Genomic DNA, 114,433 nt, shown 5'->3' with positions numbered 1-114,433 from the left:
GGCCCGCGGGCGGGTCCGCGTGCGCCGGGCCGGCGGCTCAGGCGAAGCGCCGTCCCTCGTCGCGGCGGTAGGCCCAGACCGCCAGTGCCCCGGCGGCCGCGGTCCAGACGGCGAACATGACCAGCGGCAGCGTCCGGGGAGGACCGTAGCCGACCGCCGCCCAGACCAGCTCGACCGCGCCCCGGGTGGGCAGGTACGGCGCGACGGCGGCGATGAAGGCCGGCGGGTGCTGCGGGCTCGTCATCAGGCCGCCGCCCACCGCCAGCGGGAGGAAGACCAGCTGCACGACCGCGAGCGCGGCCTTGAACGGCAGCGTGTACCCGATGAACAGCCCCAGCAGCTGGAACGGGGCCGCGGCCACCAGCAGGGCGCCCAGGCCGAGCACCAGCTGGGCCGGGGTCGCGGTGGCCTCGGTGAACAGCGCGGAGATGACGAGCACCGGCAGCACCCCGATGAGGGCGAAGGCCAGCGCGTTGAGGACGCGTCCGCCGAGCCGCGGCCAGGGACCGGCGGGCAGGGTGCGGACGTAGGGGTCCCAGGGCTGCTCGCGGTCGTTGGCGACGCCCGTGCCGTGGGTGAACAGGCCGCTGGTCATCATCGCGAAGACCATCATCGAGGCGGTGGCCATGGCCGCGCCGACGGGGTCGCCGCCGGCGAACGGGACCACGAAGAACAGCATCGAGGCCGCGGGGAAGAAGCCGTTGCCGATCACCGAGATCGGCACCCGGGCGGTCTCCAGGAACTGGTACCGGGTATGGGTGAGCAGGAGTGACATGGGTCCTCTTCTCGACGTCGGGAGGTGCGGCGGCCGGGGGAGGGGCGCCGTGCCCGGGCGGGCCGGGGCGGAGGCGGGGACCGCGGTGCTCAGGCGGACCGGGAGGCGCCGGAGGTGATGGTCAGGAAGGCCTCCTCCAGGGAGGTCGGGCGGATCTCCAGCCCGGAGAAGGGGACGTCGGCGCGGACCAGCGCGCGCACCAGGGCGTCGGCGTCGGAGGTGAGCAGGCGGGTCAGGCCGTCCTCGCGCTCGGTGCGCAGCACGCCCGGCAGCTCGGGCAGGTCGTCGCAGACCAGGGTGACGTGCCGGACGCCGGCGATGCCCCGCACCTGGTCGGTGGTGCCGTCGGCCAGGACGCGGCCCTGCCCGATGACCACGACCCGCTCGGCCAGCGCCTCGATCTCCTCCAGGTAGTGGCTGGTCAGCACCACGGTGCCGCCGCCGGCGTGGAAGTCCCGGACGGCGCCCCACAGCGTCCGGCGCGCCTCGACGTCCAGCCCCGTGGTCGGCTCGTCGAGGAAGACCAGCCGGGGGTCGCCGACGAACGCCAGCGCCACCGCCAGCCGCCGCCGCTGCCCGCCCGACAGGCCGCCGACCTGGCGCCGCTCCATCCCGGACAGGCCGAACCGCTCCAGCAGCGCCCCGCGTCCGGCGCTGCGGGGGTAGTGGGCGGCGGCGAAGTCCACGATCTCGCCGACCCGGAGCGTGGCCGGCAGTCCGGTCTCCTGCGGGGTGACGCCGATGCCGCGCCGCCGTACCGGGTCGGCGGGGGAGCCGCCGAGCAGCTCCACCCGGCCGGAGGTGGGCCTGCGCAGGCCGGAGAACAGGTTGATGAGCGTGGACTTGCCCGCCCCGTTGGGGCCGAGCAGGCCGACCAGCTCGCCCGGGCGCACGTCCAGGGAGACGCGGTCCAGCGCCACCACCTCCCCGTAGCGCCGGGTGACCTCCACCGCGCGCGCCAGGGGCTCCGCGCCCGCTCCCGCGGCCGGTCCCGGCCTCGCCTCCGTCGTCGGTCCCGTCATCGCGGACCCTTCCTCTCTCGGGTGTCTCGAACGTCCCCGGCGTCCCCGCGCGGGGTCAGGCGTCACCGGAGGGCGGCGCCGCGGTCATGTCCAGCAGGGTGCGGATCGCCGCGGTGTACTCCTCGAAGGCGAGGCGGCCGCGGCGGGTGAGGGCGACGTAGGTGACCGGGGTGCGGCCCCGGTGCGCCTTGGTGATCTCCACGTATCCCGCCTCCTCCAGCTTGCCGAGGTGCACCGAGAGGTTGCCGGCGGTCATCCCGAGCAGGTCCTTCAGCCCCGGGAAGGTGATTTGGTCGCCCTCGTCCAGGGTGTTGAGCGTCACGACCACCCGGAGCCGGGCCTGGGCGTGGATCACCGGGTCGAGCTCCGGGGTCACCGGGGGGCCCTCCGGCTGAGCAGGAAGCCGGAGACGACGAGCCCGCCTCCGCCGCCCACCGAGATCAGCAGCGCGTGCCAGCCCGCCCCGGCCGCCGTGCCGACGGCGTTGAGCACGGCCATCCCGACCCCGATGGCGAACATCGGCCAGTCGTTCCAGACGGCGGCCCCGGCGACGTAGAGGACGGCGACCAGCATGATCGACCCGCTCGCCCACAGGAGGCTCTTCTCCGCCTCGGGAAGCTGGGCGCCGAACCTCCCAGCGATCATGGACAGGGTGAAGAAGGCGATCGGCCAGGCGAAGCCGTACATCATGCCCCGCTGCTGGGAGACGCCCCTGACCGGGGCGCCGGTCCGCCAGAGGAGGAAGCCGGTGAACGCCCAGGCCAGCAGCATCATCCCGAACAGCACCGCCAGGGCGAGGCCGATGGAGATCGGCGCGTACGGCCTGCCGGACAGGCCGTGGTGCAGGAAGAGCGCGCCGAAGCCGACGAGCCAGGCGATCCCCCACACCACGTAGAGCGCCCGCGGGTCGGGGGTGAGCCTGCGGCTGGCCGCCGAGCTCTGCTGCTCGATCAGCCGGAGGCTCTCCTGGGGACTCAGCTCCGCCTCGTCGTCGTCCACGGCGCTCTCCTTGAGGGCTCAAAGAAGTTTGTGTTTCAAACTTCTAGTTTGAACTGTAAACCACACTGCGCCGCCAACTCAACCCCCGGAGCCGGCGGATCGGGGCGTGTAGAGGTCCTCCTGGCGGGTACCGGGTGCGGCACGCACGGAAGGGGGCACCATGACGCTCAACGTCATCGAAATGATCACCGCGGACCACCGTGACGTGGAGTCGCTGTTCGACCGGCTCAGGAAGGAGCCGGAGAACCGCCCGGCGCTGGTCGCCGAGCTGGCCGCCAAGTTCGTCGCGCACTCCCGGGGAGAGGAGGAGGTGGTCTACCCCGAGATCGTCAAGGCGATGCCGGGCGAGCGGGGAGAGGTCCACCACGGCGCGGAGGAGCACCACGAGGCGGAGGCGATGCTGCTGCGGCTGCTGGACGCCGACCCCGGCGCGGCGGAGTTCGACACGACGCTGGACGAGCTCGTCCAGGCCGTCACCCACCACGTCGAGGAGGAGGAGAGCGAGATCCTGCCCGCCCTGGCGGAGGCCGTCCCCGCCCGGCGGCTGCAGGAGCTCGGGCGGGCCTTCAGCGCGCGCAAGGCGCTGGAGATCCAGCACGGCCTCCCGGTGGCGGGAGGCGGGAAGCGGTCCTCCGCAGGCGGGCCGTCCCGGGGAGGGAAGGGCGCCGAGGACGTCTCGGAGCTGAGCAAGGAGGAGCTCTACCGGCGCGCCCAGGAGGCCGAGGTCCCGGGGCGCTCGTCGATGACCAAGGAGGAGCTCGCCGAGGCGCTGCAGAAGGGCGGCGAGGGATAGCCTCCGCCGCGGACCCCCCGCAGGCTCCCGGGCCGCGCCCTCGGACTCGGACCGGGACCCTGCGGGAGGGCCGACCCGGGGTCACCTCCGGGAGACCATCGCCTCCGACCGCCACAGGTCGCGGTAGTAGCCGGGGGTCTCCACCAGCTCCCGGTGGGTGCCCCGCTGCACGACCGAGCCGTTCTCCAGGACGACGATCTCGTCCACCTCCTCCAGCCCGCGCAGCCGGTGCGTGACCAGCAGCGTCGTGCGCCCGCGGGTGGCGTCCAGCAGGTCGCCCATGAGCGCGTCGGCGGTCTCCTCGTCCAGCGCCTCCGCGGGCTCGTCCAGCAGCAGCACCGGCGGGTCGTTCAGCAGGGCGCGGGCGAGGGCCAGCCGCTGCAGCTGCCCGCCGGAGACGGTCCGCCCGTCCTCCCCGAGCACGGTGTCCCAGCCGGTCCGCTCCACCCACCGCTCCAGCCGGGCCCGCCGCACGGCCTCGGCCAGCGCCTCCTCGCCGGCCTCCGGACCGGCCAGCCGCAGGTTGTCGCGGAAGGACGCCTGGAACACGTACGGGTCCTGGGTCAGCCCCGTCATGATCCGCCGGGCCTCGTCCGAGGGCAGGTCGCGCAGGTCGACGCCCCGCCCGGCCGCCCCGCCGGGACCGGGGGAGGAGGCCTCCTCCCCGGCGCCTCCCGCGCCGTCCGCCCCGGCCCCGCCGCCGGAGGCGGCACCGCCCGCGGTGGTCCCGGAGATCCGGATCGTGCCGGACTCGGGCTCCACCAGGCGCATCAGAGCCGACAGCAGGGTGCTCTTGCCGGCGCCGCTGGGACCGACGACCGCCACCCGCTTCCCCGGCGTGAGCGTCAGGCTGACGCCGTTCAGGGCCGGGGCGCGGTCCGCCGCGTGCCGTACGACCAGGTCCTCGACCTCGACGGTGAGCGGGCCGCCGGGCACGGCCGCCGGGCGGGCGGGCTCGGTGACGGCCGGCGGCGTCGCGCGGACCTCGCGCAGGCGGCGCAGCGCCGCGGAGACGCCGGTCATCCGCTCGGCCGCGCCGATCATCGGCAGCAGGGGCTCGAAGGAGACCAGGGAGGTCAGCGCGAGCACGGCGGTCGCCACCGAGCCGGCGCCCGCTTCCTGCGCGACCAGCACCACGGCCGCCGTGGTCAGTCCCTGGGTGAGCACGCCCAGGCAGGTGGCCAGGGCGCTGGTGCGGGCCTGCCCCCGCTCCAGCGCGGCCAGCCGGGCGTCCGCCTCGGCGGCGGCGGCCAGGGCCCGGTCACCCGCCCCGTAGGCGGCCAGATCGGCCGCCCCGTGCAGCAGGTCGGCCACCCGGGTGGCCAGCTCGGCCCGGGCCGGGGCCAGCCGCGCCGCCCGGCGCCGGGTCAGGGCGGTGAGCCCCGCGGGGAGCACCAGGCCCGCCACCAGCAGCCCCGCCAGCAGCACCAGCGCCGCCGCCGGGAGCAGGAACAGGCCCAGCACGACCGCCGCGAGCCCGGTCACCAGCGCCGCGATCGCCGGGAGGACGCCCCTGACCAGCAGGTCCTGCACCGCGTCGGTGTCGTCGACCATCCGGCTGAGCAGGTCGGCGCCCTTCTGGCCCGGGGCTCCGGCCGGGATGAGCGCCTGGTAGAGCCGCTCCCGGGTCGTCGCCTGGGCCCGGAGCGCGACGTCGTGCCCGGTCAGGCGCTCGGCGTAGCGGAGCACGCCCTTGCTGGTCGCGAACGCGCGCACCCCGACGATCGCCACGGTCAGCGCCGCCAGCGGAGGCTGCTCGGCGGCCCTGGTGATCAGCCACGCGGCGGTCCCGATCAGCGCCAGCCCGGCCAGCTCCGCCGCGATGCCGGCCAGCGCCGCCAGGACGATCCGCCAGCCCGCCCGGTTCATCGCGCACCTCCGGCGCCCGTCGTCACGGCACCGCTGTCGGAGACGACACGGCCGTCGTCGATCCGGACCACCCGGTCGGCCAGTTCGATCATCGCGGGCCGGTGGGCCACGATCACCGCCGTCCGGCCCTCGGCGAGCTTGCGGGTGGCGGCCACGATCGCGGCCTCGCTCCGCCCGTCGAGCCGCGCCGTCGGCTCGTCCAGCAGCAGCACGTCCGCCGCGGGGCGGCAGAAGGCGCGGGCCAGCGCGATCCGCTGGCGCTGCCCGGCCGAGAGGTTGACCCCGCGCTCGCCGAGCGCCGTGTCGTAGCCCTGGGGCAGCTCGGTCACGAACCCGTCCGCGTGCGCCGCCCGCGCGGCCGCGCGGACCTGGTCGGGCGTCGCCCCGGGGGCGCCGAGCCGGATGTTGTCCGCCACCGAGGAGGCGAACAGGTGGGGGCGCTGCGGCACGGACGCCAGCCGGGCGCGCCAGGCCTCCCACTCCTGCGCGCCCGTGCCGGGGCCGGCGAGCTCCACCCCGTCGACCAGCACCCGCCCGCTCTCCGGGGTGAGGAAGCCGAGCAGCAGGTGGAGCAGGGTGCTCTTGCCCGCGCCGCTCTCGCCGACCAGCGCCACCCGCTCGCCCGGCGCGATGACCAGCGACACGTCCTCCAGCGCCGCCTCCCCGCGGCCCGGGTAGCGGACCGTGACGTTCTCCAGCCGGATCTCCGGGGCCGTGCCCGCGCCGGGCGCCCCGCCGCCGGCGGCGGGGCGGGGAGCGGCGGCGGTCCGGGAGGCGGCGGCCTCGCCGTCGAGTACGGCGAAGGCGTCGTCGGCGGCCGTCACCCCCTCCATCGCGGCGTGGAACCTGGTGCCCATGTTCCGCAGCGGCAGGTAGGCCTCGGGCGCCAGCAGCAGCACCAGCAGCGCGGTCGGCAGGTCGAGCGTCCCACCCAGCAGCCGCAGGCCGACCGGGACCGCGACCAGCGCGAGGGAGAGCGAGGCGGCCAGCTCCAGCACCATCGACGACAGGAACGCCACCCGGAGCGTGCGCATCGTGGCGCTCCGGTGCTCCGCGGTGACCCGCGCGATCACCTCGGCCTGGTAGCGGGCCCGGCCGAAGGCGCGCAGCGTGGGCAGGCCGCGGACCACGTCGAGGAAGTGCCCGCCGAGGCGGGACAGGGCACGCCACTGGCGCTCGGTGACGGCCTTGGTGTGCATGCCGACCAGCGCGCCGAAGACCGGGATGAGCGGGAGCGTGACGAGCACGATCACCGCGCTGGACAGGTCGGCGAAGGTCAGCCGGGCCAGCACGGCGATCGGGACGACGCCCCCCACCGCGACCGCAGGCAGGTAGCCGCTCAGGTAGGGGTCGAGGGCGTCCAGGCCGCGCCCGGTCAGCGTCACCAGCTCACCGGAGCGGTGGGAGGTCAGCCGGGCGGGCCCCATCTCCTGCAGCCGGGCCAGCAGCCGGTGGCGCAGGACCGACTTGACCGCGGTGGACGCGTGCCCGGCGGCGACGCCCTGCACGAGGCCGAGCAGCGCCCGGGCCGCGACCACCAGGGCGAGCGTCCACAGCGCCGTGACCGCCAGCCGGCCCGAGAGCACTCCGGCGAGCAGTTCGGCCTGGAGGAGGACGAGCAGCCCGGCGAGGATCGCGGCGGCCAGGCAGAGGACCAGGTGGCGGCGGACGGCTTGCTCGCTCCGTATCAGCCGCAGGAGATCCTTGTGCATGTGAGCCCTAGAAGAACGAGGGGGATCGGTCGGCGGCACCCCGGGGACCGAACGTGCGCCACACCCATACTTGCGCACCCACCATGACCGGTGCGAAGGGCAGGATCATGAGACTGAGCACATTCAGGGTATCCACCGGCGCGGTGTGCTCCAGGAGCCACGGGGCGGCCCCGGCGAGCAGCGCCGCGGCGGGCGCGGCCGCCACGCAGGCCGAGACCGCCAGGGCCCTCGCGCCCCGCCCTCCGCCGGTCCCGCGCCGGATGACCGTGCCGGTCACCGTCCCGGCCCCGATCCCGGTCGCGGCTCCGGCCCCGGCGCCGGTCGCCGTGCCGGCCGCGGGGGCCGTCACGGGGTCCGCCGCCGGGTCCGCCGCCGGGCTCACCGCCGGTTCCGGCCCCGCGGGCAGCAGCCAGGCGGCGAAGGAGCGGCCGTGGAAGGCGAGTGCCGCCGCGAGCGCCGCCGCGCCGGCGAGCGCCGCGGGGACGGCCGACGGCCCGGCGGCCAGCCAGGCCAGGGCCGCACCCCAGGACAGCGCCAGGCCCCAGGAGCCCAGGCAGATCATCCGGTCCCAGCCGGCGCGCCAGGCGGAGCCGTCCAGCCTGCGCCGGAACCAGAGCCCGGCATCGCGCACGATCCAGGAGACGAGCAGGCAGACCACCAGCGGGTAGAGGGCGAACAGCACCTCGCCCTCGGCACGCGGGTAGACGCCGAACAGGACGCCGGCCACCGCCACCAGCCACACCTCGCCGGCCAGGACGAACGGCGCCATCGCGGCGACGAGGCGGTCCCGGCCGTCCCGGGTGCGGCCCAGGACGGGCAGCAGCATGCCCAGGCCGATGTTCGCGCCCTCGAAGGCGAAGTAGCCGACCAGCAGGACGGCGAAGAGGGCGGACCAGAGGATGTCCATCGGTGCGGTCCCTTCTACAGGCTCAGCGCGGCGGGGCGCTCGGGCGACGGCAGCGGGGCGGCGCCCAGGGTCGCGGCGGCGGGACCGCGGCGCACCACGTGGGCGATGAGCAGGTAGTCGACGATCGCGAGCAGCCCCAGCACGCCGGCGAAGGCCGCGAAGGACATGGTGATCATCGCCGGGGTGAGCCCCGGAGACATCGCGTCGGCGACGGTGAGCCTGCCGTACACCGCCCACGGCTGGCGGCCGACCTCGCGGGCGAGCCAGCCGAGCATCGCGGCGAGGAACGGCAGCGGGGTGATCGCCATCAGCAGCGGGTGCGCCCACCGCCAGCGCGGCAGCCAGGCGATCGTGGGCAGCAGCACGAACAGCAGGACGAGCTGGAGCAGCTGCCCGATCATGATCATGAAGCCGAGTCCGACCCCGGCCAGCGCCGCGCCGCTGAACTTGTCCGGCTGGAACTGCGCGACCGGGGAGAACTGCGCGTAGCCGAAGCCGACCGTGAGCAGGGACCCGGCGGTCGCCACGACCACGCCCAGGCGCAGGGAGCGGGTGAAGAACTCCCGCTCGGCGGTCCGGCGGAACAGCTGGTAGGCGCTGGCGCCCATGAGCACGGAACCGCCGGCCCACAGCCCGGCGCCGATCACGTGCGGCAGGGCCATGGTGAGCATGGGGTTGGTCAGCAGCGCCCCGAAGTCCTCCACCACGAGCCGGCCGCCCCGCTCCACGGCCCCGGCCGGGTTCTGCAGGAAGGAGTTCGCCACCATGATCCAGAAGGCCGAGGCGTAGGCGGTCAGCACCACGGCCCAGATGCACGCCAGGTGGAGCCCCCGGGGCAGCCGGTGCCAGCCGAAGATCCACAGGCCGAGGAACGTGGACTCCAGGAAGAAGGCGACGAGCGCCTCGATCGCCAGCGGCGCGCCGAAGACGTCTCCGGCGTAGTGCGACAGCCCGCTCCAGCTCAGGCCGAACTGGAACTCCATCACCAGGCCCGTGACGATGCCGAGGGCATAGTTGATCACGTAGATCTGCCCCCAGAAGCGGGTCATGCGCAGCAGGAGCGGGTCGTTCCTGAGTGTCCCCAGCGTCTGCATGATCGCGACGAGGGGGGCCAGGCCCAGCGTCAGCACGACGAACAGGAAGTGGAGGCTTCCCGTCACCGCGAACTGCGCCCGGGCCAGGTCGAGTACGTCCATGGCGCCATCTCCGTTGTTGTGCCTGTCTACCTATAGACAGTCTACATGTAGAAAGCCTACATGTAGACTGTCTATGCGAGAGGTAGGGTGAGGGACGTGAACACCGACGCGCTCCGGGGGCACATGGACGCCCTGCTGCTCTCCGTGCTGGAGCACGAGCCCCTGCACGGCTACGCGATCATCGAGGCGCTGCAGGCGCGCAGCGGCGGCGCGCTCAACGTGCCCACCGGCACGGTCTACCCGGCGCTGCGCAGGCTGGAGCAGGCGGGATACCTGTCCAGCGAGTGGGCGGAGGTGGGCGGCCGCCGCCGCCGCACCTACCGCCTGACCTCCGCCGGCCGTACGGCCCTGGCCGGCGAGCGCTCGGCCTGGCGGGAGTTCGCCGGGGTCATCGGCAGCGTGCTGGAGCCGCGCGGAGCGGAGTGAGCCCGGCCCCGCCGCGACGGCCGGAGCGCTCCGGCGCCGGCCCGTCCCCGGGCGGCACCGCCCGGTCCCAGGTCAGGCCGTCACGGCCCGCCGCCGGGTGAGACCGAGGCAGCGGCCCGCGCAGTAGAGCTGCACCCCCCACAGCGTGTAGCTCACCGCCGAGGCCGCCAGGCCCGGCGGGTAGTCGGAGAAGCCGTCCGGGTCGTTCGAGCCGTACATCAGCGCCCCGCACAGCACGGCCATGACGGGGAACAGGCCCCAGACGGTCAGCGCCAGCGCCCGGGCGACCAGCCGCGGCCGCCGGATCCTGCGCCGGCCCCGGCCGAGCGCGAACAGCGCGAGCGCGCCGAGCGCCCCGACGGCCATCTGCAGGACGTCCACGGTGCGGGCCACCGGCACGAACCAGGAGGGCCAGTCCGCGGTGGAGCCCGCGGCCGTCGGGAACAGCCGCCAGATCAGGGTCCACATGACCGCGGTCAGCGGCACCGCCAGGAAGAGCAGCGCCGCCAGCCTGCGGCCCGCGGCCACCGAGAGCTCCTCCTGGTAACCGGGTGCGATCTCCGCGACGGAGCCGAACTCCTCGACCGCCCTGCGCTCGGCCTCCGCCCGGTCGAGGCCCTCGCCCTGCAGGGCCTCGGCGGCGTCCAGCAGGCTGTCGCGGGCCTCGGTGACCAGGTCGAGCTTGGGCCCCCGCGGCCCCCGCAGGGCGCGGCCGAGCCCTGCGACGTAGTCGTCGATGACTCCGGCGCCCACTGTCTTCTCCTCGGTCGCGAGATGCCCCCCGCGGGGCGTCCACCGCCCATCGTGCCCGCTGCGGCTGCGGCCGCGCATCCGGGAGGACCCTGACGCGCCCCCGGGATCCAGACCAAAGGGGGCCAGTGTCGCCAAGGACGGATGGACACGATCTGCCAACATTCGCTGATTTCACTATTCGTCCACCTGTAGGGGGACGTTAGGGGATCGAAAGAGCTCTACGCTCCTGCCCATGCGTGCTCTATCCCGGGCGTTAGCCGCCCTCGCGACCCTCGGCGTGACCGCCACCGGCGTCGCGGTCCTCACCCCCGCCCCGGCGCTCGCCGCCCCGGGCACCGTCGTCGTCAGCCAGGTCTACGGCGGCGGCGGCAACAGCGGCGCACCCTACGCCAACGACTTCGTCGAGCTGTTCAACCGGAGCCCGGAGCCCGTCTCCCTGGACGGCTGGTCCGTCCAGTACACCAGCGCCACCGGAACCGGCCCCTTCGGCGCCAACATGGTCGCCCTGTCCGGCACGCTCGCGCCCGGCCAGTACCACCTGGTCCGGTTCGCCGGCGGCGCGACCGGCGCCGCGCTGCCCGCCCCCGACACCACGGGCACGGTCAACATGAGCGGCAGCTCCGGCAAGGTCGTCCTGGCCCGCACCGCCGAGGGCCTGGCCTGCAACGGCGGCTCGCTGCCCTGCACCGCCGAGCAGACGGCGCTCATCGCCGACCTCGTCGGCTACGGCACCGCCGACTACTCCGAGGGCGCCGCCGCCCCCGGCCTGTCGAACACCGCGGCCGCCCTCCGCAAGGACCGCGGCTGCGCCGACACCGACGCCAACGGCGCCGACTTCGAGGCCGCGGCCCCCGCGCCGCGCAACCGGGCCGCGGCCCCGGCCCCCTGCGGCACGGAGCCCACCCCGACGGCCACGCCCACGGCGACCCCGACCGCGACGCCCACGGCGACGCCCACCACCGCGCCGTGCGAGACCCCGGCGACGCACCGGATCGCCCAGGTGCAGGGGAGCGGCGACGCCAGCCCGCTCGCCGGGCGGACCGTCCGGGTCGAGGGCGTGGTGACCGCCGACTTCCAGGAGGCGAACCAGCTCAGCGGATTCTTCCTGCAGGACCCGTCCCCGGACGCCGACCCGGCCACCTCCGAGGGCCTGTTCGCCTTCGCGCGCTCCTCGTTCAAGGACGTCGAGGTCGGCGACCGCGTGCTGGTCACCGGCCGGGTCGTGGAGTTCAACGGCTGGACCGAGCTGTCGCCGGTCACCGCGGTGGACGTCTGCGGCACCGGGACGATCAAGCCGGTGCGGCAGAGCCTGCCGCGCGCCGAGGGGGCGACCTTCGAGCGGATCGAGAACATGCTCGTCACCTTCCCCGAGCCGCTCACGGTCAGCGACCACTACAACCTGGGCCGCTACGGCGAGCTCACCCTCTCCTCCGAGGGCCGCGTCTACCAGCCGACCGACCGGCCCGGCGTGGACGCGGCGGAGAACGCCCGCCGCACCCTGCTCGTGGACGACGCCTCCGGCGTCGAGAACCCGGCCACCGTCCCGTACACCGAGCCGCGCACGGTCCGGCTGGGCGACACCGCGCTCGGCGTCACCGGCGTGATGGGGTACGGCTTCGGCTCCTACCGCCTCCAGCCGACCGGGAAGGCGGCGTTCCTGCGCACCAACCCGCGCCTGCCCCGGCCGCTCCCGGTGGGCGGCAACGTCAAGGTGGCCAGCTTCAACACCCTCAACTGGTTCACCACCGTCGGCTCGCGCGGCGCCTCCAGCCCCGAGGAGCAGAAGCGGCAGCTGGCCAAGCTGGTCGCCGCGCTGAAGGCCATGGACGCCGACGTGGTCGGCCTCATGGAGGTCGAGAACAACGGCCAGACCGCCCTGCAGGCCCTGGTCGACGCGCTCAACGCCGAGGTCGGCGCGGGCACCTACGCGGCGCTGGGCAACCCCAACCCCGGCACCGACGTGATCAAGGTGGCGATGATCTACAAGCCGGCCAGGGTCCAGCCGGTCGGCGAGGCGCGGAGCACGTCCGACCCGGTCTTCAAGCGGCCCCCGCTGGCGCAGACCTTCCGCCGGGGCAAGGGCGGCCAGCCGTTCACGGTCATCGTCAACCACTACAAGTCCAAGGGCTGCGACGAGGAGGCCACCGGCGACAACGCCGACGCCGGCGACGGGCAGAGCTGCTACAACGGCGACCGCGTCCGCGAGGCGCGGGCCACGCTGGCCATGGTCGAGAGCCTGGGCCTGCCCAACCCGCTGGTCCTGGGCGACCTCAACGCCTACGGCGAGGAGGACCCGATCGACACGCTGGAGGCCGGCGGCCTGACCAGCGTGACCAAGAGGTTCGTCCCGGCGCCGCTGCGCTACAGCTACCTGTTCCAGGGCCAGGTCGGCGAGCTCGACCACGCGCTGGCCGGCAGGCAGCTGCTCAGGCGGGTCACCGGCGCCACGATCTGGCACATCAACGCGGACGAGGCCCGGATGCTGGACTACAACCAGGAGTTCAACCCGCCGGGCCTGTACGCGCCGGACGCGTTCCGCTCCTCCGACCACGACCCCGTGATCGTCGGTCTGAACCTGCCGGGCGGCAGGGGCTGACCCCGGCCGCTCCCGCGAGGACCCGCTCCGCCGGCCGCGGCGGGCGGGTCCTCCCGCGTGCGGATCACGGTTTCCCCTCCGGGACGGGGGATGGAATGCTCGGCGGGGGTACGGGGTTATGGAGCCGTACAGACGCAGAGAAAGAGGAGCCGGCGGTGGCGACCATCGAGGTAACCGAGAAGAACTTCAACGAGATCGCCGACCAGGGGATCGTCCTGCTCGACTTCTGGGCGGCGTGGTGCGGGCCGTGCCGGACGTTCGGCCCGATCTTCGAGAAGGCCTCGGAGAAGCACGCCGACATCACGTTCGGCAAGATCGACACCGAGGCGGAGCAGGGCCTGGCCCAGGGGTTCGACATCACCTCGATCCCCACCATCATGGCCATCCGCGACGGCATCGTCGTCTTCGCCCAGCCCGGCGCGCTGCCCGCCCCGGCGCTGGAGGACCTGATCTCGCAGGTGCGGGCGCTCGACATGGACGCCATCCGCGCCGAGCTCGCCAGCGAGCTCGGCACGCAGAACTGACGCCCGGTACGGCGGGCGGGCGCGGCCCGGCGCACCGGGTGCGCCGGGCCGCGGCGCGCCGGGAGCCCGTGCGGTCCCGGCGGAGGCCGCGGGCCCGGCCGGGGGAGGGTCAGGCGAGGCGGGCGACGCCCGCGTAGCCGATCACCGGGGGCTGCTCGCCGCCGACGATCTCCTCGTCCCCGGGCCGCCACTGCCAGGGCGCCACCAGGCCGGGCTCCAGCAGCTCGTAGCCGTCGAAGAAGCGGGAGATCTCGTCGAAGGTCCGCAGGCTCAGCGAGGCCGTGGCGTTCCGGTAGATCTCCCGGGCCTGCGCCGTGCCGGACATCGGGGTGTCGGTGGCGTGGCTGATCACCAGGTAGCTCCCCGGGGCGCTGGCCTCGCGCAGCTTGGCGACGATGTCGTAGGCCCCCGCCTCGTCGGAGACGAAGTGGAGCACCGCGAGCATCAGGAAGGCCACCGGCCGGTCGAGGTCGATGAGCTTGCGCAGCTCGGGGGAGGCCAGCAGGGCGTCGACGTCGCGGACGTCGCCCTGGACCATCGCGACGTTGTCGTCGGCGAGCAGGGCCCGGCCGTGCGCGCACACCACCGCGTCGTAGTCGACGTAGGCGACGCGGGTGTCCGGCGCCGTCCGGTGGGCGATCTCGTGCACGTTGCCCTGGGTCGGCAGCCCGGAGCCCAGATCGACGATCTGCCGGATCCCCGCGTCGACCAGGGCCTGCACGGCCCGGGCGAGGAAGGCCCGGTTCTCCCGGGCGGCCTGCCGGGTGTCCGGGAAGAGCGCGAGGATCTGCTCGGCCGCGGCCCGGTCGGCGGCGAAGTTGTCCTTGCCGCCGAGGTAGTAGTCGTACATGCGGGCGACGTTGGGGACGTTGGGGTCGACGCCGTCCACGGCCGAGGACTCGTCTGCCATGAGTTCTCCCGATATTCCATGATCTTGTATCGGGAGATGATCATATGGGGCATCCCCCGGATTGTCCGGAATTTCACCGGGAAATCCGAGGGATGCTCGGGAAACCGGCGGCCGGTCAGGCCGACCGGTACAGCTCCGCGACCCGGAAGGCGAGGTCCAGGGACTGGCTCCGGTTGAGGCGCGGGTCGCAGGCCGTCTCGTAGCGCAGCGCCAGGTCGTCCTCGACGATCGCGTGGGCGCCGCCCACGCACTCGGTGACGTCGTCGCCGGTGAACTCGATGTGGATGCCGCCGGGGTGCGTGCCGAGCGCGCGGTGCACCTCGAAGAAGCCGGCCACCTCGTCCAGCACGTCGTCCAGGCGGCGGGTCTTGTGCCCGCTGGGCGCCTCGAAGGTGTTGCCGTGCATCGGGTCGCAGATCCAGGCGACCTGGGCCCCGCTGCTCGTGATCTTCTCTACCAGCGGGGGCAGGTGCTCGCGGATCTTCGCCGCGCCCATGCGGGTGATGAACGTCAGCCGGCCCGGCTCGTTGTCCGGGTTCAGCTTCTCGACCAGGGCGAGCGCCTCGTCGACCGTGGTGGTCGGGCCGAGCTTCACGCCGATCGGGTTGCGGATCCTCGCGAAGAACTCCACGTGCGCGTGGTCGAGCTGGCGGGTGCGCTCGCCGATCCAGACCATGTGCGCCGACACGTCGTACGGCAGGCCGGTCCGCGAGTCGATCCGGGTGAGCGCCTGGTCGTAGTCCAGGATGAGCGCCTCGTGCGAGGAGTAGAACTCCACGGTGTGGAACTCCGCGGGGTCGGCGCCGCAGGCGTGCATGAACGCCAGCGCCTGGTCGATCTCGCGGGCGAGCTGCTCGTAGCGCTTGCCGGCGGGGGACTCGGCCACGAAGTCCTGGTTCCAGGCGTGCACCTGGCGCAGGTCGGCGTAACCGCCCTTGGTGAAGGCGCGCACGAGGTTCAGCGTCACCGCCGAGGAGTGGTAGGCGCGCAGCAGCCGCCACGGGTCGGGCGTGCGGGCCTCGGGGGTGAAATCGAGGCCGTTGACCATGTCGCCGCGGTAGGCGGGCAGCTCCAGGCCGTCGCGGACCTCGGTGCCCTTGGAGCGCGGCTTGGCGAACTGCCCGGCCATGCGGCCGATCTTCACGACCGGGACCCTGCCCGCGTAGGTGAGCACGATGGCCATCTGCAGCAGGGTCTTGAGCTTGTTGCGCACGTCGTCCGCGGTGGCCCCGGCGAACGTCTCGGCGCAGTCGCCGCCCTGGAGCACGAAGGCCTCGCCCCGCGCCACCGCCGCCAGTTGCTCCTTGAGACTGTCGCACTCCCCGGCGAAGACCAGGGGAGGCAGCCCTTCGAGCTCGGTGACGACCTTCTTCAGCTCGTCGTGGTCGGGCCAGTCGGGCTGCTGCGCGGCGGGCAGCCGTCGCCAGGAATCCAGGTTGATGCTCACGAGACCACAGGCTATTGCAAGCCACCGGGCGGACCGGCCGGAATGTCCACGGATTGAGAAAGTCTTTCTCCCTGTTGAGACGTCGCAGGTGTCCGCACGTGTTCCGGGAGCACGCCCAGGCCCACGAAACGGCGGATCACGGCACCGGCCACCGGGGAACGGACGAACCGGGGCAGCCGTACCGGCCGCGCGGGCCCGGACAGGACCGTGCGGATCACCCGGCGCTGGATCACGCGCTGGACGAACTGGGTGACCACGGTCGGGACGGTGCGCCGCCGCTGCACCCGGGCCAGCAGCGACTCGGGGATCTCGCCTCCCGCCAGCAGCGGTCCGGCCAGCAGGTTGGCGGCGGCCACCGCGTCCTGCACGGCCAGGTTGATGCCGACGCCGCCGATCGGGGACATGGCGTGCGCGGCGTCGCCGATGACCAGCAGCCCGGGGCGGTGCCAGCGGCGCAGCCGGTCGACCGCCACCGAGAGCACGCTGACGTCGCCGAAGTCCTCGAGCTGGCCGACGCGCCCGGCCAGGAACGGCAGCAGCTCGGCCACCGACCGGCGCAGCGCCTCGACGCCCCGCTCGCGCAGGGCGTCGAAGCCGCCTTTGGGGATGAGGTAGGCGAGCTGCCAGTAGGTCCCGCGGTTGATCGACACCATCAGGCGGCCGGCGGAGGCGCGCAGGAACGGGCTCTGCGGGTCGGACGCCTCGCGGGGCAGCCGGAACCAGACCACGTCCATCGGCGCGCCGTACTCGACCGGGACGAGTCCGGCGGCCCGGCGCACGTCGGAGCGGCGGCCGTCGGCGGCCACGGTGAGCGTGGCCCGCAGCTCGTGCTCGGCGCCGCTCACGCGGTCGCGGTAGCGCAGGCCGCGCACCGCGTTCCCCTCCCGGATCACGCCGGTCACCTCGGCGTTCATGACGAGCGTGAACCACGGGTACCGCGCGGCCGCACGGGTCACGAGGTCGAGGAAGTCCCACTGCGGGACGAAAGCGATGTAGTTGTAGCGGCTCCTGAGCCGGGACAGGTCGGCGACCTGCGCCTCGGCGTCGTCGGTCCGGGCCGACAGGCGGTAGGCCCTGTGGTGGGGGAGGCGGTGGAACTCCTCCGCCAGGCCGACCTCGTCGAGGACCTGGAGGGTCGAGGGATGGATGGTGTCGCCCCGGAAGTCGCGCAGGAAGTCGGCGTGCTTCTCCAGGAGCGTCACCGGCACGCCCGCCCGGGCCAGCAGGAGGGCGAGCACGGCCCCCGCGGGGCCGCCGCCGGCGATCACGCATGTGCTTCGACTCATAATTCATCACCCATTGAAATTATGGCACGGGCCGCCGGGGAAGAGAAGAGCGGGTGGGCTCCATGCCCGCCCCATCCGATCGCAACCGGTCTCCAAGCGCCGTCGCGCATGATCACGCCATGTCGAAGGAGGCACGCGGGCGCGAGAGGAGACGACGGCGGGCGGGGGCCCGGGAACGCGAGCGGGCCCGGGAACGTGAGCGGGTGAGGGCCGCCGCCGGGCCGAGCGCGGCGGACGCCGGGGACGCCGGGGACGCCGCGCCGGAGGACGCCGCAGGGCCGAGGCGCTGGACGGCCCGGATCGGGGAGGCCCTCCTCATCGCCTTCGGCGTGCTCATGCTGCTCGGCGCGCTGGGCTTCCCGGTCGTCCTCGTGGTCACCGTCACCCTGCCCGAACTGCGGACGGCGCTTGACCCGCGGGGTGAGGGGGGGACCGCGACCGTGCTGTCCTGCCGGGAGTACGGAGCGGGGCGCAACGCCCGCAGGGACTGCGAGGCGCGCTTCGTCCCCGACGACCCGGCCAGGCCGCCGGTCGTCATCCAGACCGTGGCGGACGTGGAGGTGGGCGAGACGTTCCGGGCCGCGCCCGCCCCCGGAGGCATCCAGCACGTCATCCCCATCGGTGAGCGGGGGGTGTGGCGGCTCGTCCCGCTGTTCAGCCTCATCCTGGTCACACCGGCCATCCTGGTGGTCTGCGCCGGCCTCGTATCCGGCTCGTGGCTGCTGAAGGGTGCGGGCATCGCGCTGGTGGCGGTGATCGCCGCGGCCGTGACCGCCGGTTTCGTGCTCGGCGGGTGAGAAGCCGCGGGTCACCCCCGCGGGGGACGCGGCACCGCCCGGAGTGCGGGAGAGTGACCGTCATGACCGTTTACGAGACCGAGCGGCTGGTCGTCCGCACCTGGACCGCGGACCCGGCCGACCTCGACCGGATGACCGACATCTACACCCGCGAGGAGGTGACCCGCTGGCTGCCGCCCTTCGACGGCTTCGACGCGGCCCGGGCGGTGGAGGGCTGGCGGGCCTTCCACGAGCGGGACCCCCGCTACGGGTCCTGGGCCGTGCAGGTCCGCGCCACCGGGACGGTGGCCGGGACCGTGCTGTTCCGCCCGATCCCCGGCGGCGAGGGCGAGGTCGAGGTGGGCTGGCACCTGCACCCCGACTCCTGGGGGAACGGCTACGCCACCGAGGCCGCCCGCGGCGCGGTGGAACGCGGCTTCGCCGCCGGCCTGGCGGAGGTGTACGCGCTGGTGATGCCCGGCAACGAGGCCTCCGCGGCGGTCTGCCGCAGGCTCGGCATGGAGCACCTCGGCCGCACCCGGCGCTTCTTCGGCCTGGAGGCGGAGATGTTCCGGCTAACCGGGGACGCCGGAGCCTGACACCCGCTCCCCGGCCGGCGGCTCCGCCGCGGCCCCGCCCGCGCGGGCCCCGGAGCCGTCGGCCGCCGGGGCGGAGAGCATGCCCCAGGCGGCGCCGGCGAGCACGACGGCGCCGCCCGCCAGCTGCGGCCACGCCAGGCTCCCGTCCAGCAGCAGCCACGCGGCGGCCACCGCCACCACCGGCTCGGCCATGCTGAGCAGCGACGCGCGGGCCGGGCCGAGCGCCGCGGACCCGGCGAAGAACAGCGACATCGCCAGCACGGTCGAGAACACGCCCACCGCCGCCGCCCAGCCCCATCCCGCGGGGGCGAAGCCGAACTCCAGGGCGCCGGTCGCCAGGCCCAGCAGCGTGAAGGAGCCCGTGGCGAACAGCGCCAGGTAGGCGGTGGTGACGGACGGGGAGAGCGCGGCGGAGACCCGGCTGCCCACCACGATGTAGAGGGCGTAGGAGACGGCCGACCCGGTCGCCGCCAGCACCCCGACCGGGTCCAGGCCCGCCTCCGGCGGGCCCACCACGAGCGCCAGCCCGCCCAGGGAGACCAGCACCGGCCCGAGCACCGCCAGGCCGGGGCGGACCCGCTCCGCCGCCGCCGTCAGCAGGCACACCAGCGCCGGGTACAGGTACAGCAGCAGGACGGCCAGGGCGGGGGCGATGCGTCCGACCGCCGTGAAGTACAGCAGCGACTGGGTGGCGTACATGCCCCCGCCCAGCAGGGCGAGCAGGGCCCACTGCCGCCCGGTCGGCCGGCCGAGCCGGCCGCGCGGCCCCAGCCAGGCCAGGAACACCGCGGCCGCGACCGCGAAGCGCAGCGCCAGCAGCGTCGTCACCGACATGCCGGTGCCGTACGCGTAGGACGCGAAGACGGGCATGAACCCGAACGCCGCCGCCGAGACCAGCGTCGCCGCGACGCCCCGCCGTACCATCACCACCGCCACCTCCGCGTGCGCCATTGTGGCCTACGGGCCTTGCGGCCGGTGGCCGCTGAGCTGCGCCGATGCGGGAGTGTCGGATGGGACGGACAGTCGGTTACATCTCGTCACGAGGGGGTAACGCTAGGGGCGAACCGTCATCGGGGGGATGAAAATGATCAAGATGCTTCACAAGATGGGCGTGAAGTCCAACATGATGTACACCGCCGGGATCGCCTCCATCGGCCTGTCGTTCGCGACCTGGTGGGCCTCGAAGAACAAGGAGGCCGCCGGCCTGGACCGCGCGGACCGCTGGGGCATCTTCGTCGGTGAGTGGGCCCCGACCTTCTTCGCGATGGGCGTCGCGCTCCGCATCGAGGAGACCCACCGCGACATCTCCCAGGGCCAGGAGCGGGAGATGCTCGACACCACGTACTCCGAGGGCAGGATGCCCTCGCACGCCCGGGTCTAGCCCGATCGGCGGATGCGGGCGGGCCGCCCTCCAGGAACGGGGCGGCCCGCCCGCGCGTCCGCCCGCCCCGCCCGCGTGTCCCGCCCGGCGGCCGGGCGCACCGCCGGGACGCCGGAGGCGTGCACGCCTCAGCCGGCCGCCAGCACGTCCAGGGCGCGGGCGAGGTCGGCGACGGCGCCGTCGCGGATCGGCGCGTACTCCTCCTCCGGATACCGCCGGGGCCCGTTCTCGACGAGCAGGATCAGCGAGAGGTACAGGCGGTAGAGCGCCAGCCGGACGCGGGCGGCCCCGTCGAACGGCACGGTCCCGCCCGCCTCACGGTAGCCGGCCACGATCGGGGCGTCCTCGGCCAGCTCGCCGAAGATCGTCGGGGTGACGAAGTCGGCCAGCGGGTCGCCCCAGAACGCGCGCTCGTGGTCGATGATCGCCCGGACGCGGGGGACGGCGCCGTCCGCCGCCGAGACGAAGACGTTCCCGGGCCAGATGTCGAAGTGCACCAGGTGGGGCACGGTCACCTCGTCCAGGGCGGGGGAGGCGGCCTCGACCGCCGAGGCGACCACCTCTGCGGGGACGGGCAGCGGGACGGCGTACCGGGCGGCGTCGCCGAGGACCGCGCGGACCATCGTCAGGAAGGCCGAGCGCCAGGTCGTGCCGGTGAGACCGGCGTGCGGGTAGCCGTACACGTCACCGGTGACCTCGTGCAGCCGGGCCATGCAGGCGCCGACCTGGTGCCAGAGCGGCCCGGCGGGCAGCCGCTCCGCCCGGTTCCAGGCCACGCCGTCCAGCGCCGACAGGACCAGGTAGTCGCCGCCGAGCACCGGATCGTCGAACCCGGCGTGCAGCAGCTCGGGGCCCGGCAGGGGGGCCGTCCGGTAGACCATGGCCTCCGTGCGCAGCAGGTGCCGCTCGTAGGTCAGCTGCTCCAGCTCGGGCGGGGGCGAGAGCTTGAGCACCACCTCGCGGCCGTCCGTCAGGGTCAGCCGCCACACCGCGTTGGCGAAGCCGTCGCTCAGCTCGGCGGCGGAGGCCACCCCGGTGCCCAGGGCGCGGCGCGCCAGCGCGTCGAGCTCGGCCGGGGCGAGCCGGCGCTTGGTCCTGCTCTCCATCGCACTAGACCCCGACGGGGGCGATCGTCCAGGAGGCCTCGGTCTTCTCGCCGGGCCGGAGCACGATCAGGTCGGTCCCGGAGTTGAAGGCGTCCGGCGGGCAGGTCATCGGCTCGACGGCCAGCCCCGCGTGGCCGAGCCCGGTGCCGGTGCAGACCTGGACCCAGGGCAGCTCCGCCGCCTGCCAGCGCACCTCGACCCCGCCGTCCGGGCCGCTCACCCGGACCGCGACGGAGCCGCCGGCGTCCGGCACGAGCCCGGTGAAGGCGTGGTCCACGGCGGTGCCGCCGACCGCGCGGGCGACGGTGAAGTCGTACGGCGTGCCCGCGACGTCCTCCAGCGCGCGCGGGAGCAGCAGCTCGTCCACGAGCAGCACCTTCCGCGCGGGCACGTGCAGCTCGTACTCCTCGACGCCGCCGCCGGCCAGCAGCCACGGGTGCGGGCCGCAGCCGTACGGCGCGGCGGCGCTGCCGGTGTTCTCCGCGGTCAGGGTCGTGGTCAGCCCCTCGGCGGTGAGGGAGTAGGCGACCTGCAAGGACAGGGTGAACGGGTAACCGGGCACCGGGGTGAGCGTGTGCGCCAGCCGCAGCGACCCGGCGGCCGGCTCCCCGGCCGGTTCCCACAGGGCGTCGGAGACCAGGCCGTGCAGGGCGTGGCCGCGGTCCGGCTCGTTCACCGGCAGGCGGTGGGTCTCGCCGTCGAAGCGGTAGCGGGCGCCGCCGACCCGGTTGGGCCAGGGGGCCAGCAGCGCGCCGCTGTAGTGGGGGGCCGGGCCCTGCGCGGGCCAGCTCGTCACCAGGTCGCGCCCGCCGTGCCGGAGCACGCGCAGCGCCGCGCCCCGTTCGGTGATCTCGGCGTGCAGGTCGCCGCAGCGGAGGGTGAACTGCCGGGACACGGGGGTTCCTTTCGCGGGAGGGGGAGGGGCGCGGCCGGGTGCGGCCGGCCACGGGACGGGCGGGGCCGCCCCCGCCGGAGGGTGCGGGCGGATCCCCGCGGGCTCAGGCGGACTCCCGCTCGACCAGGTGGGTGTCGAGTATCACCACCGGCTGCTCCAGGTGCTCGCCGTTGATCCGGGCGACCAGCAGGTGGGCCATCTGGCGGCCCATGGCCTCGGTGGGCTGGTGCACGCTGGTGAGGCTGGGGGAGGAGTGGGCCCCGGCGGGCGAGTCGTCGAAGCCGATGACCGCGACGTCGCCGGGGATGTCCCTGCCCGCCTCGCGCAGCACCCGCATCGCGCCCAGCGCCATCGGGTCGGAGGCGGTGAAGACCGCGTCGATGTCGGGGGTGTCGGCCAGCAGGCGGCGCATGGCCGCCATGCCGCTCTCCTCGCTGAAGTCGCCGTAGTCGACGATCTCCGGGACCCCCGTGGCGAGCAGGGCGTCGCGGTAGCCCGCGAGGCGGTCGACGCCCACCCCCATGTCCTGGGGGCCGGCGATGGTGGCGATCCGGCGGCGCCCCTTGCCCAGCAGGTACTTCACCGCCTGCCGGGCCCCGGCCCGGTTGTCGACGTCCACGTAGCTGTAGGGGGTCAGGCCGATGGGGCGGCCGCCGATGACGGTCGGCACGCCCATCGCCTCCAGCCTGCCCGGCAGCGGGTCGGCACCGTGCAGGGAGATCAGCAGCACGCCGTCGACGTGCTGGCCGGTCAGGTAGTGCTCCAGCCGCTCGTGGTCCCGCGTCGACTGGGCCATCGCGAGGATGAGCTGGAGCCCGGTCTCGGACAGCGCCGAGCCGATGCCGCGGATGGTCCCGGCGAAGTACGGCTCGTCGAAGACCCGCAGCTCCGACTCCGAGACCACCAGCGCGACGGTGTCGGTCCGCCGGGTGACCAGCGCCCGGGCGGCCCGGTTGGGGACGTAGCCCAGCTCCCGGATCGCCTGGTGCACCGCGTCGCGGGCCTTCTCGCTCACCTTCGGTGAGCCGTTGATGACCCGCGACACCGTGCCGCGGCCGACACCGGCCAGCGCCGCGACCGCCTCGAGAGTCGGACGACGATCGCCGTTCATGTGCTTCGCCCCCATGGATGATGTGCCGCCCTTATTCTGCCGGACCGCTCAGGCCTCCGCGCCTGATGGTTTCGGCATACCAAAGAGCGCTCTCCTTGGGAACTCTCGCCTGGGTCTCGTAATCGACGTGGACCAGGCCGAAGCGCTTGCCGTACCCCCACGCCCACTCGAAGTTGTCCATCAGCGACCAGGCGAAGTAGCCCGTGAGCGGGACGCCGGCCTCGATCGCGGCGTGGCAGGTGCGCAGGTGGGCGGCGATGTAGTCGCGCCGCTCGTGGTCGCGCACGGCGCCGTCGTCGGTCATGACGTCGTCGAAGGCCGCGCCGTTCTCGGAGATGACCAGCGGGACCGCCGGGTACTCCCGGTGCAGCCGCGTCAGGATCTCGTAGAGCCCGGAGTCGTCGATCTCCCAGCCCATGGCCGTGACCGGCCGGCCGCCCTGGACGAAGGAGACGTGCTCGCTGCCGACCCAGGGGGAGCCGGAGTCGGTGGGGGCCGCCGCCGCGGACGCCGCGCCGCCGGGCCTACCCGAGACGGTGAAGCGGCTGTAGTAGTTGATCAGCAGCATGTCCAGCGGCTGCGCGATCACGGCCAGGTCGCCGTCCCGGGCGAAGCCCGCCATCTCGCCGAGGTCTTCCAGCACGTCGGCCGGGTAGGACCCCTTGAGCAGGGCGTCCAGGAAGAACCGGTTCTGCAGGCCGTCGATGCGCCGGGCGGCGTCCAGGTCGGCCTCCGACCCGGTCTGCGGCGAGATCGCGTAGAGGTTGACGCAGCCGCCGATCCGGGTGTCGGAGCGCTGGGCGCGCATGGCCTGCACGGCCAGGCCGTGCGCGAGCAGCAGGTGGTGGGCGGCGTACATCGCCTGGGCGGGCTCGCGCCGGCCCGGGGCGTGCTCGCCGGAGGCGTAGCCGAGGAAGGCCGCGCACCACGGCTCGTTGACGGTGCTCCAGTGGCGGACCCGGTCGCCCAGGGCCTCGTGCATGAGGGCCGCGTAGTCGGCGAAGCGCTCGGCCGTCTCACGCGACGGCCAGCCGCCGGCGTCCTCCAGCGCCTGGGGCAGGTCCCAGTGGTAGAGCGTCACCCACGGGTCGATGCCCCGGGAGAGCAGCTCGTCGACCAGCCGCTTGTAGAAGTCCAGGCCCCTGGTGTTGACCGGGCCGGTGCCGTCGGGCTGGATCCGGGGCCAGGAGACGGAGAACCGGTAGGCGCCCAGGCCGAGGGCGGCCATCGTCTCCACGTCCTCGCGGTAGCGGTGGTAGTGGTCGATGGCCACGTCGGCGTTCTCGCCGTTGACCACCCGGCCGGGCTGCCGGACGAAGGTGTCCCAGATGGACACGCCGCGCCCGTCCTCGGCGACGGCGCCCTCGATCTGGTAGGCGGAGGTGGCCGCGCCCCAGACGAAGTCCGTCGGGAACACCAGATCCGGGGTCTGCGTCTGTGCTGCTTCTTGCGTTGTCACGCCTTGACCGCACCTTCCATGAGACCGCCGACGATCTGCCGGCCGAATGCGATGAACACGATGACGAGCGGGAGGACCGAGACCGCCGTGCCGGTGAAGAGCATGACGTAGTCGGTGCCGCGGGCCTGGTTGAGCATCGAGATCGAGGTCTGCACCACCGGGTTCTCGGGGTTCAGCACGATCGACGGCCACAGGAACTCGTTCCAGTTCTGCATGAAGGTGAGCAGGGCCAGCACCGCCATGCCGGGCCGTACGGCGGGCAGCACCACGTTGGCGTAGATGCGCATGGTGGAGGCCCCGTCGACCCGGGCCGCCTCGATGAGCTCGTCCGGCACCGCCTGCGAGGTGTACTGGGTCATCATGAAGACCCCGAACCCGTTGACCAGGAAGGGCAGGATCACCGCCTGGATCTGGCCGGTCCAGCCGAGCGTCACCATCATCTCGTAGAGCGGGACGATGCCCATCTGCTGGAGCGGGACCATCATGGTCAGCAGGATCGAGCCCAGCAGGAGCTTGCCGCCCTTGAACTTCAGCTTGGCGAAGGCGAAGCCGGCCAGGGTGGAGATGAGCACCACGGAGACCGTCACCGTGGTCGAGATGATGATCGAGTTGATCAGACCGGTGCCGAAGTAGGCGTTCTCGTTCTCCAGCAGCCGCTGGACGTTCTCGCCGAGGTTGCCGCCGGGCAGCAGCGGCGGGGGCGTCTCGAGGACCTCGTCGTTGGTCCGCGTGGCCATGATGAACATGTAGTAGATCGGGAACGCCGAGAGCACGAGCGCGAAGGCGAGGACCACCTTCGTCAGCGGGCCCGCGTCCCAGATGCGGTTCGCCGCGGAGGCGGGGCCCCGCGGGCGCCTCCTGGCCTGGATCGCCGTCACTTTTTGCCCCCGATCCGGCGGGTGAAGGAGTAGTTGATCAGGATGCCGACGAGGATCAGCGCGAACAGCATCCAGGCGGCCGCCGAGGCGTAGCCCATGTCGAAGTCGCGGAAGGCCTCCTTGACGATGAACATGGCCACGGTCTGGTACTGGCCGGTGGCGCCGCCGGTCATCAGCGGGCTCCCCTCGAACATCACCGGCTCGGCGAACAGGGTCAGGCCGCCGATGGTGGAGACGAACACCACGAAGATGAGCGTCGGGCGGAGCATCGGCACGGTGATCTGCCAGAACTGCCGCGTGGCCGAGGCGCCGTCGAGGGAGGCGGCCTCGTACAGGTCCTTGGGGATCGTCTGCATGGCGGCCAGCAGGATGATGGCGTTGTAGCCGGTCCACCGCCAGTCGATCATGGTGGAGATGGCCAGCCACGCGCTCCAGCTCTGGTTCTGCCACTCGATGGGCTCGGCGCCGAAGAGGCCGAGGAACCAGTTGACCATGCCGTAGTCGCGCCCGTAGAGCTGGGTGAAGACCACGGCGACCGCGACGACCGAGGTCACCATCGGCAGCAGCACGCCGAGCCGGAAGAACAGCCGGCCCCGGATGCGCTTGTTGAGGGCGTTGGCCAGCAGCAGCGCCAGGACGAGCTGGGGGATCGTCGAGATGACGAAGATCCCGACGGTGTTGAGCACCGCGTTCCAGAAGGTCTCGTCGGCGATCAGCTCGACGTAGTTGTCGATGCCGAGGAAGGTCTTGTCACCGGCGAGCTCCCAGTCGTGCAGGGACACCCACGCGGTGTAGACGAGCGGGAAGAGGCCGAAGAGCGCGAAGAGCAGGAAGTAGGGGGAGACGAGGAAGTAGGGGGTCGCTCGGAGGTCGAACCTGGCGAGCCCGCTGCCGCCCCGCCCCGCGCCCCGGCGCCCGGAGGACCGGCTGGGGCCGGTTTTCCGCGCCGGGGCGGGGGTGTCGATGTTCAGGGTCATCGGTCAGCCTTTCAGCGGTGGGCAGGCGACGGGCCCGGCGGCGGGGTGGCCGCCGCCGGGCCCGTACGGGTCGGGACGGGGATCAGCCCGCCGCCTTGACACCGGCCTCGACGAACTTGGTCCAGGCCTCGCCGTAGGGGATGGAGCCCTTGTCCATGCCCTCCAGGACCTTCTCGACCGAGGTCTTCACCTGGGCGTGCTTCTCACCGAGGAAGACCGGCTGCAGGCCCGCGGTGGACTCACCGAAGATCTTGCCGACCGGGGCGTCGTTGAAGTACGGGTTCTTCTTGTCGGCCACCGCCGGGTCCTGCTGGGCGGGCAGGGAGCTCGGGAAGGCGTTGGCCTCCTCGAAGGCCGCGATGTGCCCCTCCTTGCCGGTGAGGTAGTTCACGACCTCGGCGGCCTCCTTGGGGTGCTTGCTCTGCTTGGTGACGGCCAGGTAGGAGCCGCCCCAGTTGCCGACGCCGCCGGGCACCGCGGCCACGTCCCAGTTGCCCTTGTTCTCCTCACCGGCGTTGCCCTCGATCACGCCGACCATCCAGGCGGGGCATCCCATGACGGCGAAGCCGCCCTTCTTGGTGGCCGCGTTCCACTCGGGGGTGAAGGAGGCCAGCTTGGCGGTCAGGCCCGCCTCGCTGAAGGACTTGACGGTGTCGAAGGCGGTCTTGACGGCCGGGTTGCTCTCGATGACGAGCTGGTTGCTCTTGTCGAAGTAGGCGATGTTGCCGTGCTTCGGCGCCTCCTGGTTCAGGACGACGTTGTAGAGCGTGTTCGGGCCGTCGAGGAACTTGCTGTCCTTGACCTTCTCCTGGAACTTCTTGCCGGTCTCCATGAAGGCGTTCCAGTCGGGCCAGAGCTTGCCGACCTCCTCGCGGTCGGTGGGCAGGCCGGCCTTCTCGAACAGGTCCTTGCGGTAGCACATCGCCATGCCGCCGATGTCGGTGCCGAGGGCGAAGAGCTTGCCGTCCTTGTTGATGCCGTTCTCCCACTTGGCGGCGGGGAAGTCGGCCTTGCGGCTCTCCAGCCCGTACTCGCCGAGGTCGGCGAAGAACTGCGGGCGCTGGGCCATCAGGCCCATCGCGCCCTCGTCGATGCCGACGACGTCACCGGCGCCGCTGCCGGCCTGCAGCTTCTGCAGCAGCTGGGGCAGGTAGACGTCCTCGAAGCGGTCGGTCAGGTTCTGGTACTTGATCTGGATGTTCGGGTGCTCGGCGTTCCACTTCTCGACGGCCTTGTCGTAACCGAAGTTCTCGCCGCCACCGAAGGTGTGCACGGTGATGGTGACCGGCTCGGCCGCGGCCGACGCGCCGCCGCTGCTGTTGGCGGCGGGCTCGTCGCCGCCCGAACCGCAGGAGGTGATCGCCAGGGCGGTGACCGCCGTGACGGCGACGGCGGCCAGCTTGCCCTGCCGCTTGGTGTTCAACATTCCGGACCCCTCTCAGGTGGTCGCCCGAATCGGTGGGAGGTGCCGCCGCGGCCGGTCCCCGACAAACGCGGCCTGCGACGGGATTGCTCTGCAACATGCTTTGGGAGCGCTCCCACGAAGCGTGGCCGACAGGCAACCGGAACGTCAATATGCCGAAACTCAACCGTTACATCTGGCCTTCAAACCTGGGATATTTAGCGGTTTATCGGTATAAACTTCTCATAGGGGTTGTTGGGAGCGCTCCCATCACGTGAGCGCTCAGCAGGGTGGCTCGGCGCCGGAGAAGACGCAGGGGTACGGCCCGGCGGGCCGTACCCCTGCGCGGAGGACGGAGGGAAGAGGCGGCGATCAGCCCCGGTAGACCGGGTAGCCGTAGCCGACGACCTCGGCCTTGGGCCGCACGCGCCGCTCGACCTCGCCGTTGCCGGTGTTGCCCTCGATGGTGGTGATCGTGCCGTCGCGGTTGTCCTTCTCGACCAGGCCGACGTGGTCGATCCCGTACAGGCTGTCGCCGCGCTTCCAGTCGAAGAAGACGACCGCGCCGGGGGTGGCCTCGGAGCCCCAGTGGCCGTTGGCCTCGAACCACTGGGCGTAGGTGACGGTGTAGGCGTCCCAGCCGAAGACGGGCCGGATGCCGGCCTGCTCGCCGACCCAGGAGACGAACATGGCGCACCAGGGGGCGTTGGCGTAGCCGCGGACGCTGCCGCCGTCGCGCTCGACGGTCTCCTCGGCGCGCCGGCTGTCCATGTACCAGGTGTGGAACCTGGTGCCGCCGCCGGCGGCGTTCTCCTCCACGCCGATCTGGCTCTCGGCGATGGAGAGCGCCTCGGCGGCCGAGACCTCCGGCAGGCCGTCGGCGATGACCTGCAGCGGGGTCCGGGCGGGCGCGGAGGTCCGCGGGTGCGCAGCGGTCCCGGTGGTCCCGGCGAGGGGGGCGGGGGCCGCGGTCTGGCGGGGTGCCGCGGCGTGGGCCGGAGGGCTCACGACGGCGCCGCCGGCGAGGGTGACCGACGCTCCGAGGAGGACGTGGGTCAGGCGGCGCTTCGCGGCGGGGGAGGTGGGGAGGATCGCGGGGGAGAGCTGTCGTTTCTTCGCGGGGGTCGTGCGGCGGTGCTTGCCCATGCGGGGGTCGGTCTCCTTGCTCGGCTTCTTCCATGCCGCCTACCGGGTTAGCTGACGGGTTAGGGCCAGGAAGTGCCCTCCGGCGCACGGGCGCCGGCTCACCCCGAGGGAGGTGGGTCCCCGGTTCCGCGGGAGCGCGGATTCGGCGTCCATGACCTATCGGGCGCGGGCGCGCACACCTGAGTCGGCAGGCGGCGATGTTCCGGTAAAGGAGCGGTCAAGACGGGGGCCGGAGGCGGGGCATGGTCAGGGCCGGTCAAGACGGGGGCCGGAGGCGGGGCGTGGTCGGGGCCGGGCGGAGGCGCGGCTCCGGGGAGCCCGGTTCACCCGGGGGTCACGCCGGCGTGCCGGACCAGGAGCGCAGGAGGGGGAGCAGCACCGTGTCGACGGCGTCCTCGGCGAACGCCCGGTCCAGCGGCCGGCCGCCGATCAGCAGCCGGTGCCAGACCAGGGACTCGATGAGGACGCGGAGCCGGGACGGGTCGCCGCCGGCGGCCTCGCCGCGCTTCCTGGCGCGGGCGAGCAGCGGGGCGCTGCCGGTGAGGTCGGGCCGGGGAGCGTGCTCGCGCAGGGCCGCGGCCAGGGAGGGGTTGCCCAGCAGCGCGGGGAACAGCCCGAGGATGACGCCGTGCCTGCGCTCCAGCGCCTCGCAGAACGCGGTGACCGCCTCGACGAGGTCGCCGCGGAGGGAGCCGGTGTCGGGCGGCGGCGCCGTCTCGTTCTCCAGGTGGTTGCAGACCAGGTCGACCACCAGCGCCTCCTTACCGGGCCAGCGGCGGTAGATCGTGGCCTTGCTGGCGCTGGCCCGCCTGGCGATCTGGTCGATCGACATCCGGTCGAACCCGACCTCGGAGAGCAACTCGCGCGTCGCGTCGAGAATGGCGCGCTCCCGGGCTGGGTCGAGACGCACGATGCCTCCGGTCGGTCATGGCTGCCGTTCGAGCATCTCGAATCGTACGCCGGTGAGCTCCGCGGAGGTCTCCCAGAGCCGCCGGGCCACCGCCTCGTCCAGCGCGCCGGGCCGGGGCCGCAGTTCCTTCGGCCCCGGGCCGACGAACGCGCCCGGCCGCACGCCGGGGGAGGACGCGGCGTACAGGGAGGGGATCGCGCCGCGTTCCGGCGGTTGCAGGACGAGCCGCGCCGCCGCCATGGCCGCGCGGACGAGCGGGCCCCTGCCCGCGATGCCGGTCGCCGTCGCGCCCGGGTGCACGGCCACGCTGAGCAGCCGCGCGCCGGCCCGGCGCTGGAGCTCCAGGGCGAACAGCAGGTTGGCCAGCTTGGAGCGGCCGTAGGCGGAGAACCTGCCGTAGCGGCGCTCCAGGCCGAGGTCGCCGAAGTCGATCCTGCCGAAGGCGTGCGCGTCGCTGGAGACGGTGACGACCCGCGCGCCGGGCCGGGCCAGCAGGCGGGGCAGCAGCAGGCCGGTCAGCGCGAAGTGCCCCAGGTGGTTGGTGCCGAACTGCATCTCGAAGCCGTCGGCGGTGGTCCGCCGGGGGATCATGCCGACCCCGGCGTTGTTGATCAGCAGGTCGACCGGCTCGTCGACGGCGGCGGCGAAGGCGCGCACCGAGGACAGGTCGGCCAGGTCCAGCCGCCTGAGCTCGGCCCGCGCCCCCGGAGCCGCGGCCGCGACCGCCTCCAGGGCGGGCCGCGCCCGGGCGGGGTCGCGCACCGCCATGATGACGCGGGCACCGTGCCGGGCCAGCTCCAGCGCGGTCGGCACACCGATGCCGCCGCCGGCCCCGGTCACCACGGCGGTGGAGCCGGTCAGGTCGGGCAGCCGCTCCGGGGTCCACATCGTCGTCCTCCAGGTGTACGAAACGGTTTCGTACACCACCGTACGGCCGCCGCCGGACGGGCGCAAGGGAGCGTGGTCGGCTGTTCACCTCGGGTTCCCGGTGCCGTAAGACCGCCGCGTTACGTTGGGCCCGTCGTGAACGGGTCATCGCCCGGCGTGGAGCAGCACGGTCGAGACCACGCGCGGGATCAGTGTTCGGCCGTCGCCTGGGTGGAGTCCCCGCTGCAGATGCTCTGCGCGGTGGAGGCCCACCACGCGGGCCTGCTGGGTCCCCGCACCCGGGTGGTCCCCCGGGCCGGGCTGCGCCCGCTCGCCGTGACCCTCCGCGAGCTGCGCCGGCTCGGCCTGCCGGACGGCCTGGAACTGGCCGAGCCGGAGCCCGACATGCCGCGGCCGGGCCGGGACCCGGTGTGGGTGATGGGCGACGCCTTCTCCGGCAAGGTCCAGCTCGCCTGGCTGACCGCCTTCCCCCGCCGCGTCGTGGTCGTCGACGACGGGCTGGCCACGATCAGACTCCTGGAACTGCTCACCGGGCGGCCGGGCGCACCGCTGCTGCGGGCCCGCGCCACGGGCCGGCCGCTCCGCTCCGCGCTGCGCACCGCCCTGGGCGCGGCCGCCTCCCTGCGGCTGCGGGCCGCCGCCCGGTCCGGCGGGCTGTCGGTCTTCACCGCGATGCCCGTCCCAGCGGAGCTGGCGGCCGCCGTACGGCGCACCGGCGCGGAGCTGGTCGGCCACGACTTCGCCTGGCTGCGCGCCCAGCCGCTACGCGGGCCCCGCCCGGCCGAGCGCACCGTCGTGCTGGGCACCTCGCTGGTCCGCAACGGCCTGATCGACCGCGAGCACTATCTGTCGTGGCTGGCCGGCCTGGGCTCGGCCGGGCCGATCGCCTACTTCCCGCACCGGCGGGAGGACCCCGACGACCTGGCCCGGGTCAGGCGGCAGCCCGGCATCACCGTCTACGAGGGCGGCGGCCCCGCCGAGATGACCCTGCGCGGGCTGGCCGCGGAGCAGCGGGTGATCAGCCTGCCCTCCACCGCGGTCACCTCCCTGCGGGTCCTGCTCGCCGCGCGGGGCGTGCCCGTGGAGACGGTCGACGTCCCCGACGAGTGGTGGACCGCCCGGGCGGCCCCCTCGCTCCGCTCCCACCTTTCGATGTTCGCCCATCACGACACTGGAGTCACCGGTTGAAAGTCCTGGCCGTGGCCGACTCGGATTCCTACCTGAAGTGGGCCGCCTGCCTGCTCGGGGGCCTGCCCCCGGGCTGCACGGCGGAGCTGACGGTGATCCGCACCCCCATCACGCCGTCACCCGCCCAGATCCGCGCGGCCGTGTCCGGCTCGGCGGCCGAGCCGCCGGTGCTCTCCGCCCGCGCGCTGCGCCGTACCGCCGAGCGGTTCCGGCCGGACGCCGTGCTGGTCGCCTGCACCGGCCCCGTGGTGGACATCCTGACCGCCGAGGTGCTGGCCGGACTGTCCCCGCGGCCGGTGTTCGTCTCCGGGCTGCCCGGGATCTCGGTGCCCGCCACCGAGAAGGCGTGGCTGTTCCGCAGCGGGTGCGACCTGTTCGTGCTGCACAGCGGGCGGGAGGTCGAGGAGTTCTCCGAGGTCGGCCGCAGGCTCGGCGGGGGCGGCCAGGTGGGCCTGGCCCGGCTGCCCTTCCTGCGCCCCGGCGCGGACGCCGCGGCCGCGCCGGGACCCCGCGACCGGGTGGTGTTCGCCACCCAGGCCAAGGTGCCCAGGCGGCGCGGGGATCGCGAGCGCATCCTGCTGGCCCTGGCCGACCTGGCCGGGCGGCGGCCGGACCTCGACGTGGTCGTCAAGCTCCGCGCCCTGGCCGACGAGCGCCAGACGCACAACGAGCGCCACCACTACCAGCGGCTCTGGCAGGACCTCGGCGGGAGCCCCGGCGCGCTGCGCTTCGAGGGCGGGCCGATGCACGAGCACCTGGCCCGGGCGGCGGGCTTCGTCACGGTCAGCTCGACCGCGGCGCTGGAGGCCATCGCCCTGGGAGTGCCGCTGCTGGTGCTCTCCGACTTCGGGGTGAGCGCGGAGATGATCAACCTCGTCTTCGAGGGCAGCGGGGTGCTCGGCACCCTGGACGACCTGGCCGAGGGGCGCTTCCGCACGCCCGACGAGGCCTGGTGCGAGGCCAACTACTTCCACGGCGGCGGGGAGGACGACTGGACGAGCCGGCTGGTCTCCCTCGTCGGCCAGGCCCGCTCGGGCCGGCTCGTGCCCGCCCGGTCGCTGCTCGACGGCCCGCAGTACGCCGCCGCCCGCCGCCGTGCCCGCCTGCGGGTGGAGGTGCCGCCCAACGTGCTCCGGGTCGGCTACCGGGCCAAGCGGCGGATGCGCCGCTACCTGCGGGCGCTGGGCTGAGCCGCCCGCGGGCGCCGGACCGGGCAGGGGGCGCCGGTCGCCGCGCCGGCGGGGATGCTTAACTCGGTAGAGGCGCCGCACCGCGCCGGTGACCTGGGAGGCGAGAGCGACGAGGGGGTGGTCGCAGGTGTCCTCGGCCCACTCGGCGTCCGCGGCCTCCCCCGCCCCGCGTCCGGCGGTGCTGGAGGCCGCAGGCCTGCTCGACGCCCCCGTGCCCGCCCTGGAGCGGCTGTCCCGCCTGGCGGCCGGCCTGCTGGACGCGCCCGCCGCGCTGGTCTGCCTGGCGGACGGGCCGGAGCAGGTCGTCCTCGGCGCGGCGGGCCCCGCCGCGCCTCCGGCGGGACGGCGCAGGGCTCCGCTGCGGGACTCCGCCTGCGGGCGGGTCACCGCCACCGGCGCGCCGCTGGTCGTGTCCGGCACCGGTCCCGGCGGGCGCCCGGGCGGCGATCCGGCGCTCCCCGGCCTGGCGGCGCGGGCCTGCGCCGCCTTCCCGCTGCGCGCGCCCGGCGGCGGGGTGCTCGGGGCGCTGTGCGTGCTCGACACGGTCCCCCGCGGCTGGGACCGGTCCCAGCTGGAGACGGCCGAGGACGTCGCCGCGATGGCGGAGGCGGAGATCGCCTCCCGGCTGGCCGGCGGAGAGGCGCTGCTGTCGGCCCGGCGGGCGTGGCGGATCCTCGACCGCCACGGCGACGCCTCCGTCTCCGTCGACGCCGCGGGAACGGTGACGGAGTGGAACCGCGCGGCCGAGCGGCTGTTCGGCTGGTCGCGGGAGGAGGCCGTCGGCCGGGACGCCGGTGAGCTGATCGTCCCGGCGCGGCTGCGGCGGGCGTACCGCGAGGGACTGCGCCGGGTGCGGGAGACCGGCGGGCGGGCCGTGGCCGGCCGGCGGCTGGAGCTGACCGCCGCGGACCGGCACGGCGGGGAGTTCCCCGTGGAGGCGGCCGTCCAGGCCGATCCCGGGCAGGACCCGCCCGTCTTCCACGCCTTCCTGCACGACATCAGCGCGCGGCGGGCCGTACGGGAGCAACTGGAGCGGGACCGGACCTTCCTGGCGGCGCTGCTGGACAGCATCGAGGCCGGGGTGGCGGCCTGCGACGCCGACGGCCGGATCGTGCTGTTCAACCAGGCGATGCGCGACGTCCACCACCTGGGCGAGCAGCCCCTGGACGCCCGGGACTGGGCGGCGACCTACCACCTGTTCGCCCCGGACGGGCGCACCCTGCTGCGCCCCGAGGAGATACCGCTGGTGCGGGCGTTCGCGGGCGAACGGGTCGAGGGCCTGCAGCTGGTGGTCGCCGTGCCGGGCTTCCCGCCCCGCCGCTTCCTGGTCAACGGCCGGCCGATCGACACCCCCGACGGGCGGCGGCTGGGCGCGGTGGTGGCCATGCACGACGTCACCGGCCGGCACCGGGTCGAGGTCGTGCGCGACGTCCAGCAGGCGGTGGCGGAGGCGCTGGCGGACGCGGCCTCCGCCGAGGACGCCGCGGCGGGCGTGGTCGCCGCGATCACCGGGCGGCTGGGCTGGGCCTGCGGCGAGTACTGGCAGGCCGATCCCGGCGGCGACGCCGTCACCCGCCTCGTCTCGTGGACCGGGCCCGGCAGGGACCTGACGGCGTTCACCGGCGCCGGGCCGGTGACGTTCCGCTCCGGCGTGGGGCTGCCCGGCCTGGTGCACGCCACCGGCCGCGCGACGTGGATCCGCGACCTGCCGTCCGACCCGCGCGGCTTCGTCAGGCGGCGGGCCGCGGCGCAGGCCGGGCTGCACAGCGCCGCCGGGCTCCCGGTCCGCGGCGGCGGCGGGGGGACGCTGGGCGTGCTGGCCTTCTTCGCCGAGAGCGTCGAGGAGCCCGACGACGAGCTGCTCGCCCTGCTCGACGGGGCCTGCGCCGACCTGGGCCGCTACCTCGAACGCCGCCGCGCCGAGGAACTCGCCCTGGCCCTGGAGGCCAGCCGCCGGCGCGTCGACCGGATCGTCTCCCAGCTCAACGACTTCGTGTGGACCTACGAGATCGCCGACGGGGAGGTCCGCCCCGTGTTCGCCAGCTCGGAGGCGGGCGGGATCTACGGCGCCCCGCTGCCCGAGGGCGCCGACCCGCTCGCGCTCGTGCTCGCCCGGACGCCTCCGCAGGACCGGGCGGCCATCGAGGCCTACCTGGACGAGCTGCGGGCCGGCCGCCCGGCGCGGGTCGAGTTCCGCCTCACCGGGCTGGACGGCGTCACCCGCTGGATCTGGTCCAGGGCCGGGCCCCGCCGCGAGGGCGGCCGGCTCTTCGCCGACGGCATCTCCACCGACGTCACCGAGCAGCACCGGCTGGCCGAGGAGCGCGAGCGGCTGCTCGCCCGGGAGCAGGAGCAGGTCGACCGCCTGCGGGAGCTGGACCGGATGAAGGACGACCTGATGGCCCTGGTCAGCCACGAGTTGCGCTCCCCGATCGGCGCCGTGCGCGGCTACGTCGAGATGCTGCTGGACGACCCCTCGCTGACCGGCGAGCGCAGGCCGCTCGCCGGCGTCATCGACCGGGAGAGCGCGCACCTGCAGCGGCTGATCGACGACCTGCTCGACCTGGCGCGCTTCGAGGCCGGGCGGGCCGTCCTCGACCCGCGGCCGCTCTGCCTGGCCCGCCTGGTGCGCACCGCCGCCGACGCCCACCGGCCCGCCGCCGCCCGCAAGGGGCTCGGCCTCACCGTGGACGCGCCCGAGGACCTGCCCGTGCGGGCCGACCCGGTACGGCTCCGCCAGGTGCTGGACAACCTGCTGTCCAACGCCGTCAGATACACCCCCGAGGGCGGCTCCGTCCTCGTCACCGCGGACCGGCGGGGCGGTGGTGACGGCGGCGAGGCCGTCGTCACCGTCGCCGACACCGGCATCGGCATCCCGGCCGAGCAGTACCCGCGGCTGTTCACCCGCTTCTTCCGGGCCTCCACCGCCCGCCGGGCCGGGATCGAGGGCACCGGGCTGGGCCTGGCCGTCACCAAGGCGGTGGTCCAGGCGCACGGCGGCACCGTCACCGCCGCGCCCCGCGCCGGGGGCGGCACCGTCTTCACCGTCCGCCTGCCCGCCGAGCCGCCCGGGCGGGCCTGAGCGCGCCCGCACCGGGTTCCCCCGGGGCGGGCGCGCTCAGGAGAGCGCCCGCGACAGCCGGCGGCGCAGCCGGTCCAGGGCGCCGGAGGCGGGCGCGGGAGCCGGGGCGGGCAGCAGGCCGAGGGCGGACAGGCGCTGCCGCTTGAAGTGGCGGGCCGGGCCGTGGGCCTCCAGGTAGGCCGCGGCCTGCGCGCGCAGGTCGGGGTAGGCCTCGCTCTGCATGCAGTACCCGACCGCGTGGACCAGCGCCGCGACGTCCACCGGCGGAGGCTCCTGCAGCGACCCGTCCGCCCGGAGCCGGGGCAGCAGGACGTCGGCGATCGTGGCGGGCACGCGGTTGCTGTTCTCGTACGGCGCCAGCCGCTCCAGCACCAGCTCCGTGCCGGCGGTCGCCGCCGTCAGGCCGAACAGGCGCCGGGCGGTGACCAGGGCGGTGGAGAAGCACCCGACGACCGGCTCGGGGCGGAGCGCCGCGAAGTACGCCTCGGCCGGGACCGCCTCGTCCGCCACGGCGAGCCGGACGCCGAGCCCGGCGGCGGTCTCGCGGAGCCGCCGGGCGTGCCGCCGCCCGGCGGCCGGGTGCGGCTTGAACAGCACCGACGCGGCCCCCCGGGCGGCCAGCGCGCGCAGCATGTCCGCGTGCAGGCGGTCCTCCTCCTGCGGGGTGAGGACGCCCAGCGCCGACAGGTACTGCCCGAGGATCATCGCCGGGCCCGGCCCGGGACCGCCGGGCTCATCGACCGGTGGCGCCGGCATCTCGCCGAGGACGCGGCGGAAGGCGCCGTCGGAGACGACCTGCGGGCGCACGCCGTACTCCGACAGCAGCAGCGGGGCCAGGCCCGGCACCAGGTCGAGGTGGAGCAGGCGGGTGATCCGGCCGGCGATCTCGGCGGGGAGCGGGTCGCGGGTCGGGCCGTAGCTCATCAGCCCGTCGGAGTAGACCGTGACGGGGCAGTCCCGCAGCAGCCCGGTGATGGTCCGCGCCGGGGGGACCGCGACGGACTCCACGACCAGTTCGGCGATCCCGCCGTCCAGTCCCAGGTGGGAGCGGAGCAGCCGGCCCGCCATCGGGACCTCGACGACGCGGGCCCGCCACTCCGAGGGGTGCAGCGGGGCGATGATCTCGTTCCACGACCGCACCTCGTCGAAGCGGGAGCGGAGCGCGGCGAAGCCGGGGGCCTCGTCCAGGGCCGGAGTGATCTCCGGGACGGCCGCGTTGTTGGAGACCAGCAGGATCCGGCGGTCCTCGCGCGGCCCGAAGGCGCCCTCGTCCAGCGCGGCGGCCAAGGTCATCGCGCCGAACAGGGTCGAGGCGTAGAACACCCGCGTCCGTGCACTCACGACGCCTCCAGCAGCGCGCTCAGGACCGCCTCGCGGTCGGGGTCCAGCCTGACGGCGGCCGGCAGGTCCGCCGGGAGCCGGCGCAGCGCCTCGGCGCCGCGCCGTTCGAAGCGGGCGCGCAGCTCCGGCGGGAAGCGCTCGCCCAGCTCCAGGTGGTGGGCGAGCAGCGCGCGGAACTGGCGGGCCGCCTTCGGCAGGAACTCCTCCTCCAGGCCGTCGAAGACCAGGTCGAAGGCGTCGAAGAAGTGCAGCTGGCGCTCGTCGCCGACCTGGGTGAGCGAGCCGGTCACCATGCGCCGGTAGAAGAGCCCGGACAGGGAGACGACGGCGAACGAGGCGGCCTCGCGGTGCAGCCGCCAGATCCACGGCCGGTCCTCGGCGGTGTGCAGCCCTCCGGGGAAGGCCAGCAGGTCGCCGAGGTCGCGCCGGTAGATCCCGGCCCAGGCGTAGGGGTAGTCGACCATGGTCTTCGAGCGGGCGGGCAGGATGTGCTCGCGCGGCTTGAGCACCGTCCCGCGCAGCGCCAGCGGTGCCCGGTGCGGCACCCTGCGGCGCCCCTCCGCCTGGACGTGGTCCACCCGGACGAAGTCGCAGCCGAGGTGCTCGATCGCGCCGACGAGGTCCGCGAGGTAGCCGGGGGCGAGCCAGTCGTCGCCGTCCAGGAAGCTCACGTAGCGGCCGGAGGCCAGCGAGAGCCCGAGGTTGCGGGCGTCGGCCAGGCCCACCGGGGTCTCGTTGCGCAGCACGACGAGGCCCGGCAGGTCGTCGCGGAAGTCCTCGATCACCTGCGCCGTGCCGTCCGCGGACCCGTCGTCCACGACGATGAACTCGAAGTCGGCGCGCGCGTTGCGCGCCAGGGAGGCGAGCGCGTCGCCGATGTAGGGCTCGGCGTCCCGGACCGGGACGACGACCGACAGTCTGATCAAGGTCTTCCTCAGGGATCTGCGCCGCGGACGCCCCGACGGTAGCGGTCACCGGCGGGCCCGGGCTGAACGCGGCCGTACGCGCCGGTGAACATCCGGGAACGCCCGGCGTGCCGCGCGCCGGGCGTTCCCGCCGGGCGGGGGGCCGCGCAGGAGGGGCGGGGCGGAGGGGCGGGCGGGAGCGGGGGGGGGGGGGGGGCGCCGTCCCCCGCTCCCGGGTGCGGGCCCCTGCCGGGGCCCGCGTCTTTCAGACGGTGACGCGGCGCAGCCGGGCCTTGGGGGCCTGCTCGCCGGGGAAGACCCGCTTGACGCCGTCACCGAGCGCGGTCTCGATGATCCGGATGTCGCGGACCAGGTGCTCCAGCCCGGCCGGCTCCAGCGAGGCGGCGTGGTCGGAGCCCCACATCGTGCGGTCCAGGGTGATGTGCCGCTCCACGGTCACCGCGCCCAGCGTGACGGCCGCCAGCGAGATCTGCAGGCCGCGCTCGTGGCCGGAGTAGCCGACGGGCACGCCGTACCGCTCCTGGAGGGTGGTGATCGTGCGGAGGTTGGCCTCCTCCGGGGGGAGCGGGTAGGTCGAGGTGGCGTGCATCAGCACCAGCTTCGAGGTGCCGAGGATCTCCACCGCCCGGTCGATCTCCTCCAGCGTGGACATGCCGGTGGACAGGATGACCGGCTTGCCGGTCGCGGCGAGCGCGCGGAGCAGCTCCAGGTCGGTCACACTGGCCGAGGCGACCTTGTGCGTGACGACGTCCAGGGACTCCAGGAACTCCACCGACGGCACGTCCCACGGCGAGGCGAACCAGTGCAGGCCCCGCGCGGCCGAGTAGCGGGCGATCTCCGTGTACTCCGGGAGGCCGAACTCGGTGCGGATCTTGTACTCCATGTAGGTCATCTCGCCCCACGGCGTCTGCCGGATCTGGTCGCGCTGCTCCGGCGGGACGCAGATCTCCGGGGTCCGCTTCTGGAACTTGACCGCCTGGCAGCCCGCGTCCGCGGCCACGTCGATCAGCCGCCGCGCGATGTCCAGGTCGCCGTTGTGGTTGATGCCGATCTCGGCGATCACGTAGACCGGCTGCCCGGCGCCGACCAGCGCGTCGCCGATCCGGACGGGCGGGACCGCCGGGGCGGGCGCGGGGCGCGGCGCCACGAGCAGATCCGCCCGCGGCGCCGGTGCCGCCGCAGGGCCGGCCGCGGCCGCCGCGGTCTCGGTGCGGGCCGCCAGCACCCGGTCGCACAGCTCCCGTACGGCCCCCGCCCCGCCCGGCCGGGTCAGCACGACCCGCGCCGCGGCGCGCACCCTCGGGTGGGCCTCGGGGACCGCGACGGGCCAGCCGACGTCGCTCATCGGGCCGAGGTCGTTGACGTCGTTGCCGACGTAGGCGACGCGCGCCGGGTCCAGGCCCTCGATGGCCAGCCAGTCGCGCAGCACGGTCCGCTTGTCGGTCAGGCCCTGCAGGACGGGCACGCCGAGCTTGCGGGCGCGGGCCGAGACCACCGGGTTGCGCTCGGTGGACATGATCATGATCTTGACGCCGGAGCGGCGGAGCAGGGAGACGCCCATGCCGTCGGAGCGGCTGACCGCGACCATCTCGCGGCCGTCCTCGTCGACGTAGGCGCGGTCGTCGGTGTGCACCCCGTCGAAGTCGGTGATCACCGCGTCCACGTCGATCGGCTCCGGCAGGTCCACGAACGGCGCCAGCGCCCGGACGATCTCCAGGTCCTCGGGGGTGTCCACCTCGACGGCGTGCCGCGACGGCACCGGCTGCACGGCGACCCGGCCGAAGAAGCGGTGCCCGTGCTCGCGCAGGCCGCCGGCGCGCATCGCGTAGAACGCGCCGGTCTCGCGGTAGTGCGGCTCGCGGTCCTGGCGGCGCGGGCGGAAGGACGGGTCGTGGTTCACCCCGGCCCCGGCGGCGTCCCACAGGAACTCGTGCGTCTCCAGGCCGGAGAAGACCACGTCGGCGTCGCCGTCGAGGACCTTCGCGATCGCGGCGTCCAGGTCGGCCGGGTCGATGAACGCGCTGGTGCACTGGACGAGGAGGACCACCTCGGGGCTGCCGGCCAGCCGGTCGAGCGCGTGCAGCACGGCCGACTCGCTGGAGGCCTCCGCGCCGCTCAGCTCGCCGGGCCGGTCGACCACCTCGGCCCCGGCGGCGCGGGCGGCCTCCGCGATCCCCTCGTGGTCGGTGCTGACCACGACCCGGTCGATCAGCTCGGCCCGGACGCAGGCCCTCACCGCACGGGCGACCAGGGGAGTTCCGCCCACGGGGGCCAGGTTCTTCAGCGGGACGCCCGCCGAACCTCCACGGGCGGGGATGACGGCCAGGACTCGCAAGGTGACTCCTCTTACCTACGGCAAAAGCCCCTGAGCTGGGGTATCCGGAACGCTAGCCACGGGGGTGACCGGTAAGGGGTGCCTGAGTTGAACGCCCAGAGTCGGCCGTCTTAACACTTACGGATGATCGCGGGTGCCGCGGGAGAGGGAGTCGCCGGGGAACTCGCCGCATATCCATGACGATATTTCCGATTTAAGACGAAAAATGGTGATATGTGAAATCGGGCGCGAAAAGAAGCGCCGCGGACGGCGTGAGCCGGTCCGCGGCGCTCTTCTGATCCGAGACGGGTTTCTACTGGGTGTAGCTGTCCCGCCCACGGTCGGACACGTCCCGAGCGGTCTCCCGGGTGGCGTCCTTGGCCTTCTTGGCGCTCTCCTTGGCCTTGCCCTTGGCCTGCTCGGCGCGGCCCTTGGAAGCCATGCCCTCGTTACCGGTCATCTTGCCGGCGGCCTCCTTGGCCTTGCCCCGCATCTGATCGAAGTTGGTCATCTCTGCTCCCCCGTTGAAATGACAGGATTGTCGGTGGAAGTCATAACCGGACAATCGCGGTACTAATCGTGATCTAGGCATCTTTAGGGCGAGGAACACCGCTCGCAGATATCCGATTTCCCACTTCGAGGGAGAACACCGGGCGAATCCATGGAAAAGCGCGGCGCGGCGCGTCGCCCGTGGCCCGCGGATCCGGCCCGTCCGTCCCGCGGCCGCCCGATCCGTGGACGTCCGCTCCGAGGTCCGCCCCGCGGCCGCCGCCGGCGCCCCGTGGTCCCGTCCGGTCCTGTGGCCACAGGTCCGGTCCCGCGGCCGCCGCCGGCGCCCCTCGGTCCCGGGCGGCGGCCGCCGTACCGTGCCGCAGCCGGGTGAACGCCACCTGCGCGGTAGCAAACTTGGACAATTCAATATCTTGTATCGTTCGTGTTTGTGGCGGTAAGGTGTGGCGCCATGATCGCGCCTATGACCCCGGCCGCGGAGGAACTGCGCGGTGCCGGCCTGCGGGTGACGGCCGCCCGTGTCGCACTGCTCGAGACCGTCCGGGACGGTGACCACCTCGACGTCGAGGCGATCGCCTCCGGGGTGCGCGATCGCGTCGGCCGTGTCTCCCTCCAAGCCGTGTACGAGGCGCTCCACGCGCTGACCGCGGCGGGACTCATACGCCGCATCGAACCGGCCGGCAGCCCGGCCCGGTTCGAGGGACGCGTCGGTGACAACCACCACCACGCCGTGTGCCGCTCGTGCGGCGCCGTCGCCGACGTGGACTGCGCGGCCGGTCGGGCGCCCTGCCTGGCCCCGTCCGACGACCACGGCTTCTCGATCGACGAGGCCGAGGTCATCTACTGGGGCCTGTGCCCCGGCTGTTCCACCACCCGAAACTCCTGAGCACCCTGATCTGCCTAGCCGAGAAGGATTCCCATGACCGAGAACCACGACGCGATCGTCACCGACCCGAAGACGGAGGGCGACGGCGGCGGCTGCCCGGTCGCGCACGGGCGCGCCCTGCACCCGACCCAGGGCGGCGGAAACCGCCAGTGGTGGCCCGAGCGGCTCAACCTGAAGATCCTCGCCAAGAACCCCGCCGTGGCCAACCCCCTCGGCGAGGACTTCGACTACGCCGCGGAGTTCCAGACCCTCGACCTGGCGGCCGTGAAGCGTGACATCGCCGAGGTGCTGACCACCCCCCAGGACTGGTGGCCGGCCGACTACGGCCACTACGGCCCGCTCATGATCCGGATGGCGTGGCACAGCGCCGGCACCTACCGGATCAGCGACGGCCGCGGCGGCGCCGGGGCCGGCCAGCAGCGCTTCGCCCCCCTCAACAGCTGGCCGGACAACGCCAACCTCGACAAGGCCCGCCGCCTGCTGTGGCCGGTCAAGAAGAAGTACGGCCGCAAGATCTCCTGGGCCGACCTCATGATCCTCGCCGGCAACGTCGCCCTGGAGACGATGGGCTTCAAGACCTTCGGCTTCGCCGGCGGCCGCGAGGACGTCTGGGAGCCCGACGAGGACGTCTACTGGGGCCCGGAGACCACCTGGCTCGGCGACGAGCGCTACAGCGGCGACCGCGAGCTCGAGGACCCCCTCGCCGCGGTCCAGATGGGCCTCATCTACGTCAACCCGGAGGGCCCGAACGGCAACCCGGACCCGCTCGCCTCGGCCCGCGACATCCGCGAGACGTTCCGCCGGATGGCGATGAACGACGAGGAGACGGTCGCCCTGATCGCGGGCGGCCACACCTTCGGCAAGACCCACGGCGCCGGCCCGGCCGACCACGTCGGCCCCGACCCCGAGGCCTCCCCGATCGAGCAGCAGGGCCTCGGCTGGAGGAGCACCTTCGGCACCGGCAAGGGCGGTGACACGATCACCAGCGGTATCGAGGTCACCTGGACGAACACCCCCACCCAGTGGGACAACAGCTTCTTCGAGATCCTGTTCGGCTACGAGTGGGAGCTGACCAAGAGCCCCGCCGGCGCCCACCAGTGGAAGCCGAAGGGCGACGCCGGCGCCGGCACCGTCCCCGACGCCCACGACCCGGCCAAGCGCCACGCCCCCGGGATGACGACGGCCGACCTCGCGCTCCGGTTCGACCCGGTCTACGAGCAGATCTCGCGGCGCTTCCTGGAGAACCCCGACGAGTTCGCCGACGCCTTCGCCCGGGCGTGGTTCAAGCTGACCCACCGCGACATGGGCCCGGTCGCGCGCTACCTCGGCCCGGAGGTCCCCGGCGAGGTGCTGCTCTGGCAGGACCCGCTCCCGGCGCGGACGTACGAGCTCGTCGACGCCGACGACATCGCCGCCCTCAAGGGCAGGGTCCTGGAGTCGGGCCTGTCCGTCTCCGACCTGGTGTTCACCGCGTGGGCCTCGGCCGCCTCCTTCCGCGGCAGCGACAAGCGCGGCGGCGCCAACGGCGCGCGCATCCGCCTGGAGCCGCAGAGCGGGTGGGAGGCCAACGACCCCGACCGGCTGGCGACGGTGCTGCGCACCCTGGAGGGCATCCAGGAGGCGTTCAACGCCGCCCAGACCGGCGGCAAGCGGGTCTCGCTGGCCGACCTGATCGTGCTCGCCGGGTGCGCCGCCGTCGAGAAGGCGGCCAAGGACGCCGGCTTCGACGTCCGGGTCCCCTTCACCCCGGGCCGCGTGGACGCCTCGCAGGAGCAGACGGACGTGGAGTCGTTCGCCGCGCTCGAGCCGACCGCCGATGGGTTCCGCAACTACCTCGGGAAGGGCCACCGGCTGCCGGCCGAGTACCTGCTGATCGACCGGGCGAACCTGCTGAACCTGAGCGCCCCCGAGATGACGGTCCTGGTCGGCGGCCTGCGCGTCCTGGGCGCGAACCACCGGCAGTCGCGGCTCGGCGTCTTCACCGAGACCCCCGGCGCGCTGACCAACGACTTCTTCGTCAACCTGCTCGACCTGGGCACGGAGTGGAAGCCGGTCTCCGAGGACGAGAACACGTTCGAGGGCCGCGACCCCGCCACGGGCGAGGTCAAGTGGACCGGCAGCCGCGTCGACCTCGTCTTCGGCGCGAACTCCGAGCTGCGCGCGCTCGCGGAGGTCTACGCGAGCGACGACGCGAAGGAGAAGTTCGTCAACGACTTCGTCGCGGCGTGGGACAAGGTCATGAACCTCGACCGGTTCGACCTCTCCTGATCACGGTGTCCGGGCCGGCCCGCGAGGGCCGGCCCGGACCTCCCCGTCCCGCCTGTGCGCCGGAGGACTCCCGGTGCGCGCTCGCCTGCCGCTCCGGCGGTGCTCAGGGCCGGTGCGCGTCGGGGACGCGGTCGGGAAGGAGCGGCGTCCCGCCGGTGTCCGGGGAGCCGAGCGGGGCCGGAGGAGCGTCGGCGGGCGCGCCGCCGTCGGGCAGGTCGTGCTGGGTGAACATGTCGATGAGCAGCCGGACGGGCAGGTTCGCCTCGGTCGGATAGCGGAAGCTGCGATCGGGGTTGAGGGTGTAGTGGTTGCGGCGGCCGACTCTGTTGCGGCTCAGATAGCCCTCCTGGTGCAGGTCGGACACGATGCCCTGCACCGCGCGCTCGGTGATGCCGATGCGGTCGGCGATGTCGCGCAGACGGGCGTGCGGATCGCGGGCGATCTCCACCAGCACCCGGGCGTGGTGGGTCAGGAACGTCCAGGTGGAGGCAGGCTCCCCGGAGCTGCTCATAGCCATGTCATGTCTTTCGGGCCGGCCGGTTCGGCGGGGTGGTAACGCAGGTCCAATGTCTCTACCATAAGATCTTACCGGAAATGAATTTCCGGTATACTCCTTCTCGAAACGGCCTGCGGGTGAGATGATGTCAGTCGACCGGTCTCCCTCCCTGAGCGGAGGTCCACGTGCCTGCTCTCCATCTCCGGTGCATCCGCCCGCCCTCGCGGGGCGCCGTCGGTCCCGTCGTACCCCTGTCCGCGGCGTCGTGACCGTCCGGCAGGGAAACGCCCTCGGCATCCCCGAACCCTCCGGCGCCGTCGACGCCGTCCTCTACGCCGATCACCGGCTGCGCCTGACCTACCGCCCCGCACCCGGTCCGGCCCTCGTCCGGCTGAGCGGTGAGATCGACGCCACCAACCGCGCCGCGCTGGAGGAGACGCTGGCCCGCGCCGGGTACGGCGGCGACCGTCTCCTGATCGACGCCGGGCGGCTGCGGTTCATCGACACCGGTGGGATGCGCCTGCTGGCGCGCCTGTGGCGCACGGGCGCGGTCCGCCTGATCCACGTGCCTCCCTGCATGCGCCGCCTGGCGGATCTGCTGGACCTGCCACTGCGCGATGACGCCCTGGACGGGGTCGCGGAGGACGACCTCCACCCGCCGCGACAGGGATAGACCGACACAGACCCCGGACGCGTTTGGGCCGCCCGCCGCCGGGCAGTCGCCGTGTCGAGGGGAGAGGATGCGCCCGGGTACGGCAGAGCCCGGGCGCTGCCGAGGACGCGGCCGCGTGGTGGCGCGGCCGCGTCCGCGCTTTTCGGCGGGCGGCCCGGCGGAGAACGGTCCGCCGGGCCGCGCCCGCGCCGTCCACGGGGGCGGGCGCTCCCCGTGGGAGCGGGCCCGCCCCGGGCGGTCAGCGCCAGGTGTCGTCGCGGGTGACGGTCCCGCCGGACGGGGTGGTGAAGGAGCGGTTCGGGTCGCTCTCCCAGGTCACCGAGCCGTCGGGGTTCTTCTTGATGTACTTGTAGGAGATCGTCCGCCCGGCCGGCAGGTTCACCGTGGCCCTCCAGACCGGGTAGGCGGCGGAGGACAGGGCCACCGCGTTCGCCGGGTTCCAGGAGCCCAGCTCGGGGACGTCGCCGACGACGAAGACGTTCTGCCCCCAGGAGGTGGTCGCGTTCACGCCGAAGGACGCGGCGACCCCGCCGGGGCTGACCGTCGGGGAGGGGCTCGGCGAGGGCCCGCCGGTGTGGACGGCGACCGCGCTCTTGGCGGGCACGGTCACGGTCGCCCTGCCGCTGCCGTCCACGGTCACCGAGCCGCTCCCGGCGGCGTTGGCGTAGGTCCCGGCGGGCAGGCCGGTGGTGAAGGCGCGGGTCACGGAGCCGCTCCCGTTGTTGATCGCGACCCAGCCCTTGCTTCCGCGGCTGAAGGCGATCAGGTTGTCGCCGTCGTCGTACCAGTTGGCGACAGGGGTGCCCGAGACCGCCCGGTGGAAGCGCACCATCCCGGTCATCTGCCGGTGGAAGCAGGTCCAGCGGCCGTTGCCGCAGTCGGTGTCGGTGACGAAGCCGCCGCCCGCCGACGGCGGGCCGGCCTCCTTGTCGCTCCAGGTGAAGCCGGAGTAGACGCGCGGCGTGCCGTACGGCCAGGCCAGCATGAAGACGTTGGCCAGCCTGTAGGCGGCGCCGTGCTTGTAGGTGAGCGTGGAGCCGTTGCGCTCGGTGTCGTGGTTGTCGACGAACGTCACGGCCCTGTCGCTCGGCACCGACAGGCCCCAGCTCTGCCCGAACGTCTCCAGCCAGTGGATCTGCCCGGTGAACTGCTCCTTCAGCTTGCGGCCGAAGACGAACTCGTGCACGTCGCCGATCCCGGTGTACTGGCTCGGCTGGACCTTCTCGCCCGCGCCGTGGATGACCTCCAGGTGCAGGTACGGCGAGCCGGTCAGCCTCGACTTGATCGCCGCCAGGTCGTCGGGGTGGACGTGCTTGGCCGCGTCGACGCGGAAGCCGTCCACGCCGAGCGAGGTGAGCCTGTTGAGCCAGCCGGCGATCTGGTCGCGCACGTACGCGGAGCCGGTGTTCAGGTCGGCCAGGCCGACCAGCTCGCAGTTCTGCACCCGCCAGCCGTCGTTCGTGTAGTCGGCGTCGTTGATCGTGCAGGCGGGCGAGTGGAAGTCGGCGGCGGAGTAGAGCCCCGGATAGGTGTACTTGCCGAAGGAGTAGCCGCCGTAGCTGGTGCTGCCCTGGCCGGTCATGTGGTTGACGACCGCGTCGACGTGGACCTTGACGCCCGCGTCGTGGCAGGACTTGATCATTCTCTTGAAGGCGTTCTCGTCGCCGAACTTGCTGGTGAGCGCGTAGCGGGCGGGCTGGTAGACGTCCCACCAGACCGAGCCGCCCTTGCTCATCGAGTCGTGCGGCGGGGAGACCTGGACGGCGCCGTACCCGGCGGGGCCGAGCACCTCGGTGCACTCGCGCGCCACCGAGTTCCAGTTCCAGCTCCAGAGCTTGACGATGGGGGCGGTGCCGGCCGGGGGCGCCGCCTGGGCGGCGGTGGGGCCGAGCGCGGCGGGCGTGAGCAGGGCGGCGCAGGTCAGCACGCCCAGCGCCGCGGCGGTGAGGGGTTTGTAGGATCTCATGGTCGGGGCCTCCAGGAGAGTTGGACGGGTTCCCGTGCCGGGCCGGGTGCTGCAACACCCGGCCCGGCGGTCTGCGCCCGGTCCGCCGGGGCGGCGGCCGGTGGGACGGTGTCCGGCCCGCGGTGAAATCGCTTTCCGGACGGTTCCCGGATCCGCCCGGCCTTTTCGGACCGGGCGGATCGGGGTCGGGGACGGATCCTCAGGACCGCACGAAGACGGCGACCGTACGGGCCGGGACCGTCAGCGTGCCGGTGCCCGCGTCGAAGCGGGCCTGCTTGACGACGGCGTCGCCGCCGCCGGCCTGGACGGGGTGGAGGGCGACCTGGGCCCCCTTGAGAGCGGCCACGGTCTGCGGCTGCTCCTGCGGGGTCGCGTTGAAGACGACGGTGATCGACTTCCACGTCGGGTCGATCCCGGAGGCGTCCAGGTGCATGGTCACGACACCCGGGGTCTCCGCGGTGCCGCTGGTCGGGAAGGACAGCCGCTTCTGCACCTCGGCCAGGGAGCCGAGCGCGAAGACGGGGGAGGAGGAGCGGATCCGCAGCAGCTCGCCGTACCGGGCCCGGGCGGCCTCGATCGCGTCGCAGTCCGGCTTGAGCGCCGGGTCGGCCAGGAGCGGCCGGGCGTAGGGCCACTTGTCGGAGTTGTCGGCCTTGGGGGGCAGGCCCGCGCCGAAGCCGTTGCCCTGCGCGCAGTCCCACAGCAGCCGGTTGAACCAGTCGCCGGAGTCGTAGGAGTTGCGGTCGAGCGACTTGGAGCGGAGCCGTTCGCTGCCGGCGTGCACGAACGCGGTGCCCTGGGCCAGCACGCCGGTCGCCAGCGAGAGCGACTGCATGCGCACCCGGTCGGCCATGGCGGTGGCCTGCGGCAGCTTGTAGGCCAGCGCGTCGAAGAGCGTCTCGTTGTCGTGCGCGTCCACGTAGGTCACGGTCTCGCCGGGGGCGGCGGCGTACCCGGCCGGGGAGCCGTTGTAGTCGATCTGGGAGCCCTTGACCTCCTTGCCGGACGAGGCGGTGAAGGTGTAGTCGCGCAGGTTGCCGGCCAGGCCCAGCTTGATCAGGTCCTGGTAGGCCAGCAGGCGGGCCCGCTGCTGCTCGGCGGTGCCGTTGGCGGGCGAGCCGTTGGGGTCGCCCGCCAGGCCGGAGCCGAAGCCCTGGACGCGGGGGTCGGCGTCGAACGGGCCGCCGCCGCGCACCGCGTCGCGGAGCCGGTCGCTGAACGTGCCGATCCCGGTCCCGGCCAGGTTCGCCTGGGTGGCCTGCTCGAAGCGGGCGCCGTCGGCGACCTCGCCGAAGTTCCAGCCCTCGCCGTACAGGATGATCGACTTACCGTCCACGCCGTCCTTCTCGGGCGTCAGCGCGTCGAGGGCCTTCCGGACGGCGAGCATGTTCGCCTTCGGGTGGTGGCCCATCAGGTCGAACCGGAATCCGTCGATCTTGTACTGCCTCGCCCAGGTGACGACGGAGTCGACGACCAGCCTGCCCATCATCGTGTGCTCGGGCGCGGTGTTGGCGCAGCAGGTGGAGGTGGCCACGGCGCCGTCGTCCAGCAGCCGGTGGTAGTAGCCGGGCACGATCCGGTCGAGGACCGAGGTGGGGTCCTGCCCGGCGGCGTGGGCGTGGTTGTAGACCACGTCCATGACCACCCGCAGGCCGGCGCCGTTCAGGCTCGCGACCATGCCGCGGAACTCCCTGATCCGCGCGGCGCCGTCCGGCTCGGAGGCGTAGGAGCCCTCCGGCACGGTGTAGTGCAGCGGGTCGTAGCCCCAGTTGAAGCCGTCCTTCGCGGCGACGGCCGCCACGCACTCCTGCTGCCGTTCGGAGTCGGCGGGCAGCGCGGCCAGGTCGCAGTCCGGCTCGGCCCGGTCGGCCCTCCGCTCCGGGATCGTCGCGATGTCGAAGACCGGCAGCAGGTGCACGTGGGTCAGGCCGTCCTCCGCGAGGGAGCGCAGCTCCCTCATCCCGGCGGACTCGCCGGTGAAGGCGGCGTAGGTGCCGCGCCGCCCCTCCGGGACCGTCGCGTCGGAGGCGGAGAAGTCGCGCACGTGCAGCTCGTAGACCGCCGCCTTCTCCTGCGGTACGGCCGGCGGCTTGGCCAGCGAGGTCCAGCCGTCGGGCCGCAGCGAGCGGTCGGACAGGTCCACCAGGTGGCTGCGGACCGAGTCGGCGGCCAGCGAGACGCTGTAGGGGTCGGTCACCTCGTTGGTGACGACCTTCCCGGCGGCGGGGGAGTAGACCGTGACGAGGAAGGTGTAGTAGCGCCCCTTCCAGGAGGGCAGCCCCCGCACCGACCAGACGCCGGTGGCGTCGTCGCGGCGCATCGCGTGCACCTCGCGCCGGTCCGAGGCCGGGTCGCGGTAGAGCGCCAGCTCGACCTCGTGCGCGGTCGGCGCCCACACCGACAGGCGGGGCAGCGCGCCGGAGGCGTCCGGGCCCAGCTCGGCCGTCGCCGCCCTGGCGTAGACGTCGTCGAGCACGCCGGGCAGCTGCACGCCGGTCGCGGTCAGCAGCGCGCCGGAGGCGTCCCGCTCGACCGCCACGACCTGCCCGCGCAGCGCCTCGGTGACCAGGTCGGCGTCGCGCGGGTCCACGGTGAGGGCGGCGTGGCCGGCCAGGTGCGGCCATTTGGCCTTCTGCGCGTCGGTCAGCGCGCCGGGGTTCAGGCGGACGACCCGGTGGGAGCCGGTCAGCTCGCCCTTGGCGACCGCGATGCCGCCCGTGGCGGAGAACGCCAGCGAGTAGCGGAGCGAGGCCGACGGCTGGACCTTCCAGGCGACGGTGGCCCGGTCGATCCAGTGCGCGGAGGACTTCGACAGGTCGGCGTCCGCGCCCCGGGCGGCCGCCTGCGGCAGCACGTGGCCCTCGGTGGCCGCGACCCGCCAGACCTCGTGGCCGTCCGCGGCCAGGTCGAGCGCCTGGTCGGCGGGCAGGTCCTTGTCATCGCCCTTGTGGATGATGTAGCTCACGTTCTTCGCCCCCTCGGCCAGGGGCACGCGGTAGTGGACGCCGAAGCCGTCCCTGCCTGCGGGCATCAGCGGCTGCGCCCACTCGGTGGGCTGCGCCACGTCGCCCCACAGGTGCAGGCCCCAGCCGTCGTAGTTCCCGTCGGGCCGGTGGTAATGCAGGATCGCGACGTTCTCGGCGGCGGCGCGGGAGGTGTGGACCGTCTCCGAGCCGGAGACGACGTAGGCGTCCGGCCGGGCGGCCGGCAGGAACGACTGGTCGGGGCCGGGATCCTTGGTGTCGCCTTTGTGCACGATGTAGTTGACCGGGACCGAGGCGTTCTTCAGCGGGACCCTCCAGAACGCGCCGTAGGAGTCGGTGCCGTCCGGCGGGCGCGGCGACGCCCACTCGGTGGCCGCGCCGTCGGCCAGGCCGTCGCCCCACAGGTGCAGGCCCCAGCCGTCGTAGTCGCCGTCGGCGCGGCGGTAGTGCACGGTCGCGTACCCCTGGGCGGCGGCCCGGGAGGCGTGGGCGCCGTCCTGGCCCTGCGCCAGCCAGACCTCGCCGGTCTTGGCCGGGTCGACGATCCGGTCGCCGCCGTCCTTGTCGTCGCCCTTGTGGGCGATGATCCCGACCTCGCGCGCGCCGGGCTTCAGCCTGATCCACGCGAAGCGGCCGTAGGCGTCCTCACCGGTCAGCGCGAGCGGCTGCGCCCACTCGGTGGGCCGCTCGACGTCGCCCCAGACGTGCAGGCCCCAGCCGTCGTAGTCGCCGCCGGGGCGGTTGTAGTGCACGACCAGCCAGTCGCGCCGCACCGCGCCGGGCTCTTCCGGCTCGGGCTCGGCGCCGACGACCGCCTCCGCGCCCGCCGCGGCGAAGCGGCCCGCGGAGTCCTTCACGACCGCCCGGTAGGCGATCTTCGTGCCGGCCGGGACGCCCGTCAGGTCGTGGAAGACCCGGAAGGTACGGCCGGCCGCCGTGGCGTTCGGCGCGTCGTCGGTGCCGAGCACCTTCCACTTCCCGTCGCCGACCTTGGCCGCGAAGGTGACCTGGTCGAAGCCGGTGCCGGGCACGGTCGCGGTGACCGGGACCCGGCCGTCGCCGGCGGCGCCGCGGATCTCGGCGCCGGGCAGCGCGATGGAGACGGCCGGGGCCGCGGTGGGCCTGGCGAGGCGGGCCGCGGCCTTGTAGACCACCGCGGAGAGCGCGGGCACGGTGACCGCGATCCTGCTGTCCGCGCCGGAGGTGACCGCGGCGGCGGCATCGCCGTACACCTTGGTGAAGGCCGTGCCCGCGGAGAAGGTCGGCACGGCCACGCTCGCCGGCTGCTCGGCGTTGTTGACCGCCACGACGTACTCGACCTGCTCCTTGGCGCGGATCCGGGAGAAGGCGTAGACGCCGCCGGAGGCCAGCCGCTCGATCTGGGCGCCGTCGGCCAGCGCCGGGTGGGCGTCGCGGAGCTTCGCCAGCGCGGCGATGCCCCGGTAGAGCGGGTGGGAGGTGTCGTAGTTGTCCCGGGCGTGGGTGGCGTCGGTGCCGATCAGGTCGTCCGAGAGGTAGCTCTCGGTCGCCGAGGCGAACATGGGCTGGCGGGCGTCCTGGTCGCCGCCCTTGCCGGTGAAGCCCTGCTCGTCGCCGTAGTAGAGTCTATAACGGGCTTCTGACCAGCGGAAACGCGAACGTGCGCGAGGACCAGGACGACGCGGGCCCCCGCCGGCTCCGGCCGGAGCGGATCTCTTCCGACTTGCGGAGACTTCCGACTTGCGAATACGGTCGGGCCAGTCAGCAAGAGCAAGACCCGGAGGGGCCCCCGTGCTTCGCGTTCACAAGTCGCACCCTGACAGCGGTTTTACGATCATCGCTAACGGTGCGTTGCAGGATGCCCGGCTGTCGCTACTCGCCCATGGATTGCTGTCCTACCTCCTGTCACTCCCCGAGGGGGCCGACTGCGACACTCCGGCACTTGCCCGGAAGTTCCCCGAGGGGAAGCGGGCTATCGATCTCGCGAAGGCGGAGCTTCGCGCTCTCGGCTACATGATCACGACCCGGCGTCAGAACGATCGGGGACAGGTCGTAACCGACGTTGACGTGTTCGATGTCCCGCAGACTGCGGAGTCTTCGCATGTCAAACCGATGCCCGACGCCCCGGGCATCGGTCAGCCGGTCACCAGCCAACCGGACTCCGGGTCCGCGGACAGTACCCCTAACGGGGTAAAGAACTCCAAGAAAGAAACAACCCCCACCCCTGCCGCTCCGGTCATCCCGCTTCGCCGCAGGGCTGAGAGCCCCGTAGAAGCTCCGAAGGCCGGGAGGGCGGGTTTCTCTGCCGAAGATCCGGAAAATCTCGCCTGTGTGGATCTCATGGCCCGTATCGGCCAGGCAGAGCCGATGCTTCGTATCGGGGTAGGCGAGATGCCGCGGGTCGTTCCGCTGATCCGAGAGTGGAAGGTGCGCGGGGCTTCCGATGGTGAGATCCGGCGAGTCCTGGTGAGCGGTCTCCCGGCCGATGGGGTTCGTAACGCTATGGGTCTGATCGTTCACAGGCTGACTACGAAGATGCCGCCCATGCCTGCCCCGAAGGTGGAGCGTGTACACCGCGAAGAGTGTGGATGGTGCGGGAGACCCGTGCCTGTCGGGGCTGTCTGCCGGCATGGCGAGCCCGCGAAGGCTAAGACCGACGCTGATTACGACCGGGCCGACAGGGGACTCGCCGCGGCCCGTGCCGAACTCGCCCGCCGGGGTCTGATTCCTACGGGCAAGTAAGGTAAGCTGAACAAGTCGGAAGCGGGACCGGGGACCCCGGTCCCGCCGGACTGATCGGGGTAATGTGATCACATCTGACGTTGCGTCCGACGCCGGAGGGTAGAGAAGTGACGTTTAGTAGGCAGCGAGTAAGCCGCGAGGATATTAGGCGGCTAATCGCAAGCGGCAAGCCTTATGGGGATATCGCGACGGAACTAGGCTGTTCCTACAGCACGGTTGCACATGCCGCGAGAGAGCTAGGCTTCGGCCGCGCTTTGCTTAGCCATAAAAACGCTATCCCGTGGAAGCTTCGGCGAGAGCACCAAAAGACTATGCCCGCGGACTACCTTCGCGAGCTTTCCCGAATGGAACAGGGGCGGCCGGCAACCGACCCTTACAAGCGGGCTACTGCCGTTTCATGGGCACAGCGCTTGCTAGAGCAGGGGCTAGACGTGTCCTATGACCCGAAGGCAGGACCTTCCGAGTTCTGTCCCGCCGGGGGCTTTCACACTGTGGACGCTTCCGATGCTCCGCCGTTGGAGACACACATAGGGAAGTTGCTAGATGCGGCTATCCGTAACGCTCCGGTGCGCGCGTAGCCGGACAGGGATGCAAGCCGGGGAACGATGGGGTTCCCCGGCTTTTTAGTGCCCGCGGACGCCTAACCAAACAGGAAGGTTTACACTACTTCGGACACTGAGCATAAAGAGTGATCTACTTGCTTTTTGGTCGTTACATATCTCACCGGGCGACAGGGCCGACATACTAGGCGTGCGGTTGTAAGGTGGCTGTTACCGACCCGCCGGTATGGTCGGGGTTCGATCATGATTTGGGAGGTAGAGCATGGGGCCCGCAAACCCGTACCTGATCAGGGCTACCCATGTAACGGAAGACGAGAGCGGCGTCCGCCGTTCGGAGATCATCTACCCCGATGGGATAGAGATCGCTTACCGCATCCCCTTACCTATGCCGTGTGCCGAACTCGCGAACCTTCCTGTTCTGTCCGGGGGGGTTCTCTATCACTCGGCTACGGACACGGAAGAAGACGGCCGGCTGTATTGCTACTGGTCCTTCTGGGTTCCAGCGCACACGACGGCCCCGGCAGACTGGCCGGAGTGGAAGCGTGTACACGGCGTGTCGGGGAGCGGGGAAGACGGCCCTTCGGCCGGCCGGGACCACTAAAGGGGAGTTATCTAAACGTTACAGGAAAAGTCTTGACCCTGCGTCTTGCAAGTCGGAAGTAAGGGTAGAGTCGTAGTTGTTCCCGCCGGGAACGACTCCGCTCTGGCGGGGGCTACTACCGGCAACGGGCACGGCAAGACTTGAAAACTCAACAGAGGAAACAAGCGGGAAAGCCTCACACAAGGGAGGCACTACGGAAGCCCTACACAGGTCCGTATCCCAACTGACCGGCTTCGCCCGATGCGGCGAAGCGTACCGGCTAGAACGTGTCGCGAAAGCCCCGGCGGCTCCGGCCGCCTGGTTCGCGCAAGGGACAGCCGTACATGAGGCGGTAGAACGTTGGGAACGGACACACCGTGTACACGGGACAGCGCAAGCACAAGCCTGGTTCACCGAAGTATGGGAACGAGAGCTAGCCGAAGCGAGAGCCCGTGAACCCGACCTAACCCAATGGCTATGCCCCGGCAGGACGAAGCCGGAGACAGACATAGCGAACCGCTACCAGCGGGGGCTAGACCAGGTGGCCGGCTACATCGAACATGCCCTAGCTTCCAAGCTTCGGCCGTTCGAATGGCTACCCGGAGAGCCCGCTAGCGAAGTCGAGTTCCGTCTAGACCTAGACGGAGTTCTAGTCATTGGCTCTATTGACCTGATCATGATTGCCCCTGACGGGAGACTACTCGTTAGGGATATCAAGACAGGGAACAAGCTACCGATTGGCCCGATACAGCTAGCCGTTTACCGCCATGCCGTCATTGACCTAACCGGGCAAGATCCGGAGTGGGGAGACTGGTATATGGCGAAGAACAATAAGCCAACGGACCCGGTAGACCTTCGACCGTACACGCGGGACATGGTTTCCGAATGGTTCGCGATGATGGACAGGGCCGAACGGGACCAGGTCTATCTACCGAACCCCGGGGATCACTGTACGACGTGCGGCGTACGCCGGTTCTGTTCCGTCATGGGAACAGACCGGTCTTTTTTTGGCCCTTCGTTTGCAACTCGGAAGTAGGTAAGACGCTTTGGCAGACTACCCGTATGCGCTTGACCTTGACCTGACGGATAGTTCCGGCCGGAAGGTCGGCATGTTCCATGTTCGGGCGAACGGAGCCGCGGATTTTATCGCGGAGCTTGCCGAGATTGACGCGGGCTTTGCTACGCATCTCGGCAACGCAGTGTCCGCGGTTCGCGCGTTCTCTCTGCTCTCTTCGGAGCTTGGAGCTGTGCCGGTCGCTGGTGGCAATGACGCTCCGGCCCCCTGGTCCCCGACTCCGGCCGCTCCGCCGACCGCGGAGGGTTGGCCTACGGCTCCGCCGGAGCCTGATCCCTGGCAGACTCCGGCCCCTACCCAGTGGCAGACTCCGGCCCCGCCGGCTCCGGCTGGTCCGCCTACCGCTCCCGCGGCCCCCGTCTGCAACCACGGGCCAATGAGGTACGTCCCGGCGGGAACGTCGAAGGCCGGCAAGCCCTACCCCGCGTTCTGGGGCTGCACTGCTGCACAGGGTGACCCGTCCCGATGCAAGAGCAAGCCCGCTAGCTAAGGGGTAGCCCCGTGTATGTCCTGCAACGCGCTAGGGCGAAGTCAGGGGAAGCGGGGGCCCCGTTGCCTATGCCGTTCAAACGGCTTGCACGGGAACAAGTCTTGTTCCGTCGGGGCCAACTGCATTTGATTGCGGCGGGCCCCGGCGTAGGCAAGTCGGCCCTGTCCCTGACGCTCGCGGTAGCCGCGAGAGTGGAAACGCTCTACTTCTCTGCGGACTCCGACGCTGCAACCCAGTACGAACGGACAGCCGCCATGCTGTCTGGCCGCGAGATCCACGAAATAGCCGCAATGGTCGAAGCCGGGGAAACCCGCTACCTAGACAGCAAGCTCGCGAGTCTCCGTAAGCTCCGATGGTGCTTCGACTCTTCCCCTTCACTGGACACGATCGAAGCGCACGTTAAGTGTTGGGCCTACGTGTACGGCACGTATCCGGAAATGATCGTGTTGGACAACGTAGGCGACGTGTCCCCAGACATCGAAGACCGCGGGCATATCGCCCTGGAATCCGTAATGGACTTCCTAGCTGACATGGCTAGGAAGACCGGAGCGTGTGTTATCGCGCTACACCACCTGACAGGCGACTATGACGACGGGGCTTCGGCCCCGCCCCTTAGCGCCCTTAAGGGGAAGATCAGTAAGAAGCCGTCCCTAGTTTTGAATCTCTTCCGACCGGAAGAAGGAAAGCTAGGCGTGGTTGTAGCGAAGAACCGGCACGGCCGACCAGACCCGGCCGGACAGTACCGGCTAGCGCTGAATAGCGATCTAGCCCGGATGCTTCTCACAGACTAGGAGACAGGCGCAATGGCAACTAACTTCGGGTATGAGCTTAGCGGGATTACCGCCGTTCTGATCGAAGGTTATAACGGTTGGATGGCTGTAAAGCCGGGGACTTTGGAGAAGCCGACCGATGATGTTTTCGCCTTCGTTGATAACGAAGGCGACCGGGTCTATGCATACGTTGACCGGCTTATTGCGGTTGCGACGAACGGCAACTAGTGAGTAACCCGTCTAAGCAAAAGGGAACCGCTTGGGAACGGGTAGCCGCGGATTACCTCGCGGAAGCAATCCCGGGGTATGACCGGGTCGGAAGTGTGGACTTCGGGGCCGGAGACCTTACCGGCCCCTACCCGATCCCGCATGAATGCAAAGCGGAAAAGAAGATCACGCTATCCGAGTACGCGAAGCAAATCAAAGGGATCAAAGCCCGAACGGGGGCCCCGCTAGGGGCCGTCATTATCAAAGCCCCGCGTAAACCCGTCAGCGAAGCGTACGTAATGCTGACGCTCGCGGAATGGCGGGCAATCCTCCCAACCATCGCGGCGGACCTACCCGCCATCACGGCCCGTCTCGGCACGGAGTAGCGGCCGGCGCGGGCTAACCACCGTGCCGGCTACCCCCCGGAGCTGACCATATGGCGGAGCAAGCCATAGCCGAAGTCCTTCGGCACTACGGGGCCGAATACGTCCCCGAAGGCTACAAATGGGCCCCCATGAAATGCCCATTCCACGATGACCGAAGCGCTTCCGCTTCCGTATCGACGGAACGCGGAGCGTTCAAATGTCACGCATGCGAAGCACACGGAGACACGTTCTCACTAATCGAGTGGAAGGAGGGAACCAATTTCTCTGGTGCCGTCGAAATCCTCACTGACATTCTTGGAGCAGAGCACCCGGCTATATCATCGCGCAATGCGAGGAAGCCCCGCCGAAGAGTATTTGACGAAGAAGCGGGGCCTATCGCCGGACAGCATACAATCTTTTCGGCTCGGTTACGTCGCGGATTCGATGCCGGGACATGAGAAGTACGCCGGGCGAATCGCCATCCCCTACCTGTCGCCGGATCTCAAGACGCTACAGCTTCGGTTCCGCCGGCTAGGTGACGAAGACGGCCCCAAGTACCTGACGGTTCCCGGAGACATCCCTAGACCGTTCAATACGCGAGTCTTAGACCTTCCACTAGACACTATGGCTGTCTGTGAAGGTGAGTTAGACGCGATAACGGCAACACAAGCCGGGATTCCGGCGATTGGGATTCCCGGCGTCAGTGCATGGCGTGACGAGTGGGCCCTAGCGCTAGAGCAGTACGACACGCTTTACGTGCTCGCGGACAACGACGATAAGGGGCAAGGGGCGAAGCTCGGAGAGACTATCGCCCTACGTTGCCCCAATGCCCGCATCATCCTTATGGACTCCGGACACGACGTGAATAGCTACGTGAACGAGTTCGGCCCGGAAGCGCTTCGGAAGAAGGTCGGAATCAGTGAGTGAAGAGAAGACGTGCGGCGAAGCCTGTGAGTGGTGCGACGGCTACGCGAAGGGCTACGCCGAAGGACGGGCCGCGGCCATCGAAGAAATCGCGACAGGAAGCGAAGGCGGTAACCATGACCAGTAACGAACTCGCCGCGGCTGTAGAAGAAGCCATCCGGGCCGCAAAGGGCCGCGTCCTAGGTCCCGGCCGGGACCAGTACGAAACCGAAGACGGTACACAGGGCTTCGAATCCATGACGCTCGCGGAGCTGTTGGATTGGGCAAGCGAGGAAGCGGAAGACCTGATCGTGTACGGGGTTATGTTGCAGATCCGCATTAAGCGAGTGAAGCGAGCGCTTAAGAAGGGGTTTGATCTGTGATCGCTAGTCTTCCCCGCGGGACGCGGGTCCTTATGAAGCTGATTAAGGCCGGAATCGTCTCGCATGCGATCGGTACCGCGGACATTGACGACTTGCCGGCGGAGTACACGGCAACGGTCGAAGCCGCGGCCCGACTGTGGGAGTCCGGAGATGAGCTAGCGCTTAACGCGATGGTGTATGCGCTGATGTTCCAGGTAAGCATGGATGATGGGGAAGGTACCGACCATTAAGCGCTACGTCTTCTTCCCTGATACGCAGATTCCGTTTCACAACCCCCGGCAGGTTCGGGCCCTTATCAACTACATCGGTTCGTCACAGCCCGATTCCGTGATCATCATCGGGGATTGGATGGACTATCCGACTCCGTCCCGATGGTCGCAGGGGACACGGGAAGAGTTCACCGGGTCAGTCCAGCGGGATTCCGGAATCGGCCGGAAGCTACTCGCGGAGCTTCGCTCCGGCTACTCCGGGCCCGTCCACTTCCTAGAAGGCAACCATGACGCTCGCCCGCGAACCTACTTGAGAGACCGGGCCCCGGCTCTAGCCGAGTCGGACGCCTTCGACATTGAAAACCTGTTGGACTTCGACGGGCACGGAATCACGAAGGCCCCTGACTGGTTTGAGTTCGCCCCTGGTTGGGTCGCAACCCACGGGCATCTTGGGCTGTCGCTGTCCCGGCAGGCCGGCTATACGGCCCTTAACGGGGCCCGCGCTATCGGTAAGAGCCTGGTCATAGGGCACGTTCACAGACTCGGAATCGGGTCCTATACGGCCGGGTACGACGGCCGGACTTCGACCCTTTACGGGATCGAAGTCGGACACATGATGGACGTACGGAAGGCCGGCTATCTCAAGCGGGGGGCCGCTAACTGGCAATCGGGCTTCGCCATGCTGGACACGGACGGGAAGACCTCTACCCCGACGCTGGTCCCGATGCGGCCCGATGGTTCTTTCATCGCTGACGGCCGGAAGTGGGGGTAGCCATGCTGTCAGAGAAGGTCATGAGTGTCGCCGTCTCCGTAGGCCGGAGGGTTGCCGGAGACTGGCCCATGTTCGACCCGGAAGACATTACGCAAGAGATTCTGACGCAAGCGTGTACACGTCCCGCGGACTATAACGGCATGGATACCGGGACGCTCTATCACTCGCTGACCCGCGAAGCCGTAGCGTGGTGCGCTCGCGAGCGTGCCGACTACGTCACCAGGTCAGCCCGGTACCTGTACACGCCGGCGGAAGTCCGCGAGCTGTTAGAGCTGTGGGCAGACGGAGGGGAAGCCGCCTGGTCCCTTCCGCCGACCAAAGACGGCTACCTCGCGGCCCCTGACGCCGGAAACATCGTCGTGAACGTGTGGGATGTGAAGACGGCTATCGGGAAGCTTCCGGAATCATGGCAAGCCGTCATCATCCGGCGAATCGTCGGCGAGACGCTAACGCCGGCCGAATACCGAACATGGTGTAGGGCCGTTGACCGGCTGACGCTGACGCTGAATCGCACCGTGAACCGACTCACGGAGCATGACGGCCCGGGGGCCCGCCGGGCCGTGTCGAACACGCGAGCGCTCGCTATGACTGCGTCGGAGCGTGACGGTTGATTCCGGAAGCGGGACGGCTACAGCCGTGCATGCCTGACTTCGCATGGTGGATTCCCCAGCATCCCGGTAGCCCGTGCCTGATCGATACGGAGACGCATCCGGAACTGCGGAAGCGTTGGGCTGATATCTGCCTGACGTGTGGAGCGACAGAAGGGGGCCCCTGGTGGAATCAGTCTCGGCTATGGGGCCCGCGGGCACTGACGAAGGGGAGCGAGTGATTCCCACGCGAGGCGACGAAGTAGAGCAGTGGTTAGAGCGTCGCCTAGGCGACATGGTTCCCGCCGGCGAGCGGTTCGCCGCGGTATCCGGGCTACTGATCGAATATAGATACCGGGCTTACCGCGGGATTCCGCTTTCCGACCCTGACCCGTGGAAGGTTTGAAAGTGACTGATGATGTGTCGCAGTATCCGTTGCCTGACGAGACTTACCGCGTGTTCCCTTCGGCTTGCAATTTTCGTAACAGCTACGACAGTGCAAGTAGTGTGCGGAAAGCTGTTGGACAGCGCTTCGCCCGAAGGTGGGGAAGAGAACCCATCTACTCGCCGGACAGCGTGAGAGTCTTCCGGGCCGTGACCGTGTGGGAAGACGTGACAGCCGAGTTTGTGAACCGCCATGACGACTAACCCCGGCGGGAAGATGCTCGGCAGAGCAAGCTCGCGGAATTACCGGTGTTACCCGTGCTGTCTTCCCCGGAAGGGGAAGCGGGCCCGCCGGCGCGAATGGCGACAGGTTGAGAAACGGCAATGGCGACAGGAGATAGACGAGTGACGAACCGTCCCGAACCCTCCGAAGGAATGAAGACCCTTACCGGATGTCTTGCTCTAGTGTGCATCGTCGGTTGGGTGTTCTTCCTTCTAGTCCTGGCCCTGACCTTCGCCCTACGGATCGCAGAGTGAACAAGCGAGAGCGTAACTCTCTTATCGTCGCTCTCGCCATCATCGGCGGAATGCACGCCATAGCCGAAGCAATCGGCTTCGCCCTATGGCTTCTCCGCCATACGGTCTAGCCCCGTCACATAGTGGCGGTTACAGCCCCGCGGGCAACGAAGACCCGCGGGGCTTTCCTATGCAACATTGGAGACAGCTTGACGAAGTTTGGCCCTACCGGACAGGCCGTTTATGAACGAACCTACAGCCGTACGAAGAAGGACGGCAGTAAGGAAACTTGGCCCGAAACCGTTGACCGCGTCGTTAACGGTAACTTCGACCTTGTAACCCCCGTTGACTACTTCCAGGCGGAAGCCGAAGCCGACGAAGTTCGCGAGCTTATCAAGTCTTTCAAGATGATTCCGGCCGGCCGGCACCTGTGGGCTAGCGGAGTGAAGGGCCCCGGCGGTAGCCGACAGTTTCTTTTCAACTGCTGGGTATCCGGCTGGTATGAGAAGGTTTCCGATCACTTCCGGTTTACGCTGATGCGACTCGCCGAAGGCGGCGGAGTGGGGGCTAACTACGGCTCCGCCTACCTGTACCGCTACGGCCGAATCAGACAGAACGTAGACGTTCACATTGTCTGTGACCCGATGCACCAGGACTACGAAGCTATGAAGGCCGCGGGGCTTCTCTCCGACGCCTACAGCCCCGACTACGCCGGGTCTTACATGGAAGTAGAGGACTCGCGGGAAGGTTGGGCTGATGCCCTGTCGGATCTGATCGAAGCCGCGTGGGACGCTACCGCTACGCCGGTTCGGGTCTATGACGTGTCCCGGGTTCGGTGTAAGGGTTCCCGTATCAAGTCGTTCGGCGGTACCGCTTCCGGCCCGGCTCCGCTCGCGAAGATGCTCCGGGACGTAGGCGAGATCCTTAGCGAACTTGCAGACCCGGAAAACCCCTACTCGCTGACCCTTGACCCGATTACCGCCATGGAAATTGATCACGCTATTGGGGAATGTGTCGTAGCCGGCGGAGTCCGCCGGAGCGCGCGTATGTCCATCCTTCCTTGGAATGATCCTTGGATCAGCGAGTTTCTAGCCGCGAAGAAGGACACGGGTAAGCATTGGACTACCAACGTAAGCGTTGCCGTTGACCGGCTGTTCTTCGACGCGCTAGACGGGCTTGCTTCCCCGAAGGACCAGGCGAAGGCTAACGAAGTGCTTACCGCGGTAGCGGAAGGCATGCTCACTAACGGAGAGCCGGGGTTCTGGAATTACGATCTCAACCAGGTTGGCGAAGTAGACGAGATCATTGCTAGCAACCCTTGCGGCGAAATTGGCCTAACCGGTTTCGGAGAGCCATGCAATCTTGGACACGTCAATCTAGACGAGTTCGCACCGAAGAACCCGAAGGACGGCTTCGACCTTAACGGGGCTATCCGGGCCGCGAAGCTGATGACCCGGTTTCTGATCCGGGCTACGTTCGGAGACGTTACGGACCCGCGAAGCCGGGCAATCCTTGACCGTAACCGGCGTATCGGTGTTGGCCTTATCGGCTACCAGTCGGCTTTCGCGAAGCTTGGAATCCGCTACAGCGAATCACATGCGCATCCCTACGTTAGGCATGTGCTGTCTTCGCTTAGGAAGGCTGTCCGGGCCGAAGCCCGAAGGTACGCTAGCGAGCTTCGTATCCCGGAGCCGATTAAGGTTACGACGGTTGCCCCTACGGGCACTGTTGCGAAGCTGACCGGGGCTAGCGAAGGAATCCACCCTATCTATGCTAGGTATTTCATCCGGCGGATTCGCTTCTCTACCGTGGACCAGGACCAGGCGGCTACTCTCGCGGACTACCGGGCACAGGGCTACAAGGTAGAGCCGTGCATGTACGCACCTAACACGGCGGTAGTCGAGATTCCGACCGTTGACCCGCTGGTTGCACAGGTGGAAGCTCTCGGCTACCCCGCGGACATTGTCGAGTCTGCCGACGAAATCAGCGTAGAAGACATGCTTCGGGTCCAGGCGATGGTACAGGAGGTTTACGCGGACAACGCGGTCAGCTTCACCGTGAACGTTCCCGCGGGGAAGATGACGCCGGCGGAGCTGTCGGCCCTTCTGGCAAAGTACCTTCCCCGGCTTAAGGGAACGACTCTCATGGTTGACGAGAGCCGCCCACAGGCACCCTACGAGCGTCTTAGCCGGGAAGCTTTCGAAGCTCTTAGCTCCGGCTACCAGGTTGCCGACTCGATTGACGAAGAATGCGCTAACGGGGCTTGCCCCGTCCGTTAGGACGTGTACACGGGACAGCTTTTCGGACGTTTCTTCCGAGTTGTAAAGACTGTCCGGAACGACTATAGTTGCTGGTCATAAGGGGGCGGTTACTCGCCGCCCCCTTCTTCTCTCATGGGGAGTGAAGTGGAAGTTACCCCTATCGCCGCTACGGTCTTCTTCGGGGCCGCAGCGGGAATCGTAACCGGCGGAGTCTGGTCCCCGGAGCCCGGTATTACCGCGGCTGACTCGCTTGCCGAGTTCGCCGGCCGGGCCTGTTATCAGTCATGGGACCGGCCTAACCCGGCTACGCGGGCGAACCGTGACTACCTGTCTCACGTGCTCGCGAACCAGGACTATTCGATCTTCGAGCACGGTTCCGTGTCCGTGTACGTGACCGGGGTTTCCCGGTCGTTCTCTCACCAGATGATTAGGCACCGGCATATCTCGCCTAGTCAGCTCTCACAGCGGTACGTCAACGAATACGAGCGTTCCGCTCCGGTCGTTCCCGCCGCTATGGAAGGTGACAGGGTCGCGAAGCTGGTCCTGTTCGACTTCTACGAAGAAGCCCTTCGAACCTATGACGCTCTCGCTGACCGGCTTATGACCGCGGGGCTGACCCGGAAGGCCGCTAGGGATGCCGCTAGGGCCGTTCTTCCGAACTGTCAGGAAACCCGCCTGGTCCTCACCGGCAACCATCGGGCATGGGCTGAGTTCATCGGGAAGCGGTACAGCGACCGGGCTTCTGACGAGATTAACGAGTTCGCCCGGAGGATGCTCGCGATTCTTCGCGAGATTGCCCCGAACACCTATCAGAACTTCCCTGACGGCCCCGATAGTGACCCGGCGGCCGGAGCGCTTAAGGCGGTAGCGTGAAAGAGCACATCGGGACGGTAGCCGACCGGGTAGGGGTAGACGTACAGGCCCGGGAAGACGGCACGAAGGTAGTCGTCTTCCGGTTCGTACATGATGACGGATACGGGAACACGCATCGGGTAGTGGAAGCCGTTAAGCCCGATGCGCGTCTCTCCGAACTTATCGACCGGCTGTGTTCGATCGAAGAAGAGTTCGGCCTTATCGAACCACGGGAAGGTGACGAGTAGTGCGGGTTATCGTCACCGGGTCTAGGGACTGGTCCGACCTTCACCAGGTCTGCCGGGCCCTGGAAACCGTCTACAAGCTCGCGGAACAGCGGGAAACCCTTCCCCTGACCGTGGTTCACGGGGGCTGTCCTACCGGAGCTGACGCTATGGCCGCGGCATGGGCCTATCTTGCCGCACAGGACCTAGACCTAGCCGTAATAGAACAGGTGTACGAAGCCGACTGGTCCCGGGGTAAGGTAGCAGGGCCGGAGCGTAACGCCCGGATGGTGAGAGACGGGGCACACCTGGTCCTAGCCTTCCACCAGGACAACAGCAAGGGGACGGCGGACACTATTCGGCGTGCCGAAGCCGCCGGCATCCCCTGTCATGTGTACACGGCTTCTACGGCGAGAGAGAGTGTGACGAGTGACGGCAAGCGCTGACATCGGGGAAGACTCCGTCATCTACGAAGATCACGGAACCGTCATCTACGAAGACGACCGGGTCATGGTGGACCGGTTTAGCTTCCCCTCCGGCCGGGAAGACTTCGGGGTTCATCTCTTCCCGGGTCACAGCGTGGAAGACCTTAAGAAGGCTCTCGACTGCATTCCCGACCAGGCGGGAACGTTCGTTACCGATGCGGTCTTCGGGGAAGAGTACGCGGGCTTGTTCTTCCGGAAGCCGCGGGCTTCGTGACCCGTCCCGACTGGCCCGCCTACTTTCTCGGCATTGCCGGGGCCGTGAGTAGGCGGGCCGACTGTTCCCGCCGGCAGGTAGGGGCCGTTCTGGTTAGCCCCGATCAGCAGATCATCGGCACGGGCTACAACGGGACTCCAGTCCCGAAGATGCCTGGCTGTCTAGACGGGGCATGCCCGCGGGCAAGCTCCGATGTCCCGCCGGGGGCCCCGTACGACTCCGGCCCCGGCAAGTGCATAGCCGTTCACGCCGAAGACAACGCACTTCGCCACAATGCGACTCGTTATCCGGGCCACTCGCCGGCCGGAGCCATCATGTATGTGACTTCGTGGCCCTGTGATGGCTGTGTGACCCTGATGACCGCGGCCGGAATATCCCGGGCCGTATGGCCTGGTGGGGAAATCCTGCTAGGCTGACAGGGCCGCGGGGTTCCCTTCGGGGTTCTTGCTGACACTAAACCCGCGGCCAGATAGCCCCCGCTTCGGCGGGGGCTTTTCTGTTGCTCTCTGTCAACGCCACCAACCCTAGACATGCTCTGACCTGGTATTTCAAGAGCTCTCGCCGGTCACAGCGTGTCATAGTGCCTGATCGTTTTGCCTGCAAGTCGGAAGGTCGGATAGCTTACAGTCACCAGGGGAACCCACTCCGTCAGGGGATACGCCATGTGTGATCACGCTAAGGGCTGTACAGACCCGGTAGCCTTCGACTACGCGGGGGCCGACAGCGAACCGACACATACCGAAGTCTGTGTTAGTGGAGCTGTAGCCCTAGTGGAAGCCGGCGAAGCCCCCGAAGCGTTCTTCCCGGTCATAGCCGAGATAGACGGTATAGAGCCGATCGAATGGCTGAAAGCCCTAGCCGGCTGACAAGAGAAAGCCCCCGCTACGGCGGGGGCTTTCTCGTTTCCCGGAAGACTTCCGTCTTCCGACTTGCAAACGTGTACACGGGCCGCTAGTGTTTCCCTGTCAGCAAGACCCGGCCCGAAGGGGAAACGAAATGAACGAGACCCGGAAGTACGTCGCCACGAAGCACAGCAAGGACAGCAACCACATTGCAAAGCCGGAGAGCCCGGAGAAGACCCTTTGCGGGAAGGACGTTACCGGCGAAGGCACGGACGGCTTCAAGACGTGCGGCAACTGCGCACGTCTCGCTGACCGGCGGGGCCTGGTGGACGCTCCCGCCGAAGTCGAGTCGGCCCCCGCGGACCCGGCCCCGGCCGATGTGAAGGCGACGCGGGAAGCATGGCTTCTCAAGGCCGCAGACTACTTCCGGCCGAAGCTCGAAGCCGCGGGGCTTCCCCTTCCGGCCCGTGTACACGTTTCGGTCGGCTTCTCCCCGGCCGGCCCTGGCGGAGAGAACAGTAAGACTCTCGGAGTGTGCATCAGTCGGATTGCTTCCGCCGACCATGTCAACCACATTTTCATCAGTCCGGAGATCAGCGACCCGGTTACCGTGCTCGCGACGCTGGTTCACGAACTTATCCATGCTGCTGATGACTGCCAGTCGGGGCACCGTGGCGAGTTCGCCCGCGTGGCGAAGGCTCTCGGACTCGCGGGCAAGATGACCGCTACGGTTCCCGGGCCGGAGCTGTCGGAAGAACTCGCGAAGCTCGCGGCGGATCTCGGAGAGTACGCACACGGACAGCTCCATATCGTGCGGCGTTCTCGGAAGCCGAAGGCCCCGGCGGAGATGCCCGCGGACAGCGGAGATGAGACGGCCGACCAGGACCAGGACCAGGCTGAGGAAGCTCCGCTCTCCTCTGGCCCGCGAGAGCAGACGAACCGTCACATGCTGGTTCGCTGCGACACGGACGGATGCGAGTGTGGCGGCTACCAGGTCCGTACCTCGCGGAAGTGGCTTAAGGTGGGGCTTCCGTTCTGCCCTGGTGGTAACCGGATGGAACTCGCGGACTAGCCGCTAGGCGAAGAAGCCCCCGCTTCGGCGGGGGCTTCCGTCGTTCCTAGGGTACGATCCCGTTCAACGGAGATACGAGAGAAGGCCGGTATGCCCCGTAAGACGTTCACTGTTGACTACTGCGACTTCTGCGACGCAGAGGAGAAGGAAACCGAAGCGGAACAGACGTTCACCATCAACGGCAAGGAAGCGCTCGCGTGTGTGCCACACGGCAAGCCGCTTCAGAAGGCCCTAGACGCCTTTGAGAAGGTAGCCCGGCCGATCGCACAGGCGGAGCCCCCCGCGAGCGTTAGGGGCCGCTCTAGGGCCGCGGGGAAGGGCAAGGGCGAATCCGTTCGGAACGGCCGGGCCTACAACACGGCGAAGGTGCGGGCATGGGCGAAGGAAGAGAACGAGAAAGCCGGCGAGATTGTCTATGCGATCAGCGACACGGCCCGGATCAAGGGCGAAGTAATCGACGCTTACCTAGCCGCACATCCGGAGTGACCCGAACCAGGAAGCCCCCGCCTACCGCGGGGGCTTTCTTGTCTTCCGACTTGCACAACTCGGCATGATCCGCTAGCGTCCCCAAAGTCAGCAGGAACGAAGGGAACGCAAATGGAAACGGTTAGCATCCTTCCCCGGCACGTCGAACGGGAAAAGAAGTGGGCCGTTACGGTCGGACTCGCCGCGGCCCTGTCCCCGAACGTGATCGGGCAATGGAACCTCGCGGTAGCGATCGGATGGAACCCGTATCTTGCCGCGGCTTTGCCGCTCGCTAGCGAGCTTTACGCCACCATGGCCGCTAGGGTCTGGTCCGCCATCCCGAAGCACCACAAGGCCGCGAAGCGGGCCGCAGCATGGAACATGGTTGCCGGGGTAGTCCTGTCCTTCGCCCTTAACGGGGTAGCCGAAGCCGTGAAACACGGGGCCCTGTCCGTGTCCCTCCCGCTGGTGTTGGGGGTAGCCGCGGTTCCCACTATCTGTGTCGCGTTCCTTCTTCATATGGCTATGTCTGGGGACGTTCCCGCGAGCGTCCACCAGGACCAGGACCAGCCGGCGGAGACGGAGACCGAACGGCCCGTGTACACGGAACAGGAAGGCGGGACGGAGACGGAGCCGGAGCCCCCGGCGGAGACGGAAGAGAAGCCAAAGAAGGCTAGTACCGTTCGGGTCTCTCCGGCCAACGTCGCGAAGGCGAAGACCTTCCTCCTGTCGGTCCCCGACCCGGAGCGAGTGACCGGAACGGATCTCGCGGACATCCTTCCCCGGCTCTCCCCGCGGTCCCGCCGGGCCGCACTGGACAAGGCCCGTGCCGAACTCGCCGCGGAGACGGCACAGGGAACCCTAGACCTGGTGGCGTAGCCCCCTACGACGAAGCCCCCGCTACCGGCGGGGGCTTCTTGCTATGTTGGCCTGGTCCTGGTCGGCAACCAGGTAAGGACGGGAAGGGACAGCCCTAGTGGTTGATTGGGGGCTATGTCCGGCCAGTCTTTCCCGTCACCAGGGAAGCCCCCCGGCAAGCCGAGTCGGGGGGTATTTTTGTTACTCTCCGTGCCCGCGGGCAGATGTGGCCGGTCACAGTGAGTTACATCAGTCTTCGTCGGGAAGGTCTACCGACTCCGGCGGAGCCTTCGTCACCGGGTCAGCGACGAAGGTCCCCTTCCCCGGGATCGTGTACACGTCTCCGGCCGCTTTCAGCTCTGATATGACTCGCTCCGCCGTACGCTTTGCTATCCCGAACTCATCAGCAAGCCGCGGAGCCCCCGGCATCGGGTACCCGGGGCGGTACTCGCCGGCTTCGATGCGCCGGCGGATCTCCTCTAGCACTTGCTGCCAGATCAGCCGATCGGGACGGAAATTGATCACCAGACCAGGCTAGGGACCACGGGGCTACCGTCACTTACCCCGGGCTACCCCCGGTAAGTGTGGGCAAGAGTAGGTAGGTTGCTTTACCCTATGGGTATGCGTCTTAGTCAGCAGGAAACCCCCGAAGGCTGGTCAATCTGGACAAACGGAGACGGCCGGGGCCCCTGGTATGCCCGGCGGACCCGGCTGTTTCAGCTAACCCCGGAAGCCGAAGAAGCCGGGATAGCCCTAACTGTCGTAGAAGACAGCCTAGAAGCCGTTAAGGAAGTCATCACGGAACAGAAGGCCCTAGAAGCGAAGCTAGGGGCGAAGCCGTGACCACGGTTCAACATCCCTACGTAATCGCCTACGCGGGAGAAGCCGAGATACAACACGTTCTGTTTCGGCGAGTCCGCGGGGAATGGCGGCTAACTCATGCCGAACCCCGCCGGGACGATTGGGGATACGGAATTCTCCGGGCCCGGAGTGGGGCCAGCCGTCAGGGCAAGCCGCTATTCGACGTAGTGAACCCCCGCCGGCAATGGACATGCGCCGACTGTGGACTGTGCCAAGTCTGCGGAGAGACGGCCCGGGACCCGGAGACGGGCCGGTACTGGTGGCTTCTATCGGACGAAGGCGAGTCCGAAGACCGCGGATGGACTAACGCCCCACCGACATGCCGGGCCTGTATCCCGGCCGCGGTAACCCAATGCCCGCACCTTCGCCGCGGTAGACCGGCCGTGTACACGGCCGGAGCCTTCGAACCCTACGGAGTCTTCGCGGTCATCTACAGCCGATCCGGGCAACTCGCCTACCCGCTAGCCGAGAAAGAGATAGTGACCTTCGGAGACCCGCGAGCAAGTCACGCTCTCGCGACACAACTTCTAGTATGTCTACGGGACCTTCGCCTAGAGCCGCTAGAAGTCGTCTGAAACGACAGAAAGCCCCCGCCGGCAGTCATGCCCGGCGGGGGCTTCTTTGTGGCTTAGAACTCGGTTACGTCGCTCTCCGGGGCGCTCTCCGGGACAGTGCCCTTAACCAGGTTCATAAAGTAAGCGAGCACAGCGGCGAGACCCGCGGCACCGAAAGCCTTACCAACGGTCGCTAGATCGGTGCTACCCGAGTTAACGACAGCGTCAGCGCCAGCAACCACAGCAACGCCAGCGGCACCCTGTAGCAGAGTCCGCCAGGAACGCCAAGCCGCCTCTAGCCGACGTGCGGACTTCTCAGCGTCGTTAGCGTGAACCATTCCAATACCTCTTTCTCTTAGATTTCCTGCCATGAGCCGCCGCTAAGAACATAAGCGGTTGCCTGTACCCAACTACCGCCCGACCTTACGTAGGGGACAGCAGTAACCCATGCTCCGCCGGAGCGGACGTTAACCCCGCCATCTACCGGCGGAGGACCTGACGCGAGCTTAAACGTTGCGATGCTTCCCGCATACGTGCTCGCGGTAGAGAGCGTTAGCGTTCCTTCCTGCGGACCCGAAGCGCTCACATAGCGATAGATGGCCTGTAGGGCACGGTTGGAAGAACCCGCGGTTGTCTCTACCTTCGCGCTACCAGACCAGCCGGAAGGGATAGTCACGGTTCGGCCCTGACCGAAACCGAAGACGCAATAAACGAGTTCGCTAGCTTCCGTCGTAGCGGCTGTCACGCCCGAAGACAGCGAAGCCGACGAACCAGGGGCATTCGTGGCCCCCTGGTCGAAGGGGCTAGCGGCAACGTCGTCAAACTCGTCTAGCTGCATAGCCCAACGGCCCCGACCAGCCGACACAACCACAGTCACCGTGTCGCCCGCCTGTAGCGGAGTCGTCACCGTGGCATAGAAGAGGATCTGTGCCAGCGTCGTACCCGCGTTGACGCTATTAGCGACCGTGTACACGTTCCCGCGAGAGTCGCTGATAGACGTGATAGTGGGAACCGCCCCCGCGGCGGAATCCCATACAACACCGCCCACTAGCGTTCTGCCCGCCGGGACAGCAGTCCCCACCGTGATGCTTCCGGACGTTGCCGTAGCGTTCACGGTAGCCGTTCCCGCTAGCCGTACATGACCCACGAAGCCCCCTTAGACCACGAAGAAAATAGAGCCTTCGGCGAACCCCGCGGGGCTAGGAAGAGAAGCCCCCGAACTGATCGACGGGGGAAGGTTCGCAGCATCTACGTTCCCGGTAACCGTCACGTTCCCGTCCACGTTCACGTCTACGCCGAAGTCCGCGTCAGTCTGCGAAACACCTAGGTAGACCGTAGCGTTATCGGAAGACGTGACTTGGAAGATGTCAACGTTAGAGCCGTTCGCGTGAGCCTGTGTCCGGAAAGCAACCGTGTTGACGCTCCCCGGCCTAGCGCGAAGCTCACCGTATTCATTGAAGTACCCGGTACGCGCGCCGTTGTAGTAGAACGCGAAAGCATCCGGAGTCGAACCCGTAGCCGTATAGTTAAGGTTCGTCCGCTGAAAGCCGTTAGTGAGAGCGTTGTTCGTTAGCGTTACTAGGTTTCCGCCGGACAGCGAAACCGAAGAACCGCCCCCCGCCCCATCGTGCGTATGGTCCGCGAGAGCGTAGTTACCTACCGGCTGATACGTCCCATCGTGATTGTGAGACGTAGTCGAGTAGCTACCGGCAGGCTGATAAACCCCATCATGGTTATGCCCAACGGGGGAGTAGACGCCAGCATGGTTGTGATTCAACGCGGCGTAGACCGCGTCATGGTTATGACCGCTCGCGGCGAAAGCCGCGGAAGCTTCGGCGAACGTCAGGTAGCCCGGATGCGGGTCCGCTTCTTCCTTGTGAGCAGTGACAGCGGAATCCGTGTACACGCTTGCGTTGGCTTCCGCCTGGTCCGCCTTCGCCTGTGCTCCGGTAGTCGTCTCCATACCGGCATGGCTGTGATCCGTCAGCGAGTACCGGCCGTCATGGTTGTGACCTAGCGGGGAATAGCTCGCGTCATGGTTGTGAGTCGCTGACGCATAGTCCCCTAGCGGCTGATAGACCGCATTATGGTTGTGATTCAGCGGAGCGTAAGAACCATCATGGTTATGAACCGCCGGAGCATACTCCCCGGCCGGCTGGTAAACCCCGGCGTGATCGTGATCCGTAGCGGCGTAATCGTGCGTATGCCCGACCGGCGAGTAGAGTCCGTTCGCTTCCGCTTCCGTCAGATACTCGTCATGTGTATGCGGGCCGCCTTCTCCGCCGCCGGTCGAACCGATCGGGGCATAGCGGGTATCCGCTTCGCTCTGCGTTAGATACTGCGGGTGCGGGTCTAGAGCCTCTAGATGCTCGGTAAGGTCCGCCGGTTCACCAGGCGGGCCCGCGGGACCTTCGGGCCCCTCCGGGCCAACCAGGGAAGCCAACCATTCGGCTTCCGTGCCGACGAAGCCGTTAGCTACAGCGATCTCATAAGCGCTCGCTCCGACAGCCCCGGGCATGCCGTCATCCCCAGCGGGCCCCGGTTCGCCAGGCGGACCCGCCGGCCCCGGCGGGCCAGGAATCAGCGTCCCGCCCAGCATGTAGCCGACTTCTACGACTTCGCCGCTATCAATGATCTCTACAACGTCAGGGTTAAGCACCTGTGGTTACCTCCGGGGAGAGCGTTACGGGGCCTTCCAGTAGTCGAACCGGTTCGCCTTCCGGCGTGATTAGCTCTAGGTCGTAAACCCCGACTAGCCACTTCCAAGCGGTAGACGTAGCCGCGGGAATGTGAAGGCTGATAGTTCCGTCAGCCGCTAGACCGATAGAGCTGTCCCCGGAAGTCATCCGGTGAAGAAGCGTCCCGCCGTGCCGATCCCGAATCTCTAGGCGCGCAGACCAGCCGGTCAAGTCCACAGGGGAATCGTTCTTAAGCCACCGAACGACCTTCCGAACCGTTGAACCCTGGTCAATCTTCCAATGGTACGAACCAGCCAAAACCGAACCTCCCTATGACCAGGTTTCAGCCCATGTCTTCGGGCCGACTTCTCCGTCAGCGAGTAGCTTCCGGGCACGCTGAAAGCGTGTACACGCATCAGCGGACTTCGGGCCGTACACGCCATCTATCGCGAGCTTGTAACCCCGCTTAACCATCTGCTCTTGCCACATGCGTACGTCTTCCCCGCGCATGTACGGAGAGCGGAGCCGAATGATCCGGCCCGGGAACTGCGGAGCCTTACCCTTCGCCGGCCGCTTAGCATGCTTGCCCGGTTCGTCGTAGGCGGGATGCCCGTAACCGTAGATGCGAGACGAAGCTCGAAGAACGGTCTTCTCTGCCACCGCGTTCCCGTTATAGTAAGCCCCGGTAAGCCCCTTGCCGGTGGTGTTACCGCCGATGGTGGTAATCGTCAACAGGTTAACCTTCGTCACAATCTCGACATGGGTACCGCCGTTAGCGCCGTAATAGACGATGCTGCCAACCTTCGGAGTCCGATTGAACCGGCCCCGATCCTTAAACCACTTCACACCGACCAGGCATGAAGCGGTACGCGGGATAATGTCTTCGGCTCCGGCCATATCAGCAACCCACGAGATGAACGCCGCGCACCACGGATAGCCGTAGCCCCCATGGGCATAGCCGGGAATCCGGCCTAGCCAACGGTTATATTTCGTATCGTTGTTGCCCGACTCGCGGTAGCCGAGTTCCCCGCGAGCAACCTTAATCACAGCCGAAGCCGTAGCCATGTCTTACCCCTTGTTCACCAAAGCAACCACGATGCTCGCGATAGCGAGAAACACGCTCGCCGGAATCGCGTACATCCAACGCTCTAGACTTCTAATCCGGCGTTCGTGATCTTCATCAACTTGCTTGCTGTTCTTATACTCGCTCGTAAGCTGCCGGACTTCCGAGATGAGTTCCCGCATCTCGTCATAGACTTCCTTAAGCGTGATCACCACGCCATGTTCTGGCGGCATTACCCCTCCGTAGGGATTGAGTAGTCGTTAGGCGCAGCGAAGAACATCCCGGTAACAATGATCCGTTCCGAGTAGCCGACGAACGTCTGATACAACGTCACCTGTCCATCTGTCGCCACATGCACAGCCCCGGCCTTCGTGACAGTGGAACGGTCATTAGTCGAGACGTACGCCGGGAGAAGAACCGCGGCCATAGGCCGATAACCGACAGGCAGAGTCGTCACTAGTTCCCCATCAGCGGCTCCCGACGTAGAACGACGCGAGTAGTAGAAGCTGACGGACACGACCCCGCCGCGAAGAACCAGACGGTTAGTGAAGCCTAGAGTCTGATAGTTGGTTGCCGGAAGCCAACCAGTGTTAGACGAAGACGCTAGGACGTGCGTATGGCTCCGCTGCGAGTAGCGCGCGTCTCCGCGAGTCTGGTTCATATACGTCATGTGCGGGTCAGGGTCAACCTTGTGAAGATTGAACCCGGCCGCGGCTTCCTGTAGCGGAGCGATCTCCGAAGACATCGCTACCCCATCGAACACTCCGCCGGAACGGACTAGGCCGAACCGGTCAGATTCCGGCCGGTAGGCAACGGAGCCGACAGGAAGCCCCGACAGGTTTTCAGCGACTCGGACACGCTTCCCACAGAACGGCCGGGCATCGACCACGTCACCGGAAAGCACCGTGTTAGCTCCGGCCCGGACAGTGAACGTAGCCAGCGACACTTCCGGAGTGTTGTAGTCCGTGCTCACCGCCGGCGGTACCGGGGTTTCCGGGGCCGGCGTGCCAGTCTTTACCGCGATACTGACCGTGTTCGAAGTCCTGTCCAGACGCAACACGACGCGGTCAACGCGGTCATACTCGCTTAGATTCTCCGTGAACGCGAGCGTCCTAGACGTGTCTAGGTAGTAATGGAAGCCCTTAAGGAAGGCATGCCCCGGCTGAATCGACAGCGTCAGCGGAACGACCTGTGAAGAAACCTTAAGGGCCTGACTCGCGGGCCCTTCGGCTTCTACTCCGTCGTCTTGCCACGAACCGGCCATATATGACCATTGATCTTCCGTGATGGCGGCTCCGGTACCGCCATCAAACGGGAAACTGTATTCAGCCATTCTTACCCCTTAGCCGGTCCTTCGGATGGAATACCTAGCGTCCCTAACTTCGATACCGCCGGAGCTTCCACCTGTCCGGGCAAGCTGCGCATAGGTGCCCTGGCTAAGCCCCGCCCTGATCCGAATATCGGCAGAAACCGACAGGTGTAGGGGACTAGTGCTAGTGCTAGTCACGCTTTGCGTGTACACGTTGTAATCGGTTGTACCAGAGAAAATCTGTGCATGGTAGATAACCCCAGCCGAGGGGTTAGTGATCTCGCACGCAAATTCCAGATGCCAGAACGACTCTCCGCGAAGGCTCCCCGGAGGGTAGGACATCCAACTTTCGTCAGAGTCAACAGTCCAAGAGTCCCAACCAGGCGGGACAACGTCATAATCCCAATGGCTGAACTCAACGGGATAGAAAGTCCCAGCCGTAAGCAGGTTAATCGACTGTGGACCTAGGTACCGGCGGCGAACCATCATCGGGGAAAACGAGACAGGTACCCATGCCGTGCCCGACCAGACTAGATATCGGTGACTGTCCGTCTCGTAAATCTGCTGACCTTCCGTAGGGGAAGGCGGGCGAGTATCTACTGTACAGATGGTCACTCCGCCGCCTGTAGGCGTCCCTCCGCCGCCGGAAGATCCGGCTCCTAGCTCCGTAGCCCCCGCGGTCTTAACCCCATAGAACTTGTCCTCTGACGGCCGGTAGGCGATAGAGCCGAGTGGAAGCGAACCAGGATCGTTCGTGATTCTGACCCGCTTACCGATGAACTCTCGCACGTCGGCAATGCGGCCAGAGCCGACAGGGATAGTCGAAGAAGACGCCGGAACCGTCACGCGAGCTAGGGGAATCTCCGGAGAATCAAACGACCGGTCAACCGTAGGCGGAACCGGGGTAGACGCCGGGGTTCCGACCTTAAGATAGGCACGGACAGCGTTAGTCGCCTTATCAAGACGGACTACCACCAGGTCAATCCGTTCATACTGTGAATCCGTGTTCTGGGGAACCGTCAGAGCTAGAGCCGACTCGTTCACGTAGTGGAATCCGCGAATCGTCGCCTGTCCCGGCTGTACGTAAATCTTCCCCGTCTCGCCTAGCGTCGTGACGGTAAGGGCGGTATCGGAGAAGTCGTTAGCGATTACCCCGGAGTCCTGCCAATTCTGCGTAAGCATCGACCAGTCATTTTCTGTGATGACTGACCCTGACCCGCCATCAAACGGGAAACTTCTCTCTGCCATCTATCGGCGTGCCTCCAACTTCCTTAGAGAGTTCCAAACCCGCTTAATCTCCCGATAGATGGACGGGGTTTCCGAAGCGTAAGAACTACCAACCAGCGGAGTAACCCGGGCCCCTTCCTCTCCATCCGAGAGACGGACTTCGCGAAGCACATCGGTAATCATGGCTCCGTTGACGACAGCGGAAACCGTGTCGCCTAGCCGGTAGTGCTTCCCGAACTTAAGCGTAGGGAGGTCGAACGGGGTAAGCGATAGCGCAGCGATCGGGGCCGCTTCTAGAGCGTCTTCCGCTACCGCGTCGTCTAGCGGTTCGAAGTCGCCTGTCTCACTGCCGGTCTCCGGGTTCACCGGATGCCGGAGATCGTTGTAGGCAATCGGGATGTCTCGCCGGTCAATCAGTAGTTCCGGCCAGTAGGTAAACCACTCGCTTTCTGGGACCGTGTACACGCCTGACTCTTCATTCGGGTCAAGCTCCGGCCCGTTCCCGTCGTCCCGGTACGCGCGCATGTACCGCCACTTACCCTCACCCTGTGCGGCGGCAATGAACCGCGTAGCTGTCGGGGCTGTCAGCTTGTAGGAGAAGCCCCCTAGGTTCCCGGCTTCCTTAGAGAACAGCACGGAAGCGGAGAAATCCCTAGGCGTGTACACGCTGAACTCAATTTCGCCGGCCGTCGTCTGCCTAACCTGCCAACCGACACCGTTCGCTAGAGCGAGATCCTTAATCTTGTAGCCGAGATTATCTAGACGGCTGTACCACGAAACCGTCTGACCCAACGTGGAAGGCTCTACCACTAGACCGGGAACCCGGCGGTTCCCGCGGGCCCCGGGGCCGGCGTTAAGGTTCACCAGGTCCGTAATCACCTTACCGACCGGGCCGCGGCCCACCGCGGCATCAATCGTCTGGTTGTAAATCGACTCTCCGGGAATCGGGTACGTCGTGCGGCCGAACAAGATTTGTTCGTCACTGACGCCGGAGAATGTGACCGTTCCGGCCCCTCCGTTGTCCGCGTCCCAAACGTGTTCGATGCTCGTTACAGGGCCAGACATGACAGGTTCGTCTAGCCCCTCCGTCCAAACCACAATGCCGCTTCCTGGCTCCAACAGCGGGCCCCCGTATCCCGCGGGCATGGTGAGAAGCCACGAACCAACATCGCAATACCGGGCGATGACTTCTAGACTGGTGTAACTCTCGATAACCCCGACACGTCGAAGGGTTCTGTCTCGTAACTCGACTAGGAATCTAGGCACTGATGAACCTTGGACGGTAAGAGAGATTGATAGACGTTCCGACTCCGGTTCCCTGTACTGCAAGAGTGACCGTGTTACTTCCGGGCTTGATTGCCCATAGGTTGGGGTTAGGGCCTAGCTTCTCCCATAGGTTCGTCTCTGACCCGTCAAGCAAGATTGCTTGCTTCCGGCCCGGCCTAGTGTCGATGTAAGCCGCCTGTGTCGGCGAGAGCGACAGATCCATAGTGAACGACTCGACAGCCCCGCCGGCGTCCTGCCGGGAGAAGGTAACCCCGGAGACGGGCCCGTTAATCCGCCATTCGGGCCACGTCTCCACATCCCCTGACACTTCTAGCGTCACGGACTGATTCAGCGTGTACGTACGGTTGATATTCAAGCCGAAGAACGGGTCGGAGAAGAACGGCTTAAGGTCCCCGACCGAGTCACGGAAGGTCCGCTCTACCGTCTCGCTGGAATACCAATACGGGTCCATAGCCCGAAGGACTAGCCCGTACTTACACCAGGTGAACCCCGATACTTCCGTCTCTTCGTCGCCTTCGGCTCCGTAAGCGTAATGGGCTTCAATCCATCGGCTAGAGCCGTCCCCTTCGGTGACAGTGAGACGGCCGGGACCGAAGGCCGGGTTAAGAGACGCCAGGAATTCCCGCTTAACCGCAAGCATGCTAGGCCGGTCGGCCCCGTACAGATACAACGGCAAGAACAGTTCTCGCGAACCGGCCCGGACATTGCGGGGAATGGCCCCGTCAATTCCGGGCATCTCGTCATACGACAGCATGAACGGCGGAGCGTCGAAGCCCCTAGCTCCGGGCATCAACAGAATTCCGCCGGCACCTGACCGGAAGTTGTACTTCGGAAGTGCCGTGCCACCTTGGGCTAGGTCCCGCGGCGGAGTCCATTCGACAGCAGTCTTAGGCCAAAGCTGATTGTCAGCCAAAGCGGCTAGCACCTTCCTACATGTAGAGCGTGTCAGCGTAAGACAGAGCGTTAACTAGCTGTCGCTCTGTCGGCACCGTTGGGGCAGCATTGACAGTGACGTTGTAGACCCGACCGGGCCCCTGATCTGCGGTAGCGTCCCGACTGCCTGTAGTCCTGGTGGAGACGGAGGGGGTAGCCGGCGAAGCCGTCCCTGACACGGCCACAGGGGTTAGAACCGGCGCGTCCCATGCGTTCACTGCGGTATCCGCAAGACCTGTAACGGCCTTCTCCACTAGCCCCGCCGTAGCCTTAACGCCTAGAGCTAGACCTTCGCCGACGTTCCGGCCGATCTCATGGAACACCTTCGACGGAGACGCGATGCCGAGAATCCGCTTAGCGGCGTCAACGATCGAATCAACGGCACGATTCCACCAGTCAACGAAACGATTCCAAGCATCCACAATGCCGTTCCAAAGGCCGATAATCGCATTCCAGCCAATGGTACGTAGGTTGTTTCCGATATTGGAGATGGCGTTAGCGATAGTCGCCGGAAGATCCCGGGCCGTGGAAACGACCGTGTTAAAGGCGTTGACCGCGCCATCCTTGGCCCGGCCGAACCATTCCGAAAACTTCCCGGGAAGCTCGCCGAACCATGAGATAGCGTCATCAATCTTGTCTACCGCGGAGCGGACATGCGAATAGAAGTCATCCCAAAGCTGATTGATCTTCGCGACAATCTTTTCCGTCACTCCGCCTAGCCACTCGATAGCGTCCACCAGCGGCGGAAGGACTTGCTTCGCTAGCTCCGCGAACAGCCGGATAACATCAGTGACAATCGGTAGAAGCGGAGTCAGCTTAATAACCAGATCCGCGATAGGCCGAATCAGCGGGGTAATGGCGAAGGTCAACTCTATGAACGCGCGAACCATATCCGGGAGATACGGAGCCATCTCAATGATGATCCGGGCTAGTTCGTTCACCAGTAGAGCCGCTAATTCCGCTACCGCGGGAATCAACGGGGCTAGCGCTTCAAACAGCGCCAAAATGGCCTGTGCGACAGTCGGAATGACCGGTGCAATGACATTAAGAGCCTGCACTAGGACAGTCGCTAGGATCTGCGCAAACTGCCCGATGATCGGAACAAGCGGCATCAGATGCCGGAAGACCTCAGCAAGCCCCATAGCCAACTGTGCGACAGCCGGAGCAATCGCGGTAATGGCAGCGGCCAGAACCGGCCCTAGGGCTTCGGCTACCTGTGCGATAGCCGGAGCTAGAACCGCTACCGCACCGATCAGCGCTTCTAGAACCGGAGTCAGGGCCGCGCCGATTTGCTGTAGGGCACTGAAAATCCGGACTAGCGCATCCTGCCCCTTCGCGGACTCTAGGAAGGTCCGCATATTCGACGTTAGCTGACCGATGATGCCGAGTGCGGAGCTACCCGTTTGCTCTAGAGCCCCGAAGACGGCCTTAATGATCCCGCCAACGTCTCCGGCAATCTGCCCTAGCTGTTTGAACACCGCTAGAGCCGTGTTCATCCAATCGAGAGCCTGACCGCTCGCGGAAGCATGCGACAGGAACAAGCCGAACTTCTCCGCCGCCTGTGCGATGCCGGGGACAAGGGTGGACAGCCAACCAGACCCAACTACCGACAGGTCACGGAATCCCGCTAGAAGCGGATCTAGAGCGGGCCGGAAGGCTCTAACGGAATCTTCTAGAGACTGAAAGATACTCCGGATAGCCCACAGCGATTCACTAGAGCGAACGAACTCTAGGAGCTGCAAAGCCCCCTTGCCGAACTCGCCGGAGACGCCGGTCATGCCTTCCCGGACAGCGTCAAGGACAGGGCGAAGGCTTTCCATCTCTCCAACCAGCGGAGCAAACAAGGCATCCTGTACGGATTCCTTGACGAATTTGAAAGCCCCCGACATTTGGAAGAGTTCGTAGGCGACTTCCCCAGCAACACCAGAGATGTTCGTCGCTTCTTCCATGAACTTTTCATAGTCGCCCGACAGGGCCGCGGCGAAGGCGTCCCCGACGCCGGAGAGCGCAACCTTAAGCGTGCTGACTCCGGCGGCCCCTAGGGCGAGAGCCCCGGGGAGAGCCGCAACGATGCCCGCGGCCGGCGCGAGAGCCGCACCTAGGGAAGCCGCGGCCCCCGCGGCGGAAGCCATAGCCCCCGCGGCGAGACTCATAGACCCGATGGAAGAAGCGACGTTCACGGATAGCCCCGCGAACCCTTCCCCTAGGCTCCGAACGGAACCGAGAGCCTTCCCGAAGTGCGTTGAAATCTTCGACTCGACATCGCGGGCAGACTCGCCGATACGGGCAGAGACATTGTCACCGAAGCTGTCCCCGAACGAGCGGCCGGCCGTCTCGCCGATACCGGCCCCTAGCTCTCGCCCCATGTCCCGGCCTACCGGCATCAGCCGGGACTGTAGATCCTCGCGGAGCTTGCTCGCGAAGTCCTTAGACAGTCGAGAGTGAACCTCTACATAGGCTTCCCCTACCTTCGTTTGCGCCAAAGGTTGAACTCACTTTCCTTCTATCCGAGACCCGCTAGATAGCTCCGTAGTTCGGTAGCGGTTAGGAACTTCGTGTGCTCCGGCTCCGGCTCCGGGGCACTAGAAAGCCCCGGCCGCGGTAGCGGTTCCGGGGCAGGCGTGGGCGGGTTCTGTTCAAAGTTGACCCGCTGGAATAGCCAATTACTTACACGCAACTCGTCAACGGTTGCCGCTAGAAGATGCTCTATCGAACCCCACGCCGCGGCTTCGCCTAGAACGGCCTTATGCGTAGCGGAGTCGTAAGGGAGAGACGAGACGAGAGAGTAAACCTTCCGGAGACTGATCCGGCCCCGGTACAGGTCCACCAGGTCAACACCATAGAAGCGGGCTAGGTCGGCTTCAACGGCCGGGGAATGCTCGCCCAACGTGCGGGCGAGCCAAACTAGTTTCCCGTGCTGTCAAACCCGCCGGCAGACGTGACAGCGTCTAGAAGGTCCCGAAGGTCCCGGAAAGTCCGCGGCTTCGACCGGAAAACCGCGTACTGGTCTTCCCCTAGAAGGGCCCTAGCCGCATCGGTCAGCCTGCCGGCCTCTAGAGCGTCTAGCACGTCTAGAGGCCAATCAAGGGGAGTCGGAACCGTGTACACGGTGCCGTCATACTCGGCTAGAACCGGAGCGCTCTCGCTCTCGGCAACAGCCGCGGACTTCGCCTTAGAAGGCTTACTCATGTGGAACTCTCCTCAGATTGGATAGATGGGGTTACGGAGTCTGGCTAGGAACCATGTCCGCGGTAGTCGTGACCCTGCCTAGCTCGCCGGCCGCGTCAAGCGAAGTAAGCGTCATGCCGAGAGTGGACGGGTTCGACTTGCCAACCGTCAGAGCTTCCCGCTCCGAAACCATGGCCCGCGGAACGAACAGCGAAGAAACGTCGTCTCCGTCGCCCCACAGGACAAGGAAAGACCGCTCACGGAGAATCGGGTTAGACGGGAGGATCAGCGTGGAAAGCTCACCGCTCTTAGTCCACGTACCGTTAAAGAACAGTGCGGTAGTGTCCTGGTCCCACTGCATAAGGGTGAAACCGATAGTGAGACCGGCCGCGGTAACGTTAAGCTTCGCCGCGGTAGCCGACTGCCAAACCGGGACTTCGGTAACAGAAAGCGAAGGCGTAAGGGACACGCCATCCTCGCTTGCATAACCTAGATCAGTGAAGCCGGTAATCGGAGTGTCGTTATCAAACGCGGTATCGTCGTTCGGGTAGGTCGGAAGGGAAGCGTTAGCGGCCCCCATAAGGATTCGACCGTTAGGGGCGAACCGGATCGCTCCGGCATCTAGCTTAGACAAAAGCTCTCCTGAGATAGACGTAGATAGAGGCGGAGAAGACGAACCGCTGTTCACTGCTAACGGTGTCTTCTAGGTCAGTCGGGAAGAGTTCTTCGGTCACGTCAGCGAAGACGACAGTCCCGTCTGACCAGCCGGGCCCGTCACGCAGTAGAGCGGCCCTAGCGCGCATAGCGAGCGCTAGAGCGGCCCCCTTATCGGGGCCGTAAGCGTCAACGTCAATCGTGACCAGGTCTAGCCTGTCCCGAATCGACCGGCCCCCGCCGGTCAGGTGAACAACCAGCCGGGGCCGGCCCGTCTTATGCCCAACCAGACTCGCGGCTACGGGAACGTCAGTGATACGTGAACGTAGGAACTTAACCCCGACTTCGATAGGGTCATAAATCATCTGATCCGCTTCGCTTCTAGGGCTTTGCCCAACGGCCGGAATCGCGGCGTGTCTTCGGTCCCAAACTCAATCTTGATAGCGTCAACGTCAGCCGAGACGTAAGCGACAGGACCCGAAGCCTCTACCTCTAGAAGCGTCTTAATGCTCCGAGCGTACATCTGTCGGGGCTGACGCTTCGGGGCTAACTTCCTCGCGAGCGTCGCGATACTCCGGGCCGTAGTCAGGACCCGTTTCGCGACTTCCGGAGTCTTCGTCAGCGACTCAATAGCGGCCTGGTCTAGCTTCACTTCTACGTCAGGCATTAACCACCTGTACCGTAAGCGCTGTGTACCGGGCCCGGCCGCGGGAATGCCAGACGTACGGCTGTCCAACTACCTCATAGTCAGTACCGCGCCACCTGACCCGATCCTCTGCCGACACATCGGCCGAACCCTGTAGGTAGACACGGAGCCGAGTAAGAGCCGTCTCCCGATCAGCCGACTCATCAGGGGCCGACTGGTTCCCCGGGGACGGCTGTACCGAAGCCCGGAACGCCCCGGCCGGCCGCACCTTCGACCAGTCGCGAACCTGCCCATAGACGCTGTCAGCGAGCGGGGCCCGAAGAATGGTCACCCGCTCCGTGTACACGCTCATATCGGCCTACCGGGTAGACAGGGTCCCGGCCTTCCGCCGGTACCGATTCAGGGCAGCCTTAGCCGACTTCGATAGGCCAACGGGAACAGCGTCCGCGTAGCTCCGTGATTCGTCACCTACCGTTTCGCTCGCGAGACCCGGAGCGCTCTCTAGGATTCGGGCCACTTCCTGACAGATGACGGCCTTCACGTCTCCGGGCACATCATCATTCCCGTGCGTGTACACGATCCGGACTTCCGCCGGAACATCAGAGAACATCCGGACAGTCCAACCCCAGCGACGCCACAGGGTAGAGCCGGCTCGCGTCCACTCCGTAACCGGAACCCCGTCAATCTCAACGCTGGTCACTTCGTGAACCGGAGAGCCTGGAAGCTCTAGCGTCTGATCGTTCGGAGCAATGACCGTATACACGTCGCCCTCGACGCGGCCGAAGTTCCGCCGGCAATAAGCCTTCACTAGGTCGGAAACCTGGTTAATCAGCTCTCCGACTCGCGCTAGCTCATCTCCGCTGATCTCGCGGCCTAGGGTTGCCGAGATGTCAGCATGCGTTACAAGCATCTTTTCCCTTCGCTGGTTTCCAAGCCGGGCACGGGGCCCCCGCGGAGGGGGCCCCTAAACCTTCGGCTTAGGCCGCAGTCTGGGCGACGTAAAGGTGTTCCCGCCTCATGACGCGAGCGCCATAAACATGTAGGCCGCGAACAGCGTCAGCAAACCACTTCTCCGGCCGATACGCTTCCGTCTCGACAATCTGGTCAGCGTACGTAGTTGCGATCTTGTGACCCGCGATCAGGTGAGTGGTAGCGGGAAGCACGTTGCAAGAGACAACGTTGAAACCAAGGAAGCGGCCAACTAGACCGTTACGGATCGGCTCGTTAGAACCGAACTGACTCGCGTCAGTGAAACGCGGGTCTAGAAGAAGCCGGCCGTACAGATCCGGCGAGACGATAGCGAACCGGCCGTCATGCGGGGTTTCCGTCTTGTCCAGTGCAACGCGAGCGTTAACGAACTGCTGATAGGTGACATCCGGGGTAGCGGACAGGTCAAGGTTCGTAACCCGGTTAAGAGCACCGCTGACCGGGTCAACAATCTTCCCGGCAACGTAAGCGTCAGCCGCTTCCGCAAGCTTGCGAGCGGCCCGGCGCATACCCTCGTTCATGTACTTGCCACCGATAAGGGACTGAACCTTAGCGATGTCGTCAACCTTGAAACGGAAAGCCTTAGCTTCCTCAATCTCAAAGCCCTTGTCAGCACCCTTGATGTCCTGGATGCTGTCGCCGAAACCGGTAACCGGGTCGTAGTCCTCAATGGTCGGGTCTAGAACGGTCGGGATCTTGACCTTGTCACCCTGAGAACGAATCTCGCCCTCATAGTCAGTGTTAACGACTAGGTCAGAACCCACAACTAGAGCGGCCTTAAGCTCCGCCCAAATACCCGCGGTCCAAACTTCGGGAATAAAGTAAGCGGCCCGGTCGGTAGTGTTGAAAATGCTAATGGTTATCTTCCTTCACATCTAAGCGATGCCGAGCAGGGCGTTAAGCTGACCCTTCTCACGGGCAGCGTTAATTTCCTCGTTCGTCATCCGGGATAGGTCTTCGCGTGTGAGCTGACGAACCTTCGAACCAGAACCGCCAGAAGAACCCTTAAACACGTCCTGTGTGAACTCGGAAGTGTTCGGCTTCGGAAGCGACTTCACAAACGAAGCAATCGCGTCCGTGTCCGGCTCTCCGCTCTCGCTGACCAGCGGAGCGAAGTTGATAAACCGGTCATCCGGAAGGGTTACACCAGCCTTAGCCGCTTCCGCTGCTAGTGCGGCCTTCGCAAGCTTCGGACCCGTCTCAGCGAGAGCCGCGGCCCGGCCGCGAGCTTCGGCTTCCGCTACCGCCTTCTCCGCTTCTGACATCTGCGAAGCCTTGATAGCGTCAAGCTCGCTAGAGAGCGTCTTAAAGCCCTTCTCATGCTTGCGGGCTAGAGCCTTCCACTTCTCCGCTTCGGCCTTCCAATCCGTGCTATCGGTAGCCCCCATGTCGGTAGACTCCGCCGGCTGGTCAGAAACCGCAGTGTCGTCAGGCTGGTTGTTCGTCTCACTCATAATGTTCTCTTCCATGTCGGATAACCCATGTCGGGCGATTACGCGGCCTGTAGATAAGGGCCGTACTCTTCGTGATCACTCACTGAAATGCGGCCCTCTGCCAGGGCACGCGCATAAGCGGAAGCAACTTGCCTATCTAGGAAGTCGCTCCCCTCCCCGCCTTCATAGATCGGTCTAACCGAACATGCGCAAGACGGATGAATAGGAAGTAGGTCCCCGCGGCTATACGTGTTCGTACTAGCGATCTCGCATAGCCCGCAATGGTTCGGCCTAGCCGACAGGACCCGCTTATAACCAATGATCTCCGGATCGGATTCCATGGCAACGGAGAGAGCATCCCGGGCCGCTAGCTGCAAGTCAGCTTCGATTGCCCGGCCTAGCCTGTCGGCTGTCGCCTCTACCGCGTCCCTGTAGTTCCGGCCTTCGGATAGGTCAGTCCAGACCCGATGGAACGGACGTGTGTACACGTCTTCCAACGGAACCCCGTTGACCCGGCCGCGGACCCGGGACAGGTCAACGACGGGGGCCGGCCGGCCCCGCGTCTCTCTCGTCACCTGGTCGATAAGGTCAACAGCCCAACGGGCTTCCTGCTGCTGCCCGGCCCGAACGATCGGGACCACGTCAGCAAGCCAACCAGGGATCACACTGTCTCTGTGGGACGGAAGGGCCCGCCATAGCCCTAGAACCCTTCCCGTCAACACTCGCCGGAGCGTCAGACGTTCACGGCTATAGCTGTCGTAAACGCTCCCTAGACGGGTAGCTATGCCGCTTCCCTGTCCTGGTCGGCCCGGCCGTCTTCGTCGTCCTGGTCCTCATGCACGCCGGCTATAGGGGTAAGGCCGAACCGCTTTGCTCGCTCTACCGCTTCGCGGGCTTCTTCGTCGCGAAGCTCCGGGAAGCGTTCAATCTGCCCGGGGCTGTAGCCCGCGTCTTCCTGTAGCTGTCTGTCAGGCACGCCTAGACTCTTAAGCTTCATTAGAGCGTCAATGTGTTCGCCTTCGGTCCTGTACTCCGGATCTCTCCAGATCACTTCGGCCCGGAAGGCATCCTTCCGCGGGTCCTTAAGAACTGCGAAGGCAAGCCGGATCACTTCTTCCCATGCTTCGCCGAAACAGCGCTGACGCTGAACCACCTTCGCGACTAGACCCGCTTCCGCGGACTTAATCGACTCGCCGGAAGGCGGCTGTCCCGCCTGTAGCAGGAAGTAATGCGTCGGGATGCGGGAAACGCTCGCGATGTGCGTAGTAAGAGCGTCGATTAGACGAACGTAGTTCCCTAGGTCCACAGTTTCAAACTGACCAAACTTAGTGTTCGGGTCTTCACTGTGAAGCATCTTGTCTAGGGCAACCTTAAACGGCGGGGGTTCCTTCCTGCCGTCCACTTCGTCAAGCTCCAAGCCGGTTACCCAACGCATCGGAAACGATCCCATTTCCGACGCTACAAGGGCATCCATCATCACCTTATTGACCGCGTTTTGGAGTGGGATGATTCGGTGTAGCTCCGACATGGGTTCACCGCGGAGCCGCGGCCTATTGTTGATAGGAACAATCGGGACCACGCCTAGCGGGTTAGGGGCTAGCTTCCCGTCAGCCCACTTCTCCGAACCCTGCGGCCTGGTAGTCGTGTACACGCTCTTAGGCGTCATCAGCGCTACATGCTCAGTACCCCACTCGTCTACCTGACGAGTAAGCCCCATCCGGCGGAGCTTCCGCCGGCCCGGAACGTACGCTACCGCGGCTTCGTGCGCAGAGTACGGGGTAAGAACCGGGTACCCGTCAGCGTCAGCCCACACATGCACGAAAGCACGGGACTCCACTAAAACGTCAGTGTGCGTAGCGTCTGACTCGGCATCCATGCCGGATCTCTGCCAGATATCCCAAGCATCCCGGTCGGCCTTCGGGTCCTCCGTCAGCCGGAACCCTTCGACGCCTAGCCGCTCCGCTACAGAGTCAACCACCAGGGCACAGAAGTTATCCGCCCATTGGCCTTCGAACAATCCGCCGAAGGCTTCCTTAAACTTGACCTGTGCGAAAGCTAGGGGATGCTTCCCCTCATAGTAGTTGTCATACTTCGCGGACTCCGCCGACTGATGCTGAATCTCCCGGGACAGGTGATCAATCCACTGTTCCGGCGTCTCCGGCTCTTGCGTTAGATACATCTAGCCTTCCTAGTAACTCATAGCCCGATAGCGCTTCTTCCTCATGCGTCCATCAGCTAGAGCGTCAGCACGGGCTTCTACGGCTAGGACGGCCGCCATACAGGCGTCAATGTGCTTCTTAGACCGCTTCGTTTCCTTCCGAAGGACAGCCCCCGCGCGGACTTCGCGAGTCCGCGCATTCATTACGTGACGGGTAAGAGTCGCGTCCCCGATATGGCTAACCTGTCGAGTCTCGACAGCCGTACGGAACCGCTCAACCGCGGTAGCCATAGGGGTATCCCGGTGAGTCCAAAACTCAAAGACGTGATCGGTTCCGAACTCTAGGGCCCAACGTCCGACAATGTCTTGCCAGTACGCCGGGTCAGCATAAACCCACTCGACACGATACGTTTTGAACGCTTCCGCCATAGCGGCATCTACCGCTAAAACGTCCACTTCCCAATCATCGGAAGTATGGGGATTCTCCCAAACCTTAATCGGGAAGATCAGTCCATCGGACAGGCGACAGCCGACAATCGCTGTCGCGTCGTACCGCAACGAACCGTCAAAGCCGATAGCGATTTGGTCCCCGGGTTCCGGTCGGGCATCCGACCGAACCGCGTCCCATGCTTCCTTTGGCATCCATTGGTCAGCGGTAGCCGTAGGCTGGTTAAGGAAGTACCGCCGTGCCTCATGCTCCGGCATCTGCTGTAACTCCGTAACCATCCGGTCTAGGTCCATCCATTCCGCGGCCGGGCCGTACACGTAACGGAGAGCCTTCTTAAGCTCCGCCTTGTTCCGGATGGAAACCGGAGGGGCTTCCCTATGGTCGAACAGCAGACCAGGGTTATCTAGAAGCCCTTCAACTACCTTAAGGTAGTTGCCGTGTGTCAGTTCCGCGATACTGCCTTCGCCCGGGGCATACATGGTTGACGTTTCCAAGGCCCACGGTTCCGCGGCCTTCCGCTTAAGAAGGTTACGGGTAACCGTGTTATACATCCTGTGAAGCTCCGGAAGCGTGTACAGGTGACTCTCGTCAAAGACCGCGAAGGATTCCTTACCGCCATCCTTCGAAGACGAAGACGCGGTAGAAGGAACAATCTTCCCTCCATCCGGCAAGTTCACCGCGGACAGGTTCACGTCAAGCCCCGAAGTGTCCGCTAGCGGCCCCTCCGTCAGCATGTAGTACACATTGTCATACGTGTTGCCCGCCTGTGTCTCTTCGGTAGCGAGACAGCGAATATACGGGTACGTCAGCGGCCGGCCGACCGGGTTCCCGTTAGCGTCGAACCCGTCACAGCGAACCGGCCCTAGCGCTTCCGCACAAACGAGCATCCCGGCAAGCTCCGACTTCGCCCGGCCCTTCGGCCGGGACAGGAAAGCGCTAGTGACCCGCCTACGGCCCCGGGAATCGACTTCGTAAGCGTCAACGATGAACCGCGCATACTCGCGGTCAATCGTGATCGGTTGCCCCTGCACATCTCCGGGGCCGTGAACCAGGTAAGCCTCTATCCAATCAATGACCTGGTAGCCAAGCGAGTATTCCGGAGCCGTCCAACGTCCATCGGGACCGTACGGCACCGTAACCCCCTAAGTTTCCCGGATCACTTCCACACGGTTAGCGGGAATCGTGATCGTGATAGATGAACCCTTGTCCCCTGGTTCGATAGAGACAGACAGCCCTTGCGTCAACCAGGGGAACTCTTCTCCGTCGATAGTGAAACTGAAATAGCCGCCGGGAAGCGACGTGACGTTAACGACCTTCGCGAGCTTCGCCCTAGGCATCAGTCTTCTAGAGCCTTCCGCCGATCGGACAGGGAAGAAACCGCGGCAAGCTTCGGCTTGCTCTCTTCCTTCGGACCAGCAAGCTTCATCCGAAGCCGCATACGGTCAGCGACCGTAGCCCCTAGCCGTTCCTCATTAAGCCGAATCTCCGCTAGAAGCGCTGTCTTCGGTTCCTGGTGGTACTGCTCAACCAGCGGGGCAAGCATCTGTAGACGTTGCCAATCAGTAGGCGTAAAAACCGAAGCCTGTGGAGACGAACACCACGTATCCCACCATTCACGGGTAGCCGCGGAATACTTCGTATATCCGCGAAGCTTCGGGGCCTTCACTCCGGAAGGCTCGCTAAGCGTGATGGAATCGAAAGAGTCAGTGTTCCGGCGAACCTTATTGTCTTTCGGTACAGGGCCCATGCCTGCCACGCTTACACCCCCCTTCTCTGCTGATTGGCAACGTTCCGAACTTCCATGGGTAGCGAGCTTCCGTTACACCATTCCCCGATGAAAGCGGTGAACCGGGAATCGAACCCGAACCTCTACCCTCGCACAGCCCCTAGGATTCGAACCTAGACCAAACCGCTTTGGAGACGGTTGCTCTACCAATTGAGCTAGGGCCATAAGAAAGCCCATGCCGCGGAGTAGTCGGCACGGGCTAACTAGAGCCGTCTCCGGCGGGACCTTGTGACCGGACTATCCGGCCGCCGGAAAGCGGAGCGGAAGGATTCGAACCTTCTCTACCGGCCCGGTTACCCGGCAACCACGCCAGGCACAGGGGGCCAGAGTGCATGCCTACACCACGCCCCTAGATCAGCGTTAACAGATGGTTAGTCCGTGTACCGCTAACCAGTACCCCATGCCGGGATCGAACCGGCCTTCTCCGGAATGAAAGTCCGGCGTCCTAACCACTAGACCAATGGGGCCAAGTACCCGTCCCCGGATTCGAACCGGGAACCTTCGGTTCCTAAGACCGACGCCTCTACCTTTGGGCTAGACGGGCATACCAGCGGGGCCCCGAAGGGCCCCGGTCAAACTAGGCGGCTACCGACTCGACAAACCGAAGATTCTCGCCGATGTACCGCGTATAAGCGGGCGGAATCGCTTCCGCGAGTTCCCGCCGATCCGAAGTCCAATCAATCCCCATGGCTTCCTGCCACTCGGCAATCGTCCCCTTATAGCCCCCGTTGCCGTAGACAGCGAACATGTCCCCTTCGTAGAAGCGGCCATGCCGCCATCCCCGAACCCTGTGCCCCTGGTGGCTAGGGTGCTCCGGCTGAGGGACAGTCAGCCCCGACAGTTCAAACTGTCGATGCCGGAAAACCTTAAGACCGAAGGACAGCCCACACAGGACCAGGCTTCGACTCATCACAGCCTTACCAATCGGCTGTTCAATGATGTACGGCCTACCGGTCGAAGCGAGAGCATCCCGCGTCTCCGCGAGCAAGCTCACATGGTTAGCCCTGTCTCGGTTCGTTCCCGCGGTCAGTGTGCAATCCGCCTGACACGGCGGAGAAGCGTGGATCGCGTCGAACTCGCGACCGTAGTCCCGAATGAACCGGATAGCGTCGCCCTGGTGGAAGTCGAAGGGGTAGTTAGGCTGTGGCTCAATGTCCACGCCTACCACATCGAAGCCCGCGAGGTAGTAGCCCATACCGGCCCCCCCCGCACAGGAGAAGGCATCCAAGAGCCGAAGCCCGTTGGACTGCCTAGAAGACTGACCCGTCACGCATACCCGCCTAAGCCGTTGACTCTCGGAAGCGGAGCTTCCGACTTGCAAGGAATAAGCTACGCGGATTCGCGCATGTTTGCAAATCGGAAGACGAGAAATCCGCCGGCCCCGACAGGGCCGAAAAGCCTAGTCACACAGCGTTTCCGAAGCCTACGCTACGAAGTGCCAGACCCGTACGGATTGCGAGAGACAGCCCCTCCACAGTTCGTTTTTAGGCTGATCATGGGGGTACCCCCCTCCCTACCGGCTACTTACCGTGTTAGGGACGTGTACACGGAACGTACCGTGTGCTTGCGCTGTCTTCCTACTTGCAACCAGGGGACCCGGGACCTAATCTCTTGCCTGTCAGCAAGAGCTAGGGAAGGGGTAGCCCTGTGGGGGCTTCTAGGTTTGATCGGGTCTGGTCTAGGTCTGATGTGCTTGCGGTTGCTAGGCCGGGGGCTAGGGTCAGGGTTGTTTACCGTGTGCCTAGCCTGTGGGATGCTGGCTACCACGTTTGTTCTCTGGTCGGGTACGTCGAAGACGTGTGCCCGAACTCTGGTGAGTTCGCGTGTCGCCTGGTGGTAGGCCGGGAAGTTATCGGCTACCGGGATGTTGCTTCGATCGAAGCCCTGTAGGGCTACTACCCGTAAGCCCCCGTCTTCTGGCGGGGGCTTCTTCGTTTCCCGGGCCGGTAAGGTCTAGCGTTCCCGTAGGGTCTTAGCCTTATGACACTCGCGGCATATGGCCGCGAGGTTAGCTAGAGAGTGATTGTCCCCGCGGTCTACGTGGTCAACTTCGGTAGCGTCACCGGAACACACATAACAGGTGTAGTTGTCTCTCCGGAGCACGATTAGCCGGCGTCTAGACCAGTCGCCGGGAAGCCGTTCCCGGCGATTCGAAGTATGCCAACCTATCGGCTGGTGTTGTTCGCACTTCCCTTTGGCTTTGACTGTCTGGCGACAGTCGGTAGTGGAGCATACGGCTTTAGCTCTAGGCATGCTCGTATGTCTCCTATGCGCGTACTAGCTAGCGAGCGTTGTTGTTGTAGCGAGCTAGCTACTTAGTTAGTGGTGTTTGCGGCTACCCCGCTTGGGGCGGGTAGCCGCTTGTTAGTTAGCTTGTTAGTTAGCTAGTTCGCCCGAAGGGCGACTATGGGTTACAACCATCGCCCCCCATACCCCCCCCTCCGGGGGGGTTCTCACTCTACTAGTCGTGTCATTTTTCAAGATTCTTGCCCCTAGGTGAGTGTGACGTTCGTCACACGCTTGCAAGTCGGATGCAAGTCGGAAGATACGGTAGGTTTGGGGCATGGCAGTCTTAACGGTCAACGCTCCGGAGCTGTCCAAAGCGTTGACAAACGCGGAAGCATGGCTTCCGGCGAAGTCCGCCGTACCCGTTGCCCTGGTGGTAGCGAGCTACGACGGTCTTACGATCACGGTTACGGATCACTACACGGCCGGCGAGTCGAAGTGTCCGGCTGTCGAGTATCGCGGGTCTGACGAAGCCGTTCAGATCCGGCGGGAAGACCTGGTAGCGCTCGCGGCTAGGGCCCGTAAAGACGGCACGAAGAAGGTTCTCTCTCGCGTGACAGTCGAGACTGACCGCGGGGTTATCGTTCACGGTGCGATTGAAGACGAGAGAGCCGAAGTCGTGACAGCGCTCGCTGTCCCGGGCCCGTTCCGGGAAGAGTGGACGGTGCTCGCGGACATGTTCGCTACCGCGGCTTCCGATGCGGCCCCGTTCCCCGACCGCGTCATGGTGGCTCCGGCGTATCTCGCGATGTTCAATAAGGTCAGGCCCGACGCTTCCGGCCGCGGGGTAGACCTTCTGACTTGCCCCATTAACGGGGCAATCTTCGGCAAAGTGGGCCCGAACTTCCGGGGCCTGGTCATGGTGCTTGATTCGGGTAAGAACGAAGCGGCTCTAGGCGAAGGCGGTCTCTGGTGAAACTTTCCGGATGGACTTTCAGTAAGCACGCTCTAGGTAGGGCCCTTGACATGCTCGCGACGCCGGAAGAGATCCGGGCCTGTTTGGAGAGCCCGGAACTGATCTACGATCAGAACGACTATGGGCCCGACCGGAAGATGTTCCTCCGGGGCCGGCTTGCCCTTCCGGTGAATGCCGCAGAGCGCCACGTCTTGTCTGTGCTTCACAGGACAGCCGACGTGTACGACAGGGGAGACGTGTCCTACACGCTTCGTCAGGTGGCTTCGTGATCCCGGAAGACGTGTTAGAGACGTTCCGAGAGCAAGCCAGGCGGGACGTAGCCGCTAGCTCCGACCCGGAGCGGATAGCGTACGTGACCCGGGTTCTAGCGAGTCTCGCGAGACAGGAAGCCAGCCAGCCCGAAGCCGCATAGGAGAAAGCCCCCGCTATCCCGCGGGGGCTTTCTCGTTTCCGGGATAGCTCGCGGAACTTCCGACTTGCAAAGTGCCGTGTACACGACTAGTGTTCTTCGGGTCAGCAAGAGTCCTCTATCGAAGGGATGCGAAGTGAAGAACTACCCCGCAATCGTCGTCATGGCGGAGTGCCCGGAGTGTCACAACTATGGCCGGTACCGGATCGCTGCCGGGGAATACAGCGCGGTTGCTGACTGCGTTAACTGTGGGACGGTCGTGATCCCGACCCGCGGGTAGTGGTCCACAGCAAAGCCCCCGGCTACGGCCGGGGGCTTTCTCATTTCATGGGAATGATTGTGATCGAGTCCGCGGGTAGGTCGGCGACTCGCCACCTTCCCGGGCCTAGGGGATGAACCATGACCCGTTTGACGTAGCGAGCGAGGATCGTTCGACGTTCGTCTAGCGAGTCGATATCGTCTCGCTCCCACACGGATAGGAGATCTTCCGCGGGTAGCTCGCGCGCTTCCGCGGCTACTGTGGCGGACTGTTTCGCCCGGAGACGGTTAATCTCTTCCCGAAGTGAAGTCATGATCTCGCCGGCGTCTACCATTGGCATCTTGCCCGCGGCGGCGGCTTCGCGGGCTTCCCGGATCTTCGCTTCCTTTGCTTGAATCTCGGTTTCTATGAGTTCGACTTCGGAAGGCTCCGACTCCGTGTGCACTTCCCCGGCCGGGGTAAGCCCTAGCTCCGCTTCGATAGCTGCTCTCACGTAGGCGCGGACAACCTTCTCTAGCCATGCCATGTTGCGGGTAACCCCGCGGCAACCCCCCTGGTCCTTTGGCGGGCAGGCATATATGGGTTCGCTGTCTACCCCCGCATTCAATCCGGCCCCGCAAATGCCGCACGCCATAAATCCGGAGAGAAGCCACTTACGCGCGGTAGCTCCGGCCCCCCGCTTCCGGCCCGGATGAATGAACGGCTGTATAGCTCTCCACTTGACCGGCGAGAGTACCGCGGGCCATTCGCCGGCCCGGATCTCTTCCCCGGCATAGATGACCAGGCTTGCGAGCTTCGGACTCGCTAGAAGCTTCTGTACTTTGCCGAGAGTCCATAGCTTGCCGCTTACGGTTCGGAACCCGGCCGCGTTCCATCGCTTATGGATTTGCGAGATGCGGACTCCGGCTAGCAACCACTCCGCGGCTTCGTTGATATGCCGCTTCGCGACAGGGTCAACGTGTGTTAGGTAGCCGATTCCCTGCCTAGGGTCTGGTTTCAACCAGCCGGTCATGTGCTTACCGCCGTGAACCTTACCCATTTGGCGGTTCTGGACTAGCTTCCGTTCGATACGCTCGACGGCTCGCTCTACTTCCGCGGCGTCCGCGGCGGCTTGCATGCGTCCGATCATTCGGCCGTCAGCCGTTGTCAAGTCAACGTTGTTACTCGCGACCGAAGCGAGTTTCACGCCGGTTTCTTCGACTAGTTCAATGATCTGTTCATACTCTGCCGGCCGGCGAGTTAGCCGCGAATTACTGTAGTAAATGATCATGTTTATGCGGCCGGACTTCACATCGGCGAACAGCCGGTCATAGTGTGGCCGCTTCTTTTTCCGGGACCGGGTAGACGCTCCGATATCGTTGTCCGTGTACACGTCCACAACGGCGGCACCCATGCGTTCCGCCAGGGCCCGACAGTCTTCTTCCTGTCGGGCGACGCCTAGTCCCCGTCCTTCTTCGTCATCCGAGATCCGGCAATAGATGCCCGCGAGTAGAGTTCCGGGGGTTAGGGCCGCATAGCGCAGCATGTGACCTACCTCACACAGGGGGGTTCCTATCCTGTGCTTAACTCTACTATGCGTCGCCGTAGTAGACCACCGGCTGGCCGCGGGTGAGGTACATCAGCTCGTGGGCGAGCAGGTCGCGGCGGAGCAGCTCCGCGTCCGTCGCGCCGGGGTCGTCCTGCTTCAGGAACCGGCCGATGCGGCCCATGTCGTGGTTGCCGAGGAAGGTCGGCAGGGAGGAGGCGTTGGAGTCGGCGTCGGTGTGGTGGTCGTCGTCGGCGTAGAGCCGGGCCAGGCGCGCGGCGTCCGCGGTGCCGCCGCTGAAGGAGCGGGCGGCCTCCTGGAACGGGAAGTCCAGGGTGGCGTTCATGCCGCCGCGCGTGGAGTAGCGGCTGGTGAAGGCGGGGTCGGAGGAGTAGACCTCGCCGAACATGAAGAAGCGCTCGTTGCCGAGCTTGGCGGCGTAACCGCGCAGGGCGGGGGAGAAGCGCTCCCAGAACTCCATGTTGACGTGCTTGGCGGTGTCGATGCGGAAGCCGTCGATGCCGGTCTCGCGGACCCACGTCCGGTAGATGTCGATCATGCCCTCGACGACCTCGGGACGCTCGGTCCACAGGTCGTCGAGGCCGTGGAAGTCGCCGTACTCGGAGTTCTCCCCGCTGAAGGTGGAGTCGCCCCGGTTGTGGTACATCGTCACGTCGTTCAGCCAGGACGGCGTCTTGGCCCCGGCCGGGGCGACCGGCGTGTACGGGAAGGAGTCGGCGGTGACCTTCGGGAACCTCCCGCCGGAGGCGTACTCCCGGTCGTCGAACGGCCTGCCGGAGGCGTCGACGTAGGGATAGGCGCCCTTGGAGCGGTAGGAGTAGGTCTTCTCCGCGTAGTCGATCACGTCGGCGGTGTGGTTGGTGATGATGTCGAAGAAGACCTTCATCCCGCGCCGGTGGGCCTCGCGCACCAGCTTCTTCATCTCGGCGTTCGTGCCCAGGTGCGGGTCGATCCGGGTGAAGTCGGTGATCCAGTAGCCGTGGTAGCCGGCCGAGGCGTTCGCGCCGGTGCCCTGGACCGGGCGGTTGGCGAAGGCGGGGGTGATCCAGATCGCGGTGCTGCCGAGACCCTGGATGTAGTCCAGCCTGCCGATCAGGCCCTTGAGGTCCCCGCCCTGGTAGAAGCCCTTGTGGGTGGGGTCGAAGCCGGTGGTGAGCCGATCGCCGGACAGGCCGCCGGTGTCGTTGCCGGTGTCGCCGTTGGCGAACCGGTCGGTCATCGCGAAGTAGAAGCGCTCGCGGCTCAGGTCGGCGCGGAGCGCGTCGCGGGCGAGGCCGCGGTCACCGGGCGCCGCGCTCCGGCTCAGCGCCGAGACGACCGGCCGCGCCGGACCGGCCGCCGCCGGGGCCGCGGCGGCCCCGCCCGGCGCCGGTGCGCCGGCCGTACCGGAGGCGGGCGACGCGGCTGTACGGGATGCCGCCGGGGCCGCGGCTGTACGGGATGCCGCCGGGGCCGCGGCGGCGGGCGGTGAGAGGACGGCGAGAGGGGCGGTGACCAGGACGGCCGCGAGGGCGGCCCGGGCCAGGGGGGCCGGTCTCGTGCGCCGTGGGGGGAGGGGCCAGACCACCAGGGCCTCCACGGAGTGTGTTTCGGGGGTGTTGCCCGGAAGTTACTCACTGGACATGATCTGTGCAATCCCTTGCGGCAACTTTCTGAATCACGACAAGCGGTGCGGCGCGGCGCGGGGCCGGAAGACCTTCAAGGCGAGGAGTTCGGTCGGCCGAACCCCTTATGAACAGCGGATATCGTCGAGAGAGGAGGCCGTGAGCGAGTCGTCACGGTCTGTCGGCTCCGCGAGGGATGTAACAAGTTTGCAGAGTCTTGCAGCAAGTTCTTCCAATGCGGTTCACGTCGGCGTAACGTCCGGCGTACTCCACCCGGCCCGGCGGTCCAGTGCCGCCGGGCCGGTCCCCTGAGCCATGAGGAGAAATCATGCGGCGAGCCTTCTCGGCCGCGACGATCGTCGCGGCCCTCGCCCTGGCGGTTTCCGCCTGCGGCGGCGGCGACAGCGGTTCGACGGCGGCCCCCGCCCAGTCCGCTCCGTCCGACCCGTCGAAGATCAGCGGTGAGATCACCTGGTGGGACACGGTCCGTCCGGACAGTGAGGGTCCGACGTTCCAGGCGCTCATCAAGGAGTTCCAGGCCAAGTACCCGAACATCAAGGTCAACTACGTCAACGTCCCCTCGGACCAGGCGCAGAACAAGTTCCAGACCGCGGCCCAGTCCGGCTCCGGCGCGCCCGACGTGATCCGTTCCGAGGTCGCCTGGACCTCCCAGTTCGCCTCGCTCGGCTACCTGCAGCCGCTGGACGGCACCCGCGCGGTCGAGAACGAGTCCGACTTCCTGCCCGGGCCGCTGAGCAGCACCAAGTACAACGGCAAGGCCTACGCCGTGCCGCAGGTCACCGACACCCTGGCGCTGATCTACAACAAGAAGCTCCTGAAGGAGGCCGGCTGGGAGAAGGCCCCCACCACGGTCGAGGAGCTGAAGCAGGCCGCGCTCGACGTCAAGGAGAAGACCGGCGCCACCGGCCTCGCCCTCAACGTCGACGCCTACTTCCTGCTGCCGTTCATGTACGGCGAGGGCGGCGACATGCTCGACGTGCAGAACAAGAAGATCACCGTCAACTCCCCGGCCAACGTCAAGGCCATGGGGATCGTCTCCGACCTGATCACCTCGGGCGCCGCGGCCAAGCCGGCCATCCAGGACAGCTACGCCAACGCCATGACCGCCCTCAAGGACGGCAAGGCCGCGATGATCTACAACGGCCCGTGGGCGCTGGCGGAGATCTACCAGGGCAAGGAGTTCCAGGACAAGTCCAACCTGGGCATCGCCCCGGTCCCGGCGGGCTCGGTCAAGGCCGGCGCCCCCACCGGCGGCTGGAACTACGCCATCTACGCCGGCTCCAAGAACCTCGACGCGTCCTACGAGTTCGTCCGGTTCATGAGCACCCCCGAGGCCCAGGCGAGGATCGCCAAGGAGATCAGCCTCCTGCCGACCCGCGCCTCCGCCTACGACAACCCCGACGTCCAGGGCAACGCCGACGTCGCCGTCTTCAAGCCGATCATGGACACCGCCCTGCCGCGGCCGTGGATCCCCGAGGGCGGCCAGCTCTTCCAGCCGCTCCTGGAGGGCTACCAGGCCCTGGTCGGCGGCAAGACGACGCCCGAGGACATGCTCAAGACCGTCGACGAGAAGTACCGCGGCATCTTCAAGGACTGGAGCTGAGCCGTGGCGACCTCCACTGGACGTGTGACCGGCACGACCAGGGACCGGGCCGCGGGCGCCGCTGGCGGCGCCCGCGGCCGGGGCCGCCGCCCCGCCAAGGCCGGTCCGGTCCGGCGGGCGTGGTCGCAGTACTGGTACGCCTGGGCCATGGTCGCCCCGGTGGTCGTGGTGACCGCCGCGCTCGTCGGCTGGCCGCTGGCCCGGGGCCTCTACCTGTCCATGACCGACGCCACCGAGGCCACCATGGGCCGCACGATCGGCGTCAACGTCATCCCCTCGACCTACGAGTTCACGGGCCTCGACAACTACGTCTCGATCCTCGGCAGCGGGCTGTTCTGGGAGAAGCTCACCTGGACGGTCGTGTGGACCGTCGTCTGCGTGGCGCTCCACTACGGCATCGGCCTCGGCCTGGCCCTGATGCTCAACCGGAAGCTGCGCTTCCGCTCGGCCTACCGGCTGATGCTGGTCCTGCCCTGGGCGATCCCCGGCTTCGTGGCCGCCTTCATCTGGCGCTACCTCTACAACAGCGACTACGGCGTCATCAACGCCATGCTGCGCGGCATCGGCCTGGGCGGCGTCGGCTGGCTGGACGACCCGACCACCGCGAAGATCGCGGTCATCGCGGTCAACGTCTGGGTGGGCATCCCCTTCATGATGGTGGCCCTGCTGGGCGGCCTGCAGTCCATCCCCAAGGAGCTCTACGAGGCCGCCGAGGTGGACGGCGCCACGCCGTGGCAGCGCTTCCGCTTCGTCACGGTCCCCGGCCTGCGCACGGTCTCCAGCACCGTCGTGCTGCTGGGCACGATCTGGACGTTCAACATGTTCCCGCTGATCTTCCTGATCACCGGCGGAGGACCGGGCAGCTCCACCGAGATCCTGGTCACCTACGCCTACCGCGAGGCCTTCACCGGCATCCGCAACTACTCCGGCTCGGCGGCCTGGGGCGTGCTCATCCTGCTGCTCCTGGTCGTGATGGCCGTCGTCTACCGCCGCGCGCTGCGCAAGCAAGGGGAGGTCTGGTGATGAGCACCGCAACCGCGCCCGCGGGGCGCCGCCGCGCCCGCGGGCGCGACGAACGCGGCCTCGGCAGCTCGATCCTGCTGCACGGGACGCTGATCGTCGCCTCCCTCATCTCGCTGTTCCCCATCGTCTGGCTCGTCCTGACCTCGCTCAAGCCGCGCGACGGGTGGCTCTCCACCGAGCTGGAGTTCTTCGACAGCCCCTCGCTGGACAACTACACCCGCGTGCTGACCGAGACGCAGTTCCCGACCTGGCTGCTCAACTCGGTGATCGTCGCGGGCCTGACCACGGTCATCGGCGTCTTCCTCGCCTCGACGACCGGGTATGCGATCAGCCGCTTCCGCTTCCCGGGCTACCGGGGCGTCATGTGGATGCTGCTGATCACCCAGATGTTCCCGGTGGCGATCCTGATCGTGCCGCTGTACAACCTGATGGCGGGTCTCGGGCTGCTCAACCAGATCCCGGGCCTGGTCATCGCCTACATGACCGTCGCGGTGCCGTTCTGCGCGTGGATGATGAAGGGCTACTTCGACTCCATCCCGCGCGAGATCGACCAGGCCGGCCTGGTCGACGGGCTGACCCCGTTCGGCACCTTCTGGCGGGTCGTCCTGCCGCTGGCCCGGCCCAGCCTCGCGGTCACCGCCTTCTACTCCTTCATGACCGCCTGGGGCGAGGTCGCCTACGCCACGGTGTTCATGACGGGGGACGACAAGCGGACCCTCGCGGCCGGCCTGCAGCAGTTCGTCGGCCAGTACTGGGCCGACTGGGGCCTGCTGACCGCGGCGGCCGTGCTGATCGCGCTGCCCGCGGCGGTCGTGTTCCTGCTCGTCCAGCGCAACCTGGTGGCCGGTCTCACCGCCGGCGCCACGAAGCTGTGACATCACTGCTGTACCACACCTGTGCTATCACGTCCTGATATGTCGTTTGATCGGGGGACAAACATGACCGAGCTCGTTCACGTGGACCGTGCCGACGCCACCGGCACCGCGACCCGGTGGTGGCGGAACGCGGTGATCTACCAGGTCTACGTGCGCAGCTTCGCCGACGGCAACGGCGACGGCGTCGGCGACCTGCTCGGTGTGCGCAGCCGGCTGCGCTACCTCGCCGACCTGGGCGTCGACGCGCTCTGGCTGACCCCGTTCTACACCTCGCCGATGGCCGACTTCGGCTACGACGTGGCGGACTACCGGGACGTGGACCCGGTCTTCGGCTCGCTGGCCGACGCCAAGGCCCTGATCGAGGACGCGCACCGGCACGACCTGCGGGTGATCGTCGACGTCGTGCCCAACCACACCTCCGACCGGCACGCGTGGTTCGTCGAGGCGCTGGCCGCCGGCCCGGGCAGCGCCGCGCGGGAGCGCTACATCTTCCGCGAGGGCAGGGGCGAGCACGGCGAGCTCCCGCCGAACGACTGGGAGTCGGTCTTCGGCGGGCCCGCGTGGACCCGCGTGCCCGACGGCCAGTGGTACCTGCACCTGTTCGCCGCCGAGCAGCCGGACCTGAACTGGGAGAACCCCGAGGTCCACGCCGAGTTCGACTCGATCCTGCGCTTCTGGCTGGACCTGGGGGTGGACGGCTTCCGCATCGACGTCGCGCACGGCATGGTCAAGGCCGCGGGCCTGCCGGACGTCGGCCACCCCGACCAGGTCAAGATGATCGGCGCCGACGTGGTGCCGTTCTTCGACCAGGACGGCGTGCACGAGATCCACCGCGCCTGGCGCCGGCTGCTCGACTCCTACCCGGGGGAGCGGATCGGCGTCGCCGAGGCCTGGGCCCCGACCCTGGAGCGGCTGGCCAACTACGTCCGCCCGGACGAGCTGCACCAGGCGTTCAACTTCCACTTCCTGACCGCCCCGTGGGAGGCCGGCCGGTTCCGCCGGGTGATCGACGAGTCGCTCGCCAGCGCCGGCGCGGTCGGCGCGCCGGCGACCTGGGTGCTGTCCAACCACGACGTCAAGCGGCACGTCACCCGCTACGGCCACGGCGAGCTCGGGCTGCGCCGGGCCCGCGCCGCGGCGCTGCTGACGCTGGCCCTGCCCGGGTCGGCCTACGTCTACCAGGGCGAGGAACTCGGTCTGCCCGAGGTGCTCGACCTGCCCGAGGAGTACCTGGTCGACCCGCAGCGGCTGCGCAACCCCGAGGACGGCCGCGACGGCTGCCGGGTGCCGATCCCGTGGGCCGACGTGGAGCCGCACTTCGGCTTCACGATGCCGGGCATCGAGGAGACCTGGCTGCCGATGCCCGAGTCGTGGGGCCCGCTCAGCGTCGAGTCGCAGCTGCGCGACCCCGGCTCGACGCTCCACCTCTACCGCCGGGCGCTGCGCATCCGGCGCGAGCGCATCGCCTCCGACGCGACCCCGCTGACCTGGATCGACTCCCCCGAGGGCACCCTCGCCTTCGCCCGGGGCGACGGCTTCGCCGTCACGGTCAACCTGACCGGCGAGCCGGTCGAGCTGCCCGCCCCCGGCGGCGAGGTCCTGCTGGCCAGCGCCGAGCCGGAGATCGGCGCCGGCACCGTGCGGCTGGCGCCCGACTCGGCCGTCTGGTGGGGACGCGATGACGCATAACGGTGCCTCCTACGGCACCGGTACGGCCCGGCTGGCCGACATCGCCGCGCAGGCGGGGGTGAGCGAGGCGACGGTCAGCCGGGTGCTCAACGGCAGGCCCGGGGTGTCGGCGGTGACCCGGCAGGCGGTGCTGGCGGCGCTCGACCTGATGGGCTACGAGCGGCCGCAGCGGCTGCGCCAGCGCAGCAACGGGCTGGTGGGCCTGGTCACCCCCGAGCTGGACAACCCGATCTTCCCGGCCTTCGCGCAGGCGATCGAGAAGGCGCTGACCCAGCACGGCTACACGCCGCTGCTGTGCACGCGGGTGCCGGGCGGCGCCGCCGAGGACGAGTTCATCGAGCTGCTCGTGGAGCGCGGGGTCAGCGGCATCATCTTCGTCTCCGGGCTGCACGCCGACGTCACGGCCAACCAGGACCGCTACACCCAGCTGCTCGGGCAGGGCGTGCCGATCGTCCTGCTCAACGGCCACTCGGGCGACGTGCAGGCCCCGTTCATCTCGCCGGACGACTGGGCCGCCGCGCGGCTGGCCGTACAGCACCTGATGGACCTCGGGCACGAGCGCATCGGCCTGGCCGTGGGGCCGGGCCGGTTCGTGCCGGTGATCCGCAAGATCGAGGGCTACCGGCGCGCGATGGCGCAGCTGCTCGGCACGACCGAGGTGGACGAGCTGATCTCGCACTCGCTGTTCTCCGTCGAGGGCGGCCAGGCCGCGGCGGCGGCGCTGCTGGAGCGCGGCTGCACCGGCATCGTGTGCGCCTCGGACCTGATGGCGCTGGGCGCGATCCGGGCCTGCCGCGACCGGGGCCTGTCGGTGCCCGAGGACGTCTCGGTCGTCGGGTACGACGACTCGCCGCTGATCGCCTTCACCGACCCGCCGCTGACCACCGTGCGCCAGCCCGTGCAGTCGATGGTGACCGCCGCGGTGCACACCCTGCTGGAGGCGATCGCGGGCACGCCGGCGCAGCACTCCGAGCTCATCTTCCAGCCGGAACTCATCGTCCGGGGCTCGACGGGCTCCGGACCGAAGATCATCCGCTGAGGCCCCGGGCCTTCTCGCGGACAGGTCCGCCCCTCCCGGAGGATTCCGGGCGTTCCGTCATATCCTGGAAATATTTCCAGAACGACTGCGAAACCTGTCCGGGACACCCTGGTGCCCAGAGAGAGGTGATCGTCGATGATGTTGCGGCTGCGGGTGTCCTTCCCCGACCGGCCCGGCGCCCTGGGACAGGTCGCCCGGGTGCTCGGCACGCTGGGCGCGGACATCCTCCAGGTGACGGTGCTGGAGCGTGAGACCGGCAGGGCCGTTGACGACTTCGTCGTCTCCTGGCCGGGCTCCCCGGACGTCGCGGCCGTCGCGGACCGGCTCTCGGCCGTCCCGGGGATCCGCGTCGAGGGTGTCTGGCCCACCCGCGAGGTCCCCGGGGCGGCCCCCGACTACGACCTCATCCGGCACGTGGCCAGCGACCCCTCCCGGGCCTTCGTCACCCTCGTGGACGCCGTCCCCGAGCTGGTGGGCGCGGAGTGGGCCGTCGCCCTCTCCGCGGAAGGGGAGGGTCTCCTGCACCGCAGCTGGCAGGCGCCCGAGGCGCTCGAGGACGGCGGCATCGCCGGCGTCAAGCTCGCCGACCTCGCCCTGCTCCGCCCCGCAGCGCTCAGCTCGGGCTCCCACCAGTTGATGAGCATCCCCGTCCCGGACGCCGGGATGCACCTGGTGCTGGCCCGCACCCAGGGCCCGTCCTTCCACCGCGCGGAGGTGGACCGGGCCAGCCGGGTGGTGGAGATCGTCTCCATCATCGCCGGGGCGTGAGCGTCCCGGCGCCCCGCATCCATGGAACGTGCCAGGGGGCACGGGGCGCCGCGGGCGGGAGGGGGCCTCAGCGCTGCGGCGGGTCGATGCGCGAGCCGTCGGCGGTGAACAGCAGCAGACGGCTGGCGTCGACGCCGACCCGGGCGGGCTCACCGGCCCGCCAGACGGGCCGGGAGCCGATCCGGACGATGAGGTCGGCCCTGCGGTGCGTGCCGGCGGAGCCGTCCTGGGCCTGGTACTGCGGCTCCGCGTGGGCGTCCTCGCCGTTCAGCAGCCGGCGCACCACCGAGCGGATCCGGCCGCCCTGACCGGCCGCGGCCAGGTTCCGGGCGTTGAGCCGGGGGTCCGGCGGCTCGGGGACGCTGACGGAGGTGATGCCGGTCTCGACGTAGGCGAGCCACTCGTGGCCGTGGTACTCCAGGTTCCGGACGCGCCCGAGGAAGACGGGCCCGTCGAAGGTGTCCGGGACCGGTGCCACGCAGTCGGGCCGCAGGCCGACGATGATCTGGTGGCCGACGTGCTGGGAGATCGCGTAGGCGCGCGGATCGCTCCACGGGATGGTGATCTGGTGCGGGCCGAAGTCCAGCAGGATGAACTGGTTCTGCGGCGTGCGGACGGTCGCCGCGAGCAGGTTCAGCTGCTGGGAGTTGAGGAAGGCCGCGGTGAAGGCGGTGGCCGGGTCGTTGTAGACCTGGGCCGGGGTGCCGACGTCCTGGAGCACGCCGCGGTTCATGATGGCGATCCGGTCGGCCAGGGTCAGCGCCTCGACCTGGTCGTGCGTGACGTAGATCGTGGTGACCCCGAGGGAGCGCACCAGGGCGCCGATCTCCATGCGCAGCTCGGTCCGCATGCCGGCGTCCAGGTTGGACAGCGGCTCGTCCATCAGGAAGAGCGAGGGCTGCCGGACGATCGCCCGGCCCATCGCGACGCGCTGCCGCTGGCCGCCGGAGAGCGTTCCAGGGCGGCGGTCCAGGGTCTCGTCGATGTGCAGCGCCTTGGACAGCTCGGTGACGCGCTCGCGCACCAGCTCCGGGTCGGCCTTGGCGATCTCCAGGGGGAAGGAGAGGTTGCCGCGCACGGTGCGGTGCGGGTAGAGCGCGCCGTTCTGGAAGACCATGGCGACGTCGCGGTCGCGCGGCGCCAGGTCGTTGGCGAGGGTGCCGCCCAGCCACAGGTCGCCGGAGGTGACCTCCTCCAGCCCAGCGATCATCCGGAGCAGGGTCGACTTCCCGCATCCCGAGGGGCCGAGGAGGACGAGGAGCTCCCCGTCTCCGGCCCGCAGGTTCATCCGGTCGACCGCGAGGTACCCCCCCGGGTAGACCTTGGTCACGTTGTCGAGGACGACGGTACTCATGCGCGCGCTCGTTCCTCCCGGACGTGAGTGCCCGGATCCAGCCTGTGATTGATGAGGTAGTACATCGCGCAACGTGGTCATGTGTCCATAGATGTCGAAGGAAATCGCACATCTCCCGGTCACAACTCTGTTACCTGGCTGTATCACCCCGGTGGACAGGGCTTTCCGTGCCGTGCACCCCGCGCTCCGGGTCAGGGAGTGTTATTCTTTTCAGAAAATTTACGAAAAAGATTTCACGCCGGGCCGGGGCGGGCCACGCGGCTTGCACCCCCTTGCGGACGCATGGTGAGGTAGCTGCTGATGGACGGTGAAGTGACGCGGATCCCGCGCTCCCGGCCCGACGGGGCCGCCACCCGTCTGGCCGACATCGCCATCCACGCCGGAGTGAGCGAGGCGACGGTCAGCCGGGTGCTCAACGGCAGGCCCGGGGTGTCGGCGGTGACCCGGCAGGCGGTGCTGGCGGCGCTCGACCTGATGGGCTACGAGCGGCCGCAGCGGCTGCGCCAGCGCAGCAACGGGCTGGTGGGCCTGGTCACCCCCGAGCTGGACAACCCGATCTTCCCGGCCTTCGCGCAGGCGATCGAGAAGGCGCTGACCCAGCACGGCTACACGCCCGTGCTCTGCACCCAGCTGCCCGGCGGCGCGCCGGAGGACGAGTTCACCGAGCTGCTGCTGGAGCGCGGGGTCAGCGGCATCGTCTTCGTCTCCGGGCTGCACGCCGACACCACGGCGCGGATGGACCGCTACACCCGGCTCACCGACCGGGGACTGCCGATCGTCCTGCTCGACGGCTACACCGACCAGATCGACGCGCCGTTCATCTCGCCGGACGACCGGCTCGCCGCGCGGCTGGCCGTGCAGCACCTGGTGGACCTCGGGCACGAGCGCATCGGCCTGGCGCTGGGCCCCCGCCGGTTCGTGCCGGTGATCCGCAAGATCGAGGGCTACCGGCAGGCGATGGCGCAGCTGCTCGGCACGACCGGGGTGGACGAGCTGATCTCGCACTCGCTGTTCTCCGTCGAGGGCGGCCAGGCCGCCGCGGTCAAGCTCCTGGAGCGCGGCTGCACCGGCATCGTGTGCGCCTCGGACCTGATGGCGCTGGGCGCGATCCGGGCCTGCCGCGACCGGGGCCTGTCGGTGCCCGGGGACGTGTCGGTGGTGGGCTTCGACGACTCCCCGCTGATCGCCTTCACCGACCCGCCGCTGACCACCGTGCGCAAGCCGATCGGCGCGATGGCCTCGGCCGCGGTGGAGACCCTCCTGGAGGAGATCAACGGCATGCCCGGCAAGAACATGGAGCTGATGTTCCAGCCCGAGCTGGTCGTGCGCCGCTCCACCGGCTCCGGCCCGCTGGTCAACCGCTGACCGCCCCGCCCGCGGGCGAGTGAGGATGTGCGCAACCGTGACCCATGACGTCGTCGTGATCGGCGGTACGGGCGTCGACACCACCGTCTACGTCCCCGCCCTGCCGCTGCCGTACGCCGACACCCACACCGTGCCGCCGGTGCGCGACCGGATCGGCAACACCGGCAGCGGCGTCGCGCTCGGCTGCCACGCGCTCGGGCTGCGGGTGCTGATCGTGGACCTGATCGGCGACGACCCCCAGGGGCGGCTGATCAGGGAGCACTTCGCGGTCCGGGGCATCGACGCGGGCTGGGCCCACGCGCCGCAGGGCACCCGGCGCAGCGTCCTGCTTGTCGGCCCCGACGGGCGGCGCACCTCGCTGTTCGACCCGCGGGCCGAGCCGGGCGAGCGGCTCCCGCGCGAGCTGTACCTCGACGCGGTGCGGACCGCCCGGCACGTCCACGTGTCGATCACCGACTTCTCCCGGCACGTCTACCCCGACCTGGCCGGCCGGCCCGCCGCCACCATCTCCACCGACCTGCACGACTGGAACGGGGACGACGAGCACCACCGGGACTTCGCCCTCTCCTCCGGCCTGGTCTTCCTGTCGGCCGCCGCGCTCGGCGACCGGCGCGAGGAGGTCATGCGCGGCATCCTCGGCGCGGGCCGGGCCGAGACCGTCGTCTGCACGGCGGGCGCGGACGGCTGCCACGTCCTGGACGCCGACGGCCTGCGGCACTTCCCCGCGGCGCCGCTGCCCGGGCCGGTGGCCGACAGCAACGGCGCGGGCGACGCCTTCGTCAGCGGCTTCCTGTACGGCAGGCTGCGCGGCCGCCCGGTCGACGAGTGCGTGCGCCTGGGCGCGCTGGCCGGGGCGCACGCCTGCACGGTCCCCGGCACCCACGAGTCCCCGATCACCGCCGAGGCGCTGTCGGCGCGGACGTAGGCCGCCGGGGAGGAACGGCGGAGCGCCGCCGCGGCCCCTCCCGGGGAAGGACCGCGGCGGCGCTCCCCGTGCCGGGCCCTCCTGCGCGGGAGGGCCGCGGCGGATCCGGCCGGCCGCCGGGGGGACGGCCGGCCGGAGGTCAGCGCCCGGACTCCAGCTCGGCCAGCAGCGCGGCGGCCCGCTCCCGGTAGGCGGCGACGCCGGCCAGCTTGACCTCCTCGTAGCCGCGGATCACCTCGGGCAGCCCGGCCAGTTCGAGGACCCGGTCCTCGGTCTCCGGCCGCAGGCACGCCAGCGCCCGGTGCACGTCGCGGGTGTACTCGGCGACGAGCTCGCGCTCGACCCGGCGCACCTGCGCGCGGCCGAACGGGTCCAGCCTCGTGCCGCGCACCGCGCGCATGCCGTACAGCAGGCGGAGGGCCGGGTCGAACCAGCCGCCCAGGCGGATCTTGCGCTTCATGCCCATCGCCCGCAGCAGCGGCGGGTGCAGGTTGTAGGAGATCTTCGCGCCGGGCCCGAACTCGGCGGCGATCCTGGCCCGCTCGGCCGGGTCGAGGTGCAGGCGGGCGACCTCGTACTCGTCCTTGTAGGCCATCAGCCGGTGCAGCTGCCGGGCGAAGACCTCGGTGACCGGGCACCGGCCCGGCTCCTCGCGGGCCAGCACCTCGCGGACCGCCTCGGCGTAGCGGGCGGCGTAGCGCAGGTTCTGGTAGGCCGCCAGGTCCGGCACCCGCACGGTGAGCAGCCGGTGCAGCTCGCTCCCGGGGACCGCGCCGACCGAGGCGACGAGCCGGGCGAACGCGCCCTCGGAGAGCGCCCCCGCGGCGGCCCCGGCGCTGGCCAGGCCGGTCGCCCGCGCCACGGCCTCGGGGTCGGCGACGACCGCCCGGCCCCAGTGGAAGGCGGCCACGGTCCTGTCCGCGGACTTCCCGCCGCCGGCCCGGATGGCCCGCTCGATCGCGTGGAGGCCGAGCGGGATGAGCCCGCGCTGCCAGGCCGCGCCGAGCACGATGGTGTTGGCCGGCATGTGGTCGCCGAAGAGCGCCTGGGCCAGCTGCTCGGCGTCGAGATAGACGTTGCGGTCGTGGCGGGTGCGCGCCTCCAGCGCGCCGATCGGCGAGCCGAGGTCGACCGGGTGCGCGGCCGGGTCGAGCACCATGGAGCCGGTCGGCACCAGGCTGGTGGAGACCACGGCGACGGTCCGGTCGCGGTCGGCGGCGCGCAGGTGCCGGGGGTCGGTGGCGCCGATCAGGTCCAGCGCCAGGTAGGCGTCCACGCTGGCCGCGCTCGCCCGCCCGGACCGCTCGCCGTCGCCGTCGTAGATGACGACGTCGGAGACGACCGTGCCGCCCTTCTGCGCCAGGCCGGTCTGGTCGAGCCCGCGCGAGCGCCTGCCGTCGAGCAGGGCGGCGGTGCCGAGGATCTGCGCGACGGAGACGACGCCGGTCCCGCCGATGCCGACCAGCCGGACCGTCGTCTCGCCGGTCGGGAGCTCCGGCAGGGGCAGCCGCGGCGGCTCCGGCACGGCCCGCCGGGCGGCCTTCCCCTTGGCGGGGACCACGGTCAGGAAGGACGGGCAGTCGCCGTCGGCGCAGGAGAAGTCCTGGTTGCAGGACGACTGGTGGATCTCGGTCTTGCGGCCGAACTCGGTCTCGACCGGCAGCACCGACAGGCACTCGGACTTCTTGGCGCAGTCGCCGCAGCCCTCGCAGACCCGCTGGTTGACCACGACCCGCCTGGCGGGGGTGGGCAGCGCGCCCTTCTTGCGCAGCCGCCGCTTCTCGGCCGCGCACTGCTGGTCGTGGACGAGCACGGTGACGCCGGGGACGGCGGCCAGCTCGCGCTGGGCCTCCTCCAGCGCGCTCCGGTCGCGGACCTCGGCGATCTTCGCCAGCTTGACCCTCCGGTAGCGCCCGGGCTCGTCGGTGGTGACGATCACCCGGCGCACGCCCTCGACCTCCAGCCAGCGGGTCAGGTCGGCCACCGCCAGGGCCGGCTGGATCGTCTGCCCGCCGGTCATCGCGACCGCGCTGTTGTAGAGGATCTTGTAGGTGATGTTGACGCCCGCGCCGACCGCGGCCCGGATCGCCAGCGAGCCGGAGTGGTGGAAGGTGCCGTCGCCGAGGTTCTGGAAGATGTGCGGGGTGTCGGTGAACGGCGCCTGGCCGATCCACTGCGTCCCCTCGCCGCCCATCTGGGTCAGGCCGGTGAGCGTGCCCTTGCCGGCGGGGTTGAGCACCACCATGGTGTGGCAGCCGATGCCGGCACCGACCGGCGCGCCGTCCGGGACGGCGGTGGAGCGGTTGTGCGGGCAGCCGGAGCAGAAGAACGGGGTGCGCTGGGCGGACAGCAGCTTCAGCGGCTCCGGGCGGGAGAGCACGGCCAGGCCCGCGGCCACGCGGTCGCCGATCCCGGAGCCCGGCCCGGCCGCGACGCCCTTGCGGCGCAGGCGGAAGGCCACGGCCTTGGCCGCCAGGTCGGCGTCCACGCCGCCCGCCTGGGGGATCAGCCGGGCGCCGTTCTCGTCGAGCTTGCCCAGCACGCGCGGCGCGCCCGCGGTACCGTACAGCACGTCCTTGACGAGGGTCTCCAGGAGCGGAGCCTTCTCCTCCACGACCATGATCTCCTCCAGGCCGCGGGCGAAGGTGCGGACGATCTCCGGCTCCAGCGGCCAGAGCATGCCGATCTTCAGCAGGCGGACGCCGACCTCCTCCGGTGTGACGCCGAGCTTGCGGAAGCCCTCGCGCACGTCGTGGTAGGCGGTGCCGGAGGCGACGACGCCGAGCCAGGCGTCCGCCGGGTCGGCGGTGATCCGGTTGAGGCCGTTGGCGCGGGCGTAGGCGCGGGCCAGCTCGGTGCGCGGGCCGACCAGGGTGCGCTCCATCTCCAGCGACCACGGGGTGAGCAGCGTGCCGTTCGGCATGTGCCGGTACGGCCGGCCCTCGTACTCGACGCCGTACTCGACGCCGTCGTCGTTCTTGACGCCGGGCATGACCGGGACGACCCGGTCATGCCCGACGCTCACGGTGCCGGTGCCGTCCACGACGTTGGAGACGGCCTTCACCGCGACCCACAGGCCGCTCGCCCGTGAGGCCGCGATGGCGTGGCGGCCCAGGTCGAGCAGCTCCTGGACGGTGCCAGGGTGGACGATCGGCATGCCGAGGGCGGCCAGCGCGCTCTCGGTGGCGGAGGGCAGGGTGGAGGACTTGCAGGTCGGGTCGTCACCGCACAGGGCGATCAGGCCGCCCAGCGGGTGGGCGCCGACGAAGTTGCCGTGCCGGAGGGCGTCGGCCGCCCGGTCCACGCCGGGCGCCTTGCCGTACCAGACGCCCAGCACGCCGGCCTTGCGCGGCCGGGGGAGGGTGGGCACGAGCTGGCTGCCCCAGACGGCGGTGGCGCCGAGCTCCTCGTTCTGGCCCGGCCGGTGCACGACGCCGAGCGGCTCGGCGTGCCGGCGGGAGCGGGCCAGCTCCAGGTCGAAGCCGCCGAGCGGGGAGCCCGGGTAGCCGGACACCATCGCGCCCGTGTCGAGCCCGGCGCGGCGGTCGGCGCGCATCTGGTCGAGGATCACCCGGACCAGTGCCTGCGTGCCGGTCATGAAGACGCGGCCCTCGTCGAGGAGATACCGGTCGTCGGGGGTGATCTCGCGGGAGTCGGCGAAGATCGTCATGCTGGTGGTCCCGTCTGTCGGCCCCGCTTCGGATGGCGGCAAGGCTATGTCAGAAGGACCGGAATCCGATGGCAATGTTCGCGCTTATTGACGCTGTGATTAGCATCACATGTCATGGATGCAACGGATCGTGAAATTCTTCGTCTCCTCCAGGTCGAGGGCCGGCTGAGCAACCAGGAGCTGGCCGAGCGGGTGCGGCTGACGCCCTCGCCGTGCCTGCGCCGGGTCCGCAACCTCGAGGAGGCGGGGGTGATCACCGGCTACCGGGCCGTGGTCGACCCGGCCGCGGTGGGACGCGCCTTCCAGGTCCTCGCCTACGTGGAGCTGGAGGGTCAGGACGCCGAGACGGTCACCGCCTTCGAGGCCGCGGTCATGGAGATCGACGACGTGGTCGAGTGCCTGCGCATGTTCGGCCGCCCCGACTACGTGCTTCGGGTCGCGGTGCCCGACATGGAGGCCTACAGCCAGCTCTGCCTGGAGCGGCTCGGGCGCCTGCCCGGCCTGGACAAGCTCACCTCCCAGATCGCGATGAAGGCGCTGAAGCCGGGCGGCGTCCTGCCGCTGTGACCCGTGCGGGGCCCGCCTCCCCGATCCCTGCGCCGGGAGGCGCCCCGGGCGCCCCGGGGCGCCGCGGGCCGTGCGGGACCCGCGCCGCCCCGCGCGGAGGGCCGGCCGGGCGGTCCGCTCAGAAGGAGCGGCCGGGCCCGCGGGTGCCCCCCTCGCCCCCGCCGGTGTCCTCCTCGACGTCCATGCGCTCCTTGCGGACCGGCTCGGAGACGCTCCTCTCCTCGGTGACCTCGTCCTTGCTCAGGCGGACCCGCTCGACCGGGACGGTGTCCTTCTCCACCACCGGCTCCTCGGCGTGCAGGGTCACCTCGTGCTCGGCCTCGCTGATCTCCGGGCCGCGCAGCGCCTGGTCCAGGTTGTCGTCGGTGATCGGCTCGCGCTCCAGGCGGACCTCCTCGCGGCTGACCGGCACGCTCACCTGCTGCTCCTCGGTGACGACGTACTTGCGCAGCCGTGCCCGGCCGGCCGGGCGGCTCTCGGTGCCGACGCGGATCCGCTCCTCCGAGCGGGTCATCGCGTCGTCCTCGCGGCGTGCGGCCGCCTCCTCGCCGGTGAGGCCGGCGCGGCCGGTCTCCGCACGCCCGAGGGCCTCGTCGCCGGCGAGGTCCGCCTGACCGGTCCCGAGGGTTCCCTCGGTGCCGGAGGACGCCGGGGTGCCGGAGGACGCCGGGGTGCCGGAGGATGCCGCGGTCCCGGTCCGGCCCAGGCGCTCGCGCTCGCCGCCGGCGCGCGCCCATCCGCCCTCGCCCGGCTGGTTGGCCTGCTGCCAGGCGCTGTCCCAGTCCATGTCGTAGTAGCGGTAGAGCTCGCGCTCCTCCTCGGCGGAGAGGTGGCCGCCGGCGTCCACGTCGACGTTGGGGGCGTTCTTGACGAGGTCCTTGTCGAGGGAGAGCTCGACGTGGTCGGTGACGACGTCGGCGGCCTGCGTCGGGACGAAGGTCTCCTTGGTGCCGAACAGCCCGGTCTTCACGCACAGCCACTCGGGCCTGCCGGTGGCGTCGTCGAGGTAGACGTGCTTGACGTCGCCGATCTTGTCCCCGTTCGCGTCGTAGACGGTGTGGTCGATCACCGAGTCGATCTGCTCCATGGTGATCATGACATTTCTCCCCGTTTTTCGCTTTTGTCGCTTCCGACGGGAGGCCATACCACGCCTGCCCCCGGAGAAACCTGCCGGGGGACGGTCCCTCGGATCCGCCGCGCGGGACACCGGGACCGCCGCGCGGCCGCGCCCGCCGGACGCCGCGGCCGCCCGGCTCACCGCCCGTCGAAGCGGATGGCCCGCAGCAGGCCGGCCGCGGGCCGGTCCAGGATCGTGACGCTCGCCGCGGGCGGGAGCGCCCCGGTGCGGGCCCGCGCGACCAGGGCCCGCCAGCGCCGGCAGTGCCGGGCGAAGAGCGGGGCGGCCACGACCCGGCCGCGGGCGAGCTGCCCCGCGCGCGCCGCCTCGGGGTCGACGTCCAGCAGGACCAGGTGCAGCCCGGTGCCGCCCAACCGGGCGACCAGGGCCAGGCCGTACAGGATGTGCGGCCAGGTGCCCCGGCTGTGGGCGACGACGGAGTGCCCGCCGAGCACGGCGCGGGAGATGCGCGCCATGTGGGTGACGTGCACGACCAGGGTGCGCAGCGGCCGGGGGAGCGCGTCCAGCCGCGGCGCCCACCAGGCGCGGGACTGCCGCGAGTCGATCACCCGTGCCCCGCCGGCGCGCACCGGCCCCGTCTCGTCGCCGCGCAGGCCGTACAGGCGGTCCAGCAGGGTGCTCTTGCCCGCGCCGGGCAGGCCGGTGAGCAGCACCAGGGAACCGGGCGGATAGGTCAGGTCCTCGACGGACGGCGTGCAGGCCGGGGTGGCGGCCATCGCGTGCACCTCACACGGCAGGGGGACGGGGGAGACGGGAGCGCACTCCTGGGACGCGCGCCGCGCCGGGCGTGGCACGCCGATGGCCTGCACGGTGCCGCTTTCACAGGAGTTGGGCTATGGTCAACCTTAATGAGGGAACCGCGGTGGGGCACACGCAGGCCCACTGCCGCAGCGGCCGTGGTGGGCCTCGTCGTCATGGTCGTCCTCGCCGCCGTCGCCCCCTCCTCCTGGTCCGCCGGATGGCGCCCCGCCGACGCGGTGGCCGCCGTCGCGGACTCCCCGGCCGGGGCGGTGCACCAGTCGACCGCCCCGAGGCTCCTGCCGGGCGGGACCGAGCACCTGCCGACGCCCGTGCAGCTGCGCTCCCTGCCCGCGGTGGGCGCCGCCGCCGCGCTCCTCGTCCTGCTGCCCCTGGCCCTGCTCGCCGCGGGCCCGGTGGCGGGCTGCCGGCGCGGGGTCCGGCAGGCCGTCGCCCCGCGCAGCCCGCCGCTGCCGTAGCCCCGGCTTTCCTCTTCCCTTCCCAGGCCTCCGCCCGGCCCGCGTGACGCGGACCGCGGCCGGGGCCTCCCGGCCGTGCGCCGGCGCGTCGCCGCGCCGCGCCGCGGACCGGGATCGGCTTCCACGGTGACGGGCCCGGCGGGCCCGGCCGTCAGCGAGTCATGCAAGGAGTCGATGTCGTCATGGGTGACATCAGATCGGCAAGCAGCCTGCTGGAGGAGTACCAGCGGCACACCGCGCGGCTGGAGGAGCTGCGCGGGCTTCTGCACGAGCGGCTCGCCGCCGCGCGGGCGGAGCTGGAGGCCCTCACCGGAGACGGGCGAGGGCCGCGACGGCCGGCGGACGGCGAGCCGGTCCCGCTGGAGTGGGGGCGCGCCGAGCGCGCCAGGGCGGCCGTCGCCGAGATCGAGGCGGCGATCGAGCGCCTGGACTTCGGCGTCTACGGCACCTGCCGGGGATGCGGGGCGTTCATCGCCCTGGACCGGCTCAGGAGGGTCCCGCAGACGCGCCACTGCGCCTCCTGCGACCCCGGCGGGAGGAGGTGACGTGCTCCCCACCCGCCGGACCGCCGGCCGGACGGCGCCCGTACCGGCCGGCGACCGCAC

General features: G+C 68.6%; 100 protein-coding genes, 3 tRNA genes and 1 riboswitch. Of the genes, 45 read left to right on the top strand and 58 right to left on the bottom strand.

Going from position 1 to position 114,433, the window contains the following annotated elements:
- Positions 1 to 37 precede the first annotated feature (37 nt).
- The 4 genes from ABD823_RS14880 to ABD823_RS14865 all read right to left on the bottom strand — a co-directional run bounded on the left by ABD823_RS14880 (position 38) and on the right by ABD823_RS14865 (position 2,796).
- Positions 38 to 775 (bottom strand): ABC transporter permease, encoded by a 738-nt coding sequence (locus ABD823_RS14880; RefSeq protein ID WP_344859861.1) that lies wholly within the window; start codon positions 773 to 775, stop codon positions 38 to 40.
- A gap of 89 nt (positions 776 to 864) precedes the next feature.
- A complete protein-coding gene (locus tag ABD823_RS14875; RefSeq protein ID WP_344859859.1) occupies positions 865 to 1,797 on the bottom strand; it encodes an ABC transporter ATP-binding protein in 933 nt (310 codons plus the stop codon).
- A gap of 55 nt (positions 1,798 to 1,852) precedes the next feature.
- Positions 1,853 to 2,173, bottom strand: a complete 321-nt coding sequence (locus ABD823_RS14870) for a transcriptional regulator (protein ID WP_344859858.1) — start codon at positions 2,171 to 2,173, stop codon at positions 1,853 to 1,855.
- Positions 2,170 to 2,796, bottom strand: a complete 627-nt coding sequence (locus tag ABD823_RS14865; protein ID WP_344859856.1) for a hypothetical protein — start codon at positions 2,794 to 2,796, stop codon at positions 2,170 to 2,172. Before ABD823_RS14865 ends, ABD823_RS14870 begins: the two co-directional genes overlap by 4 nt.
- A gap of 160 nt (positions 2,797 to 2,956) precedes the next feature.
- Between ABD823_RS14865 and ABD823_RS14860 the strand changes: the two genes are divergently transcribed.
- Positions 2,957 to 3,589 carry a hemerythrin domain-containing protein gene (locus ABD823_RS14860; RefSeq protein WP_344859854.1) on the top strand — a complete coding sequence of 211 codons (633 nt, stop codon included), beginning with the start codon at positions 2,957 to 2,959 and terminating at the stop codon, positions 3,587 to 3,589.
- Between the two features lie 81 nt (positions 3,590 to 3,670).
- Here the strand turns inward: ABD823_RS14860 and ABD823_RS14855 are convergent, their stop codons facing one another.
- The 4 genes from ABD823_RS14855 to ABD823_RS14840 are packed head-to-tail and all read right to left on the bottom strand — an operon-like array spanning position 3,671 to position 9,273.
- Positions 3,671 to 5,458, bottom strand: a complete 1,788-nt coding sequence (locus ABD823_RS14855; protein WP_344859852.1) for an amino acid ABC transporter ATP-binding/permease protein — start codon at positions 5,456 to 5,458, stop codon at positions 3,671 to 3,673.
- The gene (gene cydD, locus ABD823_RS14850; RefSeq protein ID WP_344859849.1) at positions 5,455 to 7,170 is read right to left on the bottom strand and encodes a thiol reductant ABC exporter subunit CydD; all 1,716 of its coding nucleotides are present in this window, start codon (positions 7,168 to 7,170) and stop codon (positions 5,455 to 5,457) included. The genes ABD823_RS14855 and cydD overlap by 4 nt, the downstream gene beginning before the upstream one ends.
- Before the next feature lie 7 nt (positions 7,171 to 7,177).
- Positions 7,178 to 8,077: a cytochrome d ubiquinol oxidase subunit II gene (locus ABD823_RS14845; protein ID WP_344859847.1), complete on the bottom strand. Its 900-nt coding sequence runs from the start codon at positions 8,075 to 8,077 to the stop codon at positions 7,178 to 7,180.
- A gap of 14 nt (positions 8,078 to 8,091) precedes the next feature.
- Positions 8,092 to 9,273 carry a cytochrome ubiquinol oxidase subunit I gene (locus ABD823_RS14840; RefSeq protein WP_344859845.1) on the bottom strand — a complete coding sequence of 394 codons (1,182 nt, stop codon included), beginning with the start codon at positions 9,271 to 9,273 and terminating at the stop codon, positions 8,092 to 8,094.
- 96 nt (positions 9,274 to 9,369) lie between these two features.
- Here ABD823_RS14840 and ABD823_RS14835 point away from each other — a divergent pair, with 96 nt between their 5' ends.
- Positions 9,370 to 9,699, top strand: coding sequence for a PadR family transcriptional regulator (locus ABD823_RS14835; protein ID WP_344859843.1), 330 nt, complete (start codon positions 9,370 to 9,372; stop codon positions 9,697 to 9,699).
- Positions 9,700 to 9,771: 72 nt separating this feature from the next.
- On the opposite strand, the gene ABD823_RS14830 is transcribed toward ABD823_RS14835, so the two are convergent.
- A complete protein-coding gene (locus ABD823_RS14830; protein ID WP_344859841.1) occupies positions 9,772 to 10,452 on the bottom strand; it encodes a permease prefix domain 1-containing protein in 681 nt (226 codons plus the stop codon).
- Positions 10,453 to 10,684: 232 nt separating this feature from the next.
- On the opposite strand from ABD823_RS14830, the gene ABD823_RS14825 reads away from it, so the two are divergent.
- The gene (locus ABD823_RS14825) at positions 10,685 to 13,048 is read left to right on the top strand and encodes an ExeM/NucH family extracellular endonuclease (RefSeq protein WP_344859839.1); all 2,364 of its coding nucleotides are present in this window, start codon (positions 10,685 to 10,687) and stop codon (positions 13,046 to 13,048) included.
- Between the two features lie 155 nt (positions 13,049 to 13,203).
- Positions 13,204 to 13,572: a thioredoxin gene (gene trxA, locus ABD823_RS14820; protein ID WP_344859837.1), complete on the top strand. Its 369-nt coding sequence runs from the start codon at positions 13,204 to 13,206 to the stop codon at positions 13,570 to 13,572.
- A gap of 109 nt (positions 13,573 to 13,681) precedes the next feature.
- On the opposite strand, the gene ABD823_RS14815 is transcribed toward trxA, so the two are convergent.
- The 3 genes from ABD823_RS14815 to ABD823_RS14805 all read right to left on the bottom strand — a co-directional run bounded on the left by ABD823_RS14815 (position 13,682) and on the right by ABD823_RS14805 (position 17,215).
- Positions 13,682 to 14,482, bottom strand: a complete 801-nt coding sequence (locus tag ABD823_RS14815; protein WP_344859835.1) for an SAM-dependent methyltransferase — start codon at positions 14,480 to 14,482, stop codon at positions 13,682 to 13,684.
- A gap of 115 nt (positions 14,483 to 14,597) precedes the next feature.
- Positions 14,598 to 15,929, bottom strand: a complete 1,332-nt coding sequence (locus ABD823_RS14810; protein WP_344859833.1) for a class II 3-deoxy-7-phosphoheptulonate synthase — start codon at positions 15,927 to 15,929, stop codon at positions 14,598 to 14,600.
- A gap of 11 nt (positions 15,930 to 15,940) precedes the next feature.
- The gene (locus ABD823_RS14805) at positions 15,941 to 17,215 is read right to left on the bottom strand and encodes an FAD-dependent oxidoreductase (protein ID WP_344859831.1); all 1,275 of its coding nucleotides are present in this window, start codon (positions 17,213 to 17,215) and stop codon (positions 15,941 to 15,943) included.
- Between the two features lie 119 nt (positions 17,216 to 17,334).
- Between ABD823_RS14805 and ABD823_RS14800 the strand changes: the two genes are divergently transcribed.
- Both ABD823_RS14800 and ABD823_RS14795 read left to right on the top strand, forming a co-directional pair.
- Positions 17,335 to 18,012, top strand: a complete 678-nt coding sequence (locus ABD823_RS14800; protein WP_344859829.1) for a hypothetical protein — start codon at positions 17,335 to 17,337, stop codon at positions 18,010 to 18,012.
- Positions 18,013 to 18,074: 62 nt separating this feature from the next.
- On the top strand, positions 18,075 to 18,590 hold the full coding sequence (locus ABD823_RS14795) for a GNAT family N-acetyltransferase (RefSeq protein ID WP_344859827.1): 516 nt from the start codon (positions 18,075 to 18,077) through the stop codon (positions 18,588 to 18,590).
- Here the strand turns inward: ABD823_RS14795 and ABD823_RS14790 are convergent.
- The gene (locus tag ABD823_RS14790) at positions 18,567 to 19,541 is read right to left on the bottom strand and encodes a DMT family transporter (protein ID WP_344859825.1); all 975 of its coding nucleotides are present in this window, start codon (positions 19,539 to 19,541) and stop codon (positions 18,567 to 18,569) included. The two genes, ABD823_RS14795 and ABD823_RS14790, sit on opposite strands and share 24 nt — an antisense overlap.
- A 133-nt stretch (positions 19,542 to 19,674) precedes the next feature.
- Between ABD823_RS14790 and ABD823_RS14785 the strand changes: the two genes are divergently transcribed.
- Positions 19,675 to 19,971, top strand: coding sequence for a hypothetical protein (locus ABD823_RS14785; protein ID WP_344859823.1), 297 nt, complete (start codon positions 19,675 to 19,677; stop codon positions 19,969 to 19,971).
- Positions 19,972 to 20,099: 128 nt separating this feature from the next.
- Here ABD823_RS14785 and ABD823_RS14780 read toward each other — a convergent pair whose 3' ends face one another.
- The 10 genes from ABD823_RS14780 to ABD823_RS14735 all read right to left on the bottom strand — a co-directional run bounded on the left by ABD823_RS14780 (position 20,100) and on the right by ABD823_RS14735 (position 30,779).
- Positions 20,100 to 21,077, bottom strand: coding sequence for a phosphotransferase family protein (locus ABD823_RS14780; protein WP_344859821.1), 978 nt, complete (start codon positions 21,075 to 21,077; stop codon positions 20,100 to 20,102).
- Positions 21,078 to 21,081: 4 nt separating this feature from the next.
- Positions 21,082 to 21,972: an aldose 1-epimerase family protein gene (locus tag ABD823_RS14775; RefSeq protein ID WP_344859819.1), complete on the bottom strand. Its 891-nt coding sequence runs from the start codon at positions 21,970 to 21,972 to the stop codon at positions 21,082 to 21,084.
- A 103-nt stretch (positions 21,973 to 22,075) separates the two neighbouring features.
- Complete coding sequence (locus ABD823_RS14770; protein ID WP_344859817.1) at positions 22,076 to 23,083, bottom strand: LacI family DNA-binding transcriptional regulator; 1,008 nt, start codon at positions 23,081 to 23,083, stop codon at positions 22,076 to 22,078.
- Positions 23,084 to 23,114: 31 nt separating this feature from the next.
- Entirely contained in the window at positions 23,115 to 24,542 is a 1,428-nt protein-coding gene (locus ABD823_RS14765; RefSeq protein ID WP_344859815.1) for a GH1 family beta-glucosidase, read from the bottom strand.
- Positions 24,539 to 25,420 carry a carbohydrate ABC transporter permease gene (locus tag ABD823_RS14760; protein WP_344859813.1) on the bottom strand — a complete coding sequence of 294 codons (882 nt, stop codon included), beginning with the start codon at positions 25,418 to 25,420 and terminating at the stop codon, positions 24,539 to 24,541. Before ABD823_RS14760 ends, ABD823_RS14765 begins: the two co-directional genes overlap by 4 nt.
- A complete protein-coding gene (locus ABD823_RS14755; protein WP_344859811.1) occupies positions 25,417 to 26,397 on the bottom strand; it encodes a carbohydrate ABC transporter permease in 981 nt (326 codons plus the stop codon). The genes ABD823_RS14760 and ABD823_RS14755 overlap by 4 nt, the downstream gene beginning before the upstream one ends.
- Positions 26,398 to 26,479: 82 nt before the next feature.
- Positions 26,480 to 27,823, bottom strand: a complete 1,344-nt coding sequence (locus ABD823_RS14750) for an ABC transporter substrate-binding protein (RefSeq protein ID WP_344859809.1) — start codon at positions 27,821 to 27,823, stop codon at positions 26,480 to 26,482.
- 348 nt (positions 27,824 to 28,171) lie between these two features.
- Positions 28,172 to 28,945, bottom strand: coding sequence for a CHAP domain-containing protein (locus tag ABD823_RS14745; protein ID WP_344859807.1), 774 nt, complete (start codon positions 28,943 to 28,945; stop codon positions 28,172 to 28,174).
- A gap of 22 nt (positions 28,946 to 28,967) precedes the next feature.
- Positions 28,968 to 29,103: riboswitch (cyclic di-AMP (ydaO/yuaA leader) on the bottom strand.
- Between the two features lie 176 nt (positions 29,104 to 29,279).
- A complete protein-coding gene (locus tag ABD823_RS14740) occupies positions 29,280 to 29,855 on the bottom strand; it encodes a TetR/AcrR family transcriptional regulator (RefSeq protein WP_344859805.1) in 576 nt (191 codons plus the stop codon).
- Positions 29,856 to 29,870: 15 nt separating this feature from the next.
- Positions 29,871 to 30,779 (bottom strand): oxidoreductase, encoded by a 909-nt coding sequence (locus ABD823_RS14735; protein WP_344859803.1) that lies wholly within the window; start codon positions 30,777 to 30,779, stop codon positions 29,871 to 29,873.
- A 99-nt stretch (positions 30,780 to 30,878) separates the two neighbouring features.
- On the opposite strand from ABD823_RS14735, the gene ABD823_RS14730 reads away from it, so the two are divergent.
- The 3 genes from ABD823_RS14730 to ABD823_RS14720 all read left to right on the top strand — a co-directional run bounded on the left by ABD823_RS14730 (position 30,879) and on the right by ABD823_RS14720 (position 36,203).
- Positions 30,879 to 31,931, top strand: a complete 1,053-nt coding sequence (locus tag ABD823_RS14730) for a hypothetical protein (RefSeq protein ID WP_344859801.1) — start codon at positions 30,879 to 30,881, stop codon at positions 31,929 to 31,931.
- 11 nt (positions 31,932 to 31,942) lie between these two features.
- Positions 31,943 to 33,121 (top strand): DUF6716 putative glycosyltransferase, encoded by a 1,179-nt coding sequence (locus tag ABD823_RS14725; RefSeq protein WP_344859799.1) that lies wholly within the window; start codon positions 31,943 to 31,945, stop codon positions 33,119 to 33,121.
- A gap of 127 nt (positions 33,122 to 33,248) precedes the next feature.
- A complete protein-coding gene (locus ABD823_RS14720) occupies positions 33,249 to 36,203 on the top strand; it encodes an ATP-binding protein (protein WP_344859797.1) in 2,955 nt (984 codons plus the stop codon).
- Positions 36,204 to 36,239: 36 nt separating this feature from the next.
- On the opposite strand, the gene ABD823_RS14715 is transcribed toward ABD823_RS14720, so the two are convergent.
- From ABD823_RS14715 to ABD823_RS14700, 4 genes are all read right to left on the bottom strand, one after another.
- Positions 36,240 to 37,544 (bottom strand): polysialyltransferase family glycosyltransferase, encoded by a 1,305-nt coding sequence (locus ABD823_RS14715; RefSeq protein WP_344859795.1) that lies wholly within the window; start codon positions 37,542 to 37,544, stop codon positions 36,240 to 36,242.
- The gene (locus tag ABD823_RS14710) at positions 37,541 to 38,470 is read right to left on the bottom strand and encodes a glycosyltransferase family 2 protein (RefSeq protein WP_344859793.1); all 930 of its coding nucleotides are present in this window, start codon (positions 38,468 to 38,470) and stop codon (positions 37,541 to 37,543) included. Before ABD823_RS14710 ends, ABD823_RS14715 begins: the two co-directional genes overlap by 4 nt.
- A 244-nt stretch (positions 38,471 to 38,714) precedes the next feature.
- A complete protein-coding gene (locus tag ABD823_RS14705; RefSeq protein ID WP_344859791.1) occupies positions 38,715 to 40,805 on the bottom strand; it encodes an N-acetylneuraminate synthase family protein in 2,091 nt (696 codons plus the stop codon).
- A 292-nt stretch (positions 40,806 to 41,097) separates the two neighbouring features.
- Positions 41,098 to 41,295, bottom strand: a complete 198-nt coding sequence (locus tag ABD823_RS14700) for a CsbD family protein (protein ID WP_344859789.1) — start codon at positions 41,293 to 41,295, stop codon at positions 41,098 to 41,100.
- A gap of 450 nt (positions 41,296 to 41,745) precedes the next feature.
- On the opposite strand from ABD823_RS14700, the gene ABD823_RS14695 reads away from it, so the two are divergent.
- Together ABD823_RS14695 and katG are read left to right on the top strand one after the other, a co-directional pair.
- Positions 41,746 to 42,180 (top strand): Fur family transcriptional regulator, encoded by a 435-nt coding sequence (locus ABD823_RS14695; RefSeq protein WP_344859787.1) that lies wholly within the window; start codon positions 41,746 to 41,748, stop codon positions 42,178 to 42,180.
- A 33-nt stretch (positions 42,181 to 42,213) separates the two neighbouring features.
- Entirely contained in the window at positions 42,214 to 44,448 is a 2,235-nt protein-coding gene (gene katG / locus ABD823_RS14690; protein ID WP_344859785.1) for a catalase/peroxidase HPI, read from the top strand.
- A gap of 103 nt (positions 44,449 to 44,551) precedes the next feature.
- Here katG and ABD823_RS14685 read toward each other — a convergent pair whose 3' ends face one another.
- Positions 44,552 to 44,959, bottom strand: a complete 408-nt coding sequence (locus ABD823_RS14685) for a helix-turn-helix transcriptional regulator (protein WP_344859783.1) — start codon at positions 44,957 to 44,959, stop codon at positions 44,552 to 44,554.
- A 250-nt stretch (positions 44,960 to 45,209) separates the two neighbouring features.
- Here ABD823_RS14685 and ABD823_RS14680 point away from each other — a divergent pair, with 250 nt between their 5' ends.
- Positions 45,210 to 45,617, top strand: coding sequence for an STAS domain-containing protein (locus ABD823_RS14680; RefSeq protein WP_344859781.1), 408 nt, complete (start codon positions 45,210 to 45,212; stop codon positions 45,615 to 45,617).
- A 238-nt stretch (positions 45,618 to 45,855) separates the two neighbouring features.
- Here the strand turns inward: ABD823_RS14680 and ABD823_RS14675 are convergent, their stop codons facing one another.
- The gene (locus tag ABD823_RS14675) at positions 45,856 to 47,583 is read right to left on the bottom strand and encodes a carbohydrate-binding module family 20 domain-containing protein (protein WP_344859779.1); all 1,728 of its coding nucleotides are present in this window, start codon (positions 47,581 to 47,583) and stop codon (positions 45,856 to 45,858) included.
- Positions 47,584 to 47,782: 199 nt separating this feature from the next.
- On the bottom strand, positions 47,783 to 52,108 hold the full coding sequence (pulA, locus tag ABD823_RS14670) for a pullulanase-type alpha-1,6-glucosidase (protein ID WP_344859777.1): 4,326 nt from the start codon (positions 52,106 to 52,108) through the stop codon (positions 47,783 to 47,785).
- Between the two features lie 229 nt (positions 52,109 to 52,337).
- On the opposite strand from pulA, the gene ABD823_RS14665 reads away from it, so the two are divergent.
- The 19 genes from ABD823_RS14665 to ABD823_RS14590 all read left to right on the top strand — a co-directional run bounded on the left by ABD823_RS14665 (position 52,338) and on the right by ABD823_RS14590 (position 68,383).
- Positions 52,338 to 53,288: a hypothetical protein gene (locus ABD823_RS14665; RefSeq protein ID WP_344859775.1), complete on the top strand. Its 951-nt coding sequence runs from the start codon at positions 52,338 to 52,340 to the stop codon at positions 53,286 to 53,288.
- A 1,237-nt stretch (positions 53,289 to 54,525) separates the two neighbouring features.
- Positions 54,526 to 55,464, top strand: coding sequence for a RecB family exonuclease (locus tag ABD823_RS34660; protein WP_425566614.1), 939 nt, complete (start codon positions 54,526 to 54,528; stop codon positions 55,462 to 55,464).
- A gap of 597 nt (positions 55,465 to 56,061) precedes the next feature.
- Positions 56,062 to 56,784: a DnaB-like helicase C-terminal domain-containing protein gene (locus tag ABD823_RS14660; protein WP_344859773.1), complete on the top strand. Its 723-nt coding sequence runs from the start codon at positions 56,062 to 56,064 to the stop codon at positions 56,782 to 56,784.
- A gap of 12 nt (positions 56,785 to 56,796) precedes the next feature.
- Positions 56,797 to 56,991, top strand: coding sequence for a hypothetical protein (locus ABD823_RS14655; protein ID WP_344859771.1), 195 nt, complete (start codon positions 56,797 to 56,799; stop codon positions 56,989 to 56,991).
- 415 nt (positions 56,992 to 57,406) lie between these two features.
- Positions 57,407 to 57,793, top strand: coding sequence for a CHC2 zinc finger domain-containing protein (locus ABD823_RS34655; protein ID WP_425566613.1), 387 nt, complete (start codon positions 57,407 to 57,409; stop codon positions 57,791 to 57,793).
- Positions 57,684 to 58,262 (top strand): toprim domain-containing protein, encoded by a 579-nt coding sequence (locus ABD823_RS14650; protein ID WP_344859769.1) that lies wholly within the window; start codon positions 57,684 to 57,686, stop codon positions 58,260 to 58,262. The genes ABD823_RS34655 and ABD823_RS14650 overlap by 110 nt, the downstream gene beginning before the upstream one ends.
- Positions 58,263 to 58,375: 113 nt before the next feature.
- Positions 58,376 to 58,621: a hypothetical protein gene (locus ABD823_RS14645; RefSeq protein ID WP_344859767.1), complete on the top strand. Its 246-nt coding sequence runs from the start codon at positions 58,376 to 58,378 to the stop codon at positions 58,619 to 58,621.
- Between the two features lie 204 nt (positions 58,622 to 58,825).
- Positions 58,826 to 59,602 carry a metallophosphoesterase gene (locus tag ABD823_RS14640; protein ID WP_344859765.1) on the top strand — a complete coding sequence of 259 codons (777 nt, stop codon included), beginning with the start codon at positions 58,826 to 58,828 and terminating at the stop codon, positions 59,600 to 59,602.
- A 2-nt stretch (positions 59,603 to 59,604) separates the two neighbouring features.
- A complete protein-coding gene (locus tag ABD823_RS14635) occupies positions 59,605 to 60,213 on the top strand; it encodes a hypothetical protein (RefSeq protein WP_344859763.1) in 609 nt (202 codons plus the stop codon).
- 1,019 nt (positions 60,214 to 61,232) lie between these two features.
- Entirely contained in the window at positions 61,233 to 63,368 is a 2,136-nt protein-coding gene (gene nrdJ / locus ABD823_RS14630) for a ribonucleoside-triphosphate reductase, adenosylcobalamin-dependent (RefSeq protein WP_344859761.1), read from the top strand.
- A gap of 114 nt (positions 63,369 to 63,482) precedes the next feature.
- A complete protein-coding gene (thyX, locus tag ABD823_RS14625; RefSeq protein ID WP_344859759.1) occupies positions 63,483 to 64,223 on the top strand; it encodes an FAD-dependent thymidylate synthase in 741 nt (246 codons plus the stop codon).
- The gene (locus ABD823_RS14620; protein WP_344859757.1) at positions 64,220 to 64,450 is read left to right on the top strand and encodes a hypothetical protein; all 231 of its coding nucleotides are present in this window, start codon (positions 64,220 to 64,222) and stop codon (positions 64,448 to 64,450) included. The genes thyX and ABD823_RS14620 overlap by 4 nt, the downstream gene beginning before the upstream one ends.
- The gene (locus ABD823_RS14615; RefSeq protein WP_344859755.1) at positions 64,450 to 64,872 is read left to right on the top strand and encodes an SLOG family protein; all 423 of its coding nucleotides are present in this window, start codon (positions 64,450 to 64,452) and stop codon (positions 64,870 to 64,872) included. Before ABD823_RS14620 ends, ABD823_RS14615 begins: the two co-directional genes overlap by 1 nt.
- Positions 64,856 to 65,125 carry a hypothetical protein gene (locus ABD823_RS14610; protein WP_344859753.1) on the top strand — a complete coding sequence of 90 codons (270 nt, stop codon included), beginning with the start codon at positions 64,856 to 64,858 and terminating at the stop codon, positions 65,123 to 65,125. The genes ABD823_RS14615 and ABD823_RS14610 overlap by 17 nt, the downstream gene beginning before the upstream one ends.
- Positions 65,122 to 65,541, top strand: coding sequence for a deoxycytidylate deaminase (locus tag ABD823_RS34650; RefSeq protein WP_425566612.1), 420 nt, complete (start codon positions 65,122 to 65,124; stop codon positions 65,539 to 65,541). Before ABD823_RS14610 ends, ABD823_RS34650 begins: the two co-directional genes overlap by 4 nt.
- A 246-nt stretch (positions 65,542 to 65,787) precedes the next feature.
- The gene (locus ABD823_RS14605; RefSeq protein WP_344859751.1) at positions 65,788 to 65,991 is read left to right on the top strand and encodes a hypothetical protein; all 204 of its coding nucleotides are present in this window, start codon (positions 65,788 to 65,790) and stop codon (positions 65,989 to 65,991) included.
- Positions 65,992 to 66,121: 130 nt separating this feature from the next.
- Positions 66,122 to 67,039 carry a hypothetical protein gene (locus tag ABD823_RS14600; RefSeq protein ID WP_344859750.1) on the top strand — a complete coding sequence of 306 codons (918 nt, stop codon included), beginning with the start codon at positions 66,122 to 66,124 and terminating at the stop codon, positions 67,037 to 67,039.
- Positions 67,040 to 67,129: 90 nt separating this feature from the next.
- Positions 67,130 to 67,525 carry a hypothetical protein gene (locus tag ABD823_RS14595; RefSeq protein ID WP_344859748.1) on the top strand — a complete coding sequence of 132 codons (396 nt, stop codon included), beginning with the start codon at positions 67,130 to 67,132 and terminating at the stop codon, positions 67,523 to 67,525.
- 111 nt (positions 67,526 to 67,636) lie between these two features.
- Complete coding sequence (locus ABD823_RS14590) at positions 67,637 to 68,383, top strand: hypothetical protein (protein WP_344859746.1); 747 nt, start codon at positions 67,637 to 67,639, stop codon at positions 68,381 to 68,383.
- Positions 68,384 to 68,611: 228 nt separating this feature from the next.
- Here the strand turns inward: ABD823_RS14590 and ABD823_RS14585 are convergent, their stop codons facing one another.
- The 22 genes from ABD823_RS14585 to ABD823_RS34640 all read right to left on the bottom strand — a co-directional run bounded on the left by ABD823_RS14585 (position 68,612) and on the right by ABD823_RS34640 (position 91,807).
- Complete coding sequence (locus ABD823_RS14585; RefSeq protein ID WP_344859743.1) at positions 68,612 to 68,887, bottom strand: winged helix-turn-helix domain-containing protein; 276 nt, start codon at positions 68,885 to 68,887, stop codon at positions 68,612 to 68,614.
- Positions 68,888 to 70,933: 2,046 nt separating this feature from the next.
- Positions 70,934 to 72,436 carry a hypothetical protein gene (locus ABD823_RS14580; protein WP_344859741.1) on the bottom strand — a complete coding sequence of 501 codons (1,503 nt, stop codon included), beginning with the start codon at positions 72,434 to 72,436 and terminating at the stop codon, positions 70,934 to 70,936.
- Positions 72,437 to 72,785: 349 nt separating this feature from the next.
- Positions 72,786 to 73,520 carry a peptidoglycan-binding protein gene (locus tag ABD823_RS14575; protein ID WP_344859739.1) on the bottom strand — a complete coding sequence of 245 codons (735 nt, stop codon included), beginning with the start codon at positions 73,518 to 73,520 and terminating at the stop codon, positions 72,786 to 72,788.
- 3 nt (positions 73,521 to 73,523) lie between these two features.
- On the bottom strand, positions 73,524 to 73,730 hold the full coding sequence (locus tag ABD823_RS14570) for a hypothetical protein (RefSeq protein ID WP_344859737.1): 207 nt from the start codon (positions 73,728 to 73,730) through the stop codon (positions 73,524 to 73,526).
- Positions 73,731 to 73,750: 20 nt separating this feature from the next.
- Positions 73,751 to 74,851 carry a hypothetical protein gene (locus ABD823_RS14565; RefSeq protein ID WP_344859736.1) on the bottom strand — a complete coding sequence of 367 codons (1,101 nt, stop codon included), beginning with the start codon at positions 74,849 to 74,851 and terminating at the stop codon, positions 73,751 to 73,753.
- A 1,224-nt stretch (positions 74,852 to 76,075) separates the two neighbouring features.
- Positions 76,076 to 77,320: a siphovirus ReqiPepy6 Gp37-like family protein gene (locus tag ABD823_RS14560; protein WP_344859734.1), complete on the bottom strand. Its 1,245-nt coding sequence runs from the start codon at positions 77,318 to 77,320 to the stop codon at positions 76,076 to 76,078.
- On the bottom strand, positions 77,313 to 78,254 hold the full coding sequence (locus ABD823_RS14555; RefSeq protein WP_344859732.1) for a phage tail domain-containing protein: 942 nt from the start codon (positions 78,252 to 78,254) through the stop codon (positions 77,313 to 77,315). The genes ABD823_RS14560 and ABD823_RS14555 overlap by 8 nt, the downstream gene beginning before the upstream one ends.
- Before the next feature lie 16 nt (positions 78,255 to 78,270).
- Entirely contained in the window at positions 78,271 to 80,757 is a 2,487-nt protein-coding gene (locus ABD823_RS14550) for a phage tail protein (protein WP_344859731.1), read from the bottom strand.
- Positions 80,758 to 81,178: 421 nt separating this feature from the next.
- Positions 81,179 to 81,463: a hypothetical protein gene (locus ABD823_RS14545; protein ID WP_344859729.1), complete on the bottom strand. Its 285-nt coding sequence runs from the start codon at positions 81,461 to 81,463 to the stop codon at positions 81,179 to 81,181.
- A gap of 31 nt (positions 81,464 to 81,494) precedes the next feature.
- A complete protein-coding gene (locus ABD823_RS34765; protein ID WP_486352083.1) occupies positions 81,495 to 82,130 on the bottom strand; it encodes a phage tail tube protein in 636 nt (211 codons plus the stop codon).
- 625 nt (positions 82,131 to 82,755) lie between these two features.
- Entirely contained in the window at positions 82,756 to 83,094 is a 339-nt protein-coding gene (locus tag ABD823_RS34645; RefSeq protein ID WP_425566611.1) for a phage head completion protein, read from the bottom strand.
- Between the two features lie 6 nt (positions 83,095 to 83,100).
- Entirely contained in the window at positions 83,101 to 83,652 is a 552-nt protein-coding gene (locus ABD823_RS14540) for a head-tail connector protein (protein ID WP_344859727.1), read from the bottom strand.
- A 67-nt stretch (positions 83,653 to 83,719) separates the two neighbouring features.
- Complete coding sequence (locus ABD823_RS14535) at positions 83,720 to 84,493, bottom strand: phage major capsid protein (RefSeq protein ID WP_344859726.1); 774 nt, start codon at positions 84,491 to 84,493, stop codon at positions 83,720 to 83,722.
- Between the two features lie 111 nt (positions 84,494 to 84,604).
- A complete protein-coding gene (locus ABD823_RS14530) occupies positions 84,605 to 85,198 on the bottom strand; it encodes a hypothetical protein (RefSeq protein WP_344859724.1) in 594 nt (197 codons plus the stop codon).
- 745 nt (positions 85,199 to 85,943) lie between these two features.
- Complete coding sequence (locus ABD823_RS14525) at positions 85,944 to 87,341, bottom strand: phage portal protein (protein ID WP_344859722.1); 1,398 nt, start codon at positions 87,339 to 87,341, stop codon at positions 85,944 to 85,946.
- Between the two features lie 9 nt (positions 87,342 to 87,350).
- Entirely contained in the window at positions 87,351 to 88,901 is a 1,551-nt protein-coding gene (locus tag ABD823_RS14520; RefSeq protein WP_344859720.1) for a terminase TerL endonuclease subunit, read from the bottom strand.
- Positions 88,902 to 89,104: 203 nt separating this feature from the next.
- Positions 89,105 to 89,515, bottom strand: a complete 411-nt coding sequence (locus ABD823_RS34760) for a phage terminase small subunit (protein ID WP_486352084.1) — start codon at positions 89,513 to 89,515, stop codon at positions 89,105 to 89,107.
- 131 nt (positions 89,516 to 89,646) lie between these two features.
- Positions 89,647 to 89,719 (bottom strand) — tRNA-Trp (locus ABD823_RS14515).
- Between the two features lie 229 nt (positions 89,720 to 89,948).
- A tRNA-Glu gene (locus ABD823_RS14510) sits at positions 89,949 to 90,021 on the bottom strand.
- A gap of 4 nt (positions 90,022 to 90,025) precedes the next feature.
- Positions 90,026 to 90,098, bottom strand: a tRNA-Leu gene (locus ABD823_RS14505).
- Between the two features lie 33 nt (positions 90,099 to 90,131).
- A complete protein-coding gene (locus ABD823_RS14500) occupies positions 90,132 to 90,749 on the bottom strand; it encodes a DNA cytosine methyltransferase (RefSeq protein WP_344859719.1) in 618 nt (205 codons plus the stop codon).
- Positions 90,750 to 91,507: 758 nt separating this feature from the next.
- Positions 91,508 to 91,807: an HNH endonuclease gene (locus tag ABD823_RS34640; RefSeq protein ID WP_425566610.1), complete on the bottom strand. Its 300-nt coding sequence runs from the start codon at positions 91,805 to 91,807 to the stop codon at positions 91,508 to 91,510.
- Positions 91,808 to 92,117: 310 nt separating this feature from the next.
- Between ABD823_RS34640 and ABD823_RS14495 the strand changes: the two genes are divergently transcribed.
- Positions 92,118 to 92,756 (top strand): hypothetical protein, encoded by a 639-nt coding sequence (locus tag ABD823_RS14495; protein WP_344859717.1) that lies wholly within the window; start codon positions 92,118 to 92,120, stop codon positions 92,754 to 92,756.
- Between the two features lie 50 nt (positions 92,757 to 92,806).
- Entirely contained in the window at positions 92,807 to 93,025 is a 219-nt protein-coding gene (locus ABD823_RS14490) for a hypothetical protein (protein ID WP_344859715.1), read from the top strand.
- Between the two features lie 460 nt (positions 93,026 to 93,485).
- Here the strand turns inward: ABD823_RS14490 and ABD823_RS14485 are convergent, their stop codons facing one another.
- Positions 93,486 to 94,949, bottom strand: coding sequence for a recombinase family protein (locus ABD823_RS14485; RefSeq protein WP_344859713.1), 1,464 nt, complete (start codon positions 94,947 to 94,949; stop codon positions 93,486 to 93,488).
- A gap of 46 nt (positions 94,950 to 94,995) precedes the next feature.
- Positions 94,996 to 96,537 (bottom strand): alpha-amylase family glycosyl hydrolase, encoded by a 1,542-nt coding sequence (locus ABD823_RS14480; protein WP_344859711.1) that lies wholly within the window; start codon positions 96,535 to 96,537, stop codon positions 94,996 to 94,998.
- A gap of 365 nt (positions 96,538 to 96,902) precedes the next feature.
- On the opposite strand from ABD823_RS14480, the gene ABD823_RS14475 reads away from it, so the two are divergent.
- The 6 genes from ABD823_RS14475 (at position 96,903) to ABD823_RS14450 (ending at position 103,592) form a co-directional block, all read left to right on the top strand.
- Positions 96,903 to 98,198 carry an extracellular solute-binding protein gene (locus ABD823_RS14475; RefSeq protein ID WP_344859710.1) on the top strand — a complete coding sequence of 432 codons (1,296 nt, stop codon included), beginning with the start codon at positions 96,903 to 96,905 and terminating at the stop codon, positions 98,196 to 98,198.
- Positions 98,199 to 98,222: 24 nt separating this feature from the next.
- On the top strand, positions 98,223 to 99,221 hold the full coding sequence (locus ABD823_RS14470) for a carbohydrate ABC transporter permease (protein WP_344859708.1): 999 nt from the start codon (positions 98,223 to 98,225) through the stop codon (positions 99,219 to 99,221).
- The gene (locus ABD823_RS14465) at positions 99,221 to 100,096 is read left to right on the top strand and encodes a sugar ABC transporter permease (RefSeq protein WP_344859707.1); all 876 of its coding nucleotides are present in this window, start codon (positions 99,221 to 99,223) and stop codon (positions 100,094 to 100,096) included. The genes ABD823_RS14470 and ABD823_RS14465 overlap by 1 nt, the downstream gene beginning before the upstream one ends.
- Positions 100,097 to 100,159: 63 nt before the next feature.
- Positions 100,160 to 101,785, top strand: coding sequence for a glycoside hydrolase family 13 protein (locus ABD823_RS14460; protein WP_344859705.1), 1,626 nt, complete (start codon positions 100,160 to 100,162; stop codon positions 101,783 to 101,785).
- Complete coding sequence (locus ABD823_RS14455; protein WP_344859703.1) at positions 101,775 to 102,824, top strand: LacI family DNA-binding transcriptional regulator; 1,050 nt, start codon at positions 101,775 to 101,777, stop codon at positions 102,822 to 102,824. Before ABD823_RS14460 ends, ABD823_RS14455 begins: the two co-directional genes overlap by 11 nt.
- A gap of 135 nt (positions 102,825 to 102,959) precedes the next feature.
- Positions 102,960 to 103,592 carry an ACT domain-containing protein gene (locus tag ABD823_RS14450; RefSeq protein WP_344859701.1) on the top strand — a complete coding sequence of 211 codons (633 nt, stop codon included), beginning with the start codon at positions 102,960 to 102,962 and terminating at the stop codon, positions 103,590 to 103,592.
- Between the two features lie 67 nt (positions 103,593 to 103,659).
- Here ABD823_RS14450 and ABD823_RS14445 read toward each other — a convergent pair whose 3' ends face one another.
- A complete protein-coding gene (locus tag ABD823_RS14445) occupies positions 103,660 to 104,946 on the bottom strand; it encodes an ABC transporter ATP-binding protein (protein ID WP_344859699.1) in 1,287 nt (428 codons plus the stop codon).
- A 300-nt stretch (positions 104,947 to 105,246) separates the two neighbouring features.
- On the opposite strand from ABD823_RS14445, the gene ABD823_RS14440 reads away from it, so the two are divergent.
- Complete coding sequence (locus ABD823_RS14440; protein WP_344859697.1) at positions 105,247 to 106,311, top strand: LacI family DNA-binding transcriptional regulator; 1,065 nt, start codon at positions 105,247 to 105,249, stop codon at positions 106,309 to 106,311.
- A 37-nt stretch (positions 106,312 to 106,348) separates the two neighbouring features.
- Positions 106,349 to 107,236 carry a carbohydrate kinase family protein gene (locus ABD823_RS14435; protein ID WP_344859695.1) on the top strand — a complete coding sequence of 296 codons (888 nt, stop codon included), beginning with the start codon at positions 106,349 to 106,351 and terminating at the stop codon, positions 107,234 to 107,236.
- Between the two features lie 139 nt (positions 107,237 to 107,375).
- Here the strand turns inward: ABD823_RS14435 and ABD823_RS14430 are convergent, their stop codons facing one another.
- Positions 107,376 to 110,906: an indolepyruvate ferredoxin oxidoreductase family protein gene (locus tag ABD823_RS14430; RefSeq protein WP_344859693.1), complete on the bottom strand. Its 3,531-nt coding sequence runs from the start codon at positions 110,904 to 110,906 to the stop codon at positions 107,376 to 107,378.
- Between the two features lie 114 nt (positions 110,907 to 111,020).
- On the opposite strand from ABD823_RS14430, the gene ABD823_RS14425 reads away from it, so the two are divergent.
- On the top strand, positions 111,021 to 111,473 hold the full coding sequence (locus ABD823_RS14425) for an Lrp/AsnC family transcriptional regulator (RefSeq protein ID WP_344859691.1): 453 nt from the start codon (positions 111,021 to 111,023) through the stop codon (positions 111,471 to 111,473).
- Between the two features lie 118 nt (positions 111,474 to 111,591).
- On the opposite strand, the gene ABD823_RS14420 is transcribed toward ABD823_RS14425, so the two are convergent.
- Both ABD823_RS14420 and ABD823_RS14415 read right to left on the bottom strand, forming a co-directional pair.
- Complete coding sequence (locus ABD823_RS14420; protein ID WP_344859689.1) at positions 111,592 to 112,569, bottom strand: DUF2382 domain-containing protein; 978 nt, start codon at positions 112,567 to 112,569, stop codon at positions 111,592 to 111,594.
- 158 nt (positions 112,570 to 112,727) lie between these two features.
- A complete protein-coding gene (locus ABD823_RS14415; protein ID WP_344859687.1) occupies positions 112,728 to 113,327 on the bottom strand; it encodes an ATP-binding cassette domain-containing protein in 600 nt (199 codons plus the stop codon).
- A gap of 132 nt (positions 113,328 to 113,459) precedes the next feature.
- On the opposite strand from ABD823_RS14415, the gene ABD823_RS14410 reads away from it, so the two are divergent.
- Positions 113,460 to 113,828, top strand: coding sequence for a hypothetical protein (locus ABD823_RS14410; protein ID WP_344859685.1), 369 nt, complete (start codon positions 113,460 to 113,462; stop codon positions 113,826 to 113,828).
- Positions 113,829 to 114,010: 182 nt separating this feature from the next.
- Positions 114,011 to 114,373 carry a TraR/DksA C4-type zinc finger protein gene (locus ABD823_RS14405; protein ID WP_344859683.1) on the top strand — a complete coding sequence of 121 codons (363 nt, stop codon included), beginning with the start codon at positions 114,011 to 114,013 and terminating at the stop codon, positions 114,371 to 114,373.
- The last annotated feature ends 60 nt before the right edge of the window (positions 114,374 to 114,433 follow it).

It is taken from the genome of Planomonospora alba (assembly GCF_039534085.1).
In the GTDB taxonomy this organism is placed as follows: domain Bacteria; phylum Actinomycetota; class Actinomycetes; order Streptosporangiales; family Streptosporangiaceae; genus Planomonospora_B; species Planomonospora_B alba.
Note: the sequence above shows the minus strand (reverse complement) of the source record. Positions and strands in the feature narration are given on the sequence as shown.

What these genes read in the sequence shown, in the direction of transcription:
- ABD823_RS14420 (WP_344859689.1), bottom strand. Translation starts at nt 112,569, where the DNA reads ATGATCACCATGGAGCAGATCGACTCGGTGATCGACCACACCGTCTAC.
- ABD823_RS14795 (WP_344859827.1), top strand. Translation starts at nt 18,075, where the DNA reads ATGACCGTTTACGAGACCGAGCGGCTGGTCGTCCGCACCTGGACCGCG.
- ABD823_RS14700 (WP_344859789.1), bottom strand. Translation starts at nt 41,295, where the DNA reads ATGACCAACTTCGATCAGATGCGGGGCAAGGCCAAGGAGGCCGCCGGC.
- ABD823_RS14405 (WP_344859683.1), top strand. Translation starts at nt 114,011, where the DNA reads ATGGGTGACATCAGATCGGCAAGCAGCCTGCTGGAGGAGTACCAGCGG.
- ABD823_RS34655 (WP_425566613.1), top strand. Translation starts at nt 57,407, where the DNA reads ATGGCGGAGCAAGCCATAGCCGAAGTCCTTCGGCACTACGGGGCCGAA.
- pulA (WP_344859777.1), bottom strand. Translation starts at nt 52,108, where the DNA reads ATGTTCGCCTCGGCGACCGAGAGCTACCTCTCGGACGACCTGATCGGC.
- ABD823_RS34760 (WP_486352084.1), bottom strand. Translation starts at nt 89,515, where the DNA reads ATGGGCCCTGTACCGAAAGACAATAAGGTTCGCCGGAACACTGACTCT.
- ABD823_RS14635 (WP_344859763.1), top strand. Translation starts at nt 59,605, where the DNA reads ATGCTGTCAGAGAAGGTCATGAGTGTCGCCGTCTCCGTAGGCCGGAGG.
- ABD823_RS14660 (WP_344859773.1), top strand. Translation starts at nt 56,062, where the DNA reads ATGCCGTTCAAACGGCTTGCACGGGAACAAGTCTTGTTCCGTCGGGGC.
- ABD823_RS14465 (WP_344859707.1), top strand. Translation starts at nt 99,221, where the DNA reads ATGAGCACCGCAACCGCGCCCGCGGGGCGCCGCCGCGCCCGCGGGCGC.
- ABD823_RS14855 (WP_344859852.1), bottom strand. Translation starts at nt 5,458, where the DNA reads ATGAACCGGGCGGGCTGGCGGATCGTCCTGGCGGCGCTGGCCGGCATC.
- ABD823_RS14495 (WP_344859717.1), top strand. Translation starts at nt 92,118, where the DNA reads ATGGCAGTCTTAACGGTCAACGCTCCGGAGCTGTCCAAAGCGTTGACA.
- ABD823_RS14655 (WP_344859771.1), top strand. Translation starts at nt 56,797, where the DNA reads ATGGCAACTAACTTCGGGTATGAGCTTAGCGGGATTACCGCCGTTCTG.
- katG (WP_344859785.1), top strand. Translation starts at nt 42,214, where the DNA reads ATGACCGAGAACCACGACGCGATCGTCACCGACCCGAAGACGGAGGGC.
- ABD823_RS14745 (WP_344859807.1), bottom strand. Translation starts at nt 28,945, where the DNA reads ATGGGCAAGCACCGCCGCACGACCCCCGCGAAGAAACGACAGCTCTCC.
- ABD823_RS14600 (WP_344859750.1), top strand. Translation starts at nt 66,122, where the DNA reads ATGAACGAGACCCGGAAGTACGTCGCCACGAAGCACAGCAAGGACAGC.
- ABD823_RS14530 (WP_344859724.1), bottom strand. Translation starts at nt 85,198, where the DNA reads ATGGAAGAGAACATTATGAGTGAGACGAACAACCAGCCTGACGACACT.
- ABD823_RS14800 (WP_344859829.1), top strand. Translation starts at nt 17,335, where the DNA reads ATGTCGAAGGAGGCACGCGGGCGCGAGAGGAGACGACGGCGGGCGGGG.
- ABD823_RS14565 (WP_344859736.1), bottom strand. Translation starts at nt 74,851, where the DNA reads ATGGCTGAATACAGTTTCCCGTTTGATGGCGGTACCGGAGCCGCCATC.
- ABD823_RS14685 (WP_344859783.1), bottom strand. Translation starts at nt 44,959, where the DNA reads ATGAGCAGCTCCGGGGAGCCTGCCTCCACCTGGACGTTCCTGACCCAC.
- ABD823_RS14860 (WP_344859854.1), top strand. Translation starts at nt 2,957, where the DNA reads ATGACGCTCAACGTCATCGAAATGATCACCGCGGACCACCGTGACGTG.
- ABD823_RS14840 (WP_344859845.1), bottom strand. Translation starts at nt 9,273, where the DNA reads ATGGACGTACTCGACCTGGCCCGGGCGCAGTTCGCGGTGACGGGAAGC.
- ABD823_RS34640 (WP_425566610.1), bottom strand. Translation starts at nt 91,807, where the DNA reads ATGCCTAGAGCTAAAGCCGTATGCTCCACTACCGACTGTCGCCAGACA.
- ABD823_RS14410 (WP_344859685.1), top strand. Translation starts at nt 113,460, where the DNA reads ATGAGGGAACCGCGGTGGGGCACACGCAGGCCCACTGCCGCAGCGGCC.
- ABD823_RS14475 (WP_344859710.1), top strand. Translation starts at nt 96,903, where the DNA reads ATGCGGCGAGCCTTCTCGGCCGCGACGATCGTCGCGGCCCTCGCCCTG.
- ABD823_RS14875 (WP_344859859.1), bottom strand. Translation starts at nt 1,797, where the DNA reads ATGACGGGACCGACGACGGAGGCGAGGCCGGGACCGGCCGCGGGAGCG.
- ABD823_RS14815 (WP_344859835.1), bottom strand. Translation starts at nt 14,482, where the DNA reads ATGGCAGACGAGTCCTCGGCCGTGGACGGCGTCGACCCCAACGTCCCC.
- cydD (WP_344859849.1), bottom strand. Translation starts at nt 7,170, where the DNA reads ATGCACAAGGATCTCCTGCGGCTGATACGGAGCGAGCAAGCCGTCCGC.
- ABD823_RS14415 (WP_344859687.1), bottom strand. Translation starts at nt 113,327, where the DNA reads ATGGCCGCCACCCCGGCCTGCACGCCGTCCGTCGAGGACCTGACCTAT.
- ABD823_RS14640 (WP_344859765.1), top strand. Translation starts at nt 58,826, where the DNA reads ATGATGGGGAAGGTACCGACCATTAAGCGCTACGTCTTCTTCCCTGAT.
- ABD823_RS14790 (WP_344859825.1), bottom strand. Translation starts at nt 19,541, where the DNA reads ATGGCGCACGCGGAGGTGGCGGTGGTGATGGTACGGCGGGGCGTCGCG.
- ABD823_RS14500 (WP_344859719.1), bottom strand. Translation starts at nt 90,749, where the DNA reads ATGGGCTACTACCTCGCGGGCTTCGATGTGGTAGGCGTGGACATTGAG.
- ABD823_RS14650 (WP_344859769.1), top strand. Translation starts at nt 57,684, where the DNA reads ATGCGAGGAAGCCCCGCCGAAGAGTATTTGACGAAGAAGCGGGGCCTA.
- ABD823_RS14450 (WP_344859701.1), top strand. Translation starts at nt 102,960, where the DNA reads ATGATGTTGCGGCTGCGGGTGTCCTTCCCCGACCGGCCCGGCGCCCTG.
- ABD823_RS14545 (WP_344859729.1), bottom strand. Translation starts at nt 81,463, where the DNA reads ATGAGTAAGCCTTCTAAGGCGAAGTCCGCGGCTGTTGCCGAGAGCGAG.
- ABD823_RS14425 (WP_344859691.1), top strand. Translation starts at nt 111,021, where the DNA reads ATGGATGCAACGGATCGTGAAATTCTTCGTCTCCTCCAGGTCGAGGGC.
- ABD823_RS14695 (WP_344859787.1), top strand. Translation starts at nt 41,746, where the DNA reads ATGATCGCGCCTATGACCCCGGCCGCGGAGGAACTGCGCGGTGCCGGC.
- ABD823_RS14460 (WP_344859705.1), top strand. Translation starts at nt 100,160, where the DNA reads ATGACCGAGCTCGTTCACGTGGACCGTGCCGACGCCACCGGCACCGCG.
- ABD823_RS14755 (WP_344859811.1), bottom strand. Translation starts at nt 26,397, where the DNA reads ATGACCCTGAACATCGACACCCCCGCCCCGGCGCGGAAAACCGGCCCC.
- ABD823_RS14440 (WP_344859697.1), top strand. Translation starts at nt 105,247, where the DNA reads ATGGACGGTGAAGTGACGCGGATCCCGCGCTCCCGGCCCGACGGGGCC.
- ABD823_RS14750 (WP_344859809.1), bottom strand. Translation starts at nt 27,823, where the DNA reads ATGTTGAACACCAAGCGGCAGGGCAAGCTGGCCGCCGTCGCCGTCACG.
- ABD823_RS14605 (WP_344859751.1), top strand. Translation starts at nt 65,788, where the DNA reads ATGTGTGATCACGCTAAGGGCTGTACAGACCCGGTAGCCTTCGACTAC.
- ABD823_RS14825 (WP_344859839.1), top strand. Translation starts at nt 10,685, where the DNA reads ATGCGTGCTCTATCCCGGGCGTTAGCCGCCCTCGCGACCCTCGGCGTG.
- ABD823_RS14770 (WP_344859817.1), bottom strand. Translation starts at nt 23,083, where the DNA reads ATGAACGGCGATCGTCGTCCGACTCTCGAGGCGGTCGCGGCGCTGGCC.
- ABD823_RS14490 (WP_344859715.1), top strand. Translation starts at nt 92,807, where the DNA reads ATGCTCGCGACGCCGGAAGAGATCCGGGCCTGTTTGGAGAGCCCGGAA.
- ABD823_RS14445 (WP_344859699.1), bottom strand. Translation starts at nt 104,946, where the DNA reads ATGAGTACCGTCGTCCTCGACAACGTGACCAAGGTCTACCCGGGGGGG.
- ABD823_RS14525 (WP_344859722.1), bottom strand. Translation starts at nt 87,341, where the DNA reads ATGTATCTAACGCAAGAGCCGGAGACGCCGGAACAGTGGATTGATCAC.
- ABD823_RS14780 (WP_344859821.1), bottom strand. Translation starts at nt 21,077, where the DNA reads ATGGAGAGCAGGACCAAGCGCCGGCTCGCCCCGGCCGAGCTCGACGCG.
- ABD823_RS34645 (WP_425566611.1), bottom strand. Translation starts at nt 83,094, where the DNA reads ATGAGCGTGTACACGGAGCGGGTGACCATTCTTCGGGCCCCGCTCGCT.
- ABD823_RS14845 (WP_344859847.1), bottom strand. Translation starts at nt 8,077, where the DNA reads ATGGACATCCTCTGGTCCGCCCTCTTCGCCGTCCTGCTGGTCGGCTAC.
- thyX (WP_344859759.1), top strand. Translation starts at nt 63,483, where the DNA reads ATGGGGAGTGAAGTGGAAGTTACCCCTATCGCCGCTACGGTCTTCTTC.
- ABD823_RS14880 (WP_344859861.1), bottom strand. Translation starts at nt 775, where the DNA reads ATGTCACTCCTGCTCACCCATACCCGGTACCAGTTCCTGGAGACCGCC.
- ABD823_RS14430 (WP_344859693.1), bottom strand. Translation starts at nt 110,906, where the DNA reads ATGACGATCTTCGCCGACTCCCGCGAGATCACCCCCGACGACCGGTAT.
- ABD823_RS14595 (WP_344859748.1), top strand. Translation starts at nt 67,130, where the DNA reads ATGCCCCGTAAGACGTTCACTGTTGACTACTGCGACTTCTGCGACGCA.
- ABD823_RS14805 (WP_344859831.1), bottom strand. Translation starts at nt 17,215, where the DNA reads ATGAGTCGAAGCACATGCGTGATCGCCGGCGGCGGCCCCGCGGGGGCC.
- ABD823_RS14455 (WP_344859703.1), top strand. Translation starts at nt 101,775, where the DNA reads ATGACGCATAACGGTGCCTCCTACGGCACCGGTACGGCCCGGCTGGCC.
- ABD823_RS14575 (WP_344859739.1), bottom strand. Translation starts at nt 73,520, where the DNA reads ATGGCTACGGCTTCGGCTGTGATTAAGGTTGCTCGCGGGGAACTCGGC.
- ABD823_RS14590 (WP_344859746.1), top strand. Translation starts at nt 67,637, where the DNA reads ATGGAAACGGTTAGCATCCTTCCCCGGCACGTCGAACGGGAAAAGAAG.
- ABD823_RS14485 (WP_344859713.1), bottom strand. Translation starts at nt 94,949, where the DNA reads ATGCTGCGCTATGCGGCCCTAACCCCCGGAACTCTACTCGCGGGCATC.
- ABD823_RS14540 (WP_344859727.1), bottom strand. Translation starts at nt 83,652, where the DNA reads ATGCTTGTAACGCATGCTGACATCTCGGCAACCCTAGGCCGCGAGATC.
- ABD823_RS14785 (WP_344859823.1), top strand. Translation starts at nt 19,675, where the DNA reads ATGATCAAGATGCTTCACAAGATGGGCGTGAAGTCCAACATGATGTAC.
- ABD823_RS14675 (WP_344859779.1), bottom strand. Translation starts at nt 47,583, where the DNA reads ATGAGATCCTACAAACCCCTCACCGCCGCGGCGCTGGGCGTGCTGACC.
- ABD823_RS14645 (WP_344859767.1), top strand. Translation starts at nt 58,376, where the DNA reads ATGACCAGTAACGAACTCGCCGCGGCTGTAGAAGAAGCCATCCGGGCC.